The sequence below is a fragment of the Acinetobacter sp. Tol 5 genome, assembly GCF_019702905.1.
GTDB lineage: Bacteria > Pseudomonadota > Gammaproteobacteria > Pseudomonadales > Moraxellaceae > Acinetobacter > Acinetobacter bereziniae.
On the sequence record NZ_AP024708.1, the window covers coordinates 3,746,029 to 3,861,371 of the forward strand.

At 37.6% G+C, this 115,343-nt stretch carries 103 protein-coding genes, 1 tRNA gene and 1 pseudogene (2 of these 105 only partly in view); 49 read left to right on the plus strand and 56 right to left on the minus strand.

What is annotated here, in order from left to right:
- From TOL5_RS17370 to ppx, 6 genes are all read right to left on the minus strand, one after another.
- Nucleotides 1-2,140, minus strand: the 5' portion of a protein-coding gene (locus tag TOL5_RS17370) for a type VI secretion system Vgr family protein (RefSeq protein ID WP_228740296.1). Its footprint begins 518 nt before the window's first position; the window shows 2,140 of its 2,658 coding nt (coding positions 1-2,140); its start codon is at nt 2,138-2,140; its stop codon lies beyond the left edge, outside the window.
- A 708-nt stretch (nt 2,141-2,848) separates the two neighbouring features.
- Nucleotides 2,849-3,418: a YggT family protein gene (locus TOL5_RS17375; protein WP_004827896.1), complete on the minus strand. Its 570-nt coding sequence runs from the start codon at nt 3,416-3,418 to the stop codon at nt 2,849-2,851.
- A 25-nt stretch (nt 3,419-3,443) separates the two neighbouring features.
- Nucleotides 3,444-4,274 carry a pyrroline-5-carboxylate reductase gene (gene proC, locus TOL5_RS17380; protein WP_121774815.1) on the minus strand — a complete coding sequence of 277 codons (831 nt, stop codon included), beginning with the start codon at nt 4,272-4,274 and terminating at the stop codon, nt 3,444-3,446.
- On the minus strand, nt 4,271-5,650 hold the full coding sequence (tilS, locus tag TOL5_RS17385; protein ID WP_221260544.1) for a tRNA lysidine(34) synthetase TilS: 1,380 nt from the start codon (nt 5,648-5,650) through the stop codon (nt 4,271-4,273). Before tilS ends, proC begins: the two co-directional genes overlap by 4 nt.
- Nucleotides 5,587-6,411, minus strand: a complete 825-nt coding sequence (locus tag TOL5_RS17390; protein ID WP_004827891.1) for an acetyl-CoA carboxylase carboxyltransferase subunit alpha — start codon at nt 6,409-6,411, stop codon at nt 5,587-5,589. Before TOL5_RS17390 ends, tilS begins: the two co-directional genes overlap by 64 nt.
- A 107-nt stretch (nt 6,412-6,518) precedes the next feature.
- Nucleotides 6,519-8,039 carry an exopolyphosphatase gene (ppx, locus tag TOL5_RS17395; RefSeq protein ID WP_005030896.1) on the minus strand — a complete coding sequence of 507 codons (1,521 nt, stop codon included), beginning with the start codon at nt 8,037-8,039 and terminating at the stop codon, nt 6,519-6,521.
- A 293-nt stretch (nt 8,040-8,332) separates the two neighbouring features.
- On the opposite strand from ppx, the gene trxA reads away from it, so the two are divergent.
- The 3 genes from trxA to TOL5_RS17410 all read left to right on the plus strand — a co-directional run bounded on the left by trxA (nt 8,333) and on the right by TOL5_RS17410 (nt 10,926).
- A complete protein-coding gene (trxA, locus tag TOL5_RS17400) occupies nt 8,333-8,659 on the plus strand; it encodes a thioredoxin (protein WP_004827886.1) in 327 nt (108 codons plus the stop codon).
- A gap of 344 nt (nt 8,660-9,003) precedes the next feature.
- Nucleotides 9,004-10,272 (plus strand): transcription termination factor Rho, encoded by a 1,269-nt coding sequence (gene rho, locus TOL5_RS17405; RefSeq protein WP_004827884.1) that lies wholly within the window; start codon nt 9,004-9,006, stop codon nt 10,270-10,272.
- Between the two features lie 381 nt (nt 10,273-10,653).
- On the plus strand, nt 10,654-10,926 hold the full coding sequence (locus TOL5_RS17410) for a hypothetical protein (protein ID WP_005030898.1): 273 nt from the start codon (nt 10,654-10,656) through the stop codon (nt 10,924-10,926).
- A 683-nt stretch (nt 10,927-11,609) separates the two neighbouring features.
- Here the strand turns inward: TOL5_RS17410 and TOL5_RS17415 are convergent.
- The 3 genes from TOL5_RS17415 to pheS form a co-directional block, all read right to left on the minus strand.
- Nucleotides 11,610-11,906 carry an integration host factor subunit alpha gene (locus tag TOL5_RS17415; RefSeq protein ID WP_004827881.1) on the minus strand — a complete coding sequence of 99 codons (297 nt, stop codon included), beginning with the start codon at nt 11,904-11,906 and terminating at the stop codon, nt 11,610-11,612.
- Complete coding sequence (gene pheT / locus TOL5_RS17420) at nt 11,903-14,284, minus strand: phenylalanine--tRNA ligase subunit beta (protein WP_151960062.1); 2,382 nt, start codon at nt 14,282-14,284, stop codon at nt 11,903-11,905. Before pheT ends, TOL5_RS17415 begins: the two co-directional genes overlap by 4 nt.
- A 128-nt stretch (nt 14,285-14,412) precedes the next feature.
- On the minus strand, nt 14,413-15,393 hold the full coding sequence (gene pheS, locus TOL5_RS17425; protein ID WP_004827876.1) for a phenylalanine--tRNA ligase subunit alpha: 981 nt from the start codon (nt 15,391-15,393) through the stop codon (nt 14,413-14,415).
- Between the two features lie 217 nt (nt 15,394-15,610).
- On the opposite strand from pheS, the gene TOL5_RS17430 reads away from it, so the two are divergent.
- Nucleotides 15,611-16,648, plus strand: a complete 1,038-nt coding sequence (locus TOL5_RS17430) for a hypothetical protein (RefSeq protein WP_058967339.1) — start codon at nt 15,611-15,613, stop codon at nt 16,646-16,648.
- Between the two features lie 44 nt (nt 16,649-16,692).
- Here TOL5_RS17430 and TOL5_RS17435 read toward each other — a convergent pair whose 3' ends face one another.
- The 4 genes from TOL5_RS17435 to TOL5_RS17450 form a co-directional block, all read right to left on the minus strand.
- The gene (locus tag TOL5_RS17435; RefSeq protein ID WP_058967338.1) at nt 16,693-17,241 is read right to left on the minus strand and encodes an NADAR family protein; all 549 of its coding nucleotides are present in this window, start codon (nt 17,239-17,241) and stop codon (nt 16,693-16,695) included.
- 246 nt (nt 17,242-17,487) lie between these two features.
- Nucleotides 17,488-18,018, minus strand: coding sequence for an adenylate kinase (locus tag TOL5_RS17440; protein WP_058967337.1), 531 nt, complete (start codon nt 18,016-18,018; stop codon nt 17,488-17,490).
- Nucleotides 18,019-18,108: 90 nt separating this feature from the next.
- The gene (locus tag TOL5_RS17445; RefSeq protein WP_004827866.1) at nt 18,109-18,306 is read right to left on the minus strand and encodes a hypothetical protein; all 198 of its coding nucleotides are present in this window, start codon (nt 18,304-18,306) and stop codon (nt 18,109-18,111) included.
- Between the two features lie 123 nt (nt 18,307-18,429).
- Nucleotides 18,430-18,846 (minus strand): hypothetical protein, encoded by a 417-nt coding sequence (locus TOL5_RS17450; protein WP_221260546.1) that lies wholly within the window; start codon nt 18,844-18,846, stop codon nt 18,430-18,432.
- Between the two features lie 419 nt (nt 18,847-19,265).
- Here TOL5_RS17450 and TOL5_RS17455 point away from each other — a divergent pair, with 419 nt between their 5' ends.
- Nucleotides 19,266-20,129, plus strand: a complete 864-nt coding sequence (locus TOL5_RS17455) for a hypothetical protein (protein WP_221260547.1) — start codon at nt 19,266-19,268, stop codon at nt 20,127-20,129.
- Nucleotides 20,130-20,179: 50 nt separating this feature from the next.
- Here TOL5_RS17455 and rplT read toward each other — a convergent pair whose 3' ends face one another.
- Together rplT and rpmI are read right to left on the minus strand one after the other, a co-directional pair.
- Nucleotides 20,180-20,539 carry a 50S ribosomal protein L20 gene (rplT, locus tag TOL5_RS17460; protein WP_004723060.1) on the minus strand — a complete coding sequence of 120 codons (360 nt, stop codon included), beginning with the start codon at nt 20,537-20,539 and terminating at the stop codon, nt 20,180-20,182.
- A gap of 11 nt (nt 20,540-20,550) precedes the next feature.
- On the minus strand, nt 20,551-20,745 hold the full coding sequence (gene rpmI / locus TOL5_RS17465; protein ID WP_002054552.1) for a 50S ribosomal protein L35: 195 nt from the start codon (nt 20,743-20,745) through the stop codon (nt 20,551-20,553).
- 224 nt (nt 20,746-20,969) lie between these two features.
- Here rpmI and TOL5_RS17470 point away from each other — a divergent pair, with 224 nt between their 5' ends.
- The 3 genes from TOL5_RS17470 to TOL5_RS17480 all read left to right on the plus strand — a co-directional run bounded on the left by TOL5_RS17470 (nt 20,970) and on the right by TOL5_RS17480 (nt 23,897).
- Complete coding sequence (locus TOL5_RS17470; RefSeq protein ID WP_004827860.1) at nt 20,970-22,220, plus strand: MFS transporter; 1,251 nt, start codon at nt 20,970-20,972, stop codon at nt 22,218-22,220.
- A 134-nt stretch (nt 22,221-22,354) separates the two neighbouring features.
- Nucleotides 22,355-23,140, plus strand: coding sequence for a TonB family protein (locus tag TOL5_RS17475; protein ID WP_221260548.1), 786 nt, complete (start codon nt 22,355-22,357; stop codon nt 23,138-23,140).
- 103 nt (nt 23,141-23,243) lie between these two features.
- Complete coding sequence (locus tag TOL5_RS17480) at nt 23,244-23,897, plus strand: energy transducer TonB family protein (protein ID WP_171428653.1); 654 nt, start codon at nt 23,244-23,246, stop codon at nt 23,895-23,897.
- Here the strand turns inward: TOL5_RS17480 and TOL5_RS17485 are convergent.
- From TOL5_RS17485 to thrS, 7 genes are all read right to left on the minus strand, one after another.
- The gene (locus TOL5_RS17485) at nt 23,894-24,319 is read right to left on the minus strand and encodes a YqaA family protein (RefSeq protein ID WP_005030910.1); all 426 of its coding nucleotides are present in this window, start codon (nt 24,317-24,319) and stop codon (nt 23,894-23,896) included. The two genes, TOL5_RS17480 and TOL5_RS17485, sit on opposite strands and share 4 nt — an antisense overlap.
- Nucleotides 24,320-24,742, minus strand: coding sequence for a hypothetical protein (locus TOL5_RS17490; protein ID WP_005030911.1), 423 nt, complete (start codon nt 24,740-24,742; stop codon nt 24,320-24,322).
- A gap of 34 nt (nt 24,743-24,776) precedes the next feature.
- Entirely contained in the window at nt 24,777-25,064 is a 288-nt protein-coding gene (locus tag TOL5_RS17495) for a hypothetical protein (RefSeq protein ID WP_004827851.1), read from the minus strand.
- Nucleotides 25,065-25,146: 82 nt separating this feature from the next.
- A complete protein-coding gene (locus TOL5_RS17500) occupies nt 25,147-25,764 on the minus strand; it encodes a glutathione S-transferase N-terminal domain-containing protein (RefSeq protein WP_004827849.1) in 618 nt (205 codons plus the stop codon).
- A gap of 196 nt (nt 25,765-25,960) precedes the next feature.
- The gene (locus tag TOL5_RS17505) at nt 25,961-26,278 is read right to left on the minus strand and encodes a DUF7709 family protein (RefSeq protein ID WP_042089492.1); all 318 of its coding nucleotides are present in this window, start codon (nt 26,276-26,278) and stop codon (nt 25,961-25,963) included.
- 86 nt (nt 26,279-26,364) lie between these two features.
- Nucleotides 26,365-26,916: a translation initiation factor IF-3 gene (gene infC, locus TOL5_RS17510; RefSeq protein ID WP_080633117.1), complete on the minus strand. Its 552-nt coding sequence runs from the start codon at nt 26,914-26,916 to the stop codon at nt 26,365-26,367.
- Nucleotides 26,917-26,921: 5 nt separating this feature from the next.
- Nucleotides 26,922-28,844, minus strand: a complete 1,923-nt coding sequence (thrS, locus tag TOL5_RS17515; protein WP_004827843.1) for a threonine--tRNA ligase — start codon at nt 28,842-28,844, stop codon at nt 26,922-26,924.
- Nucleotides 28,845-29,100: 256 nt separating this feature from the next.
- Between thrS and TOL5_RS17520 the strand changes: the two genes are divergently transcribed.
- Nucleotides 29,101-30,174 carry a hypothetical protein gene (locus TOL5_RS17520; RefSeq protein ID WP_046761424.1) on the plus strand — a complete coding sequence of 358 codons (1,074 nt, stop codon included), beginning with the start codon at nt 29,101-29,103 and terminating at the stop codon, nt 30,172-30,174.
- Nucleotides 30,175-30,234: 60 nt separating this feature from the next.
- Here the strand turns inward: TOL5_RS17520 and TOL5_RS17525 are convergent, their stop codons facing one another.
- From TOL5_RS17525 to TOL5_RS17535, 3 genes are all read right to left on the minus strand, one after another.
- Nucleotides 30,235-31,395 carry an alanine racemase gene (locus tag TOL5_RS17525; RefSeq protein WP_121774825.1) on the minus strand — a complete coding sequence of 387 codons (1,161 nt, stop codon included), beginning with the start codon at nt 31,393-31,395 and terminating at the stop codon, nt 30,235-30,237.
- 85 nt (nt 31,396-31,480) lie between these two features.
- Nucleotides 31,481-32,755: a D-arabinono-1,4-lactone oxidase gene (locus tag TOL5_RS17530; protein WP_151781611.1), complete on the minus strand. Its 1,275-nt coding sequence runs from the start codon at nt 32,753-32,755 to the stop codon at nt 31,481-31,483.
- Nucleotides 32,756-32,767: 12 nt separating this feature from the next.
- Complete coding sequence (locus TOL5_RS17535; RefSeq protein ID WP_151781610.1) at nt 32,768-34,534, minus strand: neutral/alkaline non-lysosomal ceramidase N-terminal domain-containing protein; 1,767 nt, start codon at nt 34,532-34,534, stop codon at nt 32,768-32,770.
- A gap of 122 nt (nt 34,535-34,656) precedes the next feature.
- Between TOL5_RS17535 and TOL5_RS17540 the strand changes: the two genes are divergently transcribed.
- The 5 genes from TOL5_RS17540 to TOL5_RS17560 all read left to right on the plus strand — a co-directional run bounded on the left by TOL5_RS17540 (nt 34,657) and on the right by TOL5_RS17560 (nt 42,817).
- Nucleotides 34,657-35,706 carry an AraC family transcriptional regulator gene (locus tag TOL5_RS17540; RefSeq protein ID WP_042089499.1) on the plus strand — a complete coding sequence of 350 codons (1,050 nt, stop codon included), beginning with the start codon at nt 34,657-34,659 and terminating at the stop codon, nt 35,704-35,706.
- Between the two features lie 233 nt (nt 35,707-35,939).
- Complete coding sequence (locus TOL5_RS17545; protein WP_139420167.1) at nt 35,940-37,586, plus strand: acyl-CoA synthetase; 1,647 nt, start codon at nt 35,940-35,942, stop codon at nt 37,584-37,586.
- A gap of 166 nt (nt 37,587-37,752) precedes the next feature.
- Nucleotides 37,753-38,280, plus strand: coding sequence for a hypothetical protein (locus TOL5_RS17550; protein ID WP_058967327.1), 528 nt, complete (start codon nt 37,753-37,755; stop codon nt 38,278-38,280).
- Between the two features lie 759 nt (nt 38,281-39,039).
- Nucleotides 39,040-40,842 (plus strand): acyl-CoA dehydrogenase C-terminal domain-containing protein, encoded by a 1,803-nt coding sequence (locus tag TOL5_RS17555; RefSeq protein ID WP_010590750.1) that lies wholly within the window; start codon nt 39,040-39,042, stop codon nt 40,840-40,842.
- A gap of 193 nt (nt 40,843-41,035) precedes the next feature.
- Nucleotides 41,036-42,817 (plus strand): acyl-CoA dehydrogenase C-terminal domain-containing protein, encoded by a 1,782-nt coding sequence (locus TOL5_RS17560; RefSeq protein ID WP_058967326.1) that lies wholly within the window; start codon nt 41,036-41,038, stop codon nt 42,815-42,817.
- 64 nt (nt 42,818-42,881) lie between these two features.
- Here TOL5_RS17560 and TOL5_RS17565 read toward each other — a convergent pair whose 3' ends face one another.
- Nucleotides 42,882-43,226, minus strand: a complete 345-nt coding sequence (locus TOL5_RS17565) for a hypothetical protein (protein ID WP_004827821.1) — start codon at nt 43,224-43,226, stop codon at nt 42,882-42,884.
- Between the two features lie 355 nt (nt 43,227-43,581).
- On the opposite strand from TOL5_RS17565, the gene TOL5_RS17570 reads away from it, so the two are divergent.
- Nucleotides 43,582-44,076: a phosphate-starvation-inducible protein PsiE gene (locus TOL5_RS17570; protein ID WP_005030925.1), complete on the plus strand. Its 495-nt coding sequence runs from the start codon at nt 43,582-43,584 to the stop codon at nt 44,074-44,076.
- 152 nt (nt 44,077-44,228) lie between these two features.
- Here TOL5_RS17570 and TOL5_RS17575 read toward each other — a convergent pair whose 3' ends face one another.
- Nucleotides 44,229-44,726: an RcnB family protein gene (locus TOL5_RS17575; RefSeq protein ID WP_009585658.1), complete on the minus strand. Its 498-nt coding sequence runs from the start codon at nt 44,724-44,726 to the stop codon at nt 44,229-44,231.
- A gap of 167 nt (nt 44,727-44,893) precedes the next feature.
- On the opposite strand from TOL5_RS17575, the gene TOL5_RS17580 reads away from it, so the two are divergent.
- Nucleotides 44,894-45,340 (plus strand): hypothetical protein, encoded by a 447-nt coding sequence (locus TOL5_RS17580; protein WP_009585706.1) that lies wholly within the window; start codon nt 44,894-44,896, stop codon nt 45,338-45,340.
- 26 nt (nt 45,341-45,366) lie between these two features.
- On the opposite strand, the gene TOL5_RS17585 is transcribed toward TOL5_RS17580, so the two are convergent.
- From TOL5_RS17585 to TOL5_RS17600, 4 genes are all read right to left on the minus strand, one after another.
- On the minus strand, nt 45,367-46,761 hold the full coding sequence (locus TOL5_RS17585) for a tetratricopeptide repeat protein (RefSeq protein WP_221260550.1): 1,395 nt from the start codon (nt 46,759-46,761) through the stop codon (nt 45,367-45,369).
- Between the two features lie 79 nt (nt 46,762-46,840).
- Nucleotides 46,841-48,304, minus strand: a complete 1,464-nt coding sequence (locus TOL5_RS17590; protein ID WP_046761415.1) for a phospholipase D family protein — start codon at nt 48,302-48,304, stop codon at nt 46,841-46,843.
- Between the two features lie 147 nt (nt 48,305-48,451).
- Nucleotides 48,452-50,554, minus strand: coding sequence for a zinc piracy TonB-dependent receptor ZnuD (gene znuD, locus TOL5_RS17595; protein ID WP_221260551.1), 2,103 nt, complete (start codon nt 50,552-50,554; stop codon nt 48,452-48,454).
- 111 nt (nt 50,555-50,665) lie between these two features.
- Nucleotides 50,666-51,925: an O-antigen ligase family protein gene (locus TOL5_RS17600; RefSeq protein ID WP_121775838.1), complete on the minus strand. Its 1,260-nt coding sequence runs from the start codon at nt 51,923-51,925 to the stop codon at nt 50,666-50,668.
- A gap of 121 nt (nt 51,926-52,046) precedes the next feature.
- Here TOL5_RS17600 and TOL5_RS17605 point away from each other — a divergent pair, with 121 nt between their 5' ends.
- From TOL5_RS17605 to TOL5_RS17620, 4 genes are all read left to right on the plus strand, one after another.
- Nucleotides 52,047-52,817 carry a DUF4184 family protein gene (locus tag TOL5_RS17605; protein WP_046761412.1) on the plus strand — a complete coding sequence of 257 codons (771 nt, stop codon included), beginning with the start codon at nt 52,047-52,049 and terminating at the stop codon, nt 52,815-52,817.
- Nucleotides 52,818-53,066: 249 nt separating this feature from the next.
- Nucleotides 53,067-54,854 (plus strand): aspartate--tRNA ligase, encoded by a 1,788-nt coding sequence (gene aspS, locus TOL5_RS17610; RefSeq protein WP_005030933.1) that lies wholly within the window; start codon nt 53,067-53,069, stop codon nt 54,852-54,854.
- A 138-nt stretch (nt 54,855-54,992) separates the two neighbouring features.
- On the plus strand, nt 54,993-55,211 hold the full coding sequence (locus tag TOL5_RS17615; RefSeq protein ID WP_004827797.1) for a hypothetical protein: 219 nt from the start codon (nt 54,993-54,995) through the stop codon (nt 55,209-55,211).
- Nucleotides 55,212-55,221: 10 nt separating this feature from the next.
- The gene (locus tag TOL5_RS17620) at nt 55,222-56,088 is read left to right on the plus strand and encodes a lysophospholipid acyltransferase family protein (RefSeq protein ID WP_121775418.1); all 867 of its coding nucleotides are present in this window, start codon (nt 55,222-55,224) and stop codon (nt 56,086-56,088) included.
- 14 nt (nt 56,089-56,102) lie between these two features.
- Here the strand turns inward: TOL5_RS17620 and TOL5_RS17625 are convergent, their stop codons facing one another.
- The 9 genes from TOL5_RS17625 to TOL5_RS17665 all read right to left on the minus strand — a co-directional run bounded on the left by TOL5_RS17625 (nt 56,103) and on the right by TOL5_RS17665 (nt 64,182).
- Nucleotides 56,103-57,110 carry a capsular polysaccharide synthesis protein gene (locus TOL5_RS17625; protein ID WP_121775417.1) on the minus strand — a complete coding sequence of 336 codons (1,008 nt, stop codon included), beginning with the start codon at nt 57,108-57,110 and terminating at the stop codon, nt 56,103-56,105.
- An 86-nt stretch (nt 57,111-57,196) separates the two neighbouring features.
- Nucleotides 57,197-57,964, minus strand: a complete 768-nt coding sequence (locus tag TOL5_RS17630; RefSeq protein ID WP_042089513.1) for a glycosyltransferase family 25 protein — start codon at nt 57,962-57,964, stop codon at nt 57,197-57,199.
- A gap of 102 nt (nt 57,965-58,066) precedes the next feature.
- A complete protein-coding gene (locus TOL5_RS17635; protein ID WP_042089514.1) occupies nt 58,067-58,861 on the minus strand; it encodes a glycosyltransferase family 25 protein in 795 nt (264 codons plus the stop codon).
- Between the two features lie 93 nt (nt 58,862-58,954).
- Complete coding sequence (locus TOL5_RS17640; RefSeq protein ID WP_151781273.1) at nt 58,955-59,728, minus strand: glycosyltransferase family 25 protein; 774 nt, start codon at nt 59,726-59,728, stop codon at nt 58,955-58,957.
- Between the two features lie 12 nt (nt 59,729-59,740).
- On the minus strand, nt 59,741-60,520 hold the full coding sequence (locus TOL5_RS17645) for a glycosyltransferase family 25 protein (protein ID WP_042089517.1): 780 nt from the start codon (nt 60,518-60,520) through the stop codon (nt 59,741-59,743).
- A 73-nt stretch (nt 60,521-60,593) separates the two neighbouring features.
- Nucleotides 60,594-61,508: a glycosyltransferase family 32 protein gene (locus tag TOL5_RS17650; protein ID WP_121775416.1), complete on the minus strand. Its 915-nt coding sequence runs from the start codon at nt 61,506-61,508 to the stop codon at nt 60,594-60,596.
- A gap of 107 nt (nt 61,509-61,615) precedes the next feature.
- On the minus strand, nt 61,616-62,374 hold the full coding sequence (locus TOL5_RS17655; RefSeq protein WP_042089520.1) for a glycosyltransferase family 25 protein: 759 nt from the start codon (nt 62,372-62,374) through the stop codon (nt 61,616-61,618).
- The gene (locus TOL5_RS17660; protein ID WP_121775415.1) at nt 62,364-63,371 is read right to left on the minus strand and encodes a capsular polysaccharide biosynthesis protein; all 1,008 of its coding nucleotides are present in this window, start codon (nt 63,369-63,371) and stop codon (nt 62,364-62,366) included. Before TOL5_RS17660 ends, TOL5_RS17655 begins: the two co-directional genes overlap by 11 nt.
- Before the next feature lie 40 nt (nt 63,372-63,411).
- On the minus strand, nt 63,412-64,182 hold the full coding sequence (locus TOL5_RS17665; protein ID WP_121775414.1) for a glycosyltransferase: 771 nt from the start codon (nt 64,180-64,182) through the stop codon (nt 63,412-63,414).
- Between the two features lie 235 nt (nt 64,183-64,417).
- Here TOL5_RS17665 and TOL5_RS17670 point away from each other — a divergent pair, with 235 nt between their 5' ends.
- Nucleotides 64,418-65,587, plus strand: coding sequence for a nucleotide sugar dehydrogenase (locus TOL5_RS17670; RefSeq protein WP_151781274.1), 1,170 nt, complete (start codon nt 64,418-64,420; stop codon nt 65,585-65,587).
- Nucleotides 65,584-66,606, plus strand: a complete 1,023-nt coding sequence (locus TOL5_RS17675) for an NAD-dependent epimerase (protein ID WP_042089524.1) — start codon at nt 65,584-65,586, stop codon at nt 66,604-66,606. Before TOL5_RS17670 ends, TOL5_RS17675 begins: the two co-directional genes overlap by 4 nt.
- Before the next feature lie 91 nt (nt 66,607-66,697).
- Here TOL5_RS17675 and TOL5_RS17680 read toward each other — a convergent pair whose 3' ends face one another.
- The 4 genes from TOL5_RS17680 to TOL5_RS17695 form a co-directional block, all read right to left on the minus strand.
- A complete protein-coding gene (locus TOL5_RS17680) occupies nt 66,698-67,624 on the minus strand; it encodes a branched-chain amino acid transaminase (protein ID WP_004827770.1) in 927 nt (308 codons plus the stop codon).
- A 26-nt stretch (nt 67,625-67,650) separates the two neighbouring features.
- On the minus strand, nt 67,651-70,401 hold the full coding sequence (glnE, locus tag TOL5_RS17685; protein WP_151781275.1) for a bifunctional [glutamate--ammonia ligase]-adenylyl-L-tyrosine phosphorylase/[glutamate--ammonia-ligase] adenylyltransferase: 2,751 nt from the start codon (nt 70,399-70,401) through the stop codon (nt 67,651-67,653).
- 153 nt (nt 70,402-70,554) lie between these two features.
- Nucleotides 70,555-71,832 (minus strand): sensor histidine kinase, encoded by a 1,278-nt coding sequence (locus TOL5_RS17690; protein WP_221260552.1) that lies wholly within the window; start codon nt 71,830-71,832, stop codon nt 70,555-70,557.
- A 534-nt stretch (nt 71,833-72,366) separates the two neighbouring features.
- Complete coding sequence (locus TOL5_RS17695; RefSeq protein WP_221260554.1) at nt 72,367-73,638, minus strand: Glu/Leu/Phe/Val family dehydrogenase; 1,272 nt, start codon at nt 73,636-73,638, stop codon at nt 72,367-72,369.
- A 253-nt stretch (nt 73,639-73,891) separates the two neighbouring features.
- On the opposite strand from TOL5_RS17695, the gene TOL5_RS17700 reads away from it, so the two are divergent.
- From TOL5_RS17700 to TOL5_RS17720, 5 genes are all read left to right on the plus strand, one after another.
- Complete coding sequence (locus tag TOL5_RS17700; protein WP_151781276.1) at nt 73,892-75,169, plus strand: aspartate aminotransferase family protein; 1,278 nt, start codon at nt 73,892-73,894, stop codon at nt 75,167-75,169.
- Nucleotides 75,170-75,183: 14 nt separating this feature from the next.
- Nucleotides 75,184-76,563, plus strand: a complete 1,380-nt coding sequence (locus tag TOL5_RS17705) for a VOC family protein (protein WP_005030950.1) — start codon at nt 75,184-75,186, stop codon at nt 76,561-76,563.
- Nucleotides 76,564-76,609: 46 nt separating this feature from the next.
- The gene (locus tag TOL5_RS17710) at nt 76,610-78,103 is read left to right on the plus strand and encodes an aldehyde dehydrogenase family protein (protein WP_199995609.1); all 1,494 of its coding nucleotides are present in this window, start codon (nt 76,610-76,612) and stop codon (nt 78,101-78,103) included.
- Nucleotides 78,104-78,240: 137 nt separating this feature from the next.
- Nucleotides 78,241-79,524, plus strand: coding sequence for an NAD(P)/FAD-dependent oxidoreductase (locus TOL5_RS17715; RefSeq protein ID WP_151781278.1), 1,284 nt, complete (start codon nt 78,241-78,243; stop codon nt 79,522-79,524).
- Between the two features lie 86 nt (nt 79,525-79,610).
- Complete coding sequence (locus TOL5_RS17720) at nt 79,611-82,544, plus strand: FAD-binding and (Fe-S)-binding domain-containing protein (RefSeq protein ID WP_221260555.1); 2,934 nt, start codon at nt 79,611-79,613, stop codon at nt 82,542-82,544.
- A 384-nt stretch (nt 82,545-82,928) separates the two neighbouring features.
- On the opposite strand, the gene TOL5_RS17725 is transcribed toward TOL5_RS17720, so the two are convergent.
- The gene (locus TOL5_RS17725) at nt 82,929-83,801 is read right to left on the minus strand and encodes a LysR substrate-binding domain-containing protein (RefSeq protein WP_227560669.1); all 873 of its coding nucleotides are present in this window, start codon (nt 83,799-83,801) and stop codon (nt 82,929-82,931) included.
- A 118-nt stretch (nt 83,802-83,919) separates the two neighbouring features.
- On the opposite strand from TOL5_RS17725, the gene TOL5_RS17730 reads away from it, so the two are divergent.
- The 3 genes from TOL5_RS17730 (at nt 83,920) to TOL5_RS17740 (ending at nt 85,524) form a co-directional block, all read left to right on the plus strand.
- Nucleotides 83,920-84,621: an SDR family oxidoreductase gene (locus tag TOL5_RS17730; protein ID WP_046761397.1), complete on the plus strand. Its 702-nt coding sequence runs from the start codon at nt 83,920-83,922 to the stop codon at nt 84,619-84,621.
- 64 nt (nt 84,622-84,685) lie between these two features.
- Nucleotides 84,686-84,877, plus strand: a complete 192-nt coding sequence (locus TOL5_RS17735; RefSeq protein WP_009585671.1) for a 4-oxalocrotonate tautomerase — start codon at nt 84,686-84,688, stop codon at nt 84,875-84,877.
- A gap of 68 nt (nt 84,878-84,945) precedes the next feature.
- Nucleotides 84,946-85,524 (plus strand): pyridoxamine 5'-phosphate oxidase family protein, encoded by a 579-nt coding sequence (locus TOL5_RS17740; protein ID WP_151781280.1) that lies wholly within the window; start codon nt 84,946-84,948, stop codon nt 85,522-85,524.
- A gap of 19 nt (nt 85,525-85,543) precedes the next feature.
- Here the strand turns inward: TOL5_RS17740 and TOL5_RS17745 are convergent, their stop codons facing one another.
- From TOL5_RS17745 to TOL5_RS17755, 3 genes are all read right to left on the minus strand, one after another.
- Nucleotides 85,544-86,443 (minus strand): LysR substrate-binding domain-containing protein, encoded by a 900-nt coding sequence (locus tag TOL5_RS17745; protein WP_004827757.1) that lies wholly within the window; start codon nt 86,441-86,443, stop codon nt 85,544-85,546.
- 222 nt (nt 86,444-86,665) lie between these two features.
- On the minus strand, nt 86,666-87,538 hold the full coding sequence (locus TOL5_RS17750) for a DMT family transporter (RefSeq protein WP_009585654.1): 873 nt from the start codon (nt 87,536-87,538) through the stop codon (nt 86,666-86,668).
- 98 nt (nt 87,539-87,636) lie between these two features.
- Nucleotides 87,637-89,034 carry an amino acid permease gene (locus tag TOL5_RS17755; protein ID WP_221260556.1) on the minus strand — a complete coding sequence of 466 codons (1,398 nt, stop codon included), beginning with the start codon at nt 89,032-89,034 and terminating at the stop codon, nt 87,637-87,639.
- Between the two features lie 383 nt (nt 89,035-89,417).
- On the opposite strand from TOL5_RS17755, the gene TOL5_RS17760 reads away from it, so the two are divergent.
- Nucleotides 89,418-90,584: a hypothetical protein gene (locus TOL5_RS17760; protein ID WP_151781592.1), complete on the plus strand. Its 1,167-nt coding sequence runs from the start codon at nt 89,418-89,420 to the stop codon at nt 90,582-90,584.
- Between the two features lie 513 nt (nt 90,585-91,097).
- Here TOL5_RS17760 and TOL5_RS17765 read toward each other — a convergent pair.
- Nucleotides 91,098-91,184: transfer RNA gene (locus tag TOL5_RS17765), tRNA-Leu, on the minus strand.
- Between the two features lie 184 nt (nt 91,185-91,368).
- Between TOL5_RS17765 and queA the strand changes: the two genes are divergently transcribed.
- The 9 genes from queA to secF all read left to right on the plus strand — a co-directional run bounded on the left by queA (nt 91,369) and on the right by secF (nt 100,738).
- Nucleotides 91,369-92,424, plus strand: coding sequence for a tRNA preQ1(34) S-adenosylmethionine ribosyltransferase-isomerase QueA (gene queA, locus TOL5_RS17770; protein WP_034708215.1), 1,056 nt, complete (start codon nt 91,369-91,371; stop codon nt 92,422-92,424).
- 118 nt (nt 92,425-92,542) lie between these two features.
- The gene (locus tag TOL5_RS17775) at nt 92,543-93,559 is read left to right on the plus strand and encodes a hypothetical protein (RefSeq protein ID WP_221260558.1); all 1,017 of its coding nucleotides are present in this window, start codon (nt 92,543-92,545) and stop codon (nt 93,557-93,559) included.
- Between the two features lie 101 nt (nt 93,560-93,660).
- Nucleotides 93,661-94,686, plus strand: a complete 1,026-nt coding sequence (locus TOL5_RS17780) for a membrane protein (RefSeq protein WP_005030970.1) — start codon at nt 93,661-93,663, stop codon at nt 94,684-94,686.
- Nucleotides 94,687-94,705: 19 nt separating this feature from the next.
- Nucleotides 94,706-95,275 carry a LemA family protein gene (locus tag TOL5_RS17785; RefSeq protein WP_005030971.1) on the plus strand — a complete coding sequence of 190 codons (570 nt, stop codon included), beginning with the start codon at nt 94,706-94,708 and terminating at the stop codon, nt 95,273-95,275.
- Nucleotides 95,276-95,565: 290 nt separating this feature from the next.
- A complete protein-coding gene (locus tag TOL5_RS17790) occupies nt 95,566-95,982 on the plus strand; it encodes a hypothetical protein (protein WP_004827746.1) in 417 nt (138 codons plus the stop codon).
- Between the two features lie 227 nt (nt 95,983-96,209).
- On the plus strand, nt 96,210-97,340 hold the full coding sequence (tgt, locus tag TOL5_RS17795) for a tRNA guanosine(34) transglycosylase Tgt (RefSeq protein WP_004827745.1): 1,131 nt from the start codon (nt 96,210-96,212) through the stop codon (nt 97,338-97,340).
- Nucleotides 97,341-97,474: 134 nt separating this feature from the next.
- Nucleotides 97,475-97,804, plus strand: coding sequence for a preprotein translocase subunit YajC (yajC, locus tag TOL5_RS17800; RefSeq protein WP_004827744.1), 330 nt, complete (start codon nt 97,475-97,477; stop codon nt 97,802-97,804).
- A 53-nt stretch (nt 97,805-97,857) separates the two neighbouring features.
- Nucleotides 97,858-99,759, plus strand: coding sequence for a protein translocase subunit SecD (gene secD / locus TOL5_RS17805; RefSeq protein ID WP_004827743.1), 1,902 nt, complete (start codon nt 97,858-97,860; stop codon nt 99,757-99,759).
- 7 nt (nt 99,760-99,766) lie between these two features.
- Nucleotides 99,767-100,738 carry a protein translocase subunit SecF gene (secF, locus tag TOL5_RS17810; protein WP_009585739.1) on the plus strand — a complete coding sequence of 324 codons (972 nt, stop codon included), beginning with the start codon at nt 99,767-99,769 and terminating at the stop codon, nt 100,736-100,738.
- Nucleotides 100,739-101,024: 286 nt separating this feature from the next.
- Here secF and TOL5_RS17815 read toward each other — a convergent pair whose 3' ends face one another.
- From TOL5_RS17815 to TOL5_RS17830, 4 genes are all read right to left on the minus strand, one after another.
- Nucleotides 101,025-101,732: an XAC2610-related protein gene (locus TOL5_RS17815; RefSeq protein WP_009585693.1), complete on the minus strand. Its 708-nt coding sequence runs from the start codon at nt 101,730-101,732 to the stop codon at nt 101,025-101,027.
- Nucleotides 101,733-101,857: 125 nt separating this feature from the next.
- Nucleotides 101,858-103,312, minus strand: coding sequence for an NAD(P)(+) transhydrogenase (Re/Si-specific) subunit beta (locus TOL5_RS17820; RefSeq protein ID WP_009585734.1), 1,455 nt, complete (start codon nt 103,310-103,312; stop codon nt 101,858-101,860).
- Between the two features lie 3 nt (nt 103,313-103,315).
- Nucleotides 103,316-103,636 (minus strand): proton-translocating transhydrogenase family protein, encoded by a 321-nt coding sequence (locus tag TOL5_RS17825; protein ID WP_005030974.1) that lies wholly within the window; start codon nt 103,634-103,636, stop codon nt 103,316-103,318.
- Between the two features lie 11 nt (nt 103,637-103,647).
- Nucleotides 103,648-104,775 carry a Re/Si-specific NAD(P)(+) transhydrogenase subunit alpha gene (locus TOL5_RS17830; RefSeq protein ID WP_004827733.1) on the minus strand — a complete coding sequence of 376 codons (1,128 nt, stop codon included), beginning with the start codon at nt 104,773-104,775 and terminating at the stop codon, nt 103,648-103,650.
- A gap of 929 nt (nt 104,776-105,704) precedes the next feature.
- Here TOL5_RS17830 and TOL5_RS17835 point away from each other — a divergent pair.
- Together TOL5_RS17835 and TOL5_RS17840 are read left to right on the plus strand one after the other, a co-directional pair.
- The gene (locus TOL5_RS17835; protein ID WP_221260559.1) at nt 105,705-106,631 is read left to right on the plus strand and encodes a DMT family transporter; all 927 of its coding nucleotides are present in this window, start codon (nt 105,705-105,707) and stop codon (nt 106,629-106,631) included.
- 24 nt (nt 106,632-106,655) lie between these two features.
- Nucleotides 106,656-107,531: a S66 peptidase family protein gene (locus TOL5_RS17840; RefSeq protein ID WP_121775396.1), complete on the plus strand. Its 876-nt coding sequence runs from the start codon at nt 106,656-106,658 to the stop codon at nt 107,529-107,531.
- A 63-nt stretch (nt 107,532-107,594) separates the two neighbouring features.
- Here the strand turns inward: TOL5_RS17840 and soxR are convergent, their stop codons facing one another.
- Nucleotides 107,595-108,185, minus strand: coding sequence for a redox-sensitive transcriptional activator SoxR (gene soxR / locus TOL5_RS17845; RefSeq protein WP_324099739.1), 591 nt, complete (start codon nt 108,183-108,185; stop codon nt 107,595-107,597).
- A 72-nt stretch (nt 108,186-108,257) separates the two neighbouring features.
- Here soxR and TOL5_RS17850 point away from each other — a divergent pair, with 72 nt between their 5' ends.
- The 4 genes from TOL5_RS17850 (at nt 108,258) to TOL5_RS17865 (ending at nt 111,304) form a co-directional block, all read left to right on the plus strand.
- Nucleotides 108,258-108,689, plus strand: coding sequence for a RidA family protein (locus TOL5_RS17850; protein WP_004827725.1), 432 nt, complete (start codon nt 108,258-108,260; stop codon nt 108,687-108,689).
- 22 nt (nt 108,690-108,711) lie between these two features.
- Entirely contained in the window at nt 108,712-109,902 is a 1,191-nt protein-coding gene (locus TOL5_RS17855; protein ID WP_042089545.1) for an MFS transporter, read from the plus strand.
- Nucleotides 109,903-110,396: 494 nt separating this feature from the next.
- Entirely contained in the window at nt 110,397-110,816 is a 420-nt protein-coding gene (locus tag TOL5_RS17860) for a lysozyme inhibitor LprI family protein (protein WP_121775394.1), read from the plus strand.
- 68 nt (nt 110,817-110,884) lie between these two features.
- The gene (locus TOL5_RS17865; RefSeq protein WP_121775393.1) at nt 110,885-111,304 is read left to right on the plus strand and encodes a hypothetical protein; all 420 of its coding nucleotides are present in this window, start codon (nt 110,885-110,887) and stop codon (nt 111,302-111,304) included.
- A 22-nt stretch (nt 111,305-111,326) separates the two neighbouring features.
- Here the strand turns inward: TOL5_RS17865 and TOL5_RS22540 are convergent.
- Nucleotides 111,327-111,476: pseudogene (locus tag TOL5_RS22540) on the minus strand (IS3 family transposase); the annotation flags it as partial.
- A 182-nt stretch (nt 111,477-111,658) separates the two neighbouring features.
- Nucleotides 111,659-112,303 (minus strand): HEPN domain-containing protein, encoded by a 645-nt coding sequence (locus tag TOL5_RS17870; protein ID WP_121775392.1) that lies wholly within the window; start codon nt 112,301-112,303, stop codon nt 111,659-111,661.
- A gap of 451 nt (nt 112,304-112,754) precedes the next feature.
- Between TOL5_RS17870 and TOL5_RS17875 the strand changes: the two genes are divergently transcribed.
- The 3 genes in view from TOL5_RS17875 to TOL5_RS17885 are tightly spaced (at most 55 nt apart) and all read left to right on the plus strand, a layout consistent with a single transcriptional unit that may run on beyond the window.
- Complete coding sequence (locus TOL5_RS17875) at nt 112,755-114,101, plus strand: amidase (protein WP_151780818.1); 1,347 nt, start codon at nt 112,755-112,757, stop codon at nt 114,099-114,101.
- Nucleotides 114,102-114,156: 55 nt separating this feature from the next.
- Nucleotides 114,157-115,041 carry a polysaccharide deacetylase family protein gene (locus TOL5_RS17880; RefSeq protein WP_004827699.1) on the plus strand — a complete coding sequence of 295 codons (885 nt, stop codon included), beginning with the start codon at nt 114,157-114,159 and terminating at the stop codon, nt 115,039-115,041.
- Between the two features lie 22 nt (nt 115,042-115,063).
- Nucleotides 115,064-115,343: the start of an MFS transporter gene (locus TOL5_RS17885; RefSeq protein ID WP_228153663.1), read on the plus strand. The gene runs 1,100 nt beyond the window's last position; only the first 280 of its 1,380 coding nucleotides appear in the window; it begins with the start codon at nt 115,064-115,066; its stop codon lies beyond the right edge, outside the window.

Consider the following 115,343-nt stretch of genomic DNA (forward strand, 5'->3'; position numbering starts at 1 on the left):
ATATCATAAGTGCTTGTTTAAATGCATCGGCTTGGCTTTTGGTTTGTGCTGTATCATCTTTTTCCAAAGCTGCAACAAAAGACTTTAAATGTTCCAAATTGTCTAAAGGATCAGTTTGTTGATGTTTGGCAACTTCACTTAAAGCTTTGGAATTGTTGAGACTCGATTCAAGTTGTGATTGCGTTTCAGAGACATCAAGATGATTGCCTGACGCTGAATCTTGAGCATGAGTACTCAGCAATAAGCCTTGTCCTGCACGTACCGCACCCCATTGATCCGTTCTTAACTCAAAGCCTTCACCCCGCCCTTCACTCGCCTCTGTTTCTTTCGGATGGCTGAGGTTGCCAAGATTGAGTTGAGTTGCGCCATGACTGCTGTGTAACTGACTGCTGATCTGGTTGGTGGTATCATCAAATCTCAGTTGGTTATAGCCACTACCCTGATATTCCTTGCTTTTAATCCCTGCCAACTTCTTGGTATCCGGTAACTTGCCTTTGTCATCAAACTTGCTCGGGCTTCGATGCGCTTCATGGATTCGCCCCACCACAAAAGGTCTGTCAATATCCCCCGCAAAGAAGTCAACCACAACCAACTCTCCAATACGCGGTAAGAAGCGTGCTCCATAGCCTTCACCTGCCCACGGCGTGAGTACATCGACCCAAGCCGAGTCGGTATCATTGTCGTTCGCGCCTGCACCACCATCGTGACTGTGGTCTTCATTGCGGTTAAAGAGGAAGCGAACTTTGATACGTCCCCATTCATCCACATGGATTTCGTCTCCACTTGGACCCACCACTCTCGCTCGCATTGGATGGGCTGCGGGTCTTTGGGTTAAGGGATTATATTCAGGAACAACCGTAATATTACGTCGTTGTAGCACCAACTGATTCGCTTGGCGTTCTTCGTTGTTGTTTGTGGTGAGATGGGCGAGTTGCCATTGGCTTTGTCGGATGAGTGCTTCAACTTGATGGTTCAAGTCTTTCGGTAAGTTATTTTGGTGATAAAAGGTTTTGGAGATGATCAGAAATTGCCGATCAGCAGAATCTTTTTGATCGATTTGAGGATGTCCTTTTAGCTCAAAGTGATAACCCACCTGTGCATCTCGTACCGTCGATATTGCGGTGAATTGTTTGGCTTGGGCATCGTAGTAGTTGCTGAGGTTTTGGTTAAAGCGTTCGATCTGACTGTTGCCGGATGGTGTTACTCCATCTTCTCCATTTAAGTCTTGAGTCCATGCAGGGCTAAAGTGCCATACTTGTTCTAAACCTAAACTGGCATTGTCATAGTTCTCACTCTGCTTGTATTTGCTTTGTACATTGCCTGCACCTTCTTCTGTTTCAAGAATATCGGCTTGCCAACGTTGAATATGTACAGACGTCGGTTGAAGTGAACGTTGTCCTGTAAAATTGATAATCGAATCGCTTGTCTCTACAGATGAACTTCGATGAAAACGGATCGTGCGTCGTTCTAAACTTTTGTATTGAGTATTGTCATCAATCAATCGAAGCTTTTGAGGCTGGATGGGTTCATTAAAATGAGACACTTTAAGCTGTGCTTCATCAATTAAACTCGTCACGCCTTCCGAGGCTAGAAGCCTTTGAATAAGGTCTATATCTCTTTCATTATTCTGCATAATGAATGGTCTGACATCGTAGTCTTTGGTTAGACCACTTTTATCCAAAGTTAAACTTGAAGCAAACAGTGGAGATCTGTCTCGCCATTCATTAAATATAACTTCGACTACCTGTAAAGCAGACATATTCATAAATACGCGTGAGTTTCTACGCTGTTTCCATAGTGCGGTTGGGGCTTCTACTGTTAAGCGATAAATCGTCAAAGCACCATCAGAGGCACCCACCTCTGCTTTGGTGACAATTCCTGAAATACGATTGAGTTCGGAGCGATCATTGACCACATCAATGGCTACACGACAGCCAATAAAGCGTTTTAATGCAATATCATTCAGCGTAGATAGACAAATCAGTTGTAAGTTCACCCCATCATTGATGGCATGTGTCCCATGAATACATTGCAAGAATACATGGTCATTGAGAGTATGATTACTGAACTGGGCATGTAGTGCACGCTTTTGTGTTGTTAATCCCAATTTTTCTAATAAAAAGTAAATATTATTTAACATAGTTTTTAATATTTGTTAAAAATATTAATCAGTATACATACGATTCTGTCTAGTCTCATATGATTTATTTAAATATGTCCTTATGAGTTTTTATAAATTTATAGTTCGTTTATGTGATAGATAAGTCTTTATTGAGGGCTCTAATATTGATAGAGCTAAGCTAAGATCACTGAATACGATAGAATATAAAACCTTAAAAAATATAGCTAAATTGCCCGATTGTTCATACAAATATTTTGATTTCAAGCATGTACACTCAATCAACTTTATGCTTTTTATATGAATTTTTAAAAAGTTTTGCTGAAACAGTTTTTTGTATTTTTGATTTACAGTTAGTCTTGCTATCGTGAGGCGACATGAGTGTCACCATGTTGAGCGGGAGAATATAAGCAAAAACAAAGCACTGCTTTGTTTGCAGCGCAAGAAAGCGACTAAATAAAAATTAGTTGAGCAAAGTGAAACACCACCTACACAAAACGATTTAAACTTTAGATGAAAGGTTTGGCAATGCAGGCATTAGCTCATTCAAAAATGCATTTATCACATTGATTTTACAATATAATTTTTTCAACAGAGTGGCGATAGATTTAAATTAAATTCACAATTAAAAAAAGACATCCATAACCTATAAAAAAACCGAGTTGGTTATACAACTCGGTTTTAAATAAAAGATCATCAATTTATTTGACGCTAAAAGGATATTGCCTATTAAAGACCAGTTAGTAGCGCAATTGCGGCATATTCCATGACTTTTTCAGCAATGATCAATGCCAAGATAGCCAAAATAGGAGAAAGATCAATCATCCCCATATTCGGCATAATTCGACGGAACGGCGCCAATAATGGCTCAGCCAACTCTTGAATCACTTCAATATAAGGCGATCTTGATTGAGTAAACATCACCACCCAACTCAAAATAATCGTCGCAAAAATTAAATAACGACAAAAGCGAATCAAGTCCTGAATCATGGTCACAAAAGTGAGAATAATTAGGTGTACAGGACTATTTGGCATTGCACCTTGCAAATACATCATGCCAAAGATTTTGAGTAGATATAACACCACCACTAAAACCAAAGCAGCAGTATTGACACGCCCTTTCGCCATCGTCGGAAAAATTCGGCTAAATAGATCTACAATCTTGGTTGCTTTGACTGTCGACATCACCACAGGGTTGTATGGACTGACCATCGCCAATTGCATTAAAAAACGAAAGAATACGAGCAAAATCGCTACGTTAATAATAATGCCAAAAATTTGCGCAGAATTTGCACCCATACTTGAACGTTCCTAAAATCAAAAATTATTTAATACTGTCGCTTAATTCTTGAGCCAATTCCTGACTACGCTTTTGCGCAGCAGCCAAAGCTGTTTGAATATTTTGAGAGATTTGAGCGCGATCAAATACTTCTAAAGCCGCTTGAGTTGTCCCATTAGGGGAAGTTACATTTTTACGTAAATCAGATGGAGCGCTTGAACTGGTAATTGCCATTTGTGCTGCGCCCAATGCGGTTTGCAAAGTCAATGCCGTTGCCACCTTTTCATCCAACCCCATATTTTTACCAGCACGAATCATACTTTCCATCATGTAAAAGAAATATGCAGGACCTGAACCCGAAACTGCGGTTACAGCATCAATCTGTGCCTCTGAATTTACCCAAAGGGTTAAACCAGTTGCCGCAAGAACCTGCGTGGTCAATTCACGGTCTTTTGCACTCACTTCTGGATTGGCATAGATGCCATGTGCACCAGTTTGAACCAATGCAGGAGTATTCGGCATTACACGGACAATTCGCTCACTGCCCGTCAAATCTGAAATCGTTTTAATTTCAGCACCTGCAACAATAGAGATCAGCAATTTATCATCAAGTAAACCTTTCAAGGGCTTAAGCACGCTCCCTAAAACTTGAGGTTTTACTGCAAATACGACAATATCTGCATGTTTAATCGCTTCCATATTGTCTTCAGTAACATGGACATCTTTTTCTTGTAACAACAGTCGAATTTTTTCAAAGGGATCAGAAACTGTAATACGTGTAGCAGGTAAGCCACGACTCAATAAGCCACCAATTAGGGCTTGAGCCATATTCCCACCACCAATGAAAGTAATATTACAATTTAAAGCTGCACTCATGAATCACACTCGACCTTAGTTTTTATCTCAGAGATTAAATTTGGTTGCCAACCACCGATTTCACAGTATTCAGACTGTGCCAACCAAAAACCATTTGGTGTAAACACCCCAAGCATAACATTATCTACACTTAATATTTGAATTGTATGACGCATCCAAGGAAAAATATGTGCTTCTTGAATCGCCTTTTTTAAAGGCCAAGCGCCTATTCTGCCATAAAGATGAATTTTTTCACCACCTAAACGTGGTTTCAATGTCAGCTTCTGATTAAATAATGCAAAAGACAGACCTATTTTAGAGTGTTCAATTTGAAATACACCAGATGTGAATTGTAGTTGCTGATGAAGTTGAAATTGATATGTTTGCTCGGGAACTTGCTGTTTCGATTGAGCTGCTAAATAGTGTTGCTGTTCAACGCGATATAAATGATTTTGGTAACGCAAGTAATAGAAATGATTCCAATGTAATGCTGCTTGTGAATCTGTTTTAGAGTCAATCACTTCATCCTGTAGGCGCTGCACCATTTCAAAAGCAGGTCGATAGGTGTCCCGTCCCTTCATCCATGTAGATAGAAGTTGGCGCTGTCTTGCCAATGACAATTGCTTGAGTTTTGTTAAATCAAGCTTTTCTTCATTTCCACAGAAATCAAGATCTTGTTGTAGCACTTCATTGAGAATTTCATTGGCATCTTGCATCAAATAACTGGTGCGCGCCAACGCTTGTTGCATTTTGGGGTAACGGCTTTGCAAAATATGCCAAAGTTCATGTCTACACCACGCACGATCATACTGGGTATCTAGATTAGTCGGATCATTGACATAGGCAATCTGTAACTGTTGCACCCATTGGCAAATCTGCTCACGTGAGATATCCAACAAGGGTCGCCAAATGGTCAGTTGTTCGCGCTGATCTTTTGATTTCATCGCAGACAATCCAGCAACACCTGCACCTGATAATAGGCGTAAAATCAGGGTTTCAGCTTGATCTTGTTGATGATGGGCGAGCACCAATACTTCGTCGGTTTTTATATGTTGAAGGTAAGCATCGTAACGGGCTTGGCGTGCTTGATTTTCAAGATTGCCTTCTGCAACTTGAACATTTTGAATAATATAAGGAATCTGTAAGATGGTACATTGTTGAGCAACAAAATCAGCCCATTCATCACTGGCTGTTTGTAGCTGATGATTAACGTATATTGCACGAACGTGATGAGGGAAAAACTGCACCATCAAATGCAGCAATAACATGGAATCCATGCCACCACTGCATCCGATGAGGAAGTGCGTATTTTCAGCAAATTGAGCGTGTTGTTTTAAGAAGCGAGACCTAAATTGTCGCTGCCAAACTTCATTAAACGTTGATAACGTGCTTCGCATCGATCTTCCGCAGTCATAGGCTGTAATTCATCAAGCGCTTGTTTTAACACATCTTTGAGTTTTTCCATAACCTCAAATGGTTGCAAATGTGCTCCCTCGCCTTCATCGACAACATATTCAACTACACCTAACTCTTTGAGTTTGTCTGCCGTAAGTGCAAGTGCCTCACTGGCTTGTTCCGCTTTGTCCGCTGTTTTCCATAAAATAGAAGCGCAGCCTTCTGGTGAAATCACTGAATAAATACTATGAGAAAGCATAACCACACGATCTGCCACACCAATTCCCAAAGCCCCACCAGAACCGCCTTCACCTAAAACTGTTGCAATAACAGGAACTTTTAAGCTTGAAAGTTGAGCAAGACTGGTTGCAATCGCTTCTGCTTGACCACGTTCTTCAGCACCAATGCCTGGGTATGCCCCCATCGTATCAATAAATGTGAATACTGGAAGATTAAAACGTTCTGCCATATCCAGCAAACGCTGTGACTTACGATAGCCTTCTGGGTTACACATCCCAAAGTTATGCTGTAATTTTTCACGGGTACTACGACCACGATGCTGACCAACGACCATGACAGGCTGACCATTAAAACGCGCCAATCCGCCAACCATTGCACCATCATCACCATAAAGACGATCGCCATGTAAGGTATCGAATTCAGTAAAAATTTCGCCTACATAATCCAAAAATTGCGGGCGTTCAGGATGACGTGCAATTTGAACCGTTTTCCAAGCTTTAGATTGAGCAGCTTTATTTTTCATAAGTCGAGTATTATCCCTAATTCACCGATGCCTCACACATCGGAAGTTCAGGATCAAGTGCTATTGAATGGTTTATACAATTCATTCAATCAACACAAGACCTTTAGTTAATCGATAAACTGTTCCGACTGAATATTCAATTCAATGTCCCAATGCTTAAATTGCACTTGCTCATCATGCAAATCTGCAACCAGTAAAGGCCATTGCTTGGCATCGCCAGAAACGCTGAGTTGCCATTGTTGCGCATTATCCACTGTCAATTCAATGGCAGGAAGCATCTCATCACTGCGACTGTGATTGAGTAAAACAGCGAGACGGAGGAGCAAACATAGGTGTAGTAGCTTGTTTCCACCTACTTTTAGCACATCAAGTTTGGCATCGGTACGTAATTTACGACGATGGTGAGCGACCAAATGTGACAAATGATTCTGATCAATTTGTGAGAAACCAGGAATGTCGGAATGCTGTAAGAGATAAGCACTGTGTTTTTGATAACCACTATGACTAATCGCCAAACCAATTTCATGTAAATAAGCTGCGCGACGCAATAGATCACTATCATCACTATTTAAATGTAAGGTATTTGCTACACCATTAAAGAGATGTTGTGCTGTTTCAACCACACGTTCAGCTTGTTTGGCATCTGCACCATAACGCCCCACCATCGCTTGCACACTACGGTCTCGAATATCTTCATGTTGAAAACGCCCAAGCAAGTCATACATGACGCCTTCTCGTAATGCACCATCAGAGTAAACCAGCTTATCGATATTCAGTACTTCAAAAACAGCATAGAGAATCGCAATACCCGCAGGTAAAACAGCACGACGATCTTCTTTTAATCCATCAAACTCCATATCGGAGATATGTTTAAATTTTAAAAGTTTGTCTTTTAATTTTTCTAAACCTTCTCGAGTTAAATTCTCTTGTTCATCACTCCATCCCATATTGACAGCAATTTGACGACACGCTTTGATTGTTCCACTCGAACCCACCACAGTGTCCCATCCAGCTGCCTTATATGTATTGGCAATAGAAGATAGTTCTTTACGTGCAGCAACGACTGCTTTTTCAAAAGCTTTACTGTTGATATCACCTTCAGGGAAATAGGCTTTTGTGAATGCCACACACCCCATTTGTAAAGATTCAGTATGAATTGGCTCAAATTCTTCACCAATAATTAATTCTGTAGAACCACCACCAATATCAATCACCAGACGGCGCCCACTATTGACCATGGTATGAGAAACGCCTAAATAAATTAAACGTGCTTCCTCTCGTCCTGCAATGATTTCAATCGGTTTAGGTAGGATTTCAGCTGCTTTTTGAATGAATTCATGCCCATTTTTTGCTTGACGCAAAGCGTTCGTCGCAACAATACGTAAACGATTCGGTTGCACTGAACTCAGTCTACCTACAAAACGTGCCAAACAGGCTAAACCACGTTGTTGCGCTGCTTCAGTTAAGTTTTTATTCTCGTCCAATCCAGCAGCAAGCTGAACTTTTTCTGACATCGAAGCAACTTTTTTAACTTCACCATGATCCACTCGAGCAATTGCTAAATGGAAACTATTCGACCCCATATCGATGGCAGCAAGTAATTCTTCATCAATCAAAAAATCAGACATTATTTATACAAACTCATACTGAATTGTTGCTTAGATTAATTCACATGCACGCTTTTTAAAAGCCATTTATTTAGACAATTTGATGAGTCATTATTTTTTCAGCATATATGACAATTATATGACAATTAGATTGAGTTTTCTAAGGAACCGATTGTAAATATCGTGAGCATCAATTGGACATTCTCACAAATAAGAATGAAAATTTAAACATTCCCCTACATTGTTAAAGATGTCTATGTAATACTTAGCTTCATAGATTGATTCATCTTTAAAATATTTTTGGAGCAAAATCCATGTCTGGCAATATCGTAAACACAACTGATGACAACTTCGCAGCAGACGTTCTTGAATCTGATATTCCTGTAATTGTAGATTTCTGGGCAGGTTGGTGTGCACCATGTAAAGCGATTGCACCTGTTCTTGAAGTACTTTCTACAGAATTTGAAGGCAAAGTAAAGATTGTTAAAGTGGATGTGACGGCATGCGAAGCAACTGCGGTTAACTATAATATCCGTAACATTCCAGCATTATTGATGTTTAAAAATGGTGAAGTGGTTGCTCAACAAATCGGTGCGGTGCCAAAATCTAAACTGACTGCTTTCATCGAAGAAAATATTTAATTTGCTGAATTTATAGATTATTTGTATAAATCTGCAAAAACAAAAAATACGCTTGATTTTCTGGCGTATTTTTTTTCGACTATAATTTGACAAACTTGTTGATCTCACTTATATTTCATGCTCAAGGAACATAAGGATTCTCTGCCTGTTTCTTAAAGGACAACACATAAGATCGCCGTTCGGCAACAGAAATTGTTTTACATATTTCTCCTCGAAAGAACTACATAGACTCTGAGTTTGTTTTTGTGTCTATACAACATCAACTCACCTATTGCACTGTTGGCGACTTTTGCTTCTTTTCTCTTTATCTGTGTTCCACACATCCTTATTCAATCTGACCATTTATGAATTTAACTGAACTCAAGAAAAAACCGATTGGCGAACTCATTAAAATTGCTGAGTTTATGGGCCTTGAAGGAATGGCTCGTAACCGTAAGCAAGACATCATTTTTGCCATCCTAAAGCGCCATGCAATGAATGGTGAAGAAATCTTTGGTGATGGTGTTCTTGAAATTTTGTCTGATGGTTTCGGCTTTCTACGCTCGGCTGCAGGTTCTTATCTTGCAGGTCCTGATGACATTTATGTTAGCCCATCACAAATCCGTCGTTTCAACCTACGCACAGGTGATACGATTACGGGAACGATTCGCCCACCCAAAGAAGGTGAACGTTACTTTGCATTATTAAAAGTTAATCAAATTAACTATGACACACCTGAAAATTCACGTAATAAAATCTTATTCGAAAACCTAACCCCATTGTTTCCAACTGAGCAATTGGTAATGGAACTAGGAAATGGTTCAACGGAAGATTTAACAGCACGTGTTGTTGACTTGGTTGCTCCTATTGGTAAAGGTCAACGTTCAATTATTGTTGCACCGCCTAAAGCGGGTAAAACAATGTTGTTACAGAACATTGCTCAATCCATTGTCCGTAATAACCCTGAATGTTTCCTTATCGTTCTCTTAATTGATGAACGTCCAGAGGAAGTGACTGAAATGGAACGTACTGTTCGTGGCGAGGTTGTTGCATCAACATTTGATGAATCTCCAGCACGCCATGTACAAGTTGCCGAAATGGTGATTGAAAAAGCCAAACGTCTTGTTGAACATAAGAAAGATGTGGTGATTCTACTAGATTCAATCACGCGTTTAGCACGTGCTTACAACACTGTTGTACCGTCATCAGGCAAAGTATTGACCGGTGGTGTAGATGCACATGCACTTGAACGCCCGAAACGTTTCTTTGGTGCTGCACGTAACATTGAAGAAGGCGGTTCACTGACAATCATTTCAACTGCATTGATTGAAACAGGCAGTAAAATGGATGAAGTGATCTACGAAGAATTCAAAGGTACGGGTAACCAAGAGATTACCTTGGATCGTCGTATTGCTGAAAAACGTGTCTTCCCTGCCATGAATATCAAGAAATCAGGTACTCGTCGTGAAGAACGCCTCATGAGTGAAGAAAACTTACGCAAAGTTTGGATTTTACGTAAGCTTCTCCACCCAATGGATGAGTTAGCGGCGATGGAATTCCTTTTAGATCGTATGAAAGAAACCAAAACCAATGACGATTTCTTCGATCAAATGAAGCGTAAAGCTGCCAACTGATTGGTATGAAAAGTCAAAAAAGGTCACTGATATAGTGACCTTTTTTTTGGTTGACAGAATTTACATAAATATACAATTGCTGATTTTTGGCGTAACAGCATTTTGCAAATAATTGAATATAAAAATCATTCTCGCATATTTTTTATATTTTTTAATAACTTAATTATCAATAATCCAATCTAAAAGTGCGAATTAATTGTAATTAACTGTTAAAAAAGCATCATTTTTTCATCAATTTGGTCAGTTTTTTTCATCTAGACAGTAGCAATTCAAAATGCGCAGTGATAGCATATTCGCATACCAGTTAGACTGCTCATGCAAAAAGCAAAAAACAGGCTAACTTGGGTTTTTTGTCTCAATTAATTTTATGAGAGTGATGCCATGTTATTCAAAAAAATCGCTATTGCTGCTGCAGTTGCTACTACTTTAGCTTTCGTTGGTTGTGCTAAAAAAACTGAAGAAGCTGCTGCTGACGCAAACGCTGCTGCTTCTCAAGCTGTAGAAGCTGCTTCTGAAGCTACTGCTGCTGTTGACGCTGCTGCTGCTTCTGCAACTGACGCTGCTGCTACTGCTGCTGCAGACGCTACTGCTGCTGCTTCTGACGCTACTGCTGCTGCTGCTGACGCTTCAGCTGCTGCTTCAGCTGCTCAATAATAATCGCTTAGATTATTATCAAAAAAAGAGAACCTTTGGTTCTCTTTTTTTTGCTTTCAAATCAATGATTATCCTCAAATCTTTGAACTGATTCGAAACACATGCCCTAATTTATCGAATAAATATATTCAGCCAATTTAGAACGCCCCGCTTCGATTCAATACTGTCAAGATGCTATATTGAAATACACTCAAGTGATGAATCCTCCATCTCACTTTTAATCCTTAAAAACGAACATTATTTTTATAATCAAAGCCGCAGACTATTCATACCAATAATTTGATATCAATCATTTATAGTCAATGATCTTTATACTTTGAGACAAAGGATTAAAAGATCTGCCAATTCATTTATTTTGGCTAGGATCATACTTTTAAATCATAGACCATCTTTCCATCGTGAAGCCACATGGACGCCATATGTTGGCTAAAGATATATGAGCAAAAACAAAATACTACTTTGTTTACGCAAGAATGCGGTTAAACAAGAAACGGGTTAAGTAATGAGCGTTATTGCCTACGGAAAACCATTTAAACTTTAGGGCTAAAGCCTGGCGGTGAAAGCTTTATATCATCAAACAATATATTGATCACGTTGAATTTATTTTTAAGGTCTCGTATGCGTAAATAATAAAAAACCCCAAGCAAAATGGCTTGGGGTTTTTACAAAATCAAGTGGGTTGATTAACCTTCTTGTTCTGTGCCTACACGTTGTCTAAACTTCTGTCCTGCGCGGAACGTAACAACTCGACGTGCCGAAATTGGAATTTCTTCGCCAGTTTTTGGGTTTCGACCTGGACGTTGACGTTTGTCACGTAGTTCAAAATTACCAAAACCTGAAAGTTTAACTTGTTCGCCCGCAATTAATGCTTGGCTAATTTCGTCAAAGAACAACTCGACCATTTGTTTTGCTTCACGACGGTTTAAACTCGTAAGCTCACTTAAATGATCAGCCATTTCTGCTTTTGTTAATGCTGTCATGAGGCCCTCAATGTCGCTTGGTAAGTGCTTTCTAACACTTGAATGATATGATCCATACCGGATTTAATTTCAGCATCTTCAAGTGTACGTGATGGATGTTGCCATAACAATGCAAATGCCAAAGAGCGCTTACCTTGCTCAACACCTTGCCCTGTATACACATCGAATAACCATGTAGAGTCTAAAAGCTCCCCACCGGTTTTTTCAATAAGTTGCTGAATTTCACTGACATTAATCTTATCACTAATTACAAGCGCAATATCACGTCTAACCGACGGAAATCGTGATAATTCTGTAAAATTAGATACATAAGTTTGCAAAACAGCCGATTGATCAAGTTCGGCAACCCAAGTCGTGCTCAAATCCAGTGCATTTTCTAAAGATGGATGTAAACGTCCCAAATAACCAACCGATTTTCCATCTATTAAAACCTCTGCTGACTGACCTGGATGTAACCATTCACGCTCAGAACGCACATATTCAACTTGAACCCGTCCAGCAGCTAAAACTTCTTCAACCTCTCCTTTGAAGTCAAAGAAATCCATTGCTTGAGCTTTTCCATGCCATGATTCAGCATGTTTTGAGCCCACCGCAATCATTGCCAAAGTTGGAATCTGATTTAAGTCATCAATAGTTTGAGCATTTTGATAATCAAAACGTAAACCTAACTCAAAGAAACGCACACGACTTTGTTGGCGGTTAATATTGTATTGAACACAAGGAATTAAGCTTGAAAGCAAAGTAGAACGCATTACAGCCAAATCACTTGAAATTGGATTTGCCAATGCCAATGGATTAACTTGAGAATTTAATTGCTTCTCAAGCTTTAAATCAGCAAAGCTAAAACTGATTGCTTCTTGATAACCCAAAGTCACCAGTGTTTGACGTAATTGTGGCAATTCAAACTGATCTTGATGTTTAGCAAGTTTGACATCAATCACAGGCAAACTAATTTGGATATTGTCATAACCATGAATACGAGCAACTTCTTCAATTAAGTCTTGATAAATTGCCATATCATAGCGATGTGATGGCGGTACAACAGTCCACTCACCTTCAGCTTTGACTGTTACAACACAACCTAAACGTTGAAGCGCATCAGTAATAAATGCTGATTCAACAGAATAACCAAGTAATTGATCAACTTGTGCTTGAGTTAATTCAATGGCTTCACGTTTAGGTAAAAGCGCGGTACGTTCAGCCACAGTGATTGGACCAAATTCACCACCCGCTAAACTCTGAATCAATTGTGATGCTCGATGCATCGCGATCATTGGCAATTCAAAATCCACACCACGTTCATAGCGTTGAGAAGCATCAGTATGTAAGCCATAACGGCGCGCACGACCTGCAATATGCAATGGTGCAAAGAACGCAGACTCAAGAAAGATCTCTGTCGTTGCATCTGTTACAGAAGAAGATAATCCCCCCATAATCCCTGCAATAGCGAGCGCTTTAGCATCATCAGCAATGACCATAACATCTTCAGTCAATTCGATTTCTTGCTCATTTAATAAAACAAGTTTTTCATTTGCTGTTGCTTGGCGTACATGGACTGAACCTTGAACTTGACCACCATCAAAAGCATGTAATGGTTGCCCCAACTCCATCAGTACATAGTTGGTAATATCCACCAAAATACTGTGTTGACGAATCCCTGAACGAGCCAAAGCCTGCTCCATCCATTCAGGGGTCGCTGCTTTGGTATTTACATTTTTTATAACACGACCTAAATAACGTGGACATCCATCAGTGCTTACATGGACTTGTTTTTGATCTGCAATGGTTGCAGCCACTTCTGTAATTTCAGGCGCTGTCACTGGAAGTTGATTAATTACACCAATTTCACGTGCTACACCACGAATACTAAAACAGTCTCCACGGTTCGGGGTAATACTGATATCAATGACATGGTCATCCAGATTTAAATATTCGCGGATGTTTACACCAACCGGTGCATCATCAGGAAGCTCTAAAAGCCCATCAATTTTATCTTCAAGATCAATTTCCGAAGCACCACATAGCATCCCTTGTGATTCAACGCCACGTAGCTTACCTTTCTTGATTTTAAAATCACCAGGAAGTACTGCACCAATTGTCGCAACCGGTGCTTTCATACCAACACGTACATTCGGTGCACCACATACGATTTGTAGAGGTTCTCCTGAACCAATGTTTACAGTGGTTACACGTAAACGATCTGCATCAGGATGTTGAATGACCGTTAAAACTTCCCCCACCACAACACCAGTAAAGTGTTTAGCGGCTGGTACAAGCTCATCAACTTCAAGTCCCAACATCGTGAGTTGGTCAGATAAAGTATCACTATCAATTGCTGGGTTAACCCATGTGCGAAGCCAATTTTCGCTAATTTTCATTTCTAAAACCTATATTCAATATTTATGAATTCCTCTCTAACTCCCTTTGAAAATTGGGAGAACCCTTCGTCTTTTGTCTAGGACATTCCCTCTTTGTTTAGAAGAGGTTAGGGAGAGGTATAAATTTGTTAAGCAAATTGGCGTAAAAAACGCACATCGTTTTGATAGAACATACGCAAATCGTTAATGCCATAACGTAACATTGCAAAACGCTCTACCCCCAAACCAAAAGCAAAACCTTTATATTTTTCAGGATCAATACCCGCGGCTTGCAATACATTAGGATGCACCATTCCACACCCCAAAACTTCTAACCAGCGACCACGCTCATCCATAATATCCACTTCCGCACTTGGCTCAGTGAACGGGAAATATGAAGGACGGAAACGAACTTTTAAGTCTTTTTCAAAAAACTCGTTCAACAAGTTAATCAACAAGCCTTTTAATTCAGCAAAACTGGTGTTTTCAGCAACGTACAGACCTTCGATTTGATGAAACATAGGTGAATGCGTTTGGTCAGAGTCACAACGATAAACACGACCAGGACATACAATACGAATCGGAGGTTGATTGTTTTCCATAGTACGGACTTGCACACCTGAAGTATGCGTACGCAACAAATGATTGGCATCAAAATAAAAAGTATCATGCATTGCACGTGCAGGATGGTGCCCTGGAATATTGAGTGCTTCAAAGTTGTGATAGTCATCTTCAACTTCTGGACCTGTTGCAACAGTAAAGCCAGCTTTGGTAAAGAATTGGCAAATACGTTCCTGAACTTGAGTAACAGGATGAATACTGCCTACAACCTGTCCACGACCAGGCAAGGTAATATCAATGGTTTCACTTGCAAGCTTTTGTTCTAGCGCTGCTTTTTGTAATTCATCTTGGCGCTCAGTCAATGCTGTAGAGATAGCTTCACGCACAGCATGAATTGCTGCACCCTGAACTTTACGTTCTTCAGGGTCCATTTTACCCAGTGCCTTAGATTGTTCCGCAAGCTGGCTTTTTTTCCCTGTAAATTGCACTCGTACTTGATCGAGTGTTGCAAGGTCTTGAGCTGCTGCAATCGCAGCGAGCGCTTCAGTGGTCAGGGCTTCCAGTGACATAGTAACTCTCAAAGCAATATTTTAGAAAAATAATATAACTGCATATTCTAACAGTTTTTATGCAGTTGGATGAAGTTTCCTCCTGACGAAAAATACGATTAGTCACAACTAATTCTCGATAATTTGTATATTTCCCTGTGCGAATACTGTTGAAACGCTAGAACTCTGATTTATAAACGGTATAAAATAAATCCAATGTCGCTGAGATCTATAAAAAATGGCACTTGATCAAATCTGGAAACGTCAACTTGCACTCGTCACTTATGGCAATCAATATCTGACCCAAGAAATTAGTTTTTCTCGTTGGGTCAATCATGCCATTTTTAATCACCACGCGTTTGGCTTTCGAGATTTAACCACCCAACATCTTCTAGCACAACACTTTCAAATTTGGCTTGAAGGTCTAAAAAAGCAAGGGGTAAATCGCATCAGTTTACATAGCTCAAGTCTTTTGAATGATGAGCAGAACCCCAATGCCAATGTTGAGTTATTGGCGATTCCTCATTTTATTGTCAGTCACGAATCTCAAAAGAAAACCGCTTGGATTTTTGGTAAAGAATTACCAGAATGGTATAGCGCTGACAATGACTATGAGGCACCAGAACAACAACGTCCAAATATTCGAACAGAAATATTTTGGCGTTATGATCTTAATGCGAAACTCATTAAGCGTATTGAACAAGATCTTGTGACCCCAAATTGGGATGATATTCAGGTTTATACAGACAATGAATTATTTGATAGCCAATATGCCAAAGGTTTTCCTGAACCAATCAACAAAGACTTACCTTATTATGGCTTAAATAGTAGTGAATATATTTCGGATAATAGTAGTCTTAAACTTGCCCTTATTCCTAGCGATGATCAAGCAGATTATGCCAATGAAACACTGTATCGTTTCGATGCGCTCGAAGAATTTATTTCGGCAAAAATAAAACACCCCTATGATGAGAGTGAACAAAGTCTGAGCCCAGAACAACAAATGAATTTGCGTCACTTCTTGCAAAAGATTGAGGATTTAAAAGCAAAATTTATTGTCAAAGTTGCCAATCATTATCAATCTGCGCGTTTAACCCCGAAAGCTATTGCATCTCCATTTGACAATGTTGAGGATATAAAGACAGACAAACGCCAATCGTTTAGTTCTCATCCATCCCATACACAGCAAGAGCACAAACCAGCAAAGACAGGCGTTTTTGCTTTAATTATCGTGACTATTCTTATCTGTCTGGCTGCTTATTATTTTGGACTATAAGGCTTAACATCCAAATAAAAACCTGTACTCATGAGAAAGTAACCCTAAAGTTGCTTTCTCACATCCATCAATGCGAACCCTAATAAATTTAAACCTTTCCATTTCAGTGGGTTGATCGCATCTGCATGATCAGCAGCTAGTCCAATCCCCCAAATCTGATCTACAGGTGAAGCCTCAACAATGATTTGCTCAGAGGTACTCAACAAAAATTGTTGGAGATGGTTGTTTTGGGAAAACTTTGCCAGATTTCCTTGAACCACAATCTCATAACGATGCGCAATCCAAATTTGATCTTGATAATTTTTGACCTGACGACCTAATGCTTTTATTTTCTTCGGATCATCAGTGTGAAGAATTTGCTGAAAAATATTTTCATCTTTAAATAGTTTAGCTTTCTGCGCCATCATGAACTGTTCGGTATTTTGATAATCCACACCATCAATTTCAAATTTTGCAGGATACCATTGGCTTAAACAGCTCTTGTCTATCTTTTCTGGTGTCTTTTGACGATGCCCCCAAAAACACAAATAACTATATTTTTGTCCACGCTTTATATGTTCTTGTAAAGTTGTTAATAACTGAGAATCACTCATGTAATTTTCCTGTCTGTCTTTCACTTCTTTTTTAACTGATATCACGCAATCATCATAATCGCTATAAATCACTCATCCAACGTCTGTTTCAATATATCGCTTTAATAACCAGCAGTTATGGTATTTGATGCCTCTCAATAAAAAATACAGATCATTTCCAAATCAAAAAATCACAAAAATTATTTAAAATCCTTCATCATCAAGCCCGTTAGGATGATTTATAAAATTTAGCCAAGCATAAAGGACTTAGAGCGAGCGTAAAAATTGATCGCAATCTTTTCTAGATTTCAGATGTATAAACTGAATATGTGAATATTGAGGATCATTCATCATTGTAATATATTGCTGGCGATTTTTTTGATGAGTTTTGATCATCCACCAAATAATTGAGTCAGCACTGAACATTTTGCCAAAACTTTCCCGATTATTCGAATGTTGCCACAACTTCTTGTTAAAAACTGCCCTAGATATGGCACGTTTTATAGATTGGTAAAGATTGATATGAAAAGGAAAATCTAACCATATAACAGTATCAATGGTCTGCCATTTAACATGTGTTGTTCGCGTATAATTTCCATCGATTACAAAACCATGCTTTGCCGATTCAATTGCCTGTTGAATTTTTAAGAAAAAAGCATAGTCTGAAGTTTCCTCCCAATCATCTAACCAAAACAAATCGTCTAGTTCGATATAATGAAGTTGTAATTTATCAGCAAGCTTTTTTGCAAAAGTTGTTTTACCAACAGCAGAGGTGCCCACCACATTAATTTTATTCATTGGAATTCACTTCTTAAATAAAAAAGTAGCCTGATAGCTACTTTTTATCACCAAGATTTTAAAAATTTTGCTGAGCTGAATGATCAACTTTTAGAAAAGTGGACGAATCGTCAAAATCACTTTATGTTCGTTGGCATGCTGATTGATATAGTGTTCAACAGCAGTTACTTCACCTTTTACCTCAGCATCTGCACCATACATCACCTTTAAAGTTTCACCAATTCTTGGCAATAATTGTAATTCGACTTCAATAGCACCTTGCTGTAAACCCGCAATTTCTACACGCATAAATACTCCAGAATATTTTCACTTTTATCATTCTACTCTATGCGAGCTATTTTAAAATCGATAATAGTTTCAAGTTGAAATTATGTAATAACGGTACATTTCAACTGCAAATATTCAAATTTATCATTCAGAAGGCTTATGTTTAGCTGGTTCATCAATCAATTCATCCTCATAATCCAAATCATCTTCATCCACATTGATATAGTCCGGTGGTGGCGTAATATCGAATCGAACAGCATTAATGTTTTGGTGATTGAGTAATTTTGCCTTGGCAACTCGATGCATCCCATCCATGACTCTTCCATCTGCTGACAGAATAATAGGATAAGCTAAATCAGCCTCTTGGATCAGTTGGAAATGTTCAATTATTTGCTGTGTTGTTGGATGTTTATCTGGAAACCAATACGCTTCGTTCAGTTCCTGTATCTCGGATAATAAAACCTCATGAATGGGCAAATCTCGGCTTAATCCAACCAAACAGTGTACATCCCAAATATATGTGTCTGTACCCACAAGACGGAAATGGTATTGCCTACGCATAGATGCTCCGTAACCTTCTGATTAAAAATTAATGTTACATTGATAGCTCAACAATAAACCTAAGCTTATTCGTTTGCCATGCAAAATAACTATTGGCAATTTAATTTCGTCTTACAACATAATGCCCAACTTTACTTGAATCAACCAAGGAGTGAATACCACCACCAGCATCCATGATGTTCAGCGACTAATCGCTTATTTCTGGTCCATGATTTGGAAACTCGTGAAGACCAATCAAGTTTTATTTTCACCTCTATACTCTACTTGATCTTATTTTGTGCTATCACAATTGGGCTTTTATACGGTGCGTTTTGACTAGTAACACATTATGAAATTGCAAAATTTGTTGTATTCACCCTTATTATTATTTTCCTCTCCATCTGGTCAAATAAGTAAGAAAAATTGCATAAGGAAGTATCATGAACTTCAATTTAATTTATAGACAAATGGCTTTGGTGATTTATGGCAACCAATTTCTCAATGATCATCTTCAAGATGATTTAAACAAAATGCCTCATTTTCAAATTTTACATCCGATTCTTAGAGATTTTCATTGTGGTCAACTTTTGGCGGGTTCATTACAACTCATTCTTTATCATTTAAAGCACAAAGGCGCGTATAAATTAAGTCTGATCCACGCGCCCCAATTAGCATCGACAATACAAGAATCCCCTATTTTTTATCTGTCTGATCACTTTTATAACTATATGATTTTAATTCAGTACCGGCATAATCACCCACAAATTTTAATCGGTTGTGAGGAAAAAGAGCTATGGTATCTACACCACCAGAACAATAATGCTGATTTTTATTTTAACAATGTCAATGCGCTCACAGACAGAATCGCAACCTATACACTGTTCGACTTAAATCAAAGTTTTACTGAGAATTTGGGAGAATTAAAAGCCATAGACTGGAAACATTTTTCGCAATCTTATTTTGACTGCGTTTATATCAATGAAGTCGCTTTTACATTGGGATCTGCAAATCAGATTGAATACCTTGCAAATATTCAATTTAAGGATCATCAAAATTACAATACACATTTTGATCTTTTCCCAAAGGACTTCACAAGCAATTATGCAGCAAGCTTATTAACTCATGCTGAAAATCTTTATAAAAATTATCTACTAGAAAGTGAAACGAGAAATGATCAAGCCTGGTGTAATCAAGCAACTCGTCATGAACTACAGTTATTTGATCAAGCCGTACAAGCCTTAAATAATTTTTATCCATCTCTTATTGTCAATGCGGCAAATCACTACTCAAACGCCAACATTTAAGCATAAAAAAGACCGCTACAAAGCGGTCTTTTTTCAATCATCAAAGATGATTAAGCAGCTAATGCACCTTTAGCTTTTTCAGCTAAAGCAGCAAATGCAACTGAGTCATGCATAGCAATGTCAGCAAGTACGCGACGGTCGATAATCACTTGAGCTTTTTTCAAGCCATCGATCATACGGCTGTACGACAAACCATTTTGACGAGCACCAGCATTGATACGCGCAATCCATAAAGCACGGAATTGGCGTTTCTTTTGACGACGGTCACGGTAAGCGTATTGACCTGCTTTGATTACTGCTTGGAACGCTACACGATAAACACGTGAACGCGCGCCATAGTAACCTTTAGCACGAGCAAGAATTTTTTTATGACGGCGATGAGCCTGTACACCACGTTTTACACGAGCCATTTATAATCTCCTTAGATGTATGGGCACATACGACGAACTGAATTCATGTCACTTACGTGAACCATGACACAACCGCGCAATTGACGAATACGTTTAGCAGATTTTTTGGTCAAAATGTGGCGTTTGAACGCTTGTTTACGCTTGAAACCGTTAGCAGTCGCTTTGAAACGCTTAGCTGCACCACGGCGAGTTTTTAACTTAGCCATAACAACCTCTTTAAACACCTGTTCGGTACGTTCGCACCATTGCGAGTACGACCTGCAGGTAAGGGAGGCAATATTCTAAATCATCTCTGTACAAAACAAAAGCAAAACCTTGCACTATTTATCAGTTATTCAGTGTAATTTCCGATGAAAATTTCATCATTTTTCATAAGGAAAATCTGTATTTAATCTTTATAATCGTCACATCATGATAAAACTGGACAGTTATGACCCCTGCACAGGATGCTTTTGCTGCGCTTCGCTATCGAGATTTCTCCATCGTCACGATCAATCAATTTTGCTTAACACTGGCAATTTTGATCCAAGAAATTATTGTCGCCTATTCACTGTATCAAATTACCAAAGATCCACTTACACTCGGTTTGATTGGATTGGCTGAGGCGATTCCTTTTATCGCATTGTCCCTATGGGGTGGTTATTTTGCCGATAAGCTGAATAAACAAAGTATTATGAAAGTATGTTTATTCTTTTCTTTCCCTTTACCCTTAGTGCTTTGGTACTTATTTCACAGTTACGATCATGGACAGATTGGTGTCACCACCCTGTCTTGGGGCATTTATGCTGTGATCTTTGCTTTGGGTACTATTCGCGGTTTCTATAATCCATCTGCAACATCATTAAAACCATTTTTAATTCCCCGTGAACTCTATGCAAATGGTGCAACTTGGACCACGATCGGATGGCAAAGTGGTGTCATTATTGGTCCCATGCTGGGCGGTTTTATGCTTGCTGGAATTGGGCGGGAAAATAGCTTACTTTCTGTATCCATGCTTTTATTTATCTGCTTTTGCTTAATCACACTGTTAAAAAAGCGTACTTTCCCGACCATGGAACAAGACAATCTTTGGGACAGTTTAAGCGAAGGTTTTCGATTTATCTGGAAAACTAAGATTGTACTTTGGGCGATCTCGCTGGATTTGGTTTCAGTGTTGTTTGGTGGTGTCATCGCCTTACTTCCGATCTTTGCTGAAGATATTCTGAAAGTAGGTCCTGAAGGTTTGGGATATCTACGTGCAGCGCCATCGATCGGCGCGCTCATCACGATGATTGCACTCACTAAGTTCCCACCAACACATCACGCTTGGCGAAATATGCTGATTGCGGTTGCTGGTTTCGGAATCTTTACCATCATTTTTGCATGTTCAAACAATCTATGGCTTTCCTTGTTTGCCTTAGGCATGACTGGCGCATGTGACAGTATTTCCGTAGTGGTGCGCCAAACTATTTTACAAGTTTACCCTCCTGAAAATATGCGTGGTCGAGTTGCAGCTGTGAATGGAATGTTCGTTTCATCGAGTAATGAACTGGGTGCTTTTGAATCAGGGCTTGCCGCCAAGTACTTAGGAACGATCACAGCAACGATATTTGGCGGATGCATGACCATGGCAGTCGTTGCAATCAGCTGGATTAAAACCGCTGATTTGTTTTCAGTCGATATTACCAAAGGGCAAAAATAGCGATTGTTGACATAAATAATCGTAAAAAATGCACCTTAGGGTGCATTTTCTATTGCGAGATGAGCAAATTCGATAAATACTTTGCGCAATTAAATTAACCTCATGCACACTCAGTTGCATGGAAAGCTAAACTTATGAATAAAGCTCTTTTAATCACTGGTCTGATGTGCCTTTCAACTTATGGTCATAGCGCAGATAAACTCCCAACAATAAAAGTTAAAGGAGAACAATCTGAACGCAATGCCCCATTACACCTCACGACACGTATACAATGGGTTAAATTCCCTCAAGTCCAATATCAAACAGCAGAATTAAGAACACAGGATCGTTCTGCCATCATCCGCGTGAGCGCCAACAGTTTAGGACAAGTCACAGATGCTGAAGTGCAAGAAAGTACAGGAATCACGGCTCTCGATCAAAAACTCATTGATGCTGTAGAGGCTGCCAAGGTAAAACCATATAGTAAAAATGGTAAAGCCATACCGATTGTGGGTTATCAAACGTTTACTTTAAATATGGATAATGCCCAAGACAATACACAGGCTCATGCACAACTGTCTGAATGTACCTTTGCGTTTAATTCAAAACACTGGATAAAGCAAACTCAAGATAAGTCAGTTGCCTTTCATTATACGCAACAGCCTCAGCTCTCGCTTGACTCAGCTTTACTCAAAAACAAAGATCGAACAGTCAAATTTAAGTTTAAAGTTGATCAACAAGGCAATATAAAGCGTGTCAAATTAACTCAATTATCAGGTGTAAATGCGATTGACCAACAGGTTATCCAAGCTGTTGAGCAAACTCAAATACAAGTAAAACGCTCTTATCGAACCTTATGGACTTTTAAACCACGTTCATTTAATGATGAAATTCAATTTAAAATCAATGATTGCAACGAGTTTAATCATCAACTCAAATAGATTTGTTGTTTGAGTTGATCAATCTATTTATTTCAAAAATTTAAATAATACAATGAACAAATTTTATCTTGCTGCCATATTACTCTCTCTGAGTAGTCTATTTATGGCATATGCTGAACAAACGCACATAAAAACGCCCGCTACTTCCCCAGATGATGAAGCAGTTTGGCATAAATTACCTAAACTAAAGATTCGTGACTACGAATTACATGGACAAAGTCGCTATATCGATCTTCTTATTTCAGCCGATCCTAGCGGATGTGTGACAGACGTAAAAATTATCCAAAGCTCTGGCTTAACTAGTTTAGACGATAAGGTTTTATATGCTGTACATAAGGCATCATTTAAACCCACAAACTCTCCGATACGGGCTAGACAAGACTTTAATTTTGAAGCAGTTAAAGACTCATCTAACCCATCAGCAAGACGTTGTTTCTTTCGTTTTGATAGCGAGGTTTGGCAAGCTCAAACAAAGGGAAAACCAACCAGCTTTCGCTATCTCAAACAACCCTATTTAGCAGTTAATCCAGCACTTTTAAATGGGGAAAAACGGCATATTGATTTCTCTTTTAAATTGTCAAGAAAAGATAAAGTTTCTGATGTTAAATTGATTCACAGCACCCAAATTAACCAAATTGATACTGAGGTCATTTCTGCTTTTATGAATGCTCAAATCACATCAGATAAAAAGTGGTGGCAAATTTTTAAAACGACACATCAAGACTATATCAGTTTCGATCCCACAGACTGCAACTAAATCCATCCACTAAAAATCAGGTAGATCACACAATATCTACCTCCTTTAGCAATTGTTACAATCAACAAAAAACGCCAAAATTTTTCTTTCATTAATCCTGCGATAAGCGTAATTGGATCACCAATCACAGGGGTCCAACTGAATAGTAAGGACCAAAAACCATATTTTTGATATATTTTTTCCGCTTTGAGCATATTTTTCTCAGAAACAGGAAACCATTTTTTATCTTTGAATTGTTCTATTTTCAGTCCTAAATACCAATTCACACATGAGCCTAATACATTTCCAATGGTTGCAACGATTAGAAGCAAATACACGGAATACTGTGCTTGTACCAGGAGCCCAACCAACACGGCTTCTGACTGTAAAGGTAATAGCGTCGCTGCACCAAATGCAGAGAGAAATAACAGCAAATAAGCCATTTAGTTAAAGTTGGGTTTAGGTTTTAAGGTATAAGTCAAGAATGACAATATAAAGGGAATAAGAAAAGCCAACCAAAATGAAAGTTCTGATTTAAAAAATTTCTGCACCAATGTAAGTTGAGCTTTACCCTCTGAAATCGCTTGCCAATCGATTTTGATATGAATAAAACCGTAAAATAAAACAATAAAATAAAGCGAAAGCAAAACGACTAAAATCGTGGTATTCAAAAGACTTTGCTTTAATGTACTTTGAAAAAAGCCAAAGAGCATAGCAAAAACCAAGCCTGAAACACTCACAATGCTCAAAATAATAAACCAAAAGTAATCATATGCAGAGTGATACTGCAAGATGCCACAAAGCATTGCTGTGATTAACATTACACCCAAAGAAATAAGGAAATGCCAAACAAATTTTTGCTTCATACTCCTCCTGATGAATATACGACTAACAGTTTAATCATGCTAAATTTAGCATTTTTTTGGTTTTACGATACTGAAAAATTGCCCCTATTAAAGCAACAATAATCAATGCAATACGTGACCATTGATACCGTTGTGCAATGGGATCGATTACAGCTCGGATCAACTGAACATCCTGCCCCTGCATTTGACCCAGTATATTTTGAATATGCACAATTTCAGCAATATATAAAATCAGACAAGCAACAATACCAACAATGACACTCCAATAAATTTTTGGATTGGTCTCTAATATTTTCGTAAAATTTAAAAAGAAATCTTTCATGACCAAACCTTTCAATTGTGCAAAAATTTACATCTAAAAAAAACCACACAAGGTGGTTTCTTATTTTAACATAAAATGAATTTTACACTTTGATCGAGAGTGCTTTCTGTATCGCTGGTCGAGCAGTTAAACGTTCTACATACTCTTTCACATACGGATAATCATTTAAATCGATTTGTTGCCATTCATAGCGCAAAACCCACGGTAAGATTGCCATATCGGCGATTGAATATTCGCCTGCAACATATTTTTGTCCGATAAGCTGTTTATTTAAAACACCATATAAACGTTTTGTTTCAGTGACATAACGCTCAATTGCATAGGGTATTTTTTCTTTGGCAAATTTTCCAAAATGATGATTTTGCCCCAACATTGGTCCAAAACCACCCATTTGCCACATCAGCCATTGTTCCACTTCAACACGGTCTTGTTCATTGCTTGGATAATACAAACCTGTTTTACGACCAAGATATTGTAGTATTGCACCTGATTCAAAAACTGAAATAGCTTCGCCATTGGGACCATTTTGATCGACAATCGCTGGAATTTTATTATTTGGGGAAATACGCAGAAAATCAGGTTGAAATTGATCATTTTCTAAAATGTTAATTGGAAAAATCTGATAATCCAATCCCATTTCTTCAAGCGCGATGGTAATTTTATGGCCATTGGGGGTTCCCCAATAATAGAGATCAATCATATTTCGTCCTTCTTCATTTTCACGTATTTTCTGAATTTTATTACGTTAATGGTTTTCTTTTATAACATGAATTCTTCATCATCTGTAGGCAATAGACATAGATTATTTTAATAATCTATTCTTAAATTCAGTTATTCGCTTTTTCTTAACAAGATGATTTCTCAATCTATGACATTTATATTTAAAAATATCTTGATCATTGTGATGCTAAAAATTGCTTGGCTTTTTCTCCGACAAAGCGACGTCCTAAATTATCTCCTGAAATCCATTCATCAGGACTAAATAAATCAAATAATCCAACTTTGATCAAAGTTGGAATGGCAAGTATCAGTTCTTGTTCAACTTCTCCTCTTAAACCTTGGTTATATAAATCAATATTGTGCAACATGGTCGCTACAGTTCCTGTTTGCACTTTAGTCCCATCTTTCAAAGTAACCGCTGGGAGAACTTCACCCTCTTGAATAATTTTCTGGTTAATACTCGATAGTTGGTTTGAATTTTGGATTGATGACATCTTTATTCCTCAACATTTAACATATTATCTTTTCAATAATAAAAAAAGCACCGCTTTAAGCAGTGCTCTTTTCTACAAATGTAACATTACTTTTTCTTTTTAGGTCCAAGTAACATACCCATTTGACGGCCTTCCATTTTTGGTGCTTGTTCAACTACACCTGATTCAGCGACGTCTGCTTCAATTTTTTGTAATTGCGCAAGACCCAACTGTTGGTGAGCCATTTCACGACCACGGAAACGTAGAGTAATTTTGACTTTGTTGCCTTCTTCAAGAAACTTCAGAATAGCACGCAACTTAACATTGTAATCACCAACGTCTGTACCAGGGCGCAACTTAATTTCTTTCACTTGAACTTGATGCTGTTTCTTTTTCGCATCTTTTTGCTTTTGCTTCAGGTCAAATAAATGTTTGTTGAAATCCATGATTTTACAAACAGGTGGCTCTGCATTCGCCACGATCTCAACAAGATCAAGATCAGCTTCTTCAGCAGCACGCAAAGCTTCAGCAAGTGAAACGATGCCTTTTTGCTCTCCATCTGCAGCAACGAGACGCACTTCTTTAGCTTTGATCTCATCATTTAATGCAGGACGATTGCTTTTAGCACCTTGTTGTTGGTTACGGTCAGGCTGTTTAATCTTTCTTACTCCACAATATACCGGCCGCGTTCGGCTACGGCTGCTTTCACTAGGTCAACAAATGCATCTATCGACATAGTACCTAAATTTTTTCCAGAGCGAGTACGGACATTCACAGTACCTTCCTCGACCTCACGATCTCCGAGTACTAATAAGTACGGAATACGCTCTAATGTACGCTCACGAATCTTAAAGCCGATTTTCTCATTTCTCAAGTCTGAAATTGCTCGAATTCCATTTTCTTTGAGTTTTGCGACGACTTGTTCACAAGCTTCCGCTTGAGAATCTGTAATATTCATGACACATGCTTGGATTGGAGCCAACCATGGTGGCATAAAGCCTGCGTAGTGTTCAATTAGTATACCAATAAAACGCTCAAAACTGCCAAGAATTGCACGATGTAACATCACAGGATGGTCACGATCGTTATCTTCTGTTACATATGAAGCGTCTAAACGTAACGGCAAGTTAAAGTCACACTGAATTGTACCGCACTGCCAAATACGACCTAAGCAATCTTTCAGTGAGAATTCAATCTTAGGACCATAAAAAGCACCTTCGCCGGGTTGTTCTTCCCAAGTTAGGTTCGCAGCATCTAGCGCATCTGCTAGAGATTTTTCTGCGACATCCCAAAGTTCATCGGCGCCGACACGTTTTTCAGGGCGAGTAGACAACTTCATTTGAACGTCTTCAAAGCCAAAGTCTTTATAAACATCTAATGTGAGTTTAATAAAGTCTGCAACTTCTTTACCAATTTGTTCAGTTGTACAGAAAATATGCGCATCATCTTGGGTAAAACCACGTACACGCATAATGCCATGCAACGAACCTGATGGTTCATTACGGTGACATGAACCGAACTCTGCCAAACGAATTGGAAGATCACGGTAAGACTTTAAGCCTTGGTTGAACACTTGCACATGACATGGGCAGTTCATTGGTTTTACAGCATAGTTACGACTTTCTGAATGTGTCGTAAACATATTTTCTGCGTAGTTTGCAGCATGACCAGACTTTTCCCACAGTGTAAAGTCTACAATCTGTGGTGTTTTAATCTCTTGGTAGCCATTATCCTGCTGAACTTTACGCATATATTGTTCAAGCACTTGGTAAATCGTCCAGCCATTAGCATGCCAGAACACCATACCAGGCGCTTCTTCCTGCATATGGAACAAGTCTAAGGCTTTACCAATTTTACGGTGATCACGTTTTTCAGCTTCTTCAATACGCTTAATATAAGCAGCTAATTCTTTTTTATCTGCCCACGCTGTACCGTAAATACGCTGTAATTGTTCATTCTTCGCATCACCACGCCAGTATGCACCAGAGATTTTAGTGAGTTTAAATGATTTTAAGAATTTAGTATTTGGAACGTGTGGACCACGACACATATCTAAATAATCTTGATGATAGTACAAGCCCATTTGAGTTTCTTCAGGCATGTCTGCAATCAAGCGCAATTTATAATCTTCACCACGCGCAGTAAATTCAGCAATGACTTCATCACGAGGCGTCATTTTTTTAATGACATCGTAATCTTGATCGATAAGCTTTTTCATACGCTCTTCGATCGCAGCCATGTCATCTAATGTAAATGGACGAGGCATCCAAATGTCATAGTAGAAACCTTCTTCAATGACAGGACCAATCACCATTTTAGCTTCTGGAAAGAGTTGTTTTACCGCATGACCCACCAAGTGTGCACAAGAGTGACGAATAATCTCGACACCATCTTGATCTTTTGGAGTGATGATTTGTAATGTTGAATCTTCGGTAATTAAATCACTTGCATCGACTAAGCGATCATTTACTTTCCCTGCAACTGTATTTTTAGCCAGTCCAGGTCCAATACTTTGAGCAACTTCCATAACGGAAACAGCATGATCAAAACTTTTCTGATCGCCATTTGGCAATGTGATAATAGGCATATTTAAAAATCCTTAAGGAGTGATGCCCCGTACAATGGAGCATGTCACCGCGAGATTATGATCGAGGAAGATCCTCAAGATAAAATCGGTGGAACAAAATAAAAAGTGTGTCAAATTTTACACCTTTGCTGAATATTTATAAACCTTTGTCTTCAATTAATCTAAATTTTAGTTTTTGATTTTGTCGAAACAGTCATTTATCATCGCCGCGTGACATTTTATTGACTTTAAAAACATAAAACGAATGGATAACTAAATGAATTCGATAAACTTAACTAAACTTAGTTCAGCAATACTCGTTGGCTTGGCATTAACAGCCTGTGGTGGAGGTTCTAGCAATAACGAACAAACATCAAATATAGCCAATACACAAAGCCAATCTGAAAAAATTGAATGTAGTAATGGACTTCCCAAAAATCTTAAAACGACTGGACAAGGCTTTTTTAGTGATGAAATCTATTCTCTAGAGACACAACCCAATGACAGTGGTGATGATGATGTTATCGTATTATATTCAAATAAGCTTACGAATGGTGTGATATACCAAAATCTCACGACCTTACTTAAAAATCAACCAAAGCAAATAAATATTGATTTTTTAGAATCATATCTTTTAACGAAATCTAAACTCGATACAAGCTTTAAACAAAACAATTTGACGATTGGCTTTCCATTAGGGTATCTCATCAGCCAAGATGACAACTCAGTAGTATTCAATAGTTTTACCGATAAGTGTACGATTCATATAGAAAATCAAATTAAATTAAATTTAAAACACATCGATATTTCGGGAATGACCATTGCTGATCTCTTTAAATATTACGACTATCCAAATGCTGGTAATGTAGAGCGTTATATAAATTCAGACCTAGCCCAGATTATAATCAACAACCATAAAGGTTCTTTAGAAAAATTATTAGCAAATCAAACAAAGTTTCCTTCTGGTTCTAAACTCAGCTATGTTGAACAATCAATATTTAATACACCTACAATTACATTTAATGACAGTGATCTAACTGATTATAAATCCTTAGAAGAGTTTACTGATAACACTGAACTTCCATCTGGATACATTTGGCATAAAGATCAATTTGCAGGTTATAAAGTTGTCTATCCAATCAATCCAACTACAGGTATCTCCAAGAGCTTTGTTGATAACTATACTGGCGTAGAAATGAATGGAAAAATATATCAAGCATATCAAGTTATTTCTGGAGATTTAATAAAGGATCAAATGGATCCATTAGAAGACAAACTTGATATGTCAGAAACTTACTTCAATAAAACAGCAGTACAAACTTTAGCGGATGCGCTAAATCAAGCACTTTGATTTGATCTATCATTTGTTATTTTTAAAACCGCCATTTCTATGGCGGTTTTTCTTATATATTCACTCTCTAAAGCTTAGCCATTTTTTAAAACTTCGATCTAGATAGTAATTAATCTGAGCAAACTGAGGAATAATGGCTTCACTTTGAGTCGGTCGTAGAAATACAAAATCATCAACTTCGATTTGAGTTGTTTTTGGTACATTCACCATTTCTTGATTGGTACTGCGCCCATATAACACATGAGGATGAATCCCTTGAGGATAAACATAGTCAGCCATCCAATAGCCCCCATAAACAAATAATGCTTTAGACCGATGTGGAAGCTTATTCAAGATCGTTAAACCCGGTAATTGGGAATATGGCAATACTTTTAGTACAGGTGTTGCAATCCATAGACACGCCTGCAAAACGCGCAACCCTTCACTGTCAAAGTCACTTGGTTTAAGCAACATTGAACCAAAAGCAAGATCATTACATACACTCTGTTTTACGTGCAGATAAAAGGTGGGACTTCCCCCACCATTAAAACAAAGATGAGCATGCCAAAGCTGAGGAAATTGCTGTTGAATGATATCTTTGTAGCGTTGGTAAGTTGCTTGTGACTCCTGATACGCCACCTCAACTTTCTTAATGACGGATGGTAGTTTTGTTACATGAGCGTCATACCCCATCAGCCCTGAAAATTTTAAATTGTTAGGATGCTGCTCAATCAACCTGAGTAGTTCAATCATTTGCGCTTTTGAGTCTACACCTCCACGATGTAAACCCACATCTATCTCGATATTGATTTGAAGCTGAATTGCTAAAACTTTCGCCACTTCAAGATATTGTAATAAACGTGCCTTGGTATCTACCAACCACTGAATATTGGCGTGTTCCGATTGAGGATGCTGGGTATAAAACTGCTGTACAAGTCTTACAGGCATCGGCTTTCCCAGTAAAACATCAGCTTCTGAAAAATTTTCCAAAATCGGCAGCAATTGAGGTAAATGGAAAACCATAAAACGTTGTGTGGACAACTTAGCACTTACCGTCTTGAGCAATTCCATAGATGCTAAAGATTTGACCACAAGACGAGGCTGTAAATGGGTTGCGTATTTAAACTTGGTTGTTGCATATTGCAAATTTTGCTCCAAAGCTTGACCATCAATGATCAATTGCGGTAGCGCATCTACGGATTGTTTTAAATCACGATTTAATTGTTCAAAAAAATGATTCATCGCATATCCTTATATTTTACTATTCATTTGCGGTATACCCACTTGATTCAATCTTATTGATCCATCATTGCGCCAATACCCTGAATTACGCTGTAAAGAATAACTTTTCTAAATACGGATTTAAAAACTTTTGTGTAGGGTCCAACTGAGCCCTTAACTGCATAAAATCATCCCACTTTGGGTATAAGGCTTGGAGTTGTGAAGCCCCCATATTATGCATTTTCCCCCAATGTGGGCGACCTCGATAATGCTGAAAAATCGGTTCAATTTCATCAAATAATTGGTTTGGAGCTTGTTTGTGATATTGATGAACTGAAATTGAAATCGAATCTTGCCGATAAAACGGACTCAACCAAATATCATCGCCTTTGACAAAACGAAACTCTACTGGAAAAAATGTTTGTGCTTTAGCATTTTTTAGCGCGGTTAATACTGCTTCTAAACATTCCATACCAGACTCAATTGGAATCTGATATTCCATCTCATTAAACTTTGTTTCGCGTGGAGTCGGAAAAATTTGACTGGACCAATCGACGAATGTGGTGGGTTTGATAAAGACACCTAATAATTTTTGCAATTTTGGATTCAATGCAGGAAAAGATTTCGTCAAACTACAGCATATCGTAAGTAAGGCATCTTCTGATGGCCATGATAATTTTCTCGGTTGAATATCCTCATCTGTGATGTCGAGTGTTTTTAATATCAATTGGTCTGCGTGTGAAAATGCAAAGCACTCAATATGGCGATGTTGCGTTTTCCAAAGATCGATATTTTCAAAAAATTCTTTAACTGAACAAAGTCGCACATGCTCCTTCAACTTATAACGAGGTTTGTTTTGCATGGTGATCTTGGTGAGTATTCCTAAACTTCCTAAAGATACGCGCCCTGCTTCAAAAATATTGGGATTGTCTTGGCGACTACACGTCAGTATATCTCCTGAAGCTGTTAAGAGTTCGAAGGCTTCCACATAAGCAGAAATACAGTGCAAATTCAGACCTGTTCCGTGTGTTCCAGTCGATACTGCCCCAGCCAAGCTTTGTTGATCAATATCCCCTTGTTGCATTAAAGACTGTTGTATTGGTTCTAAATATTGATCCAAATTAAACAAACGTGTTCCTGACCAAATATTGGCTTGTGTTAATGCTGTATTTACGTTCTCTACACCAGAAAAATGATCTAAGGATAATAGTGTCGCATCGGTACAAACCAACGGGGTAAATGAATGACCAGCACCTACCACACGAATTTTATGATGGTTTTGAACAATATTTTTTAATTCATCTATACTAGTGGGTTTTAAAATATGTTCTGGTTGAGAATGTTGAAACCCAGACCAATTGTTCCATTGTTGCTGATTCATAATGCTGATCCTTTAGCGTACTGCGGTTTTTACACTGCCATGATTTGTTCTCAGGTCTATTTCGTGTTGTGAAATTTTTGTAGGGCGAGTGACTTGATCAAACTTGCGTTGCGACTCATCAATCATTAATTGGCTTGCAAGATATTGAAACTTGTATTGAATTGCAGCATGTGTCCACTGCCCATATAAGGTGTGCGCGCCTTCATAGGCTTGCTCTTGATACTCTTCTTGTGTGGTAATGTATCCCATATAATCATTGCAGTAAGACACTAGAGCCGTGGTTGAAATCATCTGATGAGTTGTCAGTTGCTTTGCCACGGTTTGAATCAAACGCTGCCCTGCTGTCGTGGTGATCTCTCCCGGACAACACACCAATGCCAATGCACCAATGTGAATAATCTGTAAAGGAATAACACTCGGAACAAGTGGACTGGTCTGAATCGCACCTGCTTTCACTTGTCGATTCATTTCTGCAATAAGAGGATCAACAAAACTCGGGGTGAAATCCAGCGGCTTACCCAATAATTGATTGTCAGGGCTTTCAAGCACAATATCTTTGGGAAATTGAGCGTCATACAATGCTTTATATTTTGCATAATCTGGTGCATTTGGATCTGCTAAACGTTTCTTACGTACTTGCCTTGACAGCAGTGTTAAAATTTTAATGATAGGCTTTGACGCACCTTGACCATCAACGGGTGTTCCGCCCATAAATCCAACACCATGACAAGCAGCACTGGTTCTCATCTTCTCAGACTTTTGACTGAACTCGCTTGGGATTTCAACCTGACTTAAATCAACATAACTCAAAATGGCATCTATACCGCCTTTTAGACACATGCTTCCAATCGCACTTTTATTTTGATTCTCGGAATTTTGAAGATCTATTTTAGTTAAAGCCTTGATGGCTAACTCACTTTGATAGCGCCCATTTTGTTGGGCATATTGATATTCTTTTTCACCTTTGATTCGACTGCGAATTATATTTTGTTTCGGACCATGAAAATGTGGAGATACATCTCCAGCTGTGGCTTGTGCAAATATTGCAACAGGATTTTGCACACCTTGTTGCAATAAATACTCTTCACTCTGTATCGCAGCATATCCCTTGTTATCACCATCATGTGCATTGAGTTGATTACCCAAACAGGTAGCATGAACACCAAATAATGAGATAAATGCAACAAGTTGCTGATCACGATAAAATCCAATTAATTGCATTTCACGATTTAAAGCAAGATGTGTTTCAGCCTCAGTTCGATGTATCACGTCTGGATTTCGATTAAAGGCATCTAATGATCGATTCCATGCGACTGGTGTATCTTGAGGAAATTGACAGGTTTGATAAAAAATTTCTGTTTCTTGTTCCGATTGAATCGCTTGAAGAATACTGGTCAAAGCAGCATTGATCACAGCATTTAAATGCTCAGGAACAAAACCCGGCGTCGGCATATTATATAATGCTTCATAGGCACAGCCACCTGGTCCAGAATGGGTATGCGTCGCCATCAATACCAATCGTTGCGGATTAAATTGTTCGTTCAACTTTTCAGTTAAAGCTTTAACTACACCTTCACGCATTGCATAGGTAATACAACCTAAATCCAAACAGCAAAATAATAAGGGTTGTTCTGAGTCTGAACGGCGAATACTGAAACTTCGTGCAAATAAGGCTGTACGTTTTACATAAGCGCGATGTGACCACATGCCATAACCAAACATGGCATAACCTTGTGGTTGGATTTCAATCTCTTGCTTTGCCCAGCCTACCCTAAACATATATGGTATTCCTTTATCTTTTTTATGTGATACATCAGCAGAACTAGATTGAATATTAATCAAAAATATGCGATACCAACTAGGGTAAAAGCAACAACAATATGGGGGGCTAAACGGACTTTATGGGCTCACAACAAAAGGAATCTGCCAATTCGCAATTTTATATTCCGCCTATGATCCTTACCAGTTTGATTCATTATGGGGAACAACAACATTGGCAATATGCAGATTGGTTTAAATTACACAATCTTGATTTGGAACAGATTCGCCAAGGGCAAGGTTTCGTTGCATTTTCGGAACTTTGTGGCGTTATTCAAGATGCACTCAACTGTACTCAACAAAAGCATTTAGGTTTATTGCTGGGTAGCCATGAGGGTCAAATTTCTATTGGTATTTTGGGTTTTGCAATGCAAGCGTGTAAAACTGTTGCAGAAGCACTGGAAACAGCTTTGCAGTACCACCCTATTTCAGGCAGTGTTTTGGATTTGAGTGTTCATTTGAGTCAAGATTATTGTGAAATCGAGCTGATAGAACGCAGTGATTGTGGTCCACTCAAAGCATTTTTTTGCGATGAAGTTTTTGCCAGCATCATGACCTGTTTAAACATGATGTTAGATCGAGATTATGAACTGATTAGCTTAGAACTGAGTTATGATCATTCTGCTTATTCACAAGATTATCAACGTATTTTTCAATGCCCTATACTTTTTAAAAGCGACAGGAATTTAATTCGATTTCCAAATACCCTATTAGCCAAAACACTTAAAAATCATAGTCCAGTCAACTATCAAATTGCGATTCAAATGTGTCAGCAAGCATTAAAGCAATTTAATCAAATCAACCAACACAGCATAGTTCAGGTATTACAACATTTAATTGAGAGCCATTTGCCAGAGCGTTTTGATATGCACCAAGCTGCACAGCATTTCCATTTAAGCGAACGCCACCTAAGACGCTTACTACTCAATGATGGTCTGAGTTTTCAGCACTTAAAGCAACAAGTCTTAGAAAAAAAAGCCAAACAATGGCTTGAAGACAATCAATCAATCAGCCAAATCAGTTTTAATTTAGGCTTTAGTGAGCTTCGAGAGTTTCGTCGTGCATTTAAGAAATGGACAGGATTTTCTCCAAGTGAGTATAAAAAAACTAAACTCTTAAGTTCAGTTTCTTAGTATTTAAATAGGTAAATATACATACAGTATACACATGTTCCAACAGCCAAAAACTTCTTAAAATATTTATTTAATTCATATTTTTGAAAATAAACTTTCAACGCTCAACAGGACAACACTATGTAAACATATTTACATTTTACAAATACTCGACTAAAGCATAAATGAATTTTAATCATCTTATGCCTATCTTTTAAGCATGGACATTAGAACAAATAGAGACGGAGCTCAACATGGTCAGTGCATATGACGAATTACCACGCACACCTGCAAATTTTGTAGCATTATCACCTTTACGTTACTTAGAACGCGCTGCTTATATTTATCCTGATCAGGATGCAATTGTTCATGGTCATCGTCATATTTCATGGCGAGAAACTTATCAACGTTGTCGCCAATTTGCGCATCAATTACGAAATCTAGGCATCGAGAAAAATGATACGGTTTCTGTTCTCTTACCGAATATTCCAGCCATGATTGAAGCGCATTTTGCAGTCCCTATGGCTGGCGCAGTATTAAATACCTTGAATACCCGTTTAGATGCCAAAACCATCGCATTTATGCTTGAACATGCTGAAACTAAAGTGCTTTTGGTTGACCCTGAATTTGCGACATTGGCGCAAGAAGCTGTAGGCATGCTGTCTCAGAATATCTATATCATTGATGTTGCTGACGTTGAATATGACAAAAATGACTCTACTTCTCGCATTGGTCAAATCGAATATGAACAGTGGCTTCAAGGGGGTGATACTGATTTTGAATGGCACTTACCTCAAGACGAGTGGGATGCTATTAGCCTAAACTATACTTCTGGAACTACTGGTAACCCGAAAGGTGTGGTCTATCACCATCGTGGGGCTTATATCAATGCTGCGAGTAATATTATTGCCTGTGGAATGACCCCTCGTTGTAAATATCTTTGGACACTTCCCTTATTTCACTGTAACGGTTGGTGCTTTGCTTGGACCATCGCAGCAAATGGTGGCACCAATATCTGCTTACGTAAAATTGATCCTGAACTGGTCTATCAACTGATTGATCAATACAAAGTTGATTATTTCTGTGGCGCACCAATTGTTTTGTCAATGTTGATTAACACGCCAAAAGATAAGCAAATTAAATTTAAACATCATGTTGAAGTTATGGTGGCTGGTGCTGCACCTCCAGCAGCGATTATTGAGGGTATGCATCATATTGGTGTTCAAGTGAATCATGTTTATGGACTTACAGAAACCTACGGTCCTTCTGCATTATGTGCATCACAAGCCGGATGGAGTGATTTGTCAATTCAAGAGCAAGCTCAATTACATTCACGTCAAGGCGTACCTTATCCTTTGCAAGATGGTATGCGTGTTCTCGATGCAGAAACCATGCAGCCAGTTCCAAATGATGGCAAGACCATGGGGGAAATTATGTTCCGTGGCAACATTGTCATGAAAGGTTATTTAAAAAATACTCAAGCCACTGAAGAAGCATTCAAGGGGGGCTGGTTTCATACGGGCGATTTAGCTGTCTGCCAACCAGATGGTTATGCAAAAATCATGGATCGCTCAAAAGACATCATTATTTCTGGTGGGGAAAATATTTCCTCTTTAGAGGTCGAAGAAATCCTCTATACCCACCCTGCTATTATGACAGCAGCGGTCGTTGCTCAACCTGATCCACGTTGGCAAGAAGTGCCTTGCGCCTTTATTGAGCTTAAGCAAGGCGCAGAAACAACTCCTGAAGAAGTGATTGAGTTCTGCAAACAACATCTGGCACGTTTTAAAGTACCAAAGAGCGTGGTGATTTGTGAGATTCCAAAAACTTCAACAGGAAAATTACAAAAATTTATCTTACGTGACTGGGCAAAAGAACGCGCTGTAGGTGAGTTTCAGTAAGGATTTAAATGTCGTGATTCTCTCTTCATAGAAATCATCTTTGGCTCGTCTAAGCAAAGTGAATGATCTAAAAGAGAGGACACGATAAGCCCTGATGATAGACTAAGCGACTCCGATAGGTTGATGATTTTTTAGTCCCTTGTTTTATACGATAAAATACTAAGCCATGAATAAATTACGTATAGAAATAGAACCCGACTTCGAAACGGCACAACAACTTTATCCGACTGTGCTCGAATTAATTGCAAATTACACCCGCTTTTGTGATGAATTCGGTGATGAAGACTCCGTGGAATATCAAAAACTCAGTGAAAAACTTACACAAATCACCCTTAAAGATATCAGTCAATATGATCTCTGGGAGTGGTGGGAAGCAGAAGGAATTGAAAACTTAAGCTTTGATATTTGCCTACCCGAGCCTAAAATCATTAAGGATATTTCAAAACAAGAACTAACTGAAATTGTGCAACGTATTAAAAAATCAGATTTTACTGCTCAACATAAAAATAATTTTATCCATTCTTTTTATATTCGTACCGTCTTTCCAGGTGGTTATTTCTATAATTTTTTAAAACTCAATTTTAAATATTTTCATCATCGCCTATTTCAGCGTAATAAAGATCAGAATGGTAAATACTTTGAATATTCAACTGAAGAAATTGTAGAACAACTCTGGGCTAAAAAATCTAAATAATGCTCAACTATTTTAAAACTTCTATGAGTAACTGATGTTACGCACTTGATTTAAATTAAGTAGGTGAAAAAGAAAAAGCTAAATTTACACGACGGAGTCTTACATCCAAAGTTTAAATTTATGGAATAGCCTTCGGCTCGAGGTACTTTTGTTTTGGCATGAGGAGCAAAGCTCCGCAAGGGCAACCATCTTGCGCAGCGACATCGCTGCTCACCGCAGAACATGCTCACTATCGTCAAAATATTCAAAGTTTCGCAGAAACTTTACTTATTAGAAGGAGTTCTGCCTCAAGCAATTGCGGATGACGTTTCCGCGTCCCTACATTCTTCTAGCTCCAAAATTTAATTTTAGAGTTACTGCGTAACATCAGTGAGTAAATGTAATGGCTTGTTCTCATCACAAAATCAGCATAAAACATCGTTTTTTATAAAACTCCTCATCACTTGAATAGTTTAGTTATTTTGTAGCCAACCTTGATCCGATAGTACCTACTTTTATCGTCATTTTATTAGACACAACTTTTTACGATTTTGACTATTTGTATCCTTATTTTTCAATGAAAACTGTTTACACTCAATGCACTTACAAGTTTCAAGTTATTTTTCTTTGACTTTACAGTCACAGAGAAATAACCATGAAATACTTGTACGTCACTATAAGATGTTGCACGATGTAGCAGAACAAATATGTGTCATAGAAGACACACATCGTATTTATGAAGATTATAAATCTGGTTTAACCAGTATTGAGGAAACCGATATGCCACAATACAAAGCACCCTTACGTGATATGCACTTCGTTTTGCATGAATTATTAAATGCAGAAGAACATTACGCTAAACTCCCTGCGTTCCAAGAAACCGTAAGCCGTGAATTGATTGATCAGTATTTAGAAGCTGGCGCGGATTTCTGTGAAAACGAACTTTCTCCTTTAAACCAGATCGGTGATCGTGAAGGCTGTAAATGGGATGATGGTGTTGTGACTACACCAACAGGCTTCAAAGCAGCTTATGACAAATATGTAGAACTCGGTTTCCCTTCTCTTTCAGTTCCTGAAGAACATGGTGGTCAAGGCTTACCAGGCTCATTAGCAACAGCTATTTCAGAAATGGTAGGTTCAGCAAACTGGGCGTGGGGCATGTATCCTGGTCTTTCTCATGGTGCGGTTCGTACCATCGAACACCATGGTTCTGCTGAACAAAAAGCAACGTATTTGCCTAAACTGGTTTCAGGTGAATGGACAGGTACAATGTGTCTAACAGAATCTCATGCAGGTTCTGACCTTGGTATCATCCGCTCTAAAGCTGAACCACAAGCAGATGGTAGTTATGCAATTTCTGGCGAGAAAATCTTCATTTCAGCTGGTGAGCATGATATGGCTGAGAACATTGTTCACATTGTTCTTGCTCGTTTACCAGGCGCTCCTAAAGGCACCAAAGGAATCTCATTATTCATCGTACCAAAATTCAATGTCAATGCGGATGGCTCTATTGCAGACCGTAATGGCGTTCGTTGTGGTTCAATTGAACACAAAATGGGTATCCATGGTAATGCCACATGTGTAATCAACTTTGATAATGCGAAAGGCTTCTTGATTGGACCAGAAAATAAAGGTCTACACTGCATGTTCACGTTTATGAACACTGCACGTATCGGTACAGCGGTTCAAGGTTTAACAGCATCTGAATCATCTTTCCAAGGCGCACTTGCCTATGCCAAAGACCGTTTAGCAATGCGTTCACTTTCTGGTCCAAAATCACCAGAGAAAGAAGCAGATCCAATCATCGTTCACCCTGCTGTACGCAACATGCTCATGACGCAAAAAGCATTTGCTGAAGGCGGTCGTGCACTGGTTTACTTCTTGTCTCAATATGCAGATATCGTTGAACAAGGCGTTACTGAAGAAGATCGTAAATTCGCTGACAACATCTTGTCTTTATTAACACCAATTGCAAAAGCATTCTTAACTGAAACAGGTTCAGAATCAGCGAAACATGGTGTGCAAGTCTTTGGTGGTCACGGCTTTATTTCTGAACACGGTATGGAGCAAATCGTACGTGATACACGTATCTCTTGCTTATACGAAGGGACGACTGAAATCCAAGCACTTGATTTGCTAGGTCGTAAAGTATTGGGAACTCAAGGTGCAATGTTGAAAGACTTCACCAAGATTATCCATAAGTTTGCAGAAGCAAACAAAGACAATGCTGATCTAAAAGAATTTGTTGAACCATTGGCTGCTCTGAACAAAGAGTGGGGTGATTTAACCATGCAGATCGGTATGAAAGCTATGCAAAACCCTGATGAAGTGGGTGCTGCAGCAGTAGATTACTTATATTTCTCTGGCTATGTAACACTTGCATTCTTGTGGGCGCGCATGGCGCTTGTTGCTCAACAGAAATTAGCTGAAGGTTCTACCGAAACTGGTTTCTACAATGCAAAAATCAAGACTGCTCGTTTCTACTTCAAAAAGATTCTTCCTCGTGTTCGCTCACATGTAGATGTGATTGCAGGTGGCTTAGATCCTTTGATGTCATTAGATGCTGAAGATTTTGCATTCTAAATAGAATGTCGAATTAGACATTTAAAAAACTGTACTCAAGAGTGCAGAAATAGAGAAAGGACGGTCATAGCTTTGGCAGTCCTTTTTCTTTATAAATAGACCATAATTTTACTTAGATCATTTAACAACATTCATCATTGTTGATTAGACTGGTCTGAGTCTACAGATTCAAACAATAAACAGGTGAACGAACATGCCAATTTATAATGCGCCACTTGCAGATATGAAATTCATTCTGAATGACGTTTTCAATGCAGAACAATTCTGGCAAGCCAATGAAAAGCTTGCACATGTTGATGCAGCAACGGCTGAAGCGATTTTAGAAGAAATGGCTAAATTTGCTCAAAATGTTACGCTTCCACTCAACCGTACTGGTGACGAAGAAGGCGCACATTATGAAAATGGCAAAGTAACGACACCTGCTGGCTTTAAAGAAGCTTTCCAACAATACGCTGAAGGTGGTTGGATCGGTTTAGGCGCAGATGAAGAATGGGGCGGTCAGGCAATGCCGAAAATGCTGACTGTACTTGCAGACGAAATGCTATTTGCAACCAACCCTTCTTTCATGCTCTACCCGCTTCTTTCTGTGGGTGCTGGTATGGCGTTAAACAGCTATGCCTCTCAAGAGCAAAAAGAAACCTATTTACCTAAAATTTATTCAGGTGAATGGTCTGGCACCATGTGTCTAACTGAACCACATGCAGGTACGGATTTAGGGATCATCAAAACTAAAGCCGAACCAAATGAAGATGGTTCGTACAACATTACGGGTACGAAAATCTTTATTACTGGTGGTGACCATGATTTAGCTGAAAATATCATTCACCTTGTTTTAGCAAAAACACCGAATGCTCCAGCAGGTTCACGTGGCATTTCGCTGTTTATCGTACCTAAATTTATTGTCAATGCAGATGGTTCATTAGGTGAACGCAATACAGCTGGTCCTGGTTCAATTGAGCACAAAATGGGAATCAAAGCCTCTGCAACATGTGTCATGAACTTTGACGCTGCCAAAGGTTACTTGGTCGGTAAAGAAAACGAAGGTTTAGCTGCAATGTTCGTGATGATGAATTACGAACGTCTGTCGATGGGTATTCAAGGTCTTGGTGCTTCTGAATACGCTTATCAAAATGCAGCTCAATATGCGACTGATCGTCTGCAAGGTCGCAGCGCAAATGGTGTTCAATCTCCAAACAAACCGGCAGACAGCATCCTTGTTCATGGTGATGTACGTCGCATGTTATTGAATGCACGTGCCAATAATGAAGCATCTCGTGCCTTTGCTGTATATGTTGGGCAACAACTCGACATTACTAAGTTTTCTACTGATGCCGAAGCGATAGCAAAAGCCAATAATCGAGTTGCACTATTAACCCCAATTGCGAAAGCCTATTTAACTGATACTGCTTTTGATGCAGTAATTGATGCGCAAATGGTTTTCGGTGGTCACGGATTCATTCGTGAATGGGGCATGGAACAATGCGTACGTGATTTACGTATTGCCCAAATCTATGAAGGTACAAACGGCGTACAATCACAAGATTTGATCGGTCGTAAAACCATTAAATGCAATGGCGAATTTATTGCCGAATATATTGCTGAAATCCGTGATTTCGCTAATGATTTAGACACAGATCTTAACTTCATCAAAGATGCAACCTTAGACGTTGCGACTGAAGTGGACATGATCACTCAGCACATTTTAGAACGTGCCAAAGAAAATGCAGATTTCGCTAATGCTGCTGCTGTGGACTATCTACACGCTGTAGGCTTGTTAAGCTTTAGCTATATGTTTGCACGCATTGCCAATGCTGCAAAAAATAAAGATGGTCAGTTCTACCAAGATAAATTGGCATTAACGCATTACTTCATTCAACGTATTTTGCCTGATTTACATGCACGTATTGCAAAAATCAAAGCAGGTGCAGAAGTATTAATGAACTTCAGTGAAGACTATTTTACGACGCAAGCTTAAGTTCAAAATGAATTGAAGCCAGTAATCAAAACGCCCGATTCATCGGGCGTTTTTCATTGATCATTCATTCAAGTAGTTTTGGATCTGGAAATGGTAATTTATCCTGAGACTCGCTAGGCATTGCAACCCATTTACCTTTGTCTTGGTAAAAATCAGATTGTGTTTCATTGGTTGCAGCGCCTAACTTGACTGAAATCGTACATGCAATTTGTTCTGGATGTGTCGGATTTACAGCAGGAATACATGTACCTAATTTTATTTCTGAAATCATTGCGCCGATTTCTGTTCCCAACAACTCAGCTGTGGCTTGTTTTGCTTCTGCAACTGTAGGGACTTTGATCGTATCAGCACTCGAAAACTGGCTAAATAATAGAATATTGAAACATGCAACTATGCGGGTTATTTTCATCTTTTCTATCCGTTGATCATTAAAATTTAATTTAAAAAATTATCGACATCACAATCTAACATGACTGAATATTAATGACTTTACACTATTGGTTTATCTTGTATAGAGACGATACAAGAATTTTCACTGATTCCACCATAGTGAAAAGTTTGTTTTATTTTGATTGAATTTATAGTGAAAGACGATTTTATCAAATAGCTGATCACGTGAATTTTATTTTCAACTTGTAATCATAGATCCTACTCTTTAAGTTGCTGAAACAAATCCAAGATAAAAACAAAATAAATATAACTTTCATGTGCATGAAATTTGCATGATGTTTAATTCACAATACAACATAGAAATGGAGGAAGTTATGAACAAAGATCCACGTATAGAAAAAATAGAAAACCTCCTCGATAAATTAGGCAATATTGCCGTAGAAGCTTTTCACTATATTGCCCTATTTATCATCGGTTGTATGATTGCATGGTCCGCAGTGCATACCATCATCGAAATTTTGACTGTAAAACAATACGCCAGCATTGATGATATTTTACTCTTATTTATTTACCTAGAATTAGGGGCAATGGTGGGGATTTACTTTAAAACCAATCACATGCCTGTGCGTTTTTTAATTTATATCGCGATTACAGCACTGACTCGATTATTGATTTCAGATATCCAACATGACCATAAAGCGGATATTGATTTGGTGATTATTACAGGTTCAGTTTTAATTTTGGCAATTGCAATCTTGATTGTACGTTATGCATCTTGGACTTATCCCTCTGTGATTCGAGATAAACATAGTGAAAAACCATTGGCACATGGAAAAACGCCACGACCCGAAGATGATGAGTTAGCCTAACATCAAATTTCTTTATCTATATCTGAAATAAAACCTTCTCAGCGTTGTGAAATCAACATCAAATTTGATTCACATCGCCAAAGAAGGCTGCAATCATGTTTAGATTAGTGTGTTCACATTTCATTTCCAAACATAATCCATAGTAAACAGAATTAACGGTCATTCGGCACTTGTAAATAACGTCCACTTTCAAAAATCCAATGCATTCCAACCTGGGGATCAGGTAAACCATAACGACGCCAATCACTAATTAACGTGTAATGCGAGCTTTCAATCTGACCACCCTCTCCATTCACATAACCATAACTATTGCCTGAATACTCTGTTCGTGTTGGAAACTGATGGTTATAAATAATCGTCACACCATTTTGTGGTGGATAATTTGGATAGGGTTGATTTGGATGAGGATAAGGTCGATTTGGATAGCTTGGATAAGATGGATATGGTCGCGGGTATTGTGGACGGACAGGAATTTCCTGCGTCATTTGTCGACCATATTGATCTGTGTATTTGTACGTCGTGGTCGGATATTTCTTTTGAGGGCGTTCAACACTGCGATAGTTGCCCCAATCTTTACCATCTGCCCATGTCGTTGCCGAAACACCTGAAAGCATCCACATCAAGACACTTAAACTGAGTATCTGTTTCATTTCAACCTCCAAAGTTCAGCAGATAGATTATTTTAATACATCATTCCAGAGAAATTATGGATAAATAACAAGCATTATTTATCTTGTTTAATTGTTTATACATCAACTTGGGCAAATTCTGACATCAATCTGATAAAATATGATTTTAATCTGATGAGTGCTGTATTGTGGCTGAACTGAGCTTTGACCGTTTACATCAATTTTTTTGCAAAGTCCCAAGTGTGCAAGAAGCATTTATTGATAGCTATGGTTCAGATGGTAAACAGGCTTGGTGGTTCAAGTTTCAAATTAATATTGACCATCCACTCGCATGGCAAACTGTACAAGAACTGGGTCATGTTTTAAATTACATTTCTAAAAATGAACGACTTCCTACTCAGTTTCTACCTGTTTCACCACCGCCCTATATGAATGGTGAAGCAAAGCAGTTTTTAGCCTGGGTCATTCAATGTAATCATTCAGACTTTTCTCCAGATGTGGTCTGTGATTGGTTAGAAGCACGTTTACCCAAGCCGGTAGATGACCTTGAAAAATGGAAAATAAAGACCGATTTACATGAGTTGGATCAAGTCTCTGATCAGGATTTGGATCAGATTATTCCGCCAAATCCATAATCTGTGTAAAATTCTGAGAACCGAATCTATCTTTTTCGGTTCTTAGATTCGGTTTCAGCTTGCTCACTATCATTATTCAAACTTTTCATCAGACCACTGAGGTTATTATTGAATTGCGCACGCATCTGAATATAGGTTTTAAGCTTTCTCGCTTTAACGGGGTCTTTCGTTGTTCCCTTACCTGTTTGATACGCCTCTAAAGCTTTGCTTTGCGTATCTTCCTCAGATGATCCGTTTTCATAAGCTAAAACCGCCCAACGATAATCCTCAGGCTGATCCATAATACGCGCAAGATTATCCATTGCATTGACTGATCCTAATTCCGCAGCCTGCTTAAAATATTTTTGGGCAAGCACTTCATCGTAATCTTCATTTTCTTCATTGAAATACCAAACACCAAGATAATTTATTGCTTCAGGATCGTTTTGGGCAGCCGCTTTCTTTAAATAATCTAATCCCTTGTGAATATCTTTTTGATCTTCATCATTCACCAATAAATAATCAGATCCAAGCTCGGTTAATGCAACATGATTATTGAGTAAAGCCGCTTTGCTATACAAATCTTGCTTATCTTTATCTGTGTCTTTTTTTAATGCGAGCATCAAATACGCATCACTTGCCCCTTTGGCAGCTTGTTTTTCATAGTGTGCTAAAATTGAATTTTCTAGTTGCTTAATCTCCTTATCTGATAAATATGAGTCTGAAGCATAATCATCAAGTAATTTGATTTTTGCATCAATATCGCCTTGATTAGAACGTTGCTGAAGCATTTTAAAATAAGCTAAATCACTGTCTTTATAGGCTCTTGCATAGTCTTGTTTAGTCTTTGCCCCCAGTCTTTTTAATATTTTCTCTGGACAATTTTGAATCAGCGCTCCAGCTTTTAATGTGTCTCCTTTTTGGACTGCCTGAAATAACCACTGACACTGTTCATCACTATACCCGTCAGCATCATTATCTAATGCATAAACTAAAGTACGCATTGCACCTGTATCACCTTGTTCAGCAAGTTTTAAAATTTTCGGGCGAATTTTTAATAAATTTTGCTTAATATCGCTTGAAATACCAAAGCCTTCAGCCACTTCTGCTTCTAAATCCAATGATAAATAGGCATCAAAATTTCCACGCTGTGCAGCTTCTAAGCGTAATTTTTTATATAAATGATTATTTTCAGGTAAAAACCGATAATCTGCTGAATTAGAATAATACTTCGCAAGTAAAAAGTAAGCTTCTGCATCTCCTTGATCGGATGCCTGTTGAAGTAATTGAATTGCTTTATCCGTATTGATTAAAACAGTTGGGCTACCTGTTTGCAATATTTTTGCTTGAGTTAATAAAGGATTTTCAGCAAAACTCAATGGTGAAATAATAAGGCTAAATGTAAAAAGGGATTTTAAAAATGAAGTTTGTAAAGTTCTCATAAAAAGCTCAGCTTTGTTATTAAAATATACTCAGCTGAAGATTATGTACCGAAAACCATTCATTTCGGTACATATTTTTTTAAAAGGTGGATAAACCACTCCACTCCATAAATCGGTAAACTCCATATTTCAGTTTCGAATCATCCGCATATTTGCTGTAATCCACACTCATTTGACGACCATTGAGATTTGACCAAGCTGTATTAAAATACTGTTCAGCATCAATAAATACTTGCTGCTGTGGATTGCCTAAGACCCGTAAATCGGTTTCTAAATTATAGTTTTTCAAATTACGTGCGGTAAAATTGGCTGAACCTAAAATCAACTCTGCTGATTGTGCGTTGCGTTTTACAATCATCTTACTATGGCATTGCTCGCCTTGTGTATTACACCAACGGACATCAATACCTTCATTATGTAATTCTGAAGCAACCTGTCGATTTGGAATACCATTTTTCTGACGACCAAAAGCGTCTTTATTGGGGTCGAGTAAAATTCTTAATTTTACCCCACGTTGTTTTGCAGCAATCAATGCTTGAACAATCTTGCGCTCAGATAAATAAAACATCGCTAAGTCAATTTGATCATTGGCTTTTGCAGATGCCAGCATGTTTAAAACTGCCTCATAAATCGCTTTTTCAGTCAGCACTTGCACTTGAGGAGCATTTGGGTTTTCTGGCAATTTCCCAAAAACAATAAACGGTGTATCTGCACCAGATAAATGCGCAACAGCTTGTTCTGATGTCAAAAGATCTGTTGCGATCGCACCATTAACCAACAAAGCAACATTGGAGTGGCGAGAGCTTCCATCATGCGGGTTGGCAGAAGTGACTAGCGTTTTCCAGCCTTCATCCGTATCCACGACTATGGTTTTACGATGATTGGCTTTAAAATTAAATAAGTTTAAATAACTACGTACAGTGATTTTTTCTTTACCGAAAGGATTGTTCAACCATCCTTTTTCAGGATTATTTCCAATATCCTGACAACACAGATACCAAATCCCAGACCATGCTGGATTCGAAGCTCGTAATGGCGTTAAATTGGTTTCGATGACCTCAATTCCCCCCAAGCGTAATTGCCGATATTGTTCAGGTTGAATACCACCATACACCGAATTAATTGGATCAGTAATAAACTTAATTTCCAATGCTGGATTCACAACTTTCTGATTAACTAAAGCTTGCGTCAACTGTTGAGTTAATGCACGTTGCTGAACTTTTGATTCACCTACTTCGCTATTAAACAAAAACATATCTATGACAATCGTGGTTTTTGCTTGTTTAATCAATTGTAAGACTTGATCAAAAATATGCTGATCAAGTTGTTGTTTACCCTGTGCATCAATATAGGTTTCATCGGCAATGAATTTCACATCTGCATGACGCAAAGGTCCAGTAAAATTTAAACCTTTCGGCATTGGTTTATAGGTGTGGTAAATCGCTGATGCGAGATAACCCAAAGCCAACACACTCAAAATAATGCCGAAATAGCGACGTTTTGACCAATTCAGCTTGCTGTGAATTCTATTAAAGATACGCATAAAAAAGACCTAGAATAATTCAGGGTCTGTACAAGTGATCAATCACTTACGTTTAAGTAAAGATTGATCAATCATGAACAGCCCCTTAGAGCCTAGGTCGAATTCCTTTATTTTTCAATAACGATTTGGTGAATGAGAATAAATAACTTAGAACTTATAGTCCATTCCAATCACAAAGTTACGTCCAATTTGTGGAATGTTCGCTAAGAAAGAAGTGTGATTATATACTTTCTCATCTAACAGATTGTTTGCTTTAAAGAATATTTTTGCTTCTTGCTGATTTGACATTGGGTATTTATAAGCCAATCCGAAATTCACCATATTATAACCTTTGGTCTCTTGCTCATAAGACGCAAATTTGTCTTGGTTAAATACATGCGAATATTCAGCAGAGCCAGACCAATGATCGTCAAACTCAGCATTTACACGTGCACCTAAACGCCCTGCTGGAACACGTGGAGCATTTTCATCTTCGATTTTGCCACGAACATAATCACCAAACAAACTGGTGTTATAGACTTCATTCCATTGATATGCAACTTCACCTTCTGTACCGTAGAACTTGGCTTTGTCTTGGCTATATTTAATTAACCGGAAGTTTTCATATTGATCTAGCGTTTTGGCATAAATATAGTTGTCAAACCAATTGTGGTATACATGCACATGATAGCTGAGCTTATCATTGTCAAAATGTAATCCGAGTTCAACGTTGTTTGACTTTTCTTTATTTAGGTTTTCATTGCCCAATTCATATGTATTGGTTGCATAATGTTTACCATCCGCATAAAGCTCTTGCGCCAAAGGTAACCGTTCTTGATGAGAACCAGTTAAAGAGAGCGTGTAATTCGGTGAGAAAGCCCAATTTACAGCACCTGAATATGAGAATGCATTTCCATCGAAATCTTTTTGTTCAGAATCGACATCGACAGTTTGGTGATCAAAACGGGTACCCAATTCAACATGGAAATCACCAAATTGACGGTGTTCTAAGCCAAACAGACTATATTTTTGTGTCTTATTTGGAGCAAGAACAGCTTCTTCACCCGTAATATCTAGCTTTTGTTGGCTTGCTTGTACACCCCAAACACCTTCCCATGCAGCAACGGGATTATGTACCAGTTCGACACGACCTTCATAGCCTTTGCTCTTGAACGTTGTCATTGGCGTACCATCTTCAATTTCATCATGCTTGTAGTCTGTATAACTTGCCTGCGCTCTGAGTTTCTTGAAGCCCGCAAATGGCTCATTTAACTCAGAACGGAAATCATAACGATCCGTTTTCATATCAATCCATGGACCGGCTTCTGCATGATCATGACCCTCTTCACCATGATCATGTCCAGCATGATCATCGTCATTTCCATCATCATGCGCACCACAATGTAATGATAAACCATGCAAATGGCATGACTCATACTCATGACTGTGTCCAGGCAAACCATACTGATCTTTACGATTACTATAAGAAATTCCGGCGAAACCACGCTCACCAATCCATGACAAACCGACGTTGACATTATCCGATTCTGAGAAAGTATTGCCTACACGACGTTCTTTCGTTGTATGTGCGTGATCACCATGCTCTTCTGTGACCATATAGTCTGGCGTAATGTAATCATTCGCATCACGTTTTAATCCTTCAACTCGCAAAGCCACATTTGAACCCAGTCCAACGGTGACGCCTGCATGTGCCATTTTTTCATCATTGCCTGTGTTATAACGAAGTCCCACATTCCCTTCATAACCATTTTCAGGCATTGCAGTTGGGATTTTGCTATCAATCACATTGACTAAACCACCGACTGAACCTGCACCATAAAGTAATGTGGACGGTCCACGAACAATTTCTACTTTTTGTGCAAGCTGTGGATCTACAGTAACAGCATGGTCTGGCGATAAACTAGAAACATCCATCGTTTCTGTCGCATTTTGTGTAACTTTTACACGAGCCCCTTCCTGACCTCGAATGACTGGACGGCTCGAACCTGTACCAAATGTATTAGAGTAAACCCCTAACTCATCTTTCAGCGCTTCCCCCAAAGTTGTTCCTGATTGTTGTAATTTTTCACGTGAAACAGTTTCATCTGCAGCACCAAAATCTTGGCTAGAAGGAACCAGTGGATGACCAACAACTGTAATGGTTTCTAATTGTTGTGGATTTTTCTCTGTATTGGTCTGATCTTCTGCCCAAATAGAGGTCGAAATGATCGCTGTTATTGAAAGTGTCAGTACGCTTTTAGAAAAAGACATGAGGTGCTCTCGAAGCTCGATGTTTTGAATTTATGTTATATTATAACATTTCAATATTTTTGCAATAAAAAAAGGAAATCAAAATCGATTTCCTTTATGTAAAAGCTAAAATTAATTTACTTTCATAAGCTTATGAATATAGATAAAGCTCATAAGTGAGGCAACGATCCAGTAAAAAACATAGGTGGTATTTTGAAAAAACAAATAATACTCGGTCAAGCCACTACACATATAATAAATTACAAATAATGCACCCGTAATTGCTAAGTTTTTAATTAATTCATCTTTAATAAAAATATTCTTTATAAAATAAATCAAAGCCACCAAGAAGGTCATGAACAAGCCAATCAAACCAACCAAGCCATTCGCTGCCAATTCATGAAAATAGATACTGTGCATGTGCTGAAAACAATGAGGTAAATCACCACGTTCATAGAGACGGCAATTTTCAGCTTCAATGTCGTACATTCCAATTCCAGTGAATGGCTTGGATTTAAACATTTCAATTGAATTTCCCCAAAGGAACAATCTAATTCCCGAGCTATTTTGATAGTTATTATTTTGAATATTAAGTGAATCTGATTGAAAATTTTCAACCCTTTGCAGTAATGGTGAGTTTGGAATAATCATATTGATCCCCACAAAAGAAATCACCAAGCACAACATTAAAATAATTTTTTTAAGTTCCGTCTTAGCATAAAAAACAACTAAGAAAGCAAAGACAAAAAGTAGCCCAACCCACGCACCTCGAGTACCATGAAGGATTAAAAGAAACATGCAGAGTAAACTGGTAATTAAATATAAATAGGATTGTTTACCCTTTGAATAAAATGAATAACAGAGCAACAATATTGTAAGAGAAATAAAGCCGATGTCATAACTAATCACTGGATTAAAAAAGATACTAAAAAGACCTCGATCAAACTCTAACATTATCCCCCAATACAATAAGTATGGTGTCAAAAATAAAATAACAAGAAATAATATCCGATAAAAATATTCAGCATTAAAGTGACTTTTATAATAAATTGTGGGTAAAAAAATAAATGGAATAAACCAAATATACTGATTGGTAATTTTCTTATAAGTACTTAATAAATTTTCAGGAACTGAATCGAGTCGAAAAAGTAAATGATTTAACAATGTGACACTGATTGAGCCTATACAGCAAAATGCGATAAGGTAAAAATTTGGTTTTATCACCCTGCCTTTTATAAAAAAATAAATAAAAATCAAAATAAAGGCGATAGAAACATTCCAATGCCTAAAATTATCATTAAAAATATAATGAAAAAATACAGTAAAAAAAAGAATCGAAATTAAAAAAATAAGTTTCTTATCTTTTATCATTAAATAATAACTTTCTAACATTGACACTTTAGATCTACACAATTTTTTGTAATATTCTACTTTGAAATTACATTTAATTCATTGATAGACACATGAAATTAACCAATAATTTTTTACCATAAGTTGTAACCACCTATTTTCAATGCCTTTTACACTGTCTCATGCTGTTTTAGCGCCACCACTGTCTAAACTTTCAGGTAATCGTTTACCAATTGCCGCACTCGCAATTGGCACAATGACGCCTGATTTATATCGTGTGCTAGTACAAACTGAAATCCATTTAAATCATCAGTTTAAAGGTCTAATTTATCCAGATTTGTGTGTTGGATTGTTATTTTGCCTATTGTGGTATGTACTGTATCGCCCCTTATTGTTCAAGTTTTTGGGGCTTTCTAAGCCACTTAATGTCCATTCAGCTTTAAGTTTCTTTAAATTTTTGTTCTGGATGATATTGGCGATTCTATTAGGAACTGCTACCCATATTATTTGGGATGGTTTAACACATTTAGATTTTAGAACTTTTGCTTTTAACGACTTTTTAGCGCAACCTGTCTCAATCCTTGACCATATTTATCCAATGCATAAAGTCCTACAAATCGGTTGTTCAGTTGTTGCTTTACCATTCTTATTCTGGATGGGACTCCACTATTTTTTTAAATATAGAAGTTCTGAACCACTTAACCGCAAAGTATTCATTTTCTGTCTATCTTTATTTGCAATTTCATTCTTTAGTGGCTGTCTTTATTACATTCATACAGCAAATGAAAGTGGCATAATTCCCCAACAAACAGATCTTTATGTACTGATTGGTTTCTTTATGAAAGTTTTTACTCAAGCTTCCATGATCTGCTTTAGCTTAGGTTGCTGTCTTTTTCTGTATTTAAATCATAAAAAATATTTTGACTCAGTTTAAAGTCTGTTGACACGTCACAAATACATGCTTGCATTGTCAATAGACACTAAATACTTTCGTTTAAGCTTTGCAGGTTGAATCAGCAAAATTTCACACAAATTGGCTTAAATTCATCAGGCAATGTTGTAGTTTTTAGCACAAGTCCTTGTGACTCATCGCCCAAAGAGGCATAATCTCACATTACATTTTTAGGCGATGCGCTGTTTACGTATTCGCTTCCTTAACCCATATAGTTGGATTTCTAACGCTATGATGCGAACTCATTATTGCGGTTCTTTAACCGAAGCTCAAATTGACCAAACTGTAACCCTGTGTGGTTGGGTACATCGTCGTCGTGATCACGGTGGTGTAATTTTCCTTGATATGCGTGATCGTGATGGTCTCGTTCAAGTGGTCATTGATCCAGATACACCAGAAGCATTTTCAACCGCTGATAAAGCACGTTCAGAATATGTATTAAAAATAGTTGGTCGTGTACGTCGTCGTTACGAAGGTACTGAAAATGCCAATATGGTGAGCGGTCAAATTGAAGTTTTAGGTAAAGAAATCGAAGTTCTTGCTGCATCTGAAACCCCACCATTCCCATTGAATGATGAAAATGCCAACATTTCTGAAGAAATTCGTCTGAAATATCGCTTCCTTGATATTCGTCGTCCAGAGATGATTGATCGCTTACGTTTCCGTTCTAAAGTAACAACATTAATTCGTAACTACTTAGACGAACATGGTTTCCTTGATGTTGAAACACCTATTTTAACACGTGCTACTCCAGAAGGTGCACGTGACTATTTAGTGCCAAGCCGTGTTTCAAATGGTAGCTTCTATGCTCTTCCACAATCACCACAATTATTTAAACAATTGTTAATGGTTGGCGGTGTAGATCGTTATTACCAAATCGCTAAGTGTTTCCGTGACGAAGACTTACGTGCAGACCGTCAGCCAGAATTCACTCAAATCGACATCGAAACATCGTTCTTAAACGATGACGATATTATGGATTTGATGGAAGGCATGACTGTGAAGATGTTCAATGAACTTCTTGGCGTGAAATTCGATAAATTCCAGCGTATGACTTATGCAGATGCAATGCGTGACTATGCATCAGATAAACCAGATTTGCGTATTCCTTTGAAACTTGTAGACGTTGCCGACATGATGCAAGACGTTGAGTTCAAAGTGTTTGCAGGTCCAGCTAAAGATCCTAAAGGTCGTATTGTTGCACTACGAGTTCCAGGCGCAGGTTCTTTACCACGCAGCCAAATTGACGAATATACAAAATTTGTTGGTATCTATGGTGCAAAAGGTTTGGCTTATATTAAAGTCAATGAACTTGAAAAAGGTGTTGAAGGGCTACAGTCACCTATCGTTAAATTTATCGAGCCAATCGTACTCGATCTATTAAAACGTGTTGGTGCTGAAAATGGTGATATCGTATTCTTCGGCGCAGATAAAGCCAAAGTCGTAAATGATGCAATGGGTGCATTACGTATCAAGATCGGACATGACATGAACATGTCGACTTGTGAGTGGGCACCGCTTTGGGTGGTTGACTTCCCAATGTTTGAAGAAACTGATGATGGTAAATGGACCTCTGTTCATCACCCGTTCACACTACCAAAATCAAGTGTTGAAGAGGTGAAAAACAATCCAGGTCAAGCACTTTCAGTCGCTTACGATATGGTACTTAACGGTACTGAAATTGGTGGCGGTTCACTTCGTATCTATACTTTAGAAATGCAAAAAGCGATTTTTGAAGCATTAGGTATTGGCGAAGAAGAAGCTGAAGAGAAATTTAGCTTCTTATTAAATGCATTAAAATTCGGTGCGCCTCCGCATGGTGGTTTAGCATTTGGTCTTGACCGTTTGGTTATGTTGATGACAGGTTCATCTTCGATTCGTGATGTGATTGCATTCCCGAAAACCAAAACAGCTGAATGTCCACTTACACAAGCACCTGCACCAGTAGAACCAAATCAATTACGTGATCTTGGTATTCGCTTACGTGAAAAAGCTAAAGTTGAAACCAAAGAAGCTTAATTCTTTATTCAGCATGAAAAACCCTGTTTTTTAACAGGGTTTTTTATTTTTAAGTAGCATCTTATTTATTTAGGTTCGAATTGAGATAAATTCTCATAAATGGCATAATGAGCAGGTTAACTTTTAAGGTGAAAACCGATGGCTATGCGTCCTAATGTACTTCGTCATACAATCATTATCATTGTATTTTCAGTGGTTCAATGGGGATTCATGCGTTATATTCTCAATCACCAGTTATTTAACTTAGATACTTATCAACGTATTCTCTATTTCAGTATGAGTAGTTTTATTGCTGGTTTTTTTATTATTTCAGCACTGATCTATTTGGTGTTGAAAGGCAATGCTGATCGCGATTAATTTCTAATCCATGTATAACTTACTTAAAAATTTTTCTCGTTTGCCTTTAAGCATGATTCAGACTATTGCGAGAGGGGTTGGCAGTTTATTATTTATCAGTAACTCCTCAGCAAAACGAATTACAGAAATCAATATACAAGCAGCCTATCCTACGCTTGAAGAACAGCAACGCCAGGCATTGATTAAAGCCAGTTTGAAAAGTCAGTGCATGACCTATGTAGAGTCAATCAAAGTGTGGGGCTCTCCTCCTGAATTTGCCTTAAATCAAATCAAACAAGTGCATAATGCTGAAATTTTTCTCAATGCGTTAAAAAATCCCAATGGAACTTTAGGTGTTGTTCCTCATTTTGGAAATTGGGAATTGATGAATGCTTGGGTGAACCAGCACACACATCCTGTCATTATGTATAAACCGAGTAAAAATAAAGATCTAGACCGATTTATGCTAGAGTCTAGACAACAACTCAAAGCAACATTAGTTCCCACAGATGATACGGGTGTACGTGCTTTATTTAAACACTTAAAACAAGGTGGCTTTTCTGCCATACTTCCAGATCATATTCCCAAAGAATCTGGCGGTGTATATTCGGACTTTTTTGGACAAAAGGCTTTTTCATCAACCTTACTGTCTAAACTAGCAGCGAAAACCCAATGTTCTGTGGTAGGACTCACCTGTATTCGTCGTGCAGATTACGCTGGTTTTGATTTGCATTTTACAGCATTGTCTCCAGATATTAATTCCAAGGATGTACAACTTTCTGTTGATACACTCAATAAAGAAATGGAACGGATGATTAATGTTGCACCAGAACAGTATTTATGGGGCTATAAACGTTTCCGTAAATTAGAGGGTGAACGGAATTTGTATAAACCATAAAAAATTAAATAAAATTAACTGTTCTCATTGGACAAAAACTGTTTTGTTAAAAAGTCATAATATGAGTTTTCTACAACTTTATCTATATAGTTCATTTTATGAATATTTATCTGTTGTAAAATTTGATTGTATTCCACTGAGCTGAATTGCTCATTTAATTTAAATTGCAACAAATGAGGTAAAGTGTCATCTATAATTTCACATTGTTGGGATTTAAATCGATCTTTGATTAAAACATCATACATAATTTGAAAGAAAAAATAATGAGGAATATTCTCTTGTGTTCTCCAGAAATTCAGCAAAACATCTAAACAAATCTGTAAAACTTGATTGCCTTTTTTTCCAACAATAAAGCTGTTTAAAACATTCACATTTTGCTCATCGGACCAATCAAAATAATCATGATTACGATCATACCAAAGCTGTTTTTCTAGCGTATCCCTATGTCTTTGAAACATAAAGTAGTCTGCATCTAATATTTCACTTTCAATAGGTGCGGTTAATAAAATTGTTGCATCTAACCAAACTCCACCATAAACATTGAGTAAAGCAAGACGGATAAGATCTGCAAAAAAGGCATGTTTAAATTTAGAATTATTTCTTTTATCCCAAACAAAATCTGGAAGATCCAAATAATCTTTTATATTACTTTCATCAAGTCTAACTACTTGATAATCAGCTTTAAATTGATCAACGGAAGAAAAACATAATTTAACAATATGAGGTAAATCACTTTGAATACCTTGCCCCCAATATTGCCAAATAATTTTTTGATCATTAAATTGCTTTTTCTCTTTTAGTTGATACTTTTCTAATTGATTAGAAAAATAATAGTCTAAGAAAATATCCCAACATAATTCAACATGTTTTTTTTGCAAAATATTTGCTTTTCTGTTGAGCTTTTTTCGAAAAATTTTAGGAACAAATGTAAAATAAAAGATACGGAATGGAAATTTACTGAGTCTATCAATATTACTCTTAAAATTAGCTTCTGAATTAAAAATATTTGATATATCGCCCATATAATTTCAACTCATTTTAAAATCTACTTCACCTAAGATCTAAAATATATTTTAGATCTAGAATTAAACTTAACCATCAAATTAAATCAATAAAACCCAATCTTACAAAATCTTAGTCTTAATTGATAAACAAGCCTCAAAATTTCACGTTTCAGCTTTTGCACTAAACTAAGCTTTTGTTTATGCTTATCCTTTGTTAATTGATTTTTTTTACGATCAATTTCAAGCTGACTTTCAAATTCACTTTTACCAATTCTATCCGCTTGAGCCGATAATCCAGGGACCATTTGATAAATAATTTCATATCCATCATTTAAATAATTTTCAAAAATTAATCGATCTAAAGGTGATTCAATATTCTTATCTTTTATATATTTTAAATAATTCTTTGCTCCGTCGAATGACAATATATATCCAGCAGTACCTAAATGTTTTTCTTTCAACTCCCTCAAAAATCTTTCATTTTTCAATTGTATTTTATTCATACTCATTAACACATATTGTTCAAACATTTCCAACTTAATAATATTAATTTTTGGAGGTATCCAGTCCCAATTTTTAAGGAAACTACTTGCTTTTTTAGCTAAAAAAACATCATCTTCAAATATAGCGATATATTTCATTTTTTTAGAAACAGCTATGTTCCATATTTCTACATGGCTAAAGAAACAAGCTTTTTCTCCAGCAGTCAAACCACTATTTATGAGTGAAATTCCATACTTCTCCTCCATCAAAGAAATCTGTTCAGGTTGAATCGCATCAAAGAAAATAAATTCAATATTTTGAGCTTGAAACTCATTCACGATATGTAGTCTACGCTCTTTAGCAGAAGCTAAACTTATAACAAAATTCATATATTACATCCGGAACAAGATATGGATTAAAGCAGAATGATTTATATTTCTGGTTTAAATAAGCTTTGTTTTATATCAATATTCCAAAAAAAGAAAGTAGATTTATTTAAATTTTACTGATCGATATGCTGACAATTTACAAACTTGATAAAGCAATCTGAAAACTTCTCTTCGAATTTTACTTCCTATAGTCATCGCAGCTTTTTGTCTACATTGCTCTATTCGATCTGCTTCATGTCGAATTGCACGATCATCTTCCAAATGGCTAGGAAAATTATCATATTTTTTATGCAAATAAAAATCTTGGACACAAATAGCAGGTACCATTTGATAAGTCTTATATTTTACATACTTTACATTACAACCAAACAATATGTGATCTACAGGAACTAATTCATCCATATTACGTATAGATGCTAGAAAGTATTTTGCAGCTTGATTAGATAGAATATAACCTGCCCCACCTAAATGCTTAGCTTTAAGTTGATACAATGCTCTATCATTCACTCTAGCTTTTGGAAAAAAAGAAAGATCGACCTTTCTATCAAAAGCCTCTAATTTTATGAGATGCACATTCTTAGGAATCCATAAAAAATCATGGATAAAACTTTGGACATTTTCCCCAAAATGTATATCGTCTTCAAAGATCGCCATATATTCTATATTTTCTTCAACAATCTTTTCCCATAAGGAGACATGACTTAAAAGACAGGCAATCTCACCCTGTGTTAAAACACCAGCGTTTGTTATTTTAACACCTAGGCTTTTGGCACTTTCTACAATCGTAGAAGGTGTAATAGCATCAAAAAAACTGAATGATACTGAATGTTTTTTAAACTCTGAATCGATATGTGCTCTCCTTTCAAGCGCACAATCTAAACTAATAACAAAATTCACAAAAAAACGATCTCTATATATTCAAAAGTGATTATATAACAATTGAGCACTTTTAGAACTGCTATTAAATTTATTTGATTGATTTTAAATAAACTATTCTTTTGAGCTTTTTGTAAATATAAGTTTTGTTTTAAATGGAATAGCCATAAGTTGAATAAATATGCGACTTATTTCTCTAAAAATTTTTTGCAATCCAGTTGGTTTAATTACAACTTGATCACGCCATTGCAAGCTCGTCTTAAATTTTTGATTATTTGGATTTAATAAATAATCTTGAATACACAAAGTCGGATTGACTTGATATATAGCCAAAGCCCCATCTGAAACATACTTGCGAAAGATAAGTTGATCTACATGATCAAAAATCGCTTGCTTGTGCATATAATCTAAAAGTTCAACAGCACCTTTATAAGAAAGTATATAACCCGCAGCACCAAGATGAGCTTTTTTTAATTTCCTCAGTACAAAATCTTGGTTTTTAAAAACGCGTATTTTCTCTAAATCTAAAATTACATGATTATAAGATTTTTCAACTTTAACAATGTCAACAGTTAACCAATTTGAATCTTTTAAAAATAGTTCTGCGCCTGCACTTAGATATATATCATCCTCAAAAATAGCGATTGCTTGCATTTTTTCATCTACAGCTTTTTTCCATAGAGAAATATGGCTATATAAACATGCCAACTCATTTTGACTCAGATTATTTTGCTGTATCGCTAAACCAATTTTCTGTGCTTGATGATCTAATTGCATCGGCTCAATTGCATCAAAAAAAGAAAAGGGAATATCTTTGTTGCCAAATTGCTCTTGGATATGGGCTCTTCGATCTTCTGCTGACGTCAAACTGATCACAAAACTTTTCATAAATTACTCTGACTATTTAAAACCGACTGTTCCAAAGAAAATGATGCTTTTTAGCTGATGTAATATGCGATAAAGCTCTAAAATAATTTTATTCATACCTTTCTTTTTATTATATTTTCTTCTTGTTAAGCGCTCTTTGTACAAATGACTTGCGAACTTCACACTATCTTTGCACGAATATAGTGTCACATCCTGAATACATAAAGCAGGTTTCATTTGGTACACTGAAAAAATATTTTCATAAATCAAATGTTCAAACATTAAATGATCTAAAGCGATTAGCTTATCTAACTTTTGAATGTAGCTTAATAAACTTTTAGCACCATGCAAAGATAAAATATAACCAGCCGTACCTAAGTTCTTACTTTTTAATTCAAAAATACTTCTTTGAATCTGTCCTTTAAAATTCTTAACTTGCTTACCCAATGCAATTCTATGCGTAAACTCCTCCAACTTAATCAAATGCCATTGATCATTAATCCAAGATGAATCCGTTAAGAAGTCAACGACATTATCCCCCAAATAAATATCATCCTCGAATATCGCCATATACGGAATATTCTCATCAATCATTCTTTTCCACAGAAAAACATGGCTCATAAAGCAAGCGAGTTCACCTTTGGTTAGAATACGCTCATCAATTCTAAGTCCCAATTCTTGTGAAAAAATCGTAGCTGGTTCTGGAGTTAAAGCATCAAAAAAATCAAAGTCTACATTTTTTTGAGCAAATTCACTCGATATGTGTTTTCTACGTTCAACTGCTGTCGATAGGCTAATAACGATTTTCTTCATAGGAGTGCATCTATAAACAATACAAACATTTTACTATTTTTCTGAAGATCAATCACCTTTACTTAATAGCTTTCTAAGAAATATCAATAAAAGAACCCTTAAAATACATCCTTTTAGCAAAGTAGTAACTTATTGTTTTTCTTTCTTTTCCAGCCAACTTTATTAACTTAGGTGATTCAACTGGGGGATAATTAATTGCGAAATCAATCAAAATCTTCTCTTTGATCCATCGATTGGTGAACTGATAAAAAAAGGCATTTTCATCACAATTAATTAAGCTGATACTTGGAAAAGATTTTCTAAATACTTTTTGGCAGGCAACATAAGCAACTAAATATTCTAAATTGCCAATCCTTTGGAAAATATCAGCTGGATTTTTTTCAGTATTTTTAATCTCTTGCACATAAACTTTCGGTGTTTTTTGAATGGCTAAATAAAGTTCATCATACCAATGTTTAAAGAAAACATTATTTTTAACACTCGCCAACAACCAATTTTCCAATACAGGATAGTCAATATTTGTGGTATTTTTTTTACGATAATAAGCAAAACATTCTGTTTGATTTTTTTGCATCAGTTCAAAAATCCAGTCCAGACTTTCATAAACAATGATACTTGCATCTAACCAAATGCCACCATGTTGATAAAGTAAATCAAATCTCAACAAGTCAGCCTTTTGTTGAGGTGTAGCATCCCGCAAAAGTGAAAAGTCAATTTGACTATACTGGTTAACATTCTCAGGATTAAGAAGATACACCTCATAATTTGGATTTTTTTTGCGAATATTTTGAATACACTTTTCTACAAATTCGGTGAAATCACCTTCCCAATATATCCAAATTTTCTTTGGTAATTCGATGGGCGTATTAACAGGATTAAAAACCAGTTGTCCCGCAAAATTATCAATCTTTTTATTGGTATGTCTAATTTTGTAATAGTACATCATATAAAATTTAGCCAAATAGAATAGTTTTTTAAAAATTTTCATATAAAGACCTAATACTTTTATAAGCACACAACAACAATGACAATAACAAGCGCCCTAAACAGTATTCAAAATATTAAATACCCCCAGAACTTAAAATATTAATTCATTCAAAAATAAAGATGTTTAAAAGCATACATACGATCACGCCACATCCGCTTTTGTTTTTTTAAGCCATAAGAGCTGTCACGATTTTCCTTCTCTTTCCGAGAAATCCCCTGTGTTGCCACAGTACCCAAAATATCACTATCTAAACCAGCTGGCTTCACCAAGGCTGGCCAAACACCTAAGCCTTTGCCATTTTTACTCAGCCATGTTTGGAAAAAAATATCTACTGGCATGGTCATCGTTTTACCAGAAGCGACGAATGCTTCAGCACCTTTTCTTGACCATATTAAACCTAATCCGCGAATCGGGAAATAATAAGCATGCCATAGTGAAAAATCATCTATTTTTACGATATCTTTTGCAAACTTTTTCTTCTTGGCAGCCAAATTTATCAGATACCAATCTAGATCCTGATGCTGATCTAAATATGACAAAATTTGCTCTACAGACGTTTTAAAGTCAGTGGTGATTTTCATATCATCTTCTAAAACCACCAAATAATCTGCATCAGTTTGTAAAAACTTTTCGGCACAACCATAATGGCTGAGATAACAACCTAATTCAGAATTCAGCAGTCGACGCCCTAAAGTTTGTTGTGTTGCAACATCATCATAATTTTCAAATGAAGCTAAATCCTGCCCTCGACCATCATAGGCAGAAAATCGTTGAAACGACCAATCAACTGCTTGTAACTGTTCCGTTGCTCGTTGAAGTCGCTCATCACTGCCATCAAGATTAATAAGATATGTTTCAACTTTCATGAAAAACTTCCAATGACAAAACGTCGTTTGAGATGACAGACTGAGGTAGATAATCACTAAACTTAGCAATCATTGCATTTTTGACTTGGACTGCATCTTGTGGAGTCAACTGATCCAAACTTTGAATACAGCCATATTTAATCTGATCTTGATTTAGAGCTTGTATAAACACATTTAAACTTTCAGCATTTTTTAAATAGGCTAAAGCTAAATCTGGCTTTAACAATGCCTCACCTTTTTGAATTTTTAAATGATTCATCAACGAAATTGGATTCAATTGCTCAACACTACGAAATTTATATTTAATTTGTGTTTCTAATAAGGTTGGGTGATTCAATAAATATTCGCTTAAAATTTTACGATCTACACAATGCGGATAATGATGGATTTCAAAAAATTCTTTAAACCCTAAGATATCAGCACCCAACATCTGCGCAATGACATGTCCAGGTTGAATGGGTTTGTTAAAATTTCGATTTAAAAATTGACGATATTTCAGTTTAGTCTTGTAACTAAAACAACTTTTCCAATGCCCATAGGTCACGATTTTGTCTTGTTCAAGAAAATCTTCAACCTGAGCCGATGCATTAAAAAAGAAATCATCATTTAAATAGATAAAATAGTCTGACAAGCCTTGAATATTCCACAACATACTTTCTATAGAGCGGGTATTAAAAGTCGGTAGAAATTGTTCAAAGCCTGCAAAAATTTCTCGATGATCAACCACTCGGATTTTATTTGTATCGCAAAGACCTTGTGCGACAAATTCATTTAAAAACTCAGGTTGCTGACCATCCGTAACAATCAAAATATGACGGCAAAAAGGAACATATTTCAATATAGATGCAATGTTGTAATAGATTTCATCATTACTGGCAAAACGGGTTTCACTGACAGCATCACTGGCATCATTGCCTGTCAGGTACAAATGACGTTTACGTTTTAACTCAACATCATTGCCATCGACCCAAGCAATCACGATATCAAGGTTTTGCATCTATCTTGTTCTCAAATTTTATCAAATAATATGAATGACATTATTGCCAAGCGTCTTTAATCCAGTCTGAAGGCAATACATAACGATACCATTTACCACCGCCACCCGTGACTGCATCAGGTGGATTAATTTCACCATGAAAAATAATGATTTTGGCATCTTGTGGTTTTACTGGTGGCTTAAAATAGGCCAATGGTAGCTTTTGTAAACAATGATATTTATAACTCTTACACCAATCTTTTGGCCAATAGCTGAGCTTTTTCTGCTGATCGACATACCACGACAAATATTCTTGCTCATTTCTAAACTTATGACTAATTTCTTTAAAGTTTTCTCGAAAGTAAGGCAAAATGTCTGGAAAAGAACCCAATTTAAAACGGTACACAGAACTATTTCCTGTGACTCGCCAAGGGCGTTTCCAATCATGAATAATTAAGAACTCACCCGGATAAGTAAAGAAATCATCAATATTATCAACAATCACCACATCAAGATCTAAGAACAGTAAATTCCCTTTTAAACCATATAAGTCAGGTTCAAAAGTCGATAATTTGTTCCAGCCACGTTCTGGGCTTCCTTCAGGCAATGCTAATGGTGGAATTGGAAAACATTGAATGTCTGGGTTGATACCTTCTGTACGGTCAGTCAAACAGACCATTTTAAAACCAATGGTGGTATGTCTTTTGACCATGTTATACAGTCGATTGACATAGTCTGCACCATACTTGGTTCCCCATTTCATACACAAAACAATATTTTGTTCTGATTCAACTAAATTATTTGACTGTAAATTTGATTCATTAACCTGCATGCATCAATCTTCCACCTGAGCAATCTCTATATCATACCATTACCATAGCCAAGTTACTGTATTCGATTGCATATGCTGAACAATTTGTTTCATCAGAATATGCTATGATGCTCAAGCCATTTATACGTATGATGTTTATTTCATTATTCCAGTTTTTTGAGGATGGGATGCTTTAAACAATTCGTTAAAATGCCGAACACAACTTTTGCAAGCACATTTTCTATATTAGGTTTTTATGAAAATAGCAGTCGCTGGAACAGGTTACGTTGGCTTATCCAATTCAATGATATTTGCACAACATCATGAAGTTGTTGCTGTTGATATTTTAGAATCTAAAGTTAACATGCTCAACAATAAAATATCGCCTATCCAAGATGCTGATATTTCATTATTTTTAAAAGAAAAAACACTGAATTTCACAGCGACCACAGATTATGAAACAGCTTATCAAGATGCTGATTTTGTGATCATCGCAACCCCAACAGATTACGACACCAAAACCAATTATTTTAATACGCAAAGTGTTGAAAGTGTGGTTCAGCAAGTCTTAACAGTTAATCCGCATGCTGTAATGGTGATCAAATCCACTGTCCCGGTTGGCTTTACCAAAAATTTAAAAGAAAAATTTAATACTGAGAATGTTATTTTCTCACCTGAATTTTTACGTGAAGGCAAAGCCCTACATGACAATTTATACCCATCCCGTATTATTGTGGGTGAAAAGTCTGAGCGTGCGCAACAGTTTGCTGATTTGCTGATCGAAGGCGCAATTAAAAAAGATAGTCCAGTTTTATTTACTGACTCTACTGAGGCAGAAGCCATCAAACTATTCGCCAACACTTACTTGGCGATGCGTGTTGCTTACTTCAATGAACTTGATACTTATGCACAAATTTTTGGTTTAGATACTCAACAAATTATTGAAGGTGTTTGTCTGGACCAACGCATCGGGAATCATTATAACAACCCATCTTTTGGTTATGGCGGATATTGTCTCCCTAAGGATACCAAGCAACTATTAGCCAACTACCATCATGTGCCGAGTAACTTGATTCAAGCCATTGTTGATTCAAATAGCACACGTAAAGACTTTATTGCTGACTCGATTATTGCACGCAACCCGAATACGGTCGGAATTTATCGTTTAGTCATGAAAAGTGGTTCAGACAACTTTAGAGCTTCAGCAATTCAAGGCGTGATGAAACGTATCAAGGCAAAAGGAATTGAAGTGATTGTCTATGAACCAACTTTACAAGATGATGATTTCTTTAAATCAAAAGTGGTCAATGATTTAGCGCAATTTAAACAGCAAAGTGATGTAATTATTGCCAATCGTATTTCAAGCGATCTCAGTGATGTACTCGACAAAGTTTATACACGAGATATTTTCGGAGCAGATGAATGAAAGTTCTCGTTACAGGGGCAGCAGGATTTATTGGTTTCAATGTTGCAAAAAAACTATTAGAACGTGGTGATGATGTTGTTGGGTTTGACAATGTCAATGATTACTATGATCCTGCATTGAAAGAAGCCAGATTAGACGTTTTAAAAAATACAGCAGAACACGTTCAAGGTTCTTTCATTTTTATTCGTGCCAACCTTGCAGATAAAACTATTGTTGACCAATGCTTCCAAGATCATTCATTTGATCGAGTGATTCATTTAGCAGCTCAGGCAGGTGTACGCTACTCTCTAGAAAACCCGTCTAGTTATGTAGAGAGTAATCTTATTGGCTTCACCAATATTCTTGAAGCATGTCGCTATGCCAAAACGCCACATCTGACTTATGCCAGCACCAGTAGTGTTTATGGTGCCAATACCACCATGCCATTTAGTGAAAAACATGGTGTCAATCACCCTGTTCAGTTCTATGCGGCAACCAAACGTGCCAATGAACTCATGGCGCACAGTTATAGCCATTTATTTAATTTACCCACGACAGGACTGCGCTTCTTCACAGTATACGGTCCTTGGGGACGTCCAGACATGGCGCTATTTAAATTCACTAAAAATATTATTGAAGGTCGCTCTATTCCTGTCTTCAATCATGGCAATCACACCCGCGACTTTACTTTTATCTCAGATATTGTCGAAGGTATTATTCGTTCAAGCGATCAAATTGCACAGCCTAATCCAAATTGGGACAGCAAAAATCCAGATCCATCGACCAGCTATGCACCATTCCGTATTTTTAATATCGGCAATAATAATCCAGTCAAATTGATCGAATATATTCATGCGATTGAAAAGGCTGTCGGTCAAGACGCTATTTTAGAATTATTACCCTTACAGCCAGGTGATGTTCCAGATACCTTTGCTGATAGTAGTGCCTTGGAAAATATGGTGGGTTATAAACCATCAGTTTCTGTAGATGAAGGTGTAAAACAGTTTGTTGATTGGTACCGAGAATTTTATAAAGTCTAATCTCATACTATTTATTTTAGACCGATCTTAATACATTGATTTAAAAATAAAAAAAGGATTCCAAATGGAATCCTTTTTAACATTGAATGGCTTATTTTACATAAGTCAGCCAATGTGCATATTTTGGATCTTTACCTTGAACAGCATCAAAGAATGCTTTTTGAATCTTCTCAGTAATCGGACCACGTGCACCTGAACCAATTTGACGGTCGTCATATTCACGGATTGGCGTCACTTCAGCAGCAGTCCCGGTAAAGAATGCTTCATCACCAATATAGAATTCATCACGGGTAATACGGCGTTCAACGACATCAATACCAAGATCTTTAGCAATGGTAATAATCGTTTGACGGGTAATACCATCCAACGCACCGCCTGCAATATCTGGTGTATGTAAAACACCATCTTTCACCAAGAATACGTTTTCACCAGAACCCTGACATACATAACCTTGTGGATCCATCAACATCGCTTCGTCATAACCAGAATGTGCAACTTCTTGGTGAGCAAGAATTGACAAAGTATAGTTACCTGATGCTTTTGCTTTACACATCGTCACGTTTGGATGATGGTGGGTAAATGATGAGGTTTTAACACGAATACCCTTCGCCATTGCCTCATCACCAAGATATGCACCCCAGCTCCACGCAGCTACTGTTGCATGAATAGTATTATCTGTTGCAGCGATACCTAATTTTTCCGAACCAATGAAAATAATTGGGCGTAAATAGCATGATGCCAATTTATTTTCACGAACCACATCAATCTGAGCTTGCTCAAGCGTTGCTTGATCAAATGGAACTTTCATTTGATAAATTTTTGCAGAATTTAACAAACGTTTTGTGTGATCTTGGAGACGGAAAATCGCGGTACCATTTGGTGTTTCATAAGCACGGACACCCTCAAACACACCCATACTATAATGTAAAGTATGTGTTAAGACGTGAATTTTAGCCTCACGCCATTCAACCATTTGTCCATCTTGCCAAATAAAACCATCACGATCAGCCAAATTCATGGCGCACACTCCAAATTTTTACACAATTATTCACTTTCCAAAGCGAAAGTCGCTGTTGGATCAATTAATCTTTGCCATAACTTGCAAACGACCTCTCGGGTATCGTGCCAATCCGCAGCACTTACTTGCATATTATGATTTGCAAGTGCTAAACGGTGGCTCTCGGCGCGTTCACTGAGATAAGCTTGAATCAATGCGGATACATCGTCGCTGGATAAGCAACCTGCCTTTGCGGCATCTTCAAGGATTCGTACGTTGTCGGAATAATGGGCGAGATCAGGATTCGTCCCACTCCAGGCTAATACGACATACTGTGCCATAAATTCGATGTCAACGATACCACCTGCATCCTGTTTTAAGTGAAAAATTCCATCTTTTTTCTGATCTTTTGATGAGCCCAGATGATCTTTCATTTTTTGGCGCATATTGAGGACCTCTTGACGAACTGTTTCCTCTTGTCTTGGTAAGGTAAGAATCTTACAGCGCAATTCCTCAAACTTGGCTCTCAATGTTGGCTCACCAGCAATCGAACGTGCTCGAACAATGGCTTGATGCTCCCATAACCATGCACTTTTCAGTTGATACTGTTCAAATGCCTTTAAGCTGGTTACCAAAAGTCCTGCTTCACCTGAAGGACGCAAACGCGTATCCACTTCATAAACACGACCATCTAAGGTCTGCGTTGTCATCAATGACATAAACTTCTGAGCAACACGCATCGCAAATTCAAAGCCACTAATGGCTTTTTGACCATCTGTATCTGCTTGTTCATCCATATAATGAATAAACACCAAATCCAAGTCAGAACCATAACCGAGTTCAATTCCCCCAACCTTACCATAGCCAATTACACAATATGCCATATGATCCAAAGAACAACGCTGACCTTCTGTATCTATTGGATATCCATGACGTTTCGCCACTGTTTGATAAGCTAGGTTCAATGTTGCAATAACTGAAACTTCCGCAATATCCGTTAAAGCATCAGACACTTTCATCAACGGACTTTCAGCCAATACATCACTTGCAGCCACTGTCAGTACATTGGACTTTTTAAACAGGCGCAGTACTCGCATTTGATCTTCGACTTGATCAATTTCAATACGTAGCAACTGTTGACGTAAAGAATCCTCTAAATAATGTCTTGATGGAAGCTCAAAATCCATCGAAAGGAACTCATCCAAAAGCACTGGATAATGCGTTAATTCCTCACAAATCCATGGGCTTACTGTCGCCATTTTAACCAACCGCTGCAATGCACCTTTACTTTCGATCAGCATGACCAAATACACCGTACGGCGCATGACAGACTCGACCAATGGCATTAAACGCATCAACGCAACTTGCGGGCTATTCGACTGTAAAATTGCTTCAACCAAATGTGGCCAAAACTCTTTTAGACGTTGAACGGCTTTTGCAGGTAATTTTTTGATGGCATGACCATACCAAAACTCATGAATTAAGTTTTTAGCATCATCATCTAAAATTTCATTGAGCTGGCTCTCAAGCTGACTATAGCTTTCAATAGGTGACTCAAGCCCTTTTTCTTTAATCAGATGCTCAAATTGGAAAGTCACTTTTTCTCGTTTTTGATTTAAAAAATCAATAAAATTATCCCAATCAGTAAAGCCCAATGTATCAATCAGCCGTTGACGTAACTCAGGCTCAGTCGGCAAAGATTGAGTTTGTTGATCATTCAGTGCTTGAATCGCATGTTCAACGCGACGTAAAAATAAATAGGCATCTTCAAGGTCAACAACAGATTGTGAATCGAGTAATCCAACCTCACCTAAATGCTGAAGACTGACGAGACATTGTCGATCTTGCAGCTCTAATTTAGCGCCACCATAAATCAATTGAAAAACTTGGACAATAAATTCAACTTCACGAATCCCACCTGCACCCAACTTGATGTCATCGGCAATATTGCGACGTGCCACTTCGCGCTCAATCATGGCTTTCATTTCACGCATGGCTTCAAATGCGGTGTAATCAACATATTTACGAAATACAAATGGGCGCGTCATATCCAATAGACTATCACCCTCATGTCCCCCCGTAATAATACGTGCCTTAATCCATGCATAGCGTTCCCATTCGCGTCCATGCTGACTGAGATATTTTTCTAATGCCACATGACTAATCGCGAGGGCTGAACCATCCCCCCAAGGACGTAAACGCATATCTACACGAAAAACAAAACCATCCGCAGTAATATGATCCAGCAAATAAATCAGCTTCTGTCCCCACAAAATACAGAACTGCTGTACATCAATACATTTGCGTCCATTGGTTTCACCTTGTTCATCAAAAGCAAAAATCAGGTCGATATCACTTGATAAATTAAGCTCTTGTGCGCCAAGCTTCCCCATACCAATCACGATCAGATCTTGAATTTTACCGTTATACCCGACTGGCTCACCATGTTTGGCAATGAGTGGAACCCGCGCAAAATCTTTGGCTGCAACGATACAAATATCTGCAAAATCCGAAAGTTCACGGGTCAATGTCACTACATCGGTGAGTTGATTGGCATCCTGCCAAATCCAACGGAACATCAAACGTGCACGAAGTATCCTTAACACGCGCATCCATGTAATTTCATCTTGAATAGCTGCTAAATTATCATCAACAAGTTGTTGAATTTGCGGGGTACTGAGCGGCACTTGAAATTGATCAATTGCATAATCATGTTCTAATACACTTTGATGTAGACTTAATACTTGTTCTGCATACTGACTGGCATGTAAGGTTTTTTGCAATTGCTCAGCATTCATTAGAAAAGCCTGTACTGATGTTTTATATGATTATTTATAGCAGTTTGCTTGACTGTTAGGGAATCTTTTATCGTTGTATAAAAAAGCACAGATTAAAAAAACATCAAAAAACACACATCAATCACTTTAAAATTTCATCACATACGTTGAAGATTAGAAAATTTTTACTTTATCTGATTTTAGGTCTGTATCCAGCAAAGACTGATGGGCATTTTTTGCCGCAGGAAGGGCAACGACAAAGGTTGTCCCCTCACCTTTTTGAGAGCTAACTGATATTTGCCCATGATTTAAGTCAACAAATCTCTTGCACAATACCAATCCTAAGCCTGTACCTTGTTCACCAATCGTACCTTTTATACTGGCTTTAAGTTGCGGTTCAAAAACCTGTTCAATCTGTGCCTGAGTCATACCCAAACCAGTATCATGAATAATGATTTCAATACGATTTCCCACAGGTTGAGCGGAAATCGTCACTTTGCCTAAACCATCAGTTTGAGTAAATTTTAAAGCATTGGACACTAAGTTTTGAATAATGGAGGTTACCATATTCATATCTGCAAAAACCGTTAGATCATCAGCAACATTTTCAATCAATTGAATATTTTTATTGACTGCTAAGGGTTGCAGTACATCATAAACAATTTTGGTGGTCTGTTTGAGCTTAAAATTAATCGGGTGATAGACAAAACGACCTCCTTCTGACATCGCCCAATTGAGTAAATTTTCAAGTAAAGCATATGTGGACTGCAAAGTATCATGCAAATATTGTGCAATACTATGAATATTCTCTTCATCCAAGGTTTCTCGTTCATTGGCTAAAACATCTGAAAAACCAATCAATCCATGAAATGGTGCACGTAAATCATGGGCAATCACCTGAAAAAACTTTGTTTTACTGAAATTTAGAGCACGTTCTTGTTCATAAAGCTCATAATAGTCTTGAGACTCCAACTTGCGCTGCAATATCGTCACAAGGTCATCACTCAACTCTTCTAATAATAGTTTTTGTTTAGCCGAGAAATTCTCGGACTGATGATCATAAAAATAGACATGCGCGATGGACTCGCTGTCTTGAAGTCTAAAGTCATAAGCGATAAGTCGTGTATGGCTAAGACCGATCTCCGTGATATAATCTGAACATTCTGGATAACTTGGGTGTGTACCCTCAACAATTAACGTATTTTGAAAATCTGGTAAAAGATTAGGCTTTGGAGAAAGATAAGCGGCAACAAAGTCACATTCACTATTGGCAACCCATGCATAAGGTTCATTGTGAAAGCTAAAAAAGGCATTTTCGACATTCAAAATAGCACGGACAATTTTCAGATAGCGTTCAATTTTATTGTCTGGTGTATAAGCCCCTAAAATGAGCGACAATCGACATGCACTGAGTTGCTCAGTTTGATGAGAGTCTAAGAATTCTAGTTTCATGTTTACCTCATTTTCACTTTCAGTTCACACGTTATTGATTAAACTCACCCATTTCTAATATTAATTTCTTTTAAATAGATAAAAACTTAATTCGAAAAATAAAAAAATAGCATCAAAGACGTCGCTGTACATTTACAAATGTTCACATAAAACACTATAGCAGTAATACTTTTAATTAAAATAGAAAAGTTAAAAATTTCAAAAAAAATCATATTTTTGTAATCAAACAACGTCTATCAAATCACAATAGTATTTAATTCTGTGAACTGAAAAACTACCCAAGCCATTTGTATTCGCTTGGGTTCTGTTGAATAGAGAATGATTCTATAGATGGGCAAGGAGAGCGTGTAAACCGATATGCCATCACTGAAAGTAGATTTTTGAATGACATGATTTTATATAAACATCGTGTCAATAAAAGCAGCAAAACAATTATTTTTTATTTAAATATTTATAGTTAATTACCGCTCCAAAACACATGTATTACTGCTAATAGCCATCCAGTAAAACATATTTCTTGAGTCATTTATTTCTTTATCCAGGAAAAACACCACGCTCTTTACGCGCTTTTAAAATACGTTCGCACGCCAAGATATAAGCCGCTGTACGTAAGGTACATGTATTGTTATTTGCCGTATTCCAAACATCCTCAATTGCTTGAACCATGAGTTTGTCTAAACGCTCATTAATTTCTTCTTCGCTCCAAAAATAACTTGCCATATCTTGCACCCATTCAAAGTAACTTACAGTCACCCCACCCGCATTACAGACTACATCAGGAACGACAACAATACCTCGTTCAACCAATATATCTTCTGCCTTTGGATAAGTTGGACCATTTGCCCCCTCTAAAATCAGTTGAGCTTGAATATTCTGAGCACGATCAATGGTGATTTGCCCCTCTAAAGCCGCAGGAATCATGATATCAACTTCTGCTGACCAAAATTCTTCATCAGTAATGAGCTGTGCACCAGTAAAACCACCGACACCTTCATTCACAGTGACATAATCACGTAATGCCTCAAGATCAATACCGTTTTTATTGAAAATAGTCCCTGTGTGGTCTTGAATGTGAGTAACTTTTGCATTTGATTCCACAAATAAAAAACCAGCTTCACTCCCTACATTACCAAAACCTTGAATAGCAACTTTAGCTCCTTTAAGGGAGAGCTTAATTTTCTTCGCAACTTCGCGACCTGTAACAAATACTCCACGACCAGTTGCCTTTACACGACCTAATGAACCACCCAAGTGGATAGGTTTACCAGTGACCACACCAGTAACCGTATATCCCTGACCTGATGAATAGGTGTCCATAATCCACCCCATTACGTGTTGATTTGTTCCAACATCTGGTGCAGGAATATCCTTTTGAGGACCGATAATATGACTGATTTCACTGGTATAGCGACGAGTTAAACGCTCTAATTCTCGAGCCGATAATTTACGTGGATCGACACGGACACCCCCTTTTGCACCTCCAAATGGTAGGTTCAATACCGCTGTTTTGATCGTCATCCATGCTGAAAGCGCCATAACCTCATTCAGATTGACATCTTGGTGATAGCGGATACCACCTTTACCAGGACCACGTGATAAATTGTGTTGTACACGATAACCTTCAAAATGTTGAATTGAACCATCATCCATGACAATCGGTACATCTACGATAAGAACTCTTTTGGGTCTTTTTAATATCTCAATATGTTGTTTTAGATGCTCTAAATAGGGAGATACGCGTTCAATTTGTTCAAGAAAAGTTAACCAAGCTGCATCATTTGCTTGGATATAAGAGAGTTTTGTCATATTGAATATCCAACTGATCTTTGTTCTGCTCTATCACGTTATTAATAATGTCTAAGTAAATACACAAATTTCTCAAAGATATTTACTTAACTTTTAATCAATTAAACTAGGTTAATTTTTTTGTTTTTGAAAGCAATTTTCGGAAAAAGTGATACGAAAAAAAGGAATAGTGTGAGTATTTTAATTCGTTTGTAGGACGATATTTCGAAGGTTTAAATAACAACATCAAATAAATTCTATCGAGAAAAATGAAGTGGATAATTATCAAAGAATTTCAAGTGCTTTAGGACTTATTCACCCCATTACACTTGAGACAGGTCTGAATGCAGAAGTCTGGGATCGAAATGGTAAAAGGTATATTGATTTTATTGGTGGGATAGGTGTCCTAAATTTTGGGCATTGTCATCCAAAAATTGTCAAAGCGATCCAGCACCAAGCCCAAAAACTTACTCATTATGCTTTTAATGCTGCACATCATCAGCCTTATGTACAGTTTATGGAACAACTCACTGATTTTATTCCAGTTGAATATCCAATTGTAGGAATGCTCACCAATAGCGGTGCCGAAGCAACCGAAAATGCATTAAAAGTAGCTCGTACAGTTACGGGAAGATCCGGTGTCATCGCTTTCGATGGTGGCTTCCATGGTCGCACCTTAGCTGCTGTGAATTTAAACGGCAAAGTAGCACCTTATAAAGGTGGGCTCGGTGCTTTACCCGGTCCTGTTTATCATATTCCATATCCGAGCAAAGACAACGATATAACTTCCGAGGAAGCAAAAAAAGCTTTGGCTCGATTGTTCCAAGTCGAAGTGGATATAAAAAATATCTCGGCAATTATATTTGAACCAGTCTTAGGCGAAGGTGGCTTTCACGTCATGAATGCCGATTTTGCACATTTTTTACAAGAATTCTGTCAAAAAAATGGCATTTTAATCATTCTGGATGAAATTCAATCTGGTTTTGGTCGTACAGGTGAAGCTTTTGCTTTTAAAAAGTTAGGGATTGAACCTGATTTACTGTTACTCGGAAAAAGTATTGCAGGTGGCATACCTTTAGGCGCTTTAATTGGTCGAGCAGAATACATGAATCATCCACATAAAGGGGCTTTAGGTGGAACATATTCAGGTAATCCGATTGCTTGTGCAGCAGGTTTAGCCACACTCGACATCATGCGATCTCAAATTTACCAAGAAAATATTCAACATTATATTGAGACAATTGAAGCTTATTATTCAAAGTGGAAACAACAGAATTTAACACCTTGGTTGAGGCGTTTAACCGGTATTGGCGCGATGCGTGGTATTGAACTTTATCACCCCCAATATGGTGCAGGTACACATGTATTAGCAAACATTCTGACTCAGGCTAGAAATAAAGGTCTATTACTCATGTCAAGCGGACAAGAGAAAAATATTATTCGTCTATTAACCCCATTGACGATAGAACCTAAAGTATTAAAAGAAGGTCTGGATATATTGGAACAAATTTTGGCAGAAACTGCTCATCAAGAAATGATGACAAGTGTTTAAAAAGGAAGATAGTCATGACTAATTGGATCAATGTGGATGAGATCCGAGCGAAATTCTCAAAGTTAATGTCAGAGATGTATCAAAACGAAGTTCCATTATATGGTGATTTAATAGAATTAGTGGATGACGTAAACCAATCTGTTTTAGAACAGCAAACTGTTTTAAAAGCGCAATTACAACAAACTGGTGAATTAACTCGTTTATCACAAGAACGCCACGGCGCAATTCGATTGGGAACAGCAGAAGAACTTCATAATATGCGTCGCATTTTTGCGGTGATGGGAATGTACCCTGTAGGTTATTATGACTTAGTACCTGCTGGTGTTCCTGTACATGCAACTGCATTTCGGGCAATCCAAACAGATGCTTTAAATCATAGCCCATTCCGAGTATTTACTTCTTTATTACGTCTGGAGTTAGTGGATCATTCTGAATTACGCCAACTCGCAAAAGAAACGCTGGCAAAACGTCAAATTTTTACTGAAAAAGCGCTGGCTTTGACAGCAAAACATGAACTGCAAGGTGGATTGAGTGTAGATGATGCAGATCTGTTTATTATTGAAGTTTTAGAGACATTCCGTTGGCATACTCATGCACCAGTCACTGCTGATTTATATCAAGCATTACATGACCAACATCGTTTAATTGCTGATGTTGTTGCATTTAAAGGACCACATATCAATCATTTAACACCGAGAACACTTGATATTGACCAAGTTCAAAATGGAATGATGGGGCGTGGGATTACACCTAAAGCGATAATCGAAGGACCACCTCGTCGACGTTGTCCAATTTTATTGCGTCAAACCAGCTTTAAAGCTTTACAGGAACAAGTGATCTTTACAGATCAACAAGGAAGTCATACTGCTCGTTTTGGTGAAATTGAACAACGAGGCGTTGCGCTTACACCAAAAGGTCGTCAACTTTATGATGAATTGCTTGTCAAAGCACAACAGCAATTAGGCGGTATCGCGACTGAAGAAAATGCAGCGCAATATATGCAGATTTTAGAGGAAACATTCAAAGCGTTTCCAGATTGTTACACCACATTGGCCGTAGAGGATTTAGCTTACTTTTATTATTACGCACAACCATTTAGCACTCATCAGGTATGGACAGAAACGGATTTGCCTGAATTGATTCATACAGGTCGAGTTCGAATTGAACCGATTGTCTATGAAGATTTTTTACCTGTCTCTGCAGCAGGAATTTTTCAGTCCAATTTGGGCGGAAATGAACAAACAGATTACAGCTCAACTTCAAATCAAGACGTTTTTGAGCAGTGTTTAGGCACAAAAGTATTTGATGAAATCCAACTTTATGCCCAGGCTCAACAGCAATCAATAGAGGCTTGTTTAGCAACTTTAAATCAATCAATTGTGTCAAAGGTATAACAAGGCTTTGATGAGTTATTCATTTTAATGATGGAAAGGAAATAACATGATTCAGGAATTATTAAATAAATTAGGTGTTGCTGCTGAAGCGTATCAAACAGGTTCATTAACCGTAAAAACTCCAATTGACGGAAGTGTCATTGGACAGGTTGTTGTAAATGATCTTAAACAAGCTGATACCTGTATTCAACAGGCACTCATTGCTTTTAAAGAATGGCGAAAAGTCCCTGCTCCGCGACGTGGCGAACTAGTGCGTATTTTTGGGCAAATTTTACGCGAATATAAAAATGAACTTGGCGCTTTGGTCTCGTGGGAAGCAGGTAAAATTGCTCAGGAAGGTCTAGGCGAAGTTCAAGAGATGATTGATATTTGCGACTTTGCAGTCGGTTTATCACGCCAATTGTACGGTTTAACAATTGCTTCAGAACGACCAGGACATCACATGCGCGAAACTTGGCATCCATTAGGTGTTGTCGGCATAATTTCCGCATTTAATTTTCCTGTTGCCGTTTGGTCTTGGAATACAGCATTGGCTTTAATCTGTGGTAATGCTGTAATTTGGAAACCCTCAGAAAAAACGCCACTTACTGCATTAGCTTGTCAGGCATTGTTTGAAAAAGCGGTTAAACAATTTGGTCGTGATGCACCTGCACAGCTATCCCAATTACTCATTGGTGATGCTTCAATTGGTGAAAAACTAGTGACTGACGAGCGTGTTGCATTGATTAGTGCAACGGGTAGTACACGTATGGGTAAAATTGTTGGTCCGAAAGTCGCAGAACGCTTTGGCAAATGTATTCTCGAATTGGGAGGGAATAACGCCATGATTCTTGCGCCAACAGCTGATTTGGATTTAGCCATCCGCGGTATTTTATTCTCAGCAGTAGGTACGGCAGGTCAACGTTGTACTACACTACGTCGTTTAATTGTTCATAAATCGATTCAAGCTGAGGTTGTTGAAAAATTAAAGAAAGCGTATGCCACAGTTTCAATTGGACACCCTTTAGAAGGTAATCTTGTTGGACCATTAATTGACGAACATATTTTTAATCAAATGCAGACAATGCTTGTTCGAGCGCAACAAGCAGGTGCAAAAGTAACAGGTGGTGAACGAGTATTATCAGATCAATTTCCTCATGCTTACTATGTCAAACCAGCATTGGTTGAAGTGACTTCACAAGATGATGTCGTTAAAACAGAAACTTTTGCACCGATTTTATATGTGATTGGCTATGAGGATTTTGACGAAGCCCTCGATCTCCAAAATGATGTTCCTCAAGGATTATCTTCATGTATTTTCTCCAACGATATTCGTGAAGCTGAAAAATTCCTCAGTGCTGTTGGGAGTGATTGTGGTATTGCGAATGTCAATATTGGTACGAGTGGTGCAGAAATTGGTGGTGCATTTGGTGGTGAGAAAGAGACAGGCGGTGGGCGTGAATCTGGTTCAGATGCTTGGAAAGGCTATATGCGCAGACAAACAAATACCATCAACTATTCTCGAGAATTACCTTTAGCTCAAGGGATTAACTTTGGTTAATTATTTATTATAATCACAGGGTTAAATGAGCATATAACCTTATTTAACCCTTAAAATGCAAAAGTATATTGAATGATCTAAAAAACAACAACATTTTGATGTTGCGATTTGATTGCTATAAGGATAGAGCAATAATCATGTTAAAAAATCAAGTATTATGGTCAACCCTCGTGGATAATGTACCTCATTTCCCTCAATTACAAACAGATATAAATATTGATGTTTGTATTATTGGTGGCGGATTCACTGGTCTATCAGCAGCAATTCATTTAGCAGAAGCAGGACACCGTGTCGTAGTCGTAGAAAGTTTAGAAGTTGGTTCTGGAGGATCTGGGCGTAATGTCGGTTTGGTCAATGCAGGAACATGGGCTCAACCAGATGAGCTAAATAAATATTTGGGAGAAAAAGTCGGAGAAAAGTTGACCACAGCATTAGGTCATGCACCACAACTGGTCTTTGATACGATTGATCGCTTAGGTATACAAGCACAAGATACTCGCACTGGTAATCTACACATGGCGCATAACTCGGAAGGTGAAGCTGATATTGATCACCGTTACCTTCAACTGAGTCGTCGCGGTGCAAATGTTGAAGTGTTGACAGGTGCAAAATGTCATGAATATTGTGGGACAAAAGTGGTTCAAAAAGCTTTACTTGATAAGCGAGCAGGAACCATAAACCCATATGCCTATGTCACAGGTCTAGCACAAGCTGCCAAGCGTTTAAATGTTGAAATTTACGAAAATTCATCTGTGAATGAGATTGTGAAAAGCGACTCGCAATGGTGTGTTAAAACCACCTCCGGAAGCATTACTGCGGATAAAGTTGTTTTAGCAACCAATGCTTACACACAAGGTGAATGGACTGAAATTCTAAAAACTATTTATTTTGTTAAATATTATCAAATTGCCTCTGAACCTTTGACTGGCTCAATTGCAGATAAAATTTTACCTTATAAAAATGGTTCATGGGATACACGTTTAGCGTTATCAAGTATTCGCCGAGATAAAGAAAATCGTCTGTTACTCGGAACTGTCGGTGGACATGAAGGAAAAGAGAGCATTTATCATTCTTGGGCTGATCTAATCACCCAAAAATACTTTCCTGAATTGGGTAAACTCAAATGGCAATATCAATGGACTGGAAAATTTGGATTTACCACAGACCATATTATGCGTATTTTTGAACCCGCACCAGGAATTGTGGCTGCAACTGCCTTTAATGGTCGAGGGATCACAACTGGCACATTAATGGGAAAAGCATTTGCTCAGTATCTTCAAGATGATGACCGTGAAAACTTACCGCTACCTTTTAGTGATCTGGAATCAAGCAAAGTCTCTTTCCGTAATGCTCGAGCAATGTTCTATGACTGTGGCATTACCTTATATCACGCAGGTCAATGTTTAAGAATTATCTCTTAAATGACCAGGAGTTAAAGAATTCTTAACTAAAACTGTCATTGCCAAAGCAAGACAATGCTTGTTCGTGATTTTAATAAGGCATATATATGAAACAGGATTTAGCAGTTATAACGCAGCAGTTTATTGAACAACTCCAATCCAGTTTTGAAGGTGAAATAGATTGTTCCGAAGCGACTCGCCAAGTATTTTCTACAGATAATTCAATTTATCAATACCATCCGCAAGCGATTATTTATCCGAAACATCAACATGATATTGAAATGATTATGCGGCTTGTGAGTGAACATCAATATCAATCTGTAGTATTGACTGCTCGCGGTGGTGGTACAGGAACGAACGGACAATCTTTAACAAATGGAATTGTCATCGACGTTTCTCGACACATGAATAAAATATTATCGATCGATGTTCAACAAAAAAAGGCTATTGTTCAGGCTGGTGTCGTCAAAGATCAACTCAATGCTGAATTAAAAAAATATGGTTTATTTTTTGCTCCTGAACTGTCTACTTCAAATCGAGCAACCATTGGAGGAATGATTAATACAGATGCAAGTGGACAAGGGAGTTGCCGATATGGAAAAACACATCATCACGTAACGCGTTTATCTACAGTATTAAGGGGTGGTGAGATTTTACATTCCCAAGCATTAAAACGAGAATCATGGCAACAACAAATTTTAGATAAAACACCCTTTCAGAAAAATTTATACCACCAGATTTTTACAGTCGCTAAAATTAATCAAGACATAATTAAAAATAGTTTCCCATCGTTGAATCGATCATTGACGGGTTATGATTTGCCTAATTTATTGGATGATGAATATTTTAATCCAAACGCCCTACTCTGTGGTAGTGAAGGAACTTTAGGCATTATTATCGAGGCAGAATTAAACGTTTTAGAAATTCCAAAGTATCGACTGTTAATAAATATCGGCTATACCAACTTTCAGGATGCATTAAAAGATGCCAATGTGCTCATGCAACATAAGCCACTATCAATTGAAACGGTTGACTCCAAAGTCTTAAATTTAGCTAAAAATGATATCGTTTGGCACAATGTCGCAAAATTTTTTCCAGACAATCATTTAGAAAAACCGATTGAGGGGATTAATTTAGTTGAACTTGATGCAACAACTGAAATTGAATTAAAACAACATCTAGAAGATTTTTTACAGCATTTATCTCAAGACAGACAAATCGAACGACTCAGTACCACTGTTGCATGGGGAGAAACTGAAATTAATCACGTTTATGCAATGCGTAAGCGTGCAGTCGGATTATTGGGTAATGTCGAAGGGGAAAAAAGACCTCAGCCTTTTGTTGAAGATACAGCCGTTCCCCCTGAGTACTTGGCGGAGTATATAGCAGATTTTAGACAGCTTTTAGATCATCATGGTCTGGAATACGGCATGTTTGGACATGTTGATGCTGGTGTACTGCATGTACGCCCGGCATTGGATATGAAAGACCCCAAGTCATTGGGAATGATAAAATTAATTACAGAGAAGGTCGTCGAATTAACGCATCATTATGGTGGTGTGTTATGGGGAGAACATGGTAAAGGCTTGCGTTCTGGTTACGCCCCTATATTTTTTGGACAAGCCTATCCCCTATTACAACAAATCAAAGCGCTTTTTGATCCATTTAATCAACTCAACCCTGGGAAAATTGCAACGCCTGCAACATTACCCACCAGTAAATTGATCGGACTCACCGAAATTCCGCTACGCGGGGATTATGATCGTCAAATTTCAAAGATCGACTGGAATAATTTTGGCACGACCATGCACTGTAATGGAAATGGCGCATGTTTTAATTATGATTTGAATGATCCCATGTGCCCTTCTTATAAAGTGACACGAAATCGTATTCACTCTCCCAAAGGACGTGCAACATTAGTGAAAGAGTGGCTTAGAAGAGAGGAAAATCAACAATCCAGTATGGGTTTTGATCAGGAGGTATATGAGGCTTTGCATGGTTGTTTGTCTTGTAAATCCTGTATTGGACAATGTCCTGTTAAAGTAGACATTCCTGATGCAAAAGCGCGTTTCTTAGCCCACTATCATCAACGATATCCTCGTCAACTTCGTGATTATATATTGGCAAAATTAGAATTTGTCTTACCGCAAGTCGCATCTATTTCATCTTTATATAATGTGACACAAAGACTGTCCTTACTAAAATCATTCCAGAGAAAAATACTCAGAATGACAGATATCCCATTGTTTCATCCTAAAGTAAAGGAAAAATTACAAATATATGGTGCAGTCCTCGTTGATCAGGACTTAAATAATTTACCCAGTAATGAGCTTGATGTGGTTTTCATTGTACAAGATGCATTCACACGCTATTTTGATACTTCTGTCTTTTTGGATTTAATCACGCTAATCAAAAAATTAGGGGCTATCCCTTATGTATTGCCCTATTTCCCCAACGGAAAACCTTTACATGTGCATGGTTTCCTAGATGAGTTTGAAAAACTGAGAAGAAAAAATATTACCCTCTTAAATCAAGTTTCTGATTTAGGCTATCCTATAATCGGTTTGGACCCAGCAATGACTCTAGTTTTTCGTCAAGAATATCATAAAAGATTTACTGAAGATTTACCTGAACTCCATTATCAAGTCATGCTGGTACAAGAATGGCTAAAGCAACGCTTGGACAAGTTTGAACTGCCAGAATTATCAACAACTCAATCCATTTATTATTTAGCTGGGCATTGCACTGAGCGCACACAAGAACCTAAATCGAATCAAATGTGGAAAGATATTTTTCAAGTGTTTGGCTTAGAACTTAAATCCCTTGCATTAGGATGTTGTGGTATGGCTGGAACTTATGGTCATGAAACTGAACATTTGAATCAATCAAAAGTGATTTACCAACAGTCATGGCAAAGTAAGGTAGAACTATATCGCCAACGGATTTTAGCAACTGGATATTCATGTCGAACTCAAGTCAAACGTTTAGAAAAAACTCAACTTCGCCATCCTATTCAGGTTCTGTTAGAAAAATTGGGCTGAGTCTTAAATATCATCGGGTCTGTTGACCTTTTATAAATGGCTCTTGTTATAGGTTAAAATTAGGCATGAGACCGATACATTTTAAAGCATGAAACGAAGAAAATTGCGAAACTATTTTTAAGTTCCATAATGCATGGTTAAGATAGTTTAGCCACAACCCTGAGCAAAAATAAAGTATGGCTTTGTCCTTGCTTATATCTCCCAGCTCAACATGGCGACATCGATGTCGCCTCGCCATAGAAAGACCATCTATAACTCAAAAATGCAAAAAATATGTTTAAGCAAAACTTTTAAAAATTCATATAAAAAATATCAAGTACATTGGATATGAACGATTCAAATCACATGTCTGAATCATCAAGTGCTTTGACTCAAATTAATAAATCATTGTGAATTCATTAACCATGACTTTACCAATGGCAAGGATGGTGGTTGATGAGGTTTTCGTGGTGATATGAGGTAAAAGCCTGATCCTGTATCGAGTGTAATTGAATTTAAACGTATTAATCGCCCTGCCTCTAAATCATCTTTGACAAAATTTAGGCAAGTTAAGGCTATCCCTTGCCCAGCAATTGCTGAATCAATGGCAAGTGAGGTCTGATTAAAATAAATATTTTTAGAATTAAACAAATCATGATCAGGAAAAGCGACCTGAAGATATTTAGGCCAAAAATTATGGGCATCATGAATTAAAGTATACGATTGAAGACTTTTAGAATCATGCGGATGCCCTATTTTTTCAATGAGCAAAGGATTTGCTACAGCAACCACCTGGTTTTCAAAAAGCAAATCGGCATTCACACTATTTTCAAAAGGTGGGGCTGCTAAACGGATAGCTAAATCAATTCCATCTGTGCCAAAATTTTGTACCTTTGGACTCGCAACAACTCTTAAATCCAAATCAGGATAAGTCTCTGCAAATTCATTTAAACGAGGAAGTAACCATTTCGCAGCAAATGAGGGGGGAACGCTGATAGTAAGATAGGGTTGAGTCGGATGTAATATTTCTGTTGCTTCTTCTAATATTTTAAATGCCTGTTTTACACTTATCGCATATCGATATGCACTCTCAGTCATTGTTAATTTTCTTGGTGTTCTTTCAAATAATTTGAGACCCAACTCCTCCTCTAAGCCTCTAATTTGTTGAGCCACAGCAGCTTGTGTGACCCCTAACTCATCAGCAGCTAATCTAAAATTTAAGTGCCTTGATACAACTTCAAATACATATAAACCCTTTAACGATGGAAGCTTTCTCATGAACTTAGCCAATAGTTTTTCTATCTGATCATACAAAATAATATCGTTTGTTTGCGGTGTACTCAACACTTAAACTCAATAAATAAAATGATTACCATCTATAGTGAGGAAGATGAAAATGGTTGATAAAGTTGCAGTTATTACAGCCGCAGGGAGTGGCATGGGCGCCGCAGTCGCAAGAAAATTGGCCAATGAAGGATACAAAGTAGCCATTCTTTCTTCTTCAGGAAAAGGGGAAGTGCTTGCTCAAGAGTTAAATGGTTTAGGTGTGACTGGCTCAAACCAGTCTCCTGAAGATATTCAACGCCTGATTGATGAAACACTTAAACGTTGGGGACGAATTGATGTCTTAGTTAATAGTGCTGGTCACGGTCCGCGTAAAGGAATTTTAGAGTTAACGGATGAAGATTGGCATGCTGGTATTGATACTTACTTTTTAAATGCTGTACGTCCAACTCGTTTAGTTGTACCGATTATGCAAAAGCAAAAAAGTGGTGTGATTATTAATATTTCTACTACATGGGCATTTGAACCAAGTCCATTATTCCCAACCTCGGTGGTTGCTCGTGCAGGTCTAGCTGCCTTTACAAAAATCTGCTCAGATCAGTATGCCACTGACAATATACGTTTTAATAATGTCTTACCAGGTTGGATTGATAGTTTGCCAATGACAAACGAACGCAGTGATAGTGTTCCAATGAAACGTTATGGTACTACAGAAGAAATTGCAGCGACGGTCGCATTCTTAGCTTCAGAAGGTGCTGCATATATTACTGGTCAAAACATTCGTGTAGATGGCGGTCTAGCTCGTTCGATCTAATAACAAATATCAGTGATTATTGGGATAAAGCGATGTAGCTTTATCCCTTTGGGAGTTTTACAAAATGCCGTTAATTACAATTGAACTTGCCCCAGGGCGTACACATGCGCAAAAGAAAGCGTTTATGCAAGAAGTCACAACCTTGACTTCAATGATATTAAAATGTCCAACAGAGACCATTGATATTATTTTTAAAGAAATACCATCATCTGATTGGGCACATGCAGGGAAGTTTTACGCTGAACCTGATCAATAAGATTTTAATGATATAAGGCTGGAATTAAAATCTTACAGCCTTATCCTATCGGTCAGACGAGGTGTTATATGGGTATACCGCTTAAAAGTGATTTATTCAAACAAATTATAGATCACCTGACCCAAGCTTCTATAGAGCGCTCCCCTTTTACCCTGATGCAACTTGCGACCATAAATTCAAAAAATGAACCTAAGCTTAGGACAATTGTACTTCGCGACTTCAACGCAGAGAAAGCAATAATTTCTTTTTTTACTGATACACGTTCTCAAAAAATAGAAGAAATAAATAATAATCATAAAGTTGCTTTAGCTGCATTTGATCCTAAAGGAACCCAATTACGAATCGAAGGTGAAGCAAATATTATTCAAGATACGCAAACAAAAAAAGAAGCTTGGCATAAATTAAAACAACACACCCATTTACTGTTTAAAACATCGGTTTCACCTGGCAAAAAAATTGCTTCACCTCACGAAGTCAAATATATAGATGAAGAATATGGCAATAAAGAACCATCGATTTTTTTTGATCTTATTGATATCCACATAACAAGTTTAGAGTGGTTGGACCTGAATGAAAATCCCCATATAAGATGTTTTTTTGAAAAAGATAAAAATGGAGAATGGCAAGGACAGTGGTTAGCCCCTTAATTATCCAATCTTTTGCGTTTTAACATTCATTTAAATGATCTTGAATCCATTGTGTAATTGTCACGACTTTTGGCGTTTTCGCCATCGATGTTGGATAAGTCATATAATAAGCTTTGGTATTATTTAATTCATAAGGCCAAGCCAAGATTAATTTTTGAGTTAATAACTCTTCTTCAATCAAAAATTTGGGAATAAGTGCAACACCACAACCTATTATTGCCGCATTAATACATGAATAAAAAGTATCAAATCTTGGACCAATAAATGGGTGTTCATTTACGAACTCTTGCATTTGAAAATATTCATCCCATGCTCTAGGACGTGATCGACATTGAATTAAAACATGACAATGAAAGTCTTCTAAACTATTAAAAGGCGTTTGTGTAATTTCAGGAGAACACACGGCTACACACTGCTCTTCAAATAATTTGATGCTGGTCATATCCCTCCAGACGCCTTCACCATATAAAAAGGCGATATCTGCTTGTAAATTTTCAATTTCAGAATCATGAATTTGTTCTTGAACATCGAGATGTATATTGGGATGAGATTTTCCAAATCCTTTTAATGCTTTAATCAACCATCTCGCGCATAACGTAGGGTGAACAGCGATATTCACCGTCTCTGCTTCACTCCCATGTGCCAATATATTTAAAACAGAGATTTCGATTTGATTGAGTATCTTTTGGGCTTCTGCCAGGAATATTTTACCTGAAGGAGTAAGATTTAAACCCTTTAAAGAACGGTCAAATAAAGTCGTGTTAAGGCTATCCTCTAAATGGATGACTTGTTTACTTACAGCACTTTGAGTCATGTGGAGGACTTGAGCAGCTTTGGTAAAACTTAGAAATCGAGCAGAAGCTTCAAAGCATCGTAATGATGTCGTCGATGGAAAAGTTCTGGATGTCATTTTATGCATTTTTTAAATTCCTTTTTTTTAATATTGAAGAGTGCCCAAATCCATTGAAAGTTACTTGTTTTTTAGTCTGCCATATCATTGCTTTGACCAAATACCTTTAGATCACTGACTCAATAATACGAATTTCAATTTAACCCATTCAGTAAAAAATAAAAATTCAAAAAATACCCAATCAAGCAGATATTTTTCATCTTTTCGCTGTCCTTTTTAACAACAATCATCTTAACCTAGCTTTGTAGTTTGGATGACAATGACTCCTCCGATAATAAGTGTGAGCGCGAACCACTCAATTGCTGTTACATTTTCCCCCATTACAGCACCAATAATCACAGCAATGACAGGTGCTATATATGTTGCAACTGAAGCTTTCACTGCTCCTAATTTTTGAATAATGTAATAATACAAAAGAAAGGCTCCTCCCGTACCCATTACACCTAGCCCAATAATAGTACCTAAAAGTACATGTCTATCAGAATATATTGTTGTAATACCTTTAAAATCAATGAATAAAATAAGTATCAGTACTGCTATACCTAATTGCCAAGTTGCAAGTGCAATGGATGGTATCTCTAATGGCAAAAGATAATATCGGGCATAAACAAATGAGATACCGAAGCTCAAAGATCCGACCATTACCCAGAATATTCCCATTAATGAAATAAATTCTGAACTTTCCCACGGACGAGCACTTAAGATAATCCCCGAAAAACTGAGCGCAATACCCATAATGACGCCTAGTGACAATCGATCTTCACGCAAAAAAATGAGTGCTGCAAGTAAAGTAAAAATAGGAATAATTCCACTTAATAATCCAGCGATACTACTTGGTAATAATGCCGTTCCAGCAACAATACCATAGTAATAAAGGATCGCTGCTAAAACAGACATGACCACAAAATGCTTTAGATAACGTAGTTGCTTCAATGAAATACTTCCTGTATACAAAGCAACGATTAAAAGAGGGATGAAAGCAAAGAAAATCCGCATGAATACCGTCTGAGCTGGAGAAATTAAAGCGGTCGCCCATTTCATATAGATGAAATTGCTTCCCCAAATGATACCCAGTAAGACAAGTGCAGCATAAGCACGCAACATAGTGTCCTTAACTCCTCAGAGCATTCATAACATTCGAGCTCCACAAGAGCTCGAACTCATTTGATTAAAGAATTCTTTTTGACAGTTGTCTCGTATATTTAAGAATTCGATTTATTCTTTATGAATTTAACAATGAAACTAGCACTCACTGTACCAATTGCCAAAACTAAAGTGACTATGGTTTCGTACTGATACTTTTCATTCACAAACATATATCCCAATGTGAGTGTAATTAAAGCAATGACAACATAAGTCAAATATGGAAAACACCACATTTTAAAATCAAGCTGAATACCTTGTTTGTCTAATGATTTACACATTTTTAATTGAGATAACGCGATAATTAAATAAATGAGTAAGCTAATTGCGCCTAAGGTAGATAAAAAGAAGAAAAACAATCCCTCAGAAGCATAATAATTAAGTCCTAAACAAATGATTGAGAAAATGGTGGTGACGATAACTGCTGTTCGTGGTACACCTGCCCGGGTTACATTAGCGCATATTTTAGGTGCATCTCCACGACTTGCTAAAGAAAACAACATACGAGAACTTATGTAGGTGCCTGTATTTAAAACACTGCTTACCGAAACGAAAACAACCAGATCCATGATGAGTTTTGAACCCGGCACATTTAGAACATGCAGAACATACTGAAACGTTCCCATTTCCTGTAACCCTTTATCTGTCCATGGCACGATACACAGCACTAGAAAAATGGAAAGTACATAGAATATTGCAATACGATAAATCACCAGATTGGTTGAACGGCGAATTTCCTTGCCTGGATGTTTTGCCTCTGCAGCAGCAATTGACAACATTTCCACACCAAAGAATGAAAACATCACAATTAATATCCCAGACAGAATAGCCCCATAGCCATGAGGAAATAGTCCGCCATGCTGATATAAATTAGCAATACCACTAATATTTGGATTTAATGACCAATAACCCAAAATTGCTGAAACACATATAACAATGAAAATAACTATGGCAGCAACTTTAGTTAAAGCAAACCAAAATTCAAACTCACCAAATTTTTTTACGTCGAAAAGATTTGTCAAGGTTAAGATTAAAAGAATACTAAAAGCAAAAATAGCGGGATGTACATCAGGAAAATAAGCAACTAATATATTTGCCCCCATTATTGCTTCAAAAGCAACAACTAACATCCAAAACCACCAGTATAACCAACCTGTGGTAAAACCAGCCCAATGTCCTAATGTTTTTTCAGCATAAACTGAAAATGAGCCTGAGTCTGGATGTAGCACTGCCATTTCACCCAACATACGCATCACTAAGAACACTAGAATACCTACAATCATGTAAGAAAATAATATCGTGGGACCAATCGTATTAATGGCTGATGCTGATGCAATAAATAGACCAGCACCAATAATTCCACCAATTGTTATCATACCCACCTGTCGGCTTGATAAACTGTGGCATAATTTATTGTCCGTATCACTACGATTAGATATATTGTCATGTTGTTCCATTGAATCCTTCCTTATAAATTTTAATTGTTTATTGATCCATATATTAAATTTAGAAAAATTCTAATAAACGACTACAGTACACTCCATTTTATAACTGTAGATAATTGATCGATTCACAAAACTATCAATTTCAATAAACTAATTTAGTATGTTTTTACTGATTCTGACCTACAAACGAAAAAAGGGAATGTCTTTACGACTTATTTTCGTAGACATTTAATGCATGCAATATTCTTTTTCTTTTCGTGTTTTGCTATTAATAAATCAAAGAAAATCCATGTTCTAAATTTCTCCATATAGAAATTCATAACAAATATATTTTCAAGCTTCAGTCTGGAGCACAAAAAAATAAATTCAGTAAATCAATATCAAGGAAGATATCAATGTTTAAATTCAAATACTTAGCTATAAACTTGACCCTATTATCTATATTTTATCCTCAGATGGCACAAGCTTCCTCTCAAATCGGAGATCCCCAATCGAATCTTGGGGCACTTACATTTTCAGGATGGCTACGTGCAAATATTCAGGATAAAAACTATTCGAATGATGAACATAAGCTCAAATTTGATGCAGCAAAATTAGCCATTCAATATGACGCAACCCAATTCTTTGGTAATTTTGAATATCGTTGTTATCAATTTGATGAAATCTGTGATTTTTCTTCTTTGGTCAATGCCAATCTTGGCTATAAGATTAATCCAAGTAATCGTATAACTATTGGGATACAGGATGTACCTTTCGGACCTGGTCGTGGCTGGTCAACCAATTGGTTTGGAGACATTACTGTGACTTCAGGTTTATCAGATATTCACCATTTGGGCGTGAACTTCAATACTCAGCTCTCTGATGATACGACAATCGACCTCGCCTATTTCGTCCGTGATGCGGGAAGTTATGTAGGAGATAGTAAAAATGCTGCACGATATTCTGCCAGTTATGTCAATCCCAATGATCCGAATGAAACCCGCTTGCAAGAAAAAAATATGCTCGTTTCACGTATCGATCAAAAATTACCTCAATGGATTGACGGACTGAATCTAAGCGCAGGAGGCTCTTATTGGTATTCACAATTGGATAATAAAACCAATAATCAGACAGGGCATCGTAATAGTTGGGCTATTTTCTCTCGTGCTCATTATAATAACTTTAATTTAACATTAACGACTGGTAGGAACAAAATTAAAAACAAAGATCTATTACAACCTAATTATTCCGTCATGGGAGCATTTGATACAAACTATTATGTTGCAAATGATGCTGATTTCTATGCCATCGATATTAATTATGCTTATAAAGATCCAAATGGTCGTTTTAATCTAACACCGTATGCGACTTATTCGCTATATAATAAAAATATTGATGATTATAAAGACTCAACACGTCATACGATTGGAGCACAACTTGATGTGAAAAAGTTCTCTTTTGCAACAGAATATATCTTTGGAAAAAATGATCCATTTATTAACGGAAATATGCAATCCTTAGCAATAGCTGATAATAAACCGACCCATAAAATGTTAAATTTATTGTTCTTCTATAATTTTTAATTTACTTGATTATTATTTTCAATCTAATCATACGATCATAGTAGAAAAGAAAGTTCTCCAGTTTGCTCAAGAGTCATATCTTAATCAAATCGTGGGAACTTTCCTTCGGTTTTCTACTTTTGAGTTCAATTATTTTGAGGGGGGATTACCCAAGGCTTCTCGAAGTGTAAGTACTCTTTTACTCTGCAAAGCAGTTGAGGTAGATGCATTTAATATCAGATCTCTTTCAGTTGCTCTGCTCCAGTTTGTCGCATCAATTTTCTTTTCAAATGTTTTTTGTTTTACGCAAACCATTTAATTCTACGTCTGCTTTCCACTTTTTATTTGGTCGTTGATAAACCGAAATACTCATCTATAAATTAACTCCATAAATCATAATCCCACCCGGGTGGAAAACAGGTGGAGATATATACCCAAATATCCCAAAAAAAACATAAATGCCAGAAACGACAAAGCCCCAAGCCTTTAATATATAAGGCTTGGGGCTTTGGAGAATATTGCTATTCTATATTTTGGTCCCGAGGGTCGGACTCGAACCGACACGTCATCGCTGACAGTGGATTTTGAGTCCACCGCGTCTACCAATTTCACCACCTCGGGAGAGGTTGTGTGCGTATAATAGCGCGTTTCATTTTCTTGTCAACGACAAGTTTTCACATTTGTATAAAATTAATGCATATCTGGTTTTTTTGGATTATAAATCACCAATTTCAGCCTTTAATTTGAAAAAAGACTATACTAAGCGCAGTTTTTAAATCTCCAATGTCAGTTTTTCTTTCCCATGATGCAACTCTCTGATTTTAGTTTCGAACTTCCCGATGAACTTATCGCACGCTACCCGCTTGAAACACGTAGCGCTTCTCGCCTTTTACATCTCAATGCAGATGGCTCATATCAAGATCACAGTTTCACCGATATATTAGATTTATTCGATGAAGGTGACTTGATGGTACTCAATGATACCAAAGTGATGAAGGCACGCCTTAAAGGTAAACGAGCATCTGGAGGTGCAGTTGAAGTCTTGGTGGAGCGTATATTTGATCAAACTATTGCACATTGTCATATCAAAGCCAGTAATTCACCTAAAGCAGGTGCTGAACTATTTATTGGTGTAGATGGTGTTAAAGCCACTGTACAAGGGCGTCATGAAAACTTATTTATTGTCGAGTTTTCTCAGCCTATTTTGCAGGTTCTGGATTTGTATGGGCAATTACCTATACCACCTTATTTTAATCGAGAAGCTGAAGCGATCGATACTGAACGCTATCAAACCGTATTCAATGATCCAACCAAGTTAGCAAGTGTTGCAGCACCGACCGCAAGTCTGCACTTTGATCAAAGCTTGCTGGAAAAATTAAAACAAAAAGGTATCCAACAAGCTTTTGTGACCTTACATGTCGGTGCAGGTACATTTTTACCTGTGCGGACAGACAATATCGAAAATCACATTATGCACAGTGAATGGTGTGATGTACCTGAGGCAACCGCAAAACTTATTCAAGAAACCAAAGCACGTGGGAATAAAGTCATTGCAGTAGGGACCACAGCAACACGTGCATTGGAAAGTGCTGCACAAGCTTCAGGTGGTAAAATTGCGGCTTGGACAGGAGATACCCAAATCTTTATCTATCCTGGCTATCAGTTCTGTGTGGTGGATCGCTTGATCACTAACTTCCACTTGCCTGAATCAACGCTGTTAATGCTGGTTGCGGCATTGTCCAATCGAGACAATATTTTAAATGCTTATAGACATGCAGTTGAGCAAAAATATCGGTTCTTTAGTTATGGCGATGCCATGCTGATTGAAAATGCAAATACAGAACAAATGACAGCAGAATAGTTTACGCCATAATTTACAGCACGACCTGCAAAGTATTCATTCAAAGGATGCTTTGCATTTAAAATCATTTTTTCGTTACAATTAAGCTTCTGAAAACTCGTCACAATAATGAATAAAGATGAATGATTTACCAACAAAAATTCAAAATGCGTTTAGTCAACAACATGTCAATAATGGTAAAACCCAAAGTAATATTGATTCAATCAACCGATTATTAGCTTCAACTGAAAATTTTGAGCACTTGATCGAAAAGTTAAAGCATTGGCAAGATGATCCAAGCCTGTCTATTCAAAATTATACCTTTTGGCTTTTTATCTGTGTGGGTATAGGCGTTGCCATTTTGGCTTTTTTTACTCATCCAATTCTATTTTTATTTGCAATAGCCAGTATTGCCTTTGCTTTTTATAAACGTACTTCAACCAAGCCACTCAATCAACTCATAGATTATCTCCAGCAAAAGAATTTAGAGGCAAAATATCAAATTCGCTTCTTTCCTAATGAGACGGATAACAAAATTATCTCTCCTTATGATTTTCCGTTATTTGGCTTAGGGGACTATGAAAATTCAATTCGCAATACCATTTACGGCACTTGGCAAATTAATGGTTTCATCTATCCATATATGTTGTTTAACTATCATTATGTTGACGAAGTTGAAACTCGCGATTCGGATGGTAAAACAAAAACTGAATATCGCCATTACGATTTATGGGGAATCATTGTTGAGAATTTTCCAACCCAAGGTATCAGTATTTCTTCCAAACAAAACCGCGCGTGCCGATTTGGAACGAAATGGTCCAGTGGCGATATTCGTTTTGACAATCAATATCAACTCAGCGGAACCAACGAAATGCGTTTGGCTAAATTTTTCAGTCCCAATCATGTACTCATGCTTGATCAGGCGATGTCGAATTTCAAAGGTGATTTTTACATTCACCCACAACACCCAGCACTGTGTTGGTTATTTAAGATTGACATCACCAAACCGCATTTGCCAGTGAATCAAGTCCAGACTGTACATGACCTAGCAGCTCAACTGGAAAGCATGAGCATGCCTGATTATGAGCAACTTAAACAATCACTCATAACAATATTGCAAGAAGTTCAACCTAACACTGAAACAAATAAGTTTTAAAAATAAATAAGTTAATTGGTATTTAATGTGATTTATCGCATAATTATCGATAAAGTATTTAAAATTTTAGTTGCTGAAAGGCCAAATCATGATGAGCAATTATGCCTATAGAAACCGTTGAACGATTACTGCATTACCGCACTCGAAAAAATCAACATGTGATGCGTAATATTGCTCGATTGTGGGAGATTGGGCAACAGGCTCAATCTGCACAAGATATTTTGGATGGTCTACATCCCTGGGGTGAAAGCAAAGATCTGTTTTTCTATAATGTAATTCCTCGATTTTTGTTTATTTTGGGGATAGCAACTTCGCTAATTGGCTGGTTTTTTCATCCATTCATCCCCTATCCACTGGTGCTTTTAGCTGGATTATTATGTTGTTTTGCTGCCTATTTAATTTATGAGCCCAGTGACCCAATTGACGAAGTCATTAATTTTCTAGAGCAGAAAATAATGTTGTTGCGGTATGACTTGCATTTCAATAAAACACCAACTCATATCTCGACCACAAGCAATACCTTATTGGTCATGAGCAGATTAAAACAAACCTTTCCTTTTTTTGCCCAAGGCAATGTATCAAATGAAATCGAACAATTTGCCTCTACAGTTTGGTTTGATGGAGAACAAGAACATCATGTGATGTTGTTTCAATATCATTATATTGATGAGTTTTCACTCCCAAATAGCCAAGGTGAAAAGCAAAAAATCAGAGAAATACACAAAGACCAATGGGGCGCTTTTATTTTTCAAATGCCTGCACTTGGATTTGCTGCCAGCAACAAACACCATGAGTTCACACCGCCGTATACACAACGCTGGAAAACAGCCGATATTATGGTCAACCAAAACTTATATATTTTTGGCTATAATCAACATCAATTGGCAAGAACCATCAGCCCAAGTATTACCTTAAAATTAAGTGATTTTTTTCAACAATATTCAGGTGATATTGTTTATCATTTTGAGGAAAATATGCTGTGCTATATGGGTGATCAAAACTTATTTCGAATTGCTCGAAAAAAGCAAAGCCCTCAAGATATCTCGGCACTACGTGGACATTTAAGAACATTAACCATGCCTGAATATGAAAAATTCAAACAGAGCATGCTAAACTTGATTTCATAAATCATAAGGAATAATCAGAATGGGTTTAATCATATTTATTGGGATTTTTATCGCCATTATCGTTTGGGGCATTTTAGTCAGAAATAATATTGTGCGTTATTTCAATGCAACCCAACGTGCATGGGCCGAAGTGGCGAATTTTGAACGTCAAAAAGTAAAGACGCTTGAGACTTTAGAACAGACACTGGCGCAATATACTCAATTTGAAAAATCCACCTTAGAAAAAGTGACTGAATTACGTCAGCAAATTTTGAATTTAAATTTAAACAATACTGATGTTTCTCAATTACAACATGTTGAAAAACTCAACCAAGACTTAATGAAAAGCCTAAATGTTGTTGTTGAAAATTACCCTGAACTTAAGGCTGATACACTGTATGCAAAAATGATGGATGATATTCAAGAGCAAAATGAAAATGTCGGTGCAGCGATTACAATCTTCAATCGTAATGTTGAAGAATTTAACAACACTATCGAAATCTTCCCGAATAATATGATTAACACCATCACTTTAGCGAAGAAGACGATTCGTCCATTTTCAGATAATGTTGTAACTCAAAACTTTGATTACAAACCAAATTTCAATTAGTCACCAACATCTCCCCAGACCTTTTGTATACCTTCTTAGATAAATGCTAAGAAGGTTTTTTTGAATTTTCGTTTTATACTATGAATGCGTCAAATAGACTTATTTTAAAACCAAAATATAAATCATCATTTGCAAATCTCGATCATCTTTGAAGATAAATACAGCTATTTTTAGATTAAAAAATGACATTTCGATCATTTTCTGATATTTTTCAAACCGCTAAAAAAATGACTATTTTTAGAACAAAACGATCAACTTATAAAAAACAATCTAAAGATTGGAGTTATACAATGTTAAAAAAACTATTCATGATGTTCTGTCTGTGTTTCATATGGCAAGCTCCTGCTCAAGCAAAAGGACTCTTGGTTTTCAATACAGGTGATGAAATGTTTAAAGTTGGTGCATTTCCACAAGAACTCATCAGCCAATATGAAGACCTTAAAAGCTTAAATGTAGGCTACAAATGTAGTCACTTCGGAATTTTATGGGCAGATGTGAGAACATGGGATTGCACACTGGTTGGAATGACTGATGCTGAACCAGATACTTTTTATGAATTACCTGAAGATGTGATTGCATCATTAAGTAAAAATCCTGATTACCAAGAAAATAAAATGCAACGCAATTTTTGGAATCATTATGGCATTTTTATTTTAGTTCTTGCGATTATTGGGTTAATCGTCATGGGGCGCAAAGCCAAAGATTAATCGGACGGTTAACCTAAAAGAAGTGGACCAAAGTCCGCTTCTTTTATAAAGAATAAAATACAAACACCTGCAACTATCTATTCGCATACATATAAATCAAGTCATATCTTCAATTTTTAACATGATGAAAAATAACATGACTGGTATTCAACCCTAAAATCAGGGAAAATAGCCCCTTTTGCAATTATCAATCAGCGAACTGTTTTTTCGCCAGATTTAGGTCATTTATGAAGTTTGAAAAATTAGGTCAGTCGGGGCGTGCTCGTCGTGGTCGTTTAACTTTAGCACATGGTGTCGTTGAGACACCTGTGTTTATGCCGGTCGGTACCTACGGTACTGTTAAGGGGATGTTGCCACGTGATATTGAAGATATCCAAGCACAAATTATTCTAGGAAATACCTTTCACCTTTATTTACGCCCTGGATTAGATGTTATTCGTGAACATGGCGGTTTGCATGAGTTTATGAAATGGGGCAAACCTATTCTGACGGACTCAGGTGGCTTCCAAGTATTCAGTCTTGGAGCAATGCGCAAAATCAAAGAAGAAGGTGTGACCTTCCGCTCTCCAATCGATGGTTCAAAAGTCTTTTTATCACCTGAAATTTCAATGGATATTCAACATACCTTGAACTCAGATATTGTGATGATTTTTGATGAATGCACACCATATCCTGCAACACATGAGGAAGCCCAAAAGTCATTACAATTGTCATTGCGTTGGGCAAAACGTTGTAAAACTCAACATCATGATGTGCTTAAAAATAAAAATGCCTTGTTTGGAATTATTCAAGGTGGCATGTATGAAGATCTTCGTGAAGAGTCTTTAAATGGTTTAAAAGAAATCGATTTTGATGGTTTTGCAATTGGTGGACTCTCAGTAGGCGAACCAAAAGAAGAAATGATCAAAGTTTTGGATTATCTCCCAGCGAAAATGCCAGCAGATAAACCACGTTATTTAATGGGCGTAGGGAAACCAGAAGATATCGTTGAAGCAATCCGTCGTGGTGTGGATATGTTTGACTGTGTGATGCCAACACGTAATGCACGTAATGGTCATTATTTTGTTACAGATGGCTTAGTACGAATTCGTAACAGCCAATATCGCCATGATCAACGTCCATTAGACCCGCATTGTGACTGTTATACCTGCACCAACTTCACTCGTGCCTATTTATTCCATTTAGAAAAATGTGGTGAAATGCTCGGTTCAATGTTGGGTACCATCCATAATTTGCGTTATTACCAACGCTTTACCCAAGATATTCGTGATGCTTTAGATCAAGGTACTTTTGATGAATACGTGACAGATTTTTATCAACGTCGCGGTTTAGAAGTTCCACCTTGTCCTGTGGACTAATGCCCCAATATAAAGCTGAATTGAAGATTAATTCAACAGTATTTGCGCTGAAACCCAAGACAAGGTAAATTGCAGAACAAGTCGATTTAAAAGCCATGCAAATGGCAGAAAATTTTTAACATTAGGAAACTGAAATGAGTTTATTTATTTCTTCTGCTCACGCTGCGGCAGCGCCTGCACAAGGTCCAGGCATGATGGCAAACATTTTGATGATCGTTGTATTTATCGCGATCTTCTATTTTCTCATCTGGCGTCCTCAAGCAAAACGTGCAAAAGAACACCGTACTTTAATTGAAAGCTTAGGTGTGGGCAGTGAAGTTGTATTTGCAGGCGGCTTAATGGGTCGTATTCTGAAAATCGACGGAGACTTTGCAGTGGTTGAATTAGGCAAAGGAAATGAAGTGAAAATTCAACGTGCAAGTGTTATTTCAGTTCTGCCTGAAGGCACATTAAATAACCTTTAATCATAAAACGGTCGTGCACTTAGCACGACTTTTTCATTTTAAGAAGAAAGCGAATGCGTTACCCTGCATGGAAATATTTATTGATTCTAGTGGTACTAGTAATCAGTACATTATACGCGCTGCCAAGTTTATATCCTGATGAACCTGCTGTTCAAATTTCGGGTGCCAAGGCTGGTACCACGATTGACAAATCAGTGATACAAAAAGCAGAGCAAATTTTAAAAAGTGAAAATATTAGCAGCCATGATAATACTTTCACCAACAATGCTGCCCTCTTACGTTTAAGCACATCAGAAGCCCAATTAAAGGCAAAAGATGTACTAAGCAAAGGTTTGGGTGAAAACTATACGATTGCGTTAAACCTTGCGCCAACAACACCTGAGTGGTTACAAAAAATTGGTGCTAAACCAATGAAGCTCGGTTTGGACTTGCGTGGTGGTGTTCATTTCCTACTTGAAGTAGATATGGATAAAGCGATTGCACAGCGTATGGAAACATCAGCAACTGATTTACGTCGTGAATTCCGTGACAACAAGATTAATTTCAATAGTCTTGCATTGAATAACAATGTGATTACCATTCAGTTTGCCAATAATGATGACCGTGCAGCGGTGATGGATTTCTTACGTCGCGATGGAAATAAATATAATCAACAAGCTTTAGCTACAGATACTGGCTCTACGCTTAAGTTGACCTATAACGATGCGACCAAGCAAGACATTCAGTCTTATGCTTTAAACCAAAACTTAACCACACTACGAAATCGTATCAACGAATTAGGTGTGGCTGAAGCCTTGGTGCAAAGTCAAGGTAGTAACCGTATCGTGGTTGAACTGCCGGGTGTACAAGATACTGCTGAAGCAAAACGTGTATTAGGTCGCACTGCAAACTTAGAGTTCCGTTTAGTTTCAGATTTAAATGATCAATATATTGACCGTTTTACCGGTAAATATAATGGGCAACCTTTACCTCCGGGTACTGAGGTTTTTGCTTATGAATCGTTAGACAGTGGTCGTGAGTTATTATTAAACCGCAACCGTATTTTAACGGGTGAACGCGTCCAAAATGCATCAAGTGGCTTTAGCCAAGATACTGGTGGCGCTGAAGTAAATATTACTTTGGACACTGCTGGCGGTAAGTTGATGTCAGATGCAACACGTAACGCTGTTGGTAAACGTATGGCAGTTTTGTTTATTGAAAATAAACAAAAAATTACCTCGGTTCCTGATCCTGTTACAGGAGCAATGACTGAAGTCCGTACACCATATACAGAATCTGTTGTGATCAATGCTGCGAACATTCAAGCTGTATTGGGTTCATCTTTCCGTATTACAGGCTTAGACTCACCTCAAGAAGCGTCTGAACTTGCTTTGATGCTTCGTGCAGGTGCGTTAGCTGCGCCAATGTACTTTGTTGAAGAACGTGTGGTTGGTCCGAGCTTAGGTCAAGAAAATATCGACAAAGGTGTACTCTCTACCCAAGTTGGTTTCATCCTTGTTGCGCTTTGGATGATCGTATTCTTCCGCCTATTTGGTTTAATCGCAGATATTGCGCTAGTGATTAACTTGGCAATGCTTCTGACAGTCATGTCTTGGATTGGCGCTTCATTGACCTTACCGGGGATCGCGGGAATCGTGATCACGATTGGTATGGCGGTCGATGCCAACGTACTGATCTGCGAGCGAATACGAGAAGAAATGCGCTGGGGCGCCTCGCCCAAACAAGCGATTATTGCAGGTTATGATCGAGCCTATAACACCATTCTCGACTCAAACTTAACCACATTCTTGGTTGCATTTATTCTGTTCGCGATTGGTACAGGTCCGATTAAAGGCTTCGCGGTTACACTGATGATTGGTATTATTTGCTCAATGTTTACTGCAATTACAGTCACTCGTGCAATTGTCCAACTCGTGTACGGTCGTAAACGTAACTTGAATAAGTTGAGCATATAGGAGATCGATGATGACTGATGTGACTCAACCGAAAAAGAAATATGGTCGCCCTGATGATGAGCATATAATTAATTTCATGAAGATTGCCAAACCAGCGGCAATCATCTCGATCATTTTGACCATCGCCAGTATCTTCTTTATCGCAACCAAAGGCTTAAATCTAGGATTAGATTTTACAGGTGGTGTTTCTGCTGAGTTGAATTATCAACACGCAGCAAAACCTGCTGATGTAATTGCCAATCTAGACCAAGCTGGCTTTAAAGATGCTGTTGTACAAACATTAGGTTCAAATAAAGACCTTATTGTTCGTATGCCTGCGCAAGATCTGAAAGTTGAAGACTTAAGCAATACCATTACTAAAGCTGTTCAATTACCGAATAATGCTGCTGTTGTTCATAAAGTGGATTCTGTCGGTGGTCAGGTAGGTAATGAACTGTATTTACGTTCTGCCGGCGCTGTTGCACTTGCAATGTTGCTTATGCTGATCTACGTGACCATTCGCTTCGAGTTTAAACTTGCAGTGGGTGCAGTCCTTTCATTACTGCACGATGTAATCGTAACGATTGGTATTTTTGCAATGATGCAGTGGCCATTCGACCTTACAGTCTTGGCAGCGATTCTTGCATTAATTGGTTTCTCACTAAACGATAACATCGTCGTATCAGATCGTATTCGTGAAAACTTCCGTAAGATTCGTGGTGCAACCCCATTAGAGATCGTCAATATTGCATTGACTGAGACCTTAAAACGTACCATTCATACCTCAATGACCCTATTACTGGTTGTACTTGCAATGATGTTCTTGGGTGGTGATGGTTTACACTGGTTCTCTGTGGCGATGTTTATTGGCGTATTTGTAGGTACTTATTCGTCAATCTATATCGGTACTGCATTTGCTTTGTGGCGTGGTCTTAACCGTCAAGACTTTATTGTTCAAGTTAAACCTGAATTTGAAGATGAAGAACACATTCCTCACTAAGCTTCAGTTTTAATTGGAAAAGCTCATCTTTGGATGGGCTTTTTTATGCTTAAAATTTACCTCACAACGCAAAGAAAATGGTCGTGTTATGATTGCTAAGACATTGTTCTACTTCACAATTGGATAAGCATCTAGAATTCACAAGCACAAAAACGAATTAAACACCCAGAATTCTAAAGGCTCATAAAATGCATAGGTTTTATTTATAATTAATGACTTGATGCAAATCAGATGTATAAATAATTAGGTGGTTGAGTACAGAATAGCGATACCATGTAAATTATAACTACTGAGCATAATATTTTTCACTTGGATAATATTTTACTTTTTCTTTCCATTTTCCATTGATTAAATGACGGTCTGTTACTTTGACTTGATTTCCACTTGAGGTGAGTTCATCTTCAATAAATTCTCGAACCAGTAATAGCCCCTTTTTAGGCACAACTTGGTACTCAGAACGAATATGATAACAACAGCCACTTTTATTAAGAGCAATGATCCGTTTGCGCTTTTTATCTAGCTGAAACATGCCTAAATTTTCTTGAGTGAGCACAGACAGCTCCTGACTTAAAACAAATTTTTGCTTGCTTTGATTAAACACATAAATATCATACACAGGACCACCATAAGGACCATAATGACCATTCCTTATTGCAAGGTCTTGTGTTCCATCAAAGTTAAAATCGTCAAAAATCAAAGGACTTTGTTCACCATAAAGCTCTATAACATTAACACTGGGCATAAAATTTTCATCTAAATACATGGTCAATTCATCAGAGTGAAATGCTTGAAATACTGCTTTACTGCCCTTTTTAAATAACTTTACTTCAGCCTTGTCACCACATTCATTCTTCTCACATGCCATATCAATAATGGCATCATAGTGTTTTGAACCATTCTTAATTTCAAAAACTTGTGCTTGTGCTATAGATAAGGAAAGTACAAGACTAATACCCACACTTTGACAGATCGTTTTAATTACTTGCTTCATCATTTTTATTCAGTCAATTTTGATTAAAATCATAACATCAAACCGTGAATAATAAAAAACCGCCCGAAGGCGGTTAGGTTCCCTCCTTAATCAAAGGAGGGTCGGGGTGGATTTAATCCGATAGCAGTTTAGTGCCCACCACCATTAATTGCTTTGGTCATCTCTTCAACAACTTTCTTGGCATCACCAAAGATCATCATGGTTTTGTCATTGTAGAACAAATCGTTGTCTAGACCCGCATAACCTGTTGCCATAGAGCGCTTGATCACCATAATGGTACGAGCTTTATGTGCTTCAAGAATCGGCATACCATAAATCGGTGAGCTTGGATCATCTTTAGCTGCTGGGTTAACAACGTCATTTGCACCAATAACCAACACCACGTCTGTTGCAGGGAAGTCCGAGTTAATCTCATCCATTTCCAAGATGTCTTCATATGCAACGTCAGCCTCAGCCAACAATACATTCATATGACCCGGCATACGACCTGCAACTGGATGGATCGCAAAGCGAACTGTTACACCTTGTTCTTTCAAAATTTCGCAAAGCTCTTTAACGGCATTTTGTGCACGACCTTGCGCCATACCATAACCTGGTACGATCACAACACTATCCGCATTCGACATCAAGAAGCCAGCATCATCCGCAGAACCTGAACGGTAGTTACGCTGAACTTGTTCACCTTTGTCCGTAGAAGCAACAGCTGCCCCACCCATTGCACCACCAAACAAGACATTGATGATTGAACGGTTCATTGCTTTACACATGATGTAAGACAGAATCGCACCTGAAGAACCCACCAGTGAACCTGCAACAATCAGCATGTTGTTTTCAAGCGTAAAACCAATACCTGCCGCAGCCCAACCAGAAAATGAGTTCAGTAGCGAAACCACAACTGGCATATCACCGCCACCGACTGGAGCAATCCACACCCAGCCAAAGACTAGTGCAAGTGCTGTCATCGCCCAGAAAGCCTGCATATTGCCAGTGGTAAAGAAGTACACACCACAAGCCAGCATCGCAAGAAAAACAATCGCTTGAACAGGTTTAACCCAAGCACCAGAAATGGTTTTTGCCCATTTCTTGGCAGCCAACTTACCATAAGCAAATACAGATGCTGTAAAGGTAATCGCACCAACAAAACAACCCACGAACAATTCAAACAAATGAACTTTGCTCATATGTGCATGCTGTACACCAGCAGCAGTTAAAGCAGATTCGTTTTGCGCAAATAAAGCAGTCAGTTGGTTGTTATGTAAAATCGCAGCAATCGCAATCAATACCGCAGCCAAACCAACAAGTGAATGCATCAATGCTACAGTTTCAGGCATTTGTGTCATTGGAACAGTACGTGCACGTGCAATACCCACAATTGCACCAAGCACCATTGCACCACCAATCATCCAAACGACTGGATGATCTGCAACAAAGAATGTGGTGATCACAGCAATCGCCATCGCGATCATACCGTAACGGTTACCAGCAATCGCAGTTTTAGGACCTGAAAGACCACGCAACGTCAAAATAAAAAGGACCGCACCAACAAGGTAGAACCAATCCGCATACTCTCGAATAAACTCCATAGATTAGCCCTCTTTTTTCTTTTGCTTTGGCTTAAACATTTCAAGCATACGTGCAGTCACTGCGAAACCACCAAAAATGTTAATACTTGCCAAGAACACTGCAATTGCACCAAGTACACTGACAACATTCACGGACTGAAATTGTACATTTGCTTCAACAACACCTGGAATTCCAACAGTTTGTATCATCGCACCAACAACGATAATTGAGGACAATGCATTAGTTACCGCCATTAACGGCGTATGTAATGCAGGTGTTACTCCCCAAACCACGTAGTAACCAACAAAGATGGCTAAGACGAAAATAGTAATAGTTTCAACCATGATGACTCTCCTTAACCACGCTTCAGCAGTACTTGACCGCCATGAGTTACTAGAAGTGCTTTTTGAATCTCATCTTCTTGATTGATCGCAAAGTTTTTCTCTTGATCAAATAAAGTTTCAACGAAATTAAATACATTACGTGCGTATAGTGCTGAAGCTTCAGTCGAAACTGTAGATGGAATATTTGGAATACCCAAAATAGTCACGCCATTGTCTGTGACAACATTTTCACCATTCTTGGAACCTTCAACGTTTCCGCCAGTTTCTACTGCCATGTCCAAAATGATTGAACCTGGTTTCATTTTGGCAACGGTCTCAGCCTTAATTAAGCGTGGAGCATCACGACCTGGCAACAACGCAGTTGTAATCACGATGTCTGCATTTGACACTGCTTTATCTACGATGACAGCTTGATCTTGAATGTACTGCTCACCAGGCATCCAGCCATAACCATTTTTAGCAGCATCGGCAGCTTTTTGCTTTTCTTCATCAGACATTGGAACGTCTAACCACTTTCCGCCTAATGATTCAACTTGGTCACGAGCAGTTGGTCGTAGATCTGTAGCTTCAACCACAGCACCTAAGCGTTTTGCTGTTGCAATTGCTTGAAGACCTGCAACCCCAACGCCCATAATGACGACACGTGCTGGTTTAACTGTACCCGCAGCAGTCATCAGCATCGGGAACATTCGTTGATATTCCGCAGCAGCAAGAAGCACTGACTTATAACCTGCAAGGTTGGCTTGAGAGGACAATACATCCATATTTTGCGCGCGTGAAAGTGTACGAGGCAAAAGCTCTAACGCAAATGCAGACACTTGTTGTGACGCAAATTGGTCAAGTTCAGTATTGCGATACGGGTCAAACATCGCCACGACGGTTGTACCCGCAGCAAGTTTTTGAATTTCGTCTCCTTGCGGTGAACGAACTTTCAGAATCATTTGACTACCAGTATAGGCATCATCCGTGATCTTAGCGCCGACTTGTTCATAAGCACTGTCAATATACGCAGCTTTCTTACCAGCTCCACGTTCAATGACAATGCTATGACCAGCACTAATCAACTTTTTTACTGTCTCTGGCGTTGCAGCTACACGGTTTTCACCGATGACAGTTTCTTTTGGGATTCCAATCTGCATGAGCGTTCCTCAAGCTAATTTTTCTTTAAGTCAACATCGTCAATAAACGATGCTTCCCCCAGATGCGTTTGTTATGAATTTTTGGATTCTAATTGAACTTTTTTAAAATACCACCCAATATTTATTTAATAAATACCCATATTTTGAACTGATGATTCATAAATATAATTGTAAGATATACCTACTATTCAATTTATTGTATTTTTCCTGTAATGCACATCCTGCATTTTCTAACATCCTTTGACTCCAGTTTGACTAATTGATCTTTTTTTCATCATATCTTTACTGTTTTTCATCAAAACTTGCTTCAATCGATTGGCATTTATGGCATTTTTTTATCTTTATCTAGCGTATCCATTGTGGCTTAAATACGCTATAAAACAATAGATTTAACCTAAATATCATTCACAGTATTGGCATTTCTGACAATTTATAACTGTTTTCATCCTGCTTCAATTGGCTTTTTATGACATTTTTTTAGTCAAAAATGTAAGTTATTTTTCATTCCATTTTTTAATTTCATTAATAAAAAAAAGTACTTGGAATAAATAACCTCATTAACCTAAATCCAAGTCAAAACCAATTACAAAAATTTTTACTCTTTTTCAATTTGCCATTTTGTCAATTAATAGTACCGAACACCATTCAGTTGAGTTGCTTATAAATTGCACCACTTTTGTGCAAAAAACAACACAACAATCTCAAACCGACAAAAACAAATTATTCTGCGTTGATTTTGATCAATTTTTTATTCTAACACGGGCTCATTGCCGAGTAAAAAATTGCATAAAGCATTATTTCCTTGTGTAGTATTCCTTTTATTATGCAAATTCATTGCTTTTTTGCATTTCACCTGATGAAAAACAACATTTATACTGCTTGTTCAAATATACATGTCGAATGACGACATCGTTAATGCAGTCAAATTCATGAAATTTTCTATCTCTAGCACACAGCTTGGTTCAATTTTCGCACTGGGTGCAGCTTTCTTGTTTAGTACTAAAGCTATTTTTATTAAACAAGCCTATGCTTTATCGCCATTAGTCGATAGTACAGTCCTTATGGCTTTACGAATGGCAAGTGCATTACCCTTCTTTCTTCTGTTATGTTGGTTCAATCGCCACCATAACAAAAACATCATACCTAGGGATTGGGGTTTATTGGTCGCTGCTGGTTTGATGGGGTATTATTTTTCAAGTTGGTTAGATTTTGCTGGCTTAATGTACATCAGTGCTTCACTTGAACGAATTATTTTATTTCTCTACCCTACACTGACTGTAATCGCCACAAGCTTTATTTATAAACAGAAGTTAAATCTTAGAACCATCATTGCAATTGCATTAAGCTATGGCGGAACCGTTATTGTGATGCTCCAAGAGCAAAGTACTGTGCCACATGAAGCAAACTTCTGGCTAGGCGTAAGTCTAGTCTTTGCCAGTGCCGTGTCCTTTGCCACCTATTTATTGATGACACCACGTTTGATTCAAAAGTTTGGCTCATGGAATTATACAGGTTTGGCTTTGAGTATTGCTTGTTTTGGTACTTTAACGCATTTTGCTATTGCGACACCCCACCCCATACAACTCCTCAATCAACTGCCGATGACCGTCATTTGGTATGGTATTGCACTGGGATTATTGGTCACAGTATTACCTACGATTTTGGTGGCTCAGAGTATTTCTCGCTTGGGAGCAGCACAAGCTGCAATGATTGGTTCGATTGGTCCCATTCTCACCATTATTTTGGCAGTTGCTTTGCTGGGTGAACATATGAATGCGATACAATGGTTTGGTTGCTTGTTGAATATCATCGGTGTCATGATGATCACCTTATCTAAAAAGAAACTTGCACACTAAGTTTTGTAAAAGTTTGGAAGAAATATGCATTTTAAAATTGTATCGCCAAGTGCGTGCGTAGATATTGAAAATATCAAATTGGCTCAAACTCAGTTAGAACGCTTAGGTCATCAAGTCAGTTTAGGACAACATGTTTTTGCACAATACCGTTATTTGGCTGGTACGATCGAACAACGTGTAGAAGATTTAAAACAAGCTTGTTTAGATCCCACCGTAGATGCTGTTTGGTGTGGTCGTGGTGGTACAGGCGCTGCGATGTTATTGCCCTTTTTAGGTGAATGGATTTTAAATAAGCCAATTATTGGTTATTCAGACACAACCGTATTATTAAATTATATTGCCATGCATGGTGGTCAAGCTTTACACGCCCCCGTATTTCAAGAAATTGCGGTTAAGAACTTAGATAATTCACCATTATCTTATGATGCATTAAAAACCGTTAGTCTATTAACTGCGGACTCTCACAAACAAAACCTGTATGCATTATCTGCTATAAATAGGTTTAATCAAAATCAAGTGCTTGAGAACTTACATATATTAGGGGGTAATCTGACAGTACTTTGTAGCTTACAAGGAACACCCCATGGTCTAGCGCTTGATCGACCGAGTGTCTTACTGATTGAAGATGTTGGTGAACCATATTATCGAATTGAACGCGCTTTCACTCAACTTCTACAAAGTATTCATACATCAAACCTCAAAGCAGTGGTGTTAGGTGATTTTTATCAGTGTCCACAGAAAAACGTACCTCAAACGATTGCAGAGATTGTCACAGAACACTTAGAAGCGCTCAACATTCCACTTTACCAATGTGATTGGTTTGGTCATGGTGCAGTCAACCGCCCTTTTTGGATTGGTCAGAAAGGAAAAATTACAGGTACTCAGTTAATCATTGGGTGAGGCTACATAAAACCGATTGAATCAAGCGGTTTAAATAACCGAACTCAACACTGATCATCATATTCAATCTTGAGAAAACTGTATATTGATTAAGTTGCTGATCACTTCCTGAAAATGAGCCCCTGCTGAAGTTTGTCCCAATTCATCATTTGGATTTCGTAAGGGGCATTGTTGCAAGGATAAGCAACCACAACCAATACATTTATCCAACTGTTGACGTAATTTCAGCAAATCCATAATTTTCTGATCCAATTGGGTTTGCCATGCTTGAGACATTTCCTGCCAATCGGACTTACTGGCAACTTTCTGACAAGGCAGTATCGCGAAGGCATCCTTGACTTGTTGCAAACTGATGCCGACTTGTTGTGCAATTTTAACAATCGCAACACGTCTTAACATTGCACGCTGATAGCGTCTTTGATTCCCTTGCGTACGCGTACTCCAAATCAAATCTTTATCTTCATAAAAGCGAATCGCAGGTACGCTTACCCCACTCCGTTGAGCAAGCTCGCCGATGGTCAACCATTGTCCCAAGTGCTTTTCCGCAAGCTGATTTTGCTCTTCATCAAGCATTTGAATCAGATTCTGTTGATCAATCTGTTTTGAATTTGTTTGCTCTGGCTGTTTTTGTTTCCCGCAATGATTTAATTTCAATTTTTGCTTGACCTACAGTTAACTTGAGCTTTGATACTAGCAAAAGTTTCCCATTGATAGAATGTTGACAATATGAATTCGAAATCAGATCTTCCACAAATCAAATCATTTCAGATGACCAACCCAAATACTCTTTATAATCCCACAGCATTTGCGTATAGTCATGTGGCTGAAGTGCGTCATTATTTACGTATTTTGCACATATCTGGACAAGGTGGTGAAAACCAACAAGGACAATTATCCAAAGATTTTGCGCAACAAGTTCATCAAGCTTTTATCAATCTGCAACACGCTTTACATGCAGTAGATGCATCATTAATGGATATTGCTGTTTTAAGAATACTCGTGGTCGATCATAGCCCTAAAAAACATCAGTTTTTAATTCAGGAAATGCAACAGCTTTGGAAAAATCAAAACTTTCCAGCTTGCACATTAATTCCTGTCCCGTGTCTTGCCTTACAAGGGATGCTCATTGAAATTGAAGCAACCGCTTATTGTATGTAACTTCGAGAACTAGGAAATTTTTATGAATGCTCAACTCGATATTAGCCAAAATAAAGCATTACTTTGGCTAATGGCGATTGCCTGTGGTTTATGTGCGGGAGCAAACTACTATAGCCAACCTTTAATCCACTCGATTCAACAATACTTTAATATGCCTGAATCGCAAGTTGCGCTTACTGTGACTTTTGCCCAAGTATCCTATGCGCTTGGGCTGTTATTCATTGTGCCTCTGGGTGATATTGTCAATAAAATTAAATTTATTCCGTGGCTGATGTTTTGTGCTGCCATTGGTTTATTGATGTGCGCTTTTGCCATCAATCTTCCTATGCTTTGGGCAGGTACCATCATTACAGGTTTATTTTCTGTTGCTGCGCAAGTTCTCATCCCGCTTGCGACCATGGCAGTAAAACCTGAAAAAACGGGTGAAGTAGTTGGTTTCCTCATGAGTGGTCTCTTGGTGGGGTTATTGCTTTCAACCAGTCTTGCAGGCTTGTTGTCAAACTTATTTAACTGGAAACTGATTTATTTTGTTAGTGCGGTATTGATGCTCATTTTGGCTTATTTACTGAAAACTCGCCTACCCCATGTGCCTATTTTAAAAATGAGCTATGCTCGAATTTTTCATTCGATGGCTTTACTACTTAAAGAAGAACGACGTTTAATTTACCGCGCCATTATTGGTGGTTTTGTTTTCGCAGCCATGAGTATTTTATTTTCTACGATTGCCGTTCTACTCACCTCAGAACCCTTTAAACTGCCAGATGTATTGGTGGGTGTAGCCACATTGATTGGTGTATTTGGTGCTTTAGCAACTGCAAAGATTGGAAAAATCGCCGATCGGGGACATACCACAATTCTGACTTGGGTTGGAATCGCAGTCATGATTTTAAGTTGGGGACTACTCTATCTAGGGGGAACAAACTTAACTGCATACATTCTCGGCTATGGTCTTATTAGTTTTGGATTGGCTGTGGTACACACCAGCAATCAAAACATCATTTTCCGCCTACGCCCAGATGCAAAATCTCGAATCAATTCTATCTACATGACTGCCTATTTCACTGGGGGTGCATGTGGTTCAGCATTGGGCGTATATGCTTGGCATCACGGAGGCTGGACAATGACCTGCATGGTTGGGCTAAGTTTAGTATTTGGAGCAGCACTGTTTTCTCTTTTAGATCGTCTATATCTCAATAGAGCACAGACCATTTAAAGCATTCTAAAATCAAAATCCTTCAAAATTTGGGGGATTTTGATTTTTTAAGAGACTTATTATTTTAATAAAAATACGGACACTGAAATCATTCTATTTGAATAATATTCACTGCAACTATTGTGTGAAAAAATCGATCATAATATATTCACATTAATAGTCTGCGATAAAATTCCAAAAAATGCGATGCACACAATTTAAATGGATATGCGGGTTACTATCTTGAAGCTATATGAATAAACAGTTGAGGAGCAGTAATTATACGGAAGATAAATCTCAGAACTTTAAAGAAATTTGTACAGGACAATCAATATTTTTGGGAAAAAACATCCAAATATTCATGATTATTCAAATTTAAAGTTGATACACTTTGGTCAAAATGATAACCCTGTCCTGTCTTTGTTAAAGCGTGATTGACGACATTCAAGTAAGTTTTTTCAACTCGCACAATAACCAACATTCATCCTCATAGATCAACTAAGAGTTTATCCCTTATGAAAAAAATACGATTAGCATGCTTACCGATCAGTTTTTTATGTACTTTTTCAAGCTTGGTCTTTGCTGCACCAATAGGAAATGAAAACTTATTATTAAGCCAAGCTTTTATAAACTGTGACAACAGTGCCCAAGGCATTATTGAACAGGCAGCTTGTCTAAAAGATGAGGAGGAACGTCAAGATAAGCAATTGAATAGTACCTATAAAAAATTACAATCGCATTTGAATGCTACCCAGAAAACGAAACTGGTTGCATCACAACGTATTTGGCTACAATCACGTCAAAGTGATGCTGAACTGGAAACAACGTTGTATGGTCAATCACAGCCAGACAACTTGCAAATTGAACTTAATGAGATACAACGTACAGCAGCCCGCACTGCACAATTGCAACGCTATCTGATTTTATTGCAATAATGCAAATCAAAGCATAGAAATACTTAAGAACGAACATCGAGATCAAGATAAAACTAAAGGTTAAACATATGAAAAAATTTAAAAGTACTACATTATTGTTTATCTCTCTTCTTCCTTTTGCTGCTTTTGCCGATGATGAAATGTCTCATCATCTTCCAGATGATTCTTATATTCATGCCAAATTAAGCAGCAGTTATGCTCAATGTATCAAGCAAAGTGGTGCTGTAACATTTGAAATGCAAAGCTGTATGGACCAAGAATATGCTCAACATAAAAACCGCGTTGAACAGGCCTTTGCCAAAATCATCAGTCGTCCAGACAGTATGAAAAAAGACCAACAGATGGATGAGATCGCAGCATGGTGGGAAAACACCAACAAGTATTGTAATTGGGATCCTAAAACCGAAGGACAGGGACAAATGTTAGATGCACAGTCTTGCCGCCTGAACCGTATAGCTAATCTTGCGGATAAACTCAGCCACTATTGAGTCTCATAAATTAAAACGAATACTAATCAGTATTGTAGACAGGATTTCGCTCTAAAATCTTAAAATATTTTTGCTCAAATACTTCGGAGCTTAACCGACCATTTGCAGAATGCCTTCTGATTTGATTGAAATAAACTTCAATCTATTCAAACAAGACTAAATTTGTTTGTTTTAACAAATATGCTGAGCATCACGGAGGCTGGACAATAACCTGCTTGGTTAGAAGACTAAGTTTAGTATTTAGAGCAACGCTGTTTTCTCTTTTAGATCATCTTTATATCGATAAAATCCAATCTGATTAAAAAGATCTATGCAACAATCCCTCATGTGTTAGAGGGCTTGTTTTCTTTCAATTCATGACACTTGTAATAATGGATAAAATGGCGTATCCAAATCAAAATTTTGAGGATTTTCCAAAATAATATGCATACTTGCAGGGATTACAGCAATCAAGATATTACAACTGTCTTGTAGCAATTTGCGATTCATCGAACTGTTAGAGGTTGCTCCACCCAAAATAATTTGATGTTGTAAAGTCAATAAACGTTGAAAAACAATCTCTAATAATGTGATCGAATCCTGAGCCTGTCGTGCTTCCGTTGCACGCTTTTTTTCTGCAATAAATGCTTGTTTCCATGTTTTCTGATTTATTTTTTGATTTTGATCATCCCAAAAATTTTGAAATGTATAAGGACTTTCAATCAGTCGAGCAATTGCATCATGACATCTATCCCATAAAATATGCTGAATTTTTTGCTCTCGATCAAATCGCACTATACCGCTGAAAAATTGACTAAAATCTTGCTCACCGTCTTTGATTTTAACCAATTGTGGTGTGATTGCACTTAAAGCAATCCATAAACTGATGAATTTCAAATCAAGATCGCTTTCTAAAATCACAGCTTTTTTGAGCCAGCTCAAGCCACGATGTATACGTAAATTGAATTGCTCAGAATTTTCCGCTTTTTTACTTTTATAAACTTCTTCTAAAACCAACATCCCCAATACCTTAGATTATTTTTTTGATGATTTACCTTACGCAATGACAGTGTTGTGAGCAAGTGGTTTGTCTTATTTTAAAACTGATGAGAAAAATTTATCTTTATCACAATAACAAATCAGAAAGCCAACAATAAAATCTTCAAAATTTCAAAGCAGTTAACCAGCTCATTTAAAAAAATCTACGTCATTCACCTCAGTCATCCTATTCGAAATAGCACTAAATCGAGTGAAAAGTTAAGTGAAATCACCACTTAATGATCTTTTTTTTTAAAAATACATTTTACACTATTCTTAATAAAATATTGATAATGATAAAAAAATTATAAAGAAATAAAAAATAATTTATTTTTTAATCGTACATTATTTACTCTTTTGATTTTTTAACTTAAGATTAAATAAATTAAAAAATGTATATATTATTAAAATATACAATTATTAGGAGAATGGCATGGATGACGCAATTTCCTTATCACAGCAATATGCACAAGGAATCACCGATCCAATTCAAGAGTTGGAAAGAGCGTTTGATGTTATACAACAGGTAAATGACAGCACTTTTATTTCCTTAAGCATAGAACGTGCTTATCGAGAAGCACACGCTTCGACTGAACGTTGGAAAGCCCATGCACCGTTATCTCTATTTGATGGTGTTCCCATTGCGTGGAAAGACCTTTTTGATGTGCAAGGAACTGTGACCACAGCAGGTTCAAAAACTCGAGTGCATCATGCCACCGCTCAGCATGATGCAGATGGCGTCATGCAACTGACTCGTATGGGTATGGTCAATCTGGGAAAAACCAATTTGACTGAATTTGCTTACTCTGGGTTAGGTTTAAACCCACACTTTGGCACACCTAAGAATGTGGTTGATCCACGATGTATTCCTGGGGGATCATCATCTGGCGCAGCAACATCTGTAGGACAAAAAATTGTCCCTATTTCTATGGGTACGGATACCGCAGGTTCAATTCGGATTCCTGCATCCTTTAATGGCTTAGTGGGTTATCGAAGTAGCAGTTCACGTTATAGTAAAAAAGGCGTTTTTCCTCTTGCCGCAAGCTTAGATAGCGTAGGTCCAATCAGTCGTAGTGTTCGTGACTGTATTGTTTTAGATCAGCTTATGCTTGGACAAATTCAGTCAAATATCCCCCCTCAACCACAATCAAAAAACATGCAAATCTATGTCGATTTAGACATGCTTAACCACCCAAGCGTTCAGGATTGTGTGAAGCATAATTTCTTGCAAACGATTGAAATACTTCAACAAGCAGAAATCCGTGTGGTGCATAAACGCATAGGTGCATTTAATCAAGCACAAACCCTGATTGACTCAGGTCAATGGCTAGGTGCTGCTGAGGCATATACCTTACATGAAGCCTTATTACACAGTGATCAAGCAGAACTCATGGATCAGCGGGTAAGAAAACGCCTGCTTTCGGCAAAAGATACCTTGGCTTCTAGCCAAATCCATCTTTATCAAATGGCACAGCATTTAAAAGCAAGCTTAAAAACAGAACTGGCTGAAGGATTTTTACTGACACCAACTACTGCACATACTGCACCTGAACTTGCACCTTTAGAAGCAGATGAAGTCTTATTTATCCAAACAAATCTCAACACGCTTAGATTAACCATGCCCGGCAGTTATTTAGATATGCCAAGTATCTCACTTCCGAATGGAACCGACTCAAATGGGCGCCCTACAGGAATTTTACTCTCAAGCTACAGTGGTAATGATCAAAGCCTTTTATCTGTCGCCCTGAGTATTGAACATATTCTTCACAACAATGATTAGCACAATCATTTTAGTTCCACCACACACTTAACTTTATTTTATCGAGGATGATGACATGGCTAAAAAGGAAATCTTAGTTTCATTTGGAGTTGACGTTGATGCAGTCGCTGGTTGGCTAGGGTCTTATGGCGGTGAAGACTCGCCAGATGATATTTCACGAGGCTTGTTTGCAGGTGAAGTCGGGTCAATACGTTTACTGAATCTATTTAAAAAGTATGGTTTAAAAACCACTTGGTTTATTCCCGGGCACTCTGTAGAAACATTCCCTGAACAAATGAAAGCCGTTGTAGATGCTGGACATGAAATTGGTATGCATGGTTATAGCCATGAAAATCCAATTGCGATGACGCCTGAACAAGAGGAAGCAGTGCTGGATAAAGCAATTGCGCTCATTACTGAATTATCGGGCAAACGTCCAACAGGATATGTCGCACCATGGTGGGAATTCAGTAATGTTACCAACGAACTTTTGTTAAAAAAAGGCATCAAATATGACCATAGTTTGATGCATAACGATTTCACACCTTATTACGTTCGTGTAGGTGATTCGTGGACCAAAATTGATTATAGCCAACAGCCTGAAACATGGATGAAACCATTACTTCGTGGTGAGGAAACGGACTTGATTGAGATTCCTGCAAATTGGTATCTCGATGATTTACCCCCGATGATGTTTATTAAAAAATCTCCAAATAGTCATGGTTTTGTCAATCCTCGTGATATCGAACAAATGTGGAAAGACCAATTTGACTGGGTCTATCGAGAAATGGATTATGCCGTTTTCCCGATCACCCTACACCCAGACGTTTCTGGTCGACCACAAGTTTTATTGATGTTGGAACGTCTGATTGAACACTTCAAAGCCCACGATGGGGTGAAATTCGTCACCATGGATGAAATTGCAAACGACTTCGCGCAGCGCTGTCCTCGCAAAGGTTAAAAATTCCATAGAAGGAAAAGGAATGATGAGCGAAAACATAGATGTTAAAAGCAGCATTGATGTGAATCAGGCTGCTTCGCAAGATAAATTAATCAACTGGCATCCTGAGCAAATTCAGCAAAAAGATATCACTTATGCATCTTGGATTGCTTTTTTTGCATGGGTGTTTGCAGTTTATGACTTTATTTTGTTTGGTACTTTATTGCCTGTCATGGGCGGTCATTTCAACTGGAATGAAGCTGAACAAGCCAGTTTAGTCACTTGGATTGCCATCGGCGGTGCAATTGTTGCGTTCGCTATTG

Bases quoted from the DNA above. Each gene is read 5' to 3' on its own strand.
- TOL5_RS17710 (WP_199995609.1), top strand. From the start codon at position 76,610: ATGATTCAGGAATTATTAAATAAATTAGGTGTTGCTGCTGAAGCGTAT.
- TOL5_RS17675 (WP_042089524.1), top strand. From the start codon at position 65,584: ATGAAAGTTCTCGTTACAGGGGCAGCAGGATTTATTGGTTTCAATGTT.
- TOL5_RS17570 (WP_005030925.1), top strand. From the start codon at position 43,582: ATGAACAAAGATCCACGTATAGAAAAAATAGAAAACCTCCTCGATAAA.
- TOL5_RS17585 (WP_221260550.1), bottom strand. From the start codon at position 46,761: ATGAGAACTTTACAAACTTCATTTTTAAAATCCCTTTTTACATTTAGC.
- TOL5_RS17730 (WP_046761397.1), top strand. From the start codon at position 83,920: ATGGTTGATAAAGTTGCAGTTATTACAGCCGCAGGGAGTGGCATGGGC.
- TOL5_RS17745 (WP_004827757.1), bottom strand. From the start codon at position 86,443: ATGCATAAAATGACATCCAGAACTTTTCCATCGACGACATCATTACGA.
- TOL5_RS17850 (WP_004827725.1), top strand. From the start codon at position 108,258: ATGAATTCGAAATCAGATCTTCCACAAATCAAATCATTTCAGATGACC.
- TOL5_RS17690 (WP_221260552.1), bottom strand. From the start codon at position 71,832: ATGAAACTAGAATTCTTAGACTCTCATCAAACTGAGCAACTCAGTGCA.
- glnE (WP_151781275.1), bottom strand. From the start codon at position 70,401: ATGAATGCTGAGCAATTGCAAAAAACCTTACATGCCAGTCAGTATGCA.
- TOL5_RS17725 (WP_227560669.1), bottom strand. From the start codon at position 83,801: ATGAGAAAGCTTCCATCGTTAAAGGGTTTATATGTATTTGAAGTTGTA.
- TOL5_RS17740 (WP_151781280.1), top strand. From the start codon at position 84,946: ATGGGTATACCGCTTAAAAGTGATTTATTCAAACAAATTATAGATCAC.
- TOL5_RS17560 (WP_058967326.1), top strand. From the start codon at position 41,036: ATGCCAATTTATAATGCGCCACTTGCAGATATGAAATTCATTCTGAAT.
- queA (WP_034708215.1), top strand. From the start codon at position 91,369: ATGCAACTCTCTGATTTTAGTTTCGAACTTCCCGATGAACTTATCGCA.
- TOL5_RS17535 (WP_151781610.1), bottom strand. From the start codon at position 34,534: ATGTTTAGGGTAGGCTGGGCAAAGCAAGAGATTGAAATCCAACCACAA.
- TOL5_RS17495 (WP_004827851.1), bottom strand. From the start codon at position 25,064: ATGAAAGATTTCTTTTTAAATTTTACGAAAATATTAGAGACCAATCCA.
- TOL5_RS17475 (WP_221260548.1), top strand. From the start codon at position 22,355: ATGAATAAAGCTCTTTTAATCACTGGTCTGATGTGCCTTTCAACTTAT.
- TOL5_RS17605 (WP_046761412.1), top strand. From the start codon at position 52,047: ATGCCTTTTACACTGTCTCATGCTGTTTTAGCGCCACCACTGTCTAAA.
- rpmI (WP_002054552.1), bottom strand. From the start codon at position 20,745: ATGGCTAAGTTAAAAACTCGCCGTGGTGCAGCTAAGCGTTTCAAAGCG.
- TOL5_RS17485 (WP_005030910.1), bottom strand. From the start codon at position 24,319: ATGGCTTATTTGCTGTTATTTCTCTCTGCATTTGGTGCAGCGACGCTA.
- TOL5_RS17830 (WP_004827733.1), bottom strand. From the start codon at position 104,775: ATGCAGATTGGAATCCCAAAAGAAACTGTCATCGGTGAAAACCGTGTA.
- TOL5_RS17750 (WP_009585654.1), bottom strand. From the start codon at position 87,538: ATGTTGCGTGCTTATGCTGCACTTGTCTTACTGGGTATCATTTGGGGA.
- TOL5_RS17530 (WP_151781611.1), bottom strand. From the start codon at position 32,755: ATGAATCAGCAACAATGGAACAATTGGTCTGGGTTTCAACATTCTCAA.
- TOL5_RS17490 (WP_005030911.1), bottom strand. From the start codon at position 24,742: ATGAAGCAAAAATTTGTTTGGCATTTCCTTATTTCTTTGGGTGTAATG.
- secD (WP_004827743.1), top strand. From the start codon at position 97,858: ATGCGTTACCCTGCATGGAAATATTTATTGATTCTAGTGGTACTAGTA.
- TOL5_RS17545 (WP_139420167.1), top strand. From the start codon at position 35,940: ATGGTCAGTGCATATGACGAATTACCACGCACACCTGCAAATTTTGTA.
- TOL5_RS17755 (WP_221260556.1), bottom strand. From the start codon at position 89,034: ATGGAACAACATGACAATATATCTAATCGTAGTGATACGGACAATAAA.
- TOL5_RS17860 (WP_121775394.1), top strand. From the start codon at position 110,397: ATGAAAAAAATACGATTAGCATGCTTACCGATCAGTTTTTTATGTACT.
- TOL5_RS17555 (WP_010590750.1), top strand. From the start codon at position 39,040: ATGCCACAATACAAAGCACCCTTACGTGATATGCACTTCGTTTTGCAT.
- tilS (WP_221260544.1), bottom strand. From the start codon at position 5,650: ATGCGAAGCACGTTATCAACGTTTAATGAAGTTTGGCAGCGACAATTT.
- tgt (WP_004827745.1), top strand. From the start codon at position 96,210: ATGAAGTTTGAAAAATTAGGTCAGTCGGGGCGTGCTCGTCGTGGTCGT.
- TOL5_RS17835 (WP_221260559.1), top strand. From the start codon at position 105,705: ATGAAATTTTCTATCTCTAGCACACAGCTTGGTTCAATTTTCGCACTG.
- TOL5_RS17865 (WP_121775393.1), top strand. From the start codon at position 110,885: ATGAAAAAATTTAAAAGTACTACATTATTGTTTATCTCTCTTCTTCCT.
- TOL5_RS17590 (WP_046761415.1), bottom strand. From the start codon at position 48,304: ATGCGTATCTTTAATAGAATTCACAGCAAGCTGAATTGGTCAAAACGT.
- TOL5_RS17660 (WP_121775415.1), bottom strand. From the start codon at position 63,371: ATGCAAAACCTTGATATCGTGATTGCTTGGGTCGATGGCAATGATGTT.
- TOL5_RS17415 (WP_004827881.1), bottom strand. From the start codon at position 11,906: ATGACAGCATTAACAAAAGCAGAAATGGCTGATCATTTAAGTGAGCTT.
- TOL5_RS17665 (WP_121775414.1), bottom strand. From the start codon at position 64,182: ATGCAGGTTAATGAATCAAATTTACAGTCAAATAATTTAGTTGAATCA.
- TOL5_RS17785 (WP_005030971.1), top strand. From the start codon at position 94,706: ATGGGTTTAATCATATTTATTGGGATTTTTATCGCCATTATCGTTTGG.
- TOL5_RS17525 (WP_121774825.1), bottom strand. From the start codon at position 31,395: ATGAATCATTTTTTTGAACAATTAAATCGTGATTTAAAACAATCCGTA.
- TOL5_RS17455 (WP_221260547.1), top strand. From the start codon at position 19,266: ATGAACTTCAATTTAATTTATAGACAAATGGCTTTGGTGATTTATGGC.
- pheS (WP_004827876.1), bottom strand. From the start codon at position 15,393: ATGTCACTGGAAGCCCTGACCACTGAAGCGCTCGCTGCGATTGCAGCA.
- TOL5_RS17760 (WP_151781592.1), top strand. From the start codon at position 89,418: ATGTTTAAATTCAAATACTTAGCTATAAACTTGACCCTATTATCTATA.
- TOL5_RS17880 (WP_004827699.1), top strand. From the start codon at position 114,157: ATGGCTAAAAAGGAAATCTTAGTTTCATTTGGAGTTGACGTTGATGCA.
- TOL5_RS17450 (WP_221260546.1), bottom strand. From the start codon at position 18,846: ATGCGTAGGCAATACCATTTCCGTCTTGTGGGTACAGACACATATATT.
- TOL5_RS17615 (WP_004827797.1), top strand. From the start codon at position 54,993: ATGGCTATGCGTCCTAATGTACTTCGTCATACAATCATTATCATTGTA.
- TOL5_RS17775 (WP_221260558.1), top strand. From the start codon at position 92,543: ATGAATGATTTACCAACAAAAATTCAAAATGCGTTTAGTCAACAACAT.
- thrS (WP_004827843.1), bottom strand. From the start codon at position 28,844: ATGCCTATTATCACATTGCCAAATGGCGATCAGAAAAGTTTTGATCAT.
- TOL5_RS17695 (WP_221260554.1), bottom strand. From the start codon at position 73,638: ATGACAAAACTCTCTTATATCCAAGCAAATGATGCAGCTTGGTTAACT.
- TOL5_RS17825 (WP_005030974.1), bottom strand. From the start codon at position 103,636: ATGGTTGAAACTATTACTATTTTCGTCTTAGCCATCTTTGTTGGTTAC.
- TOL5_RS17820 (WP_009585734.1), bottom strand. From the start codon at position 103,312: ATGGAGTTTATTCGAGAGTATGCGGATTGGTTCTACCTTGTTGGTGCG.
- TOL5_RS17790 (WP_004827746.1), top strand. From the start codon at position 95,566: ATGTTAAAAAAACTATTCATGATGTTCTGTCTGTGTTTCATATGGCAA.
- TOL5_RS17670 (WP_151781274.1), top strand. From the start codon at position 64,418: ATGAAAATAGCAGTCGCTGGAACAGGTTACGTTGGCTTATCCAATTCA.
- aspS (WP_005030933.1), top strand. From the start codon at position 53,067: ATGATGCGAACTCATTATTGCGGTTCTTTAACCGAAGCTCAAATTGAC.
- TOL5_RS17645 (WP_042089517.1), bottom strand. From the start codon at position 60,520: ATGAAGAAAATCGTTATTAGCCTATCGACAGCAGTTGAACGTAGAAAA.
- TOL5_RS17650 (WP_121775416.1), bottom strand. From the start codon at position 61,508: ATGAAAATTTTTAAAAAACTATTCTATTTGGCTAAATTTTATATGATG.
- TOL5_RS17815 (WP_009585693.1), bottom strand. From the start codon at position 101,732: ATGATGAAGCAAGTAATTAAAACGATCTGTCAAAGTGTGGGTATTAGT.
- pheT (WP_151960062.1), bottom strand. From the start codon at position 14,284: ATGAAAATTAGCGAAAATTGGCTTCGCACATGGGTTAACCCAGCAATT.
- TOL5_RS17625 (WP_121775417.1), bottom strand. From the start codon at position 57,110: ATGGGCGATATATCAAATATTTTTAATTCAGAAGCTAATTTTAAGAGT.
- TOL5_RS17390 (WP_004827891.1), bottom strand. From the start codon at position 6,411: ATGAAAAATAAAGCTGCTCAATCTAAAGCTTGGAAAACGGTTCAAATT.
- TOL5_RS17735 (WP_009585671.1), top strand. From the start codon at position 84,686: ATGCCGTTAATTACAATTGAACTTGCCCCAGGGCGTACACATGCGCAA.
- TOL5_RS17500 (WP_004827849.1), bottom strand. From the start codon at position 25,764: ATGATTGATCTCTATTATTGGGGAACCCCCAATGGCCATAAAATTACC.
- TOL5_RS17655 (WP_042089520.1), bottom strand. From the start codon at position 62,374: ATGAAAGTTGAAACATATCTTATTAATCTTGATGGCAGTGATGAGCGA.
- TOL5_RS17540 (WP_042089499.1), top strand. From the start codon at position 34,657: ATGGGCTCACAACAAAAGGAATCTGCCAATTCGCAATTTTATATTCCG.
- TOL5_RS17550 (WP_058967327.1), top strand. From the start codon at position 37,753: ATGAATAAATTACGTATAGAAATAGAACCCGACTTCGAAACGGCACAA.
- TOL5_RS17600 (WP_121775838.1), bottom strand. From the start codon at position 51,925: ATGTTAGAAAGTTATTATTTAATGATAAAAGATAAGAAACTTATTTTT.
- proC (WP_121774815.1), bottom strand. From the start codon at position 4,274: ATGAGTGCAGCTTTAAATTGTAATATTACTTTCATTGGTGGTGGGAAT.
- TOL5_RS17520 (WP_046761424.1), top strand. From the start codon at position 29,101: ATGAATTCGATAAACTTAACTAAACTTAGTTCAGCAATACTCGTTGGC.
- TOL5_RS17575 (WP_009585658.1), bottom strand. From the start codon at position 44,726: ATGAAACAGATACTCAGTTTAAGTGTCTTGATGTGGATGCTTTCAGGT.
- TOL5_RS17840 (WP_121775396.1), top strand. From the start codon at position 106,656: ATGCATTTTAAAATTGTATCGCCAAGTGCGTGCGTAGATATTGAAAAT.
- yajC (WP_004827744.1), top strand. From the start codon at position 97,475: ATGAGTTTATTTATTTCTTCTGCTCACGCTGCGGCAGCGCCTGCACAA.
- TOL5_RS17480 (WP_171428653.1), top strand. From the start codon at position 23,244: ATGGCATATGCTGAACAAACGCACATAAAAACGCCCGCTACTTCCCCA.
- TOL5_RS17640 (WP_151781273.1), bottom strand. From the start codon at position 59,728: ATGAAAAGTTTTGTGATCAGTTTGACGTCAGCAGAAGATCGAAGAGCC.
- rplT (WP_004723060.1), bottom strand. From the start codon at position 20,539: ATGGCTCGTGTAAAACGTGGTGTACAGGCTCATCGCCGTCATAAAAAA.
- TOL5_RS17875 (WP_151780818.1), top strand. From the start codon at position 112,755: ATGGATGACGCAATTTCCTTATCACAGCAATATGCACAAGGAATCACC.
- TOL5_RS17375 (WP_004827896.1), bottom strand. From the start codon at position 3,418: ATGGGTGCAAATTCTGCGCAAATTTTTGGCATTATTATTAACGTAGCG.
- TOL5_RS17620 (WP_121775418.1), top strand. From the start codon at position 55,222: ATGTATAACTTACTTAAAAATTTTTCTCGTTTGCCTTTAAGCATGATT.
- TOL5_RS17410 (WP_005030898.1), top strand. From the start codon at position 10,654: ATGTTATTCAAAAAAATCGCTATTGCTGCTGCAGTTGCTACTACTTTA.
- TOL5_RS17680 (WP_004827770.1), bottom strand. From the start codon at position 67,624: ATGAATTTGGCTGATCGTGATGGTTTTATTTGGCAAGATGGACAAATG.
- TOL5_RS17780 (WP_005030970.1), top strand. From the start codon at position 93,661: ATGCCTATAGAAACCGTTGAACGATTACTGCATTACCGCACTCGAAAA.
- TOL5_RS17870 (WP_121775392.1), bottom strand. From the start codon at position 112,303: ATGTTGGTTTTAGAAGAAGTTTATAAAAGTAAAAAAGCGGAAAATTCT.
- TOL5_RS17435 (WP_058967338.1), bottom strand. From the start codon at position 17,241: ATGAGTGATTCTCAGTTATTAACAACTTTACAAGAACATATAAAGCGT.
- secF (WP_009585739.1), top strand. From the start codon at position 99,767: ATGATGACTGATGTGACTCAACCGAAAAAGAAATATGGTCGCCCTGAT.
- znuD (WP_221260551.1), bottom strand. From the start codon at position 50,554: ATGTCTTTTTCTAAAAGCGTACTGACACTTTCAATAACAGCGATCATT.
- TOL5_RS17720 (WP_221260555.1), top strand. From the start codon at position 79,611: ATGAAACAGGATTTAGCAGTTATAACGCAGCAGTTTATTGAACAACTC.
- TOL5_RS17715 (WP_151781278.1), top strand. From the start codon at position 78,241: ATGTTAAAAAATCAAGTATTATGGTCAACCCTCGTGGATAATGTACCT.
- TOL5_RS17470 (WP_004827860.1), top strand. From the start codon at position 20,970: ATGACCCCTGCACAGGATGCTTTTGCTGCGCTTCGCTATCGAGATTTC.
- TOL5_RS17630 (WP_042089513.1), bottom strand. From the start codon at position 57,964: ATGAATTTTGTTATAAGTTTAGCTTCTGCTAAAGAGCGTAGACTACAT.
- TOL5_RS17440 (WP_058967337.1), bottom strand. From the start codon at position 18,018: ATGAATAAAATTAATGTGGTGGGCACCTCTGCTGTTGGTAAAACAACT.
- TOL5_RS17445 (WP_004827866.1), bottom strand. From the start codon at position 18,306: ATGCGTGTAGAAATTGCGGGTTTACAGCAAGGTGCTATTGAAGTCGAA.
- TOL5_RS17565 (WP_004827821.1), bottom strand. From the start codon at position 43,226: ATGAAAATAACCCGCATAGTTGCATGTTTCAATATTCTATTATTTAGC.
- ppx (WP_005030896.1), bottom strand. From the start codon at position 8,039: ATGTCTGATTTTTTGATTGATGAAGAATTACTTGCTGCCATCGATATG.
- TOL5_RS17705 (WP_005030950.1), top strand. From the start codon at position 75,184: ATGACTAATTGGATCAATGTGGATGAGATCCGAGCGAAATTCTCAAAG.
- TOL5_RS17855 (WP_042089545.1), top strand. From the start codon at position 108,712: ATGAATGCTCAACTCGATATTAGCCAAAATAAAGCATTACTTTGGCTA.
- TOL5_RS17430 (WP_058967339.1), top strand. From the start codon at position 15,611: ATGGCACTTGATCAAATCTGGAAACGTCAACTTGCACTCGTCACTTAT.
- TOL5_RS17505 (WP_042089492.1), bottom strand. From the start codon at position 26,278: ATGTCATCAATCCAAAATTCAAACCAACTATCGAGTATTAACCAGAAA.
- rho (WP_004827884.1), top strand. From the start codon at position 9,004: ATGAATTTAACTGAACTCAAGAAAAAACCGATTGGCGAACTCATTAAA.
- trxA (WP_004827886.1), top strand. From the start codon at position 8,333: ATGTCTGGCAATATCGTAAACACAACTGATGACAACTTCGCAGCAGAC.